Source organism: Streptomyces sp. DH10, from assembly GCF_029813805.1.
GTDB classification, from domain to species: Bacteria; Actinomycetota; Actinomycetes; order Streptomycetales; family Streptomycetaceae; genus Streptomyces; species Streptomyces coeruleofuscus.
Genome location: NZ_JARVKU010000001.1, coordinates 632,300 through 743,038 on the forward strand (window position 1 = coordinate 632,300; position 110,739 = coordinate 743,038).

Consider the following 110,739-nt stretch of genomic DNA (forward strand, 5'->3'; position numbering starts at 1 on the left):
CCTGCCCCCGGAGTCCGTCAGTTGACGCGGATCCGTCGGTCCGGACGCCCGCCGTGTCGACGGAGCGTCCGGGCCTGAGTCGAAACGGACCGAATGACGTACCTCTGTTCGGAGTAGACGGGAGTCCTTTTTTTTGGCCCTCGCAGTTGCGCAACGCGCGTAGCCGTAGGGCGGAATGGGACATTCCATGCCTGGTCCGGGCACCCATGGACCTGTGGACGGTGGCTCGAACACAGACGTGTCCACCCGAACGGGTGAGTGGTGAGTAACAACACAAATCCCCGGTTCCGTTGGGATTTCGGGACAAGCATGAGTCAAGATCCCTGACTGACGACAAGCCCCCGCCGCAGCGGCGGGGCGATCCGGGCGGACGCCGAGTCCTGCCGCCGCCTGGATGACCGGTCGACAGGAGTGGATCGGCAGGAGTGGAGGACCCAAGCACGACGGGTCGCCGGGACGGTCACGCCATGACCGGGTCCGAGCAGCCCTTGGGGTGAAGCCGCGTCAGCGGCCGGGCAACTTCGCCAGCCCGAATCCGACAGGTCATCCTTCACAGGCGGCTGACGAAGGGTTGCGCATGACTGCGCTCAATCGTGTCCCGTCGCTCATGGTCCGGGCCGGTACGGCCTCGGCGCTCACCATCGCCGCGGTGGGCGGCTCGATCGTGGCCCCCGGCTTCTCCTCGGAGGCCTCGGCAGCCACGCATGGGACGAAGGCACTCCAGATCGCGGCCTCGAAGAAGGGTTCGCCCTACAAGTACGGGGCCACCGGTCCGCACAGGTTCGACTGCTCCGGGCTCACGCTGTACTCGTTCAAGAAGGCCGGCAAGAAGCTCCCCCGCACGGCCGCCCAGCAGTACAACAAGACGCGCCACATCTCCGCCAAGAACCGCAAGGCGGGAGACCTGGTGTTCTTCCACTCGGGCAGCAACGTGTACCACGTGGGTATCTACGCGGGTAAGAACAAGCTCTGGCACTCCCCGAAGAGCGGGGACGTGGTGCGGCTGCAGAAGATCTGGACCAAGAGCGTCTGGTACGGGCGCGTGAAGTGATCCGCCCGGCGTGCGGCGGCGTCCCTGACGCGCCGCCGCACGCCGGAGCGTGACACGGCCTCAAGTGGTTACCCGTCACCCCATGGCCGAGCACCGTCCCTGCACCGCACGCGGCGAGACCCCGCTGCAACGCGCCGACCGGAACTTCGTCGAGCTGCTCCAGGAGCTCCGGGTCACCCAGACGGGCGTACAGATCCTTTTCGCGTTCCTGTTGTCGCTCGCGTTCACCTCGCGCTTCACGTCCCTCGACACGGTCCAGCGCGTCACCTACGTCATCACGCTGCTGCTCGCGGTCCTGGCAGCGGCGCTGTTCACCGCGCCGGCCGCGCTGCACCGCTCGCTCTTCCAGCAGGGCGCCAAGCCCCGCATCGTGCAGGTCTCCTCACGACTGGCCACCACCGGCCTGATCGTGCTGGTGTTCGCGTTCAGCGGTTCCGTGCTGCTGGTGGTGGACGTGACGACCAGTCGGACCGGTGGCATCGCCGCGGGCGCGGCGACGTTCCTGGTCTGCGTCGGCCTGTGGGGGCTGCTTCCCCGGCTGGTGCGGCGGGCCGGGCTGCGGCAGGAGACGCACGGCAGCCCCGGGCCGCCGGAGGCCCCCGCGGAGGAGCCGGCGCCCCAGGGCACCGTCCGGATCCCCGCGCCGCTGCGCGGCACCATCAGGCCGCCCTCAGCGGTTCGAGAAGGAGCAGCACACCGAGAAGCGTCAGCGCGGCGCCGGTGACCCCCTCGACGGCCCGCGCGGCCCGTGGTTCGCGCAGCCACCGGCCCAGCCGGTCCACCAGCAGGGCCACGGCCGGGAACCACAGCAGGGCGAGGACCACCACGATCAGCGCCAGCAGCAGCGTCCGGGGCAGCGCGGGACTGCCCGCGGGCACGAACTGCGGCAGCAGGCTGAGGAAGGTGATGGGCGCTTTCGGATTCAGGGCGTTCGTGACGAAGCCCTGCCGCAGGGGACGCGCGGCGGACGCGATGGTCCCGGTGGTTTCGACGGGCACGGCACGGGGCCGGCGCAGCGACCACAGCGTCCGCACTCCCAGGTACAGGACATAGCCGCCGCCCAGCAGCTGGAGCGCGCGGAACAGCGCGGGCACGGCGGCCAGGACCGCGGCGACGCCCGCCACGGCCAGCGCGGTGTGCAGGAGCAGCCCGCCCGCGATGCCGAGCGCGCAGGCGACGCCGGCGCGGCGGGAGACCAGGGCGTTGCGCACGACGACCGTGAAGTCGGCGCCCGGCATGGCGACCATGCCCGCCGCCACCCCGGTGAAGGCGATGAGTTGTGCGTCCATACGGCCAGCCTGCCGGGCCGGAGCCTTCAGCAGGTATGTCGCGTATCCTGGGCAGGCCTTAAGCAATGCTTTGGTCTGTGGAGGTCAGCGGCGTGTACGACCCGACCCGGCTGGCGGCGCTGGTCGCCGTAGCGGAGGCCGGGTCGATCACCCGGGCCGCGGAGCGCCTCGGCTACACCCCGCCCGCGCTCTCCCAGCAATTGGCCAAGCTGGAACGGGAGGCGGGCTCGGCGCTGCTGGTCCGGCATCATCGCGGGACGCGGCTGACGGGCGCGGGCGAGCTGCTGGTGGCACGGGCCCGGCGCGTGCTCGACGAGCTGGAGCTGGCCCGCCACGAACTGGCCCGGCTGGCCGGTCTGTCGGGCGGTGTCCTGAGGCTCGGGACGTTCCAGACGGCGGGCATCCACCTGCTGCCGCCGGTGCTCAGCGCGTTCCGCCGGGCTCACCCGGATGTGGAGCTGTCCGTCGCCGACCACGAACCGCCGACCGGTGTCACCGCCGTGGCCGCCGGTGAGATCGACCTGGCCCTGACGCATACGTACGAGCCCGCCGACGCCCTGCCGCTGCCCGCCTCCGTGCGCCTGGAGCCGGTTCTGGTCGAGGAACTGGTGCTGGTGACCGCCCCGGGGCATGCCCTCGCCGACGGCACGTCCAGGCTTCCCCTGTCGGAGCTGGCGGGTCAGCCGCTGATCAGCATGGCGCCGGAGCATCCGTCCCGGCGGGGTGTGGAGGCTGCGCTGGCCAGGGCCGGGGCCAGCCCGTCGGTGCTGGTGTCGACGCCCGGGTACGCGCTGGTGTGCGCGCTGGTCAGCGCGGGGCTCGGGGTGGGCGTCGTACCGGAGATGGTGGCGCGGACATCGGTCACGCCGGTCGGGGTGCGCCCGCTCGGGGCGGGCGAGCTGCGCCGTACGATCTCGGTCGCCTACCGGGGCGGGGAGGCGGCGCCGGCCGTGGAGGCCTTCCGGGCCTTGCTGCGCGGGGCGTTCGGCCGCGCGCGGCACACGTCACGGACGCGCTGAGCTCACGGCTCCTGCTGTCCCGCCGCCGTCACGGGCCGGGCCGGGACGGTCCACGGGAGTTCGATCGAGATGGTCTTGCCGCCCTCGCGGGTGGGGCGGATCCTGAGCCTGCCGCCGCACTCCGCGGCCAGCCAGCGGATGATGACGAGGCCGCGGCCGTTGTCCTGCTGGACGGCGGCAGGCAGGCGTCTGGGGAAGCGTGGGTGGCTGTCCGTGACGCCGATGCGCAGGTGTTCGTCGCGGTCGAGCGCGACGTCCACCGTGAAGGTGGGCGACTGCCCGAAGGTGTGCTGGACGGCGTTGGTGGCGAGTTCGGAGACGATGAGCCGGATGGAGTCGGACACTTCCGTGTCCGCCGGGAGGCCCCACTCCGCCAGCGTGCCCACCACGTAGGCGCGCGCCGCGGAGACCGAGGCGGGATCGCTCGGCAGAGTGACGGATGCTTCCAAATGGTCTGCCATGGCGATGTCGTCCCTTTCCCAACGGGACCGCAGTCCGACACGGAGCGGAAGGTTCGAGTACGGTCCCGGACTGGTGCTTCGTCGCCAGAGTGCCACCAGAACACCCCTGAAGGGCGGCGATCCACCAAGATATGCATATATCTGTCGCTCAAAGCGGTGAACTCTACGACGCGAGACCGTATTTGGGTGGCTCGGAAGGAGTAAGGAGTAGCCCATGCAGCACGGTCCCGCGGTGCGCCGCCGGAAACTGGGCGCCGAACTACGCGCGCTGCGCACCTCGGCGGGGCTCACCAGTGGTGAGGCGGCCCGGCTGGTGGGCTGGCACCAGTCGAAGGTCAGCCGTATCGAGACGGGCACGAGCGGGGTGAAACCGGCCGATGTGCGGTTACTTCTCGACGCGTACGCCGTGGGGGACACGCAGCTGCGCGAGTTGCTCATGATGTTGGCGGGGTCCGACGACAGCGGCGGCCGGCACCACTGGTGGCACGCCTACCGCGGGGTTCTGCCGCCGACCTACCGGGACTTCATCAGCCTGGAGTCCCAGGCCGGGGCGATGCGCACGCTGGAGACCACCGTCGTGCCCGGACTGCTCCAGACGCCCGAGTACGCCCGTGCGGTGACCAAGGCCGCGGTGGAGGGCCTGTCGGAGGACCGGCTCGACACGCTGGTCGAGGTGCGGCTGGCCCGGCAGGACGTGCTGCGCGCCGATCCGCCGCTGGAACTGAGCGCCGTCCTGGACGAGGCGGTGCTGCGGAGAGAGGTGGGCGGGCCGGGGGTCATGGCCCGGCAGCTGGATCGGCTGGTCGAGGCGGCGCGGCTGCCCCAAGTGCGGCTTCAGGTGCTGCCGTTCGCCGCCGGGGCGCACATCGGCGTTACTGGCCCTTTCGTTATCTTCTCTTTTTCGAGCACTTCTGATCTGGATGTGGTTGTTCTCGACCACTTGACGAGTAGCCTCTACCTCGAACGGAAAGAAGACCTCCAGGCCTACACGGAGGCCTTCAACGCCCTTCAGATCCACGCCCTTTCGCCCGAGGACTCGTTGGATTTCATCGCCGGGACAGCCGCCGGCGCGTAAGGAGGCACCATGCGTGCACTGCCTCGTCACGTCCCCTCAAGCATCGAACTGCACGGTGCGCGGTGGTTGCGCAGCAGCTACAGCACCGGTGCGAACAACTGCGTCGAGACCGCGTGTCCGGACGCCCCGCCCTGGGCCGGGCTGCTCGCCGTGCGCGACTCCAAGGACCCGGCCGGGCCCGCGCTGCTCTTCTCACCGAGGAGCTGGGCGGAGTTCACGGCCGCGGTCGACCGCATCTGAGCCGAATCCCGACCACTTCTGATCAGTCCCTCATCGAGCGACACACGGCCGTGTCACGCCGACTCATGGCCGCGTCTCGCCGATCAGTCGTACAGCGCGTTCGATCTGCTCCCCGGTCAGGTCCGCACGGGCGGTCAGCCTGAGCCGTGAGATGCCGTCGGGTACGGAGGGAGGACGAAAGCAGCCCACGGCCAGGCCCGCCGCGCGGCACTCGGCCGCCCAGCGCACGGCGTCCTCGGGGGAAGGCGCCCGCACCGAGACCACCGCGGCGTCCGGACGTACCGCTTCCAGGCCCGCGGCGGTCAGGCGTGCGTGCAACTCGCCCGCCACCGCACGGGCCCGCGCCGCCCGCTCCGGCTCGCGGCGCAGCAGCCGCAGTGCCGACAGGGCCGCCCCCGCCGCCGCGGGGGCGAGACCCGTGTCGAAGATGAACGTCCGTGCCGCGTTGACCAGGTGGTCGATCACCCGGGCGGGGCCGAGGACGGCTCCGCCCTGGCTGCCGAGCGACTTGGACAGCGTGACCGTCACGACCACGTCGTCGGCGCCCGCGAGTCCCGCCGCGTGCGGGGCGCCGCGGCCGCCGTCACCGAGGACTCCCAGGCCGTGGGCGTCGTCGACCACCAGTCCGGCGCCGTGCTCACGGCACGCCGCGGCGAGCCCGGCGAGCGGGGCCGCGTCGCCGTCGACCGAGAAGACCGTGTCGGACACGGCGATCGCCGGGCCCTCGTGCGTGTGCAGCGCCTTGCGCACGGCGTCCGGCTCGGCGTGCGCCACGACCTGGGTCGTGCCGCGGGCCAGCCGGCAGCCGTCGATGAGCGAGGCGTGGTTGCCCGCGTCGGAGACGATGAGGGAGCCGTGCGGGGCCAGCGCGGTGACCGCCGCGAGGTTGGCCGCGTAGCCGGAGGAGAAGACCAGGGCCGCCTCGAAGCCGCAGAAATCGGCCAGTTCCTGTTCCAGTTCGGCGTGCAGTTCGGTGCTGCCGGTCACGAGCCGGGAGCCGGTCGAGCCGCCGCCCCAGACCCGCGCGGCACGGGCCGCGCCCTCGGTGACCTCGGGGTGGTGGGCCAGTCCCAGGTAGTCGTTGCTCGCCAGGTCGAGGAGCGGGGAAACGGCCGGACGGGGGCGCAGAGTCCGTACGAGTCCGGCGTGGCGGCGCAGCCGCGCCTGCTCGTCGATCCAGCCGAACGCCATGGGTGGTCCTCCGGGGAATTTGTAGGCAGTGCACAGACACTAGCGGGACCTCCAGCAGGTCAGTGTGTGGCAATACCCACACCTCGAAGCGACTCTGTTGTACGAACTCTCCTTGGCCCCGGGCGCCTCCGTAGGACAGGATCGGCTCCCATGGACCTGCTGAACACGCTGGTGGACAAGGGGCTTCGGCGCGAGCGGCCGACCCGAGAAGAGGCACTGGCCGTCCTCGCGACGTCCGACGACGACCTGCTCGATGTGGTGGCCGCGGCCGGGAAGGTGCGCCGGCACTGGTTCGGCCGGCGGGTGAAACTCAACTATCTCGTCAACCTGAAGTCCGGCCTGTGCCCCGAGGACTGCTCGTACTGTTCGCAGCGGCTCGGCTCCCAGGCCGGGATCCTGAAGTACACATGGCTCAAACCGGACCAGGCCTCCGACGCGGCGGCGGCCGGGGTGGCCGGGGGCGCCAAGCGGGTGTGCCTGGTGGCCAGCGGGCGCGGTCCGACCGACCGGGACGTGGACCGGGTCTCCGAGACGATCAGGACCATCAAGGAGAAGAACGAGGGCGTCGAGGTGTGCGCCTGCCTCGGGCTGCTCTCCGACGGGCAGGCGGAGCGGCTGCGCGAGGCGGGCGCCGACGCCTACAACCACAACCTCAACACGTCGGAGGCGACGTACGGGGAGATCACCACCACGCACACGTACGCCGACCGCGTGGACACCGTCGAGAAGGCCCATGCGGCGGGGCTGTCCGCCTGCTCCGGGCTGATCGCCGGGATGGGCGAGTCGGACGAGGATCTGGTCGACGTCGTCTACTCGCTGCGCGAGCTGGACCCGGACTCGGTCCCGGTCAACTTCCTGATCCCGGTCGAGGGCACCCCGCTCGCCAAGGAGTGGAACCTCACCCCGCAGCGCTGCCTGAGGATCCTGGCCATGGTGCGCTTCGTGTGCCCGGACGTCGAGGTGCGCATCGCGGGCGGCCGGGAGGTCCATCTGCGCACGATGCAGCCGCTCGCCCTGCACCTGGCCAACTCGATCTTCCTCGGCGACTACCTCACCACCGAGGGCCAGGCGGGCAAGGCCGACCTGGAGATGATCGCGGACGCCGGATTCGAGGTGGAGGGCACCGACCAGGTGACGCTGCCGGAGCACCGCGCGGCCGGCGGCTGCCACGACGGCGGCGGGGTGTGCGGTTCCGAGGGGGGTGGCGGCGTCTGCGGTTCCGCTGCCGCCCCGGAGGCCGCGGAGCCCGGCACGGCGGCCGAGCCCCGGACGGCCGGCGATCCCCGTACCGACCTGGTCGCCGTCCGCCGCCGGGGCGCCGGAACGGACCTCGCACCCAATGCCTGAGCTGACGGTGCCCGAACTGCTGGAACTCGACCGGCGGCACGTGTGGCATCCGTACGGCCCGATGCCCGGCCGGCAGGAACCGCTCGTCGTGGAGTCGGCGAGCGGGGTCCGGCTGCGGCTCGCCGACGGCACGGGAGAGCTGGTCGACGGCATGTCGTCCTGGTGGTCGGCGATCCACGGCTACAACCACCCGGTGCTGAACGAGGCGGCGCGCGGGCAACTGGAGCGGATGAGCCACGTGATGTTCGGCGGGCTCACCCACGAGCCCGCCGTACGGCTGGCGAAGCTCCTTGTCGACATGTCGCCCGAGGGTCTGGAGCACGTGTTCCTCGCCGACTCCGGGTCCGTGTCGGTCGAGGTCGCGGTCAAGATGTGCCTCCAGTACTGGCGCTCCCTGGGCCGCCCCCGCAAGCAGCGGCTGCTGACCTGGCGCGGCGGCTACCACGGCGACACCTGGCAGCCGATGTCGGTGTGCGATCCCGAAGGCGGGATGCACGAGTTGTGGGCCGGGGTGCTGCCGCGACAGGTGTTCGTCGGTCCGCCTCCGGCCTCGTACGAGGAGTCGTACGCCGAGCAGTTGCGCGCGGCGGTCGAGAGGCACGCCGACGAGCTGGCCGCGGTGATCGTGGAGCCGGTGGTGCAGGGCGCGGGCGGGATGCGCTTCCACTCCCCCGCCTACCTGCGGGTGTTGCGCGAGGCGTGCGACGCGCACGACGTGCTGCTGGTGTTCGACGAGATCGCGACCGGCTTCGGCCGTACCGGCGCGCTGTTCGCGGCGGAGCACGCGGCGGTGACGCCGGACGTGATGTGCGTGGGCAAGGCGCTGACCGGGGGTTACATGACCATGGCGGCGACGCTGTGCACCTCGCGGGTGGCCGACGGCATCTCGCGCGGCGAGGTGCCGGTGCTGGCGCACGGCCCGACCTTCATGGGCAATCCGCTGGCGGCGGCGGTGGCCTGCGCCTCGATCGAGCTGCTGCTCGGCCAGGACTGGCGCACCGAGGTCAAGCGGATCGAGGTGGGGCTGCGGGACGGGCTCGCGGAGGCCTGTGACCTGCCGGGTGTGAAGGACGTGCGGGTCCTCGGCGCCATCGGGGTCGTCCAGCTCGACCACGAGGTGGACATGAAGGCGGCCACGGAGGCGGCCGTGCGCGAGGGCGTGTGGCTGCGGCCGTTCCGCGATCTGGTCTACACGATGCCGCCGTACGTGACGGGCGACGCGGACGTGGCGCGCATCGCGCGGGCGGTGTGCGCGGCGGCGCGGGAGGGATGACATGTCGGTACTGGTGATCACGGGCACGGGCACGGAGGTCGGCAAGACGGTCGTGACCGCCGCGGTGGCCGCGACGGCGCTGGCGGCCGGCCGTTCGGTGGCCGTGCTGAAGGCCGCGCAGACAGGCGTACAGCCGGACGAGCCGGGGGACGCCGCCGAGGTCGCGCGGCTCGCCGGTGCCGTGACGACGGCGGAACTCGCCCGTTATCCCGAGCCGTTGGCGCCCGCCACGGCCGCCCGCCGGGCCGGTCGCGCCCCCGTCCACCCGTACACGGTCGCGGAGGCCGCCGCCAAACTGGCCACCGAGCACGATCTGGTGCTCGTCGAGGGCGCGGGCGGACTGCTCGTACGGTTCGACCCGGCCGGCGGCACCCTGGCGGACGCGGCCCGGCTGCTGTCGGCGCCGGTGCTGGTCGTGGCCTCGGCGGGGCTCGGCACCCTGAACACGACGGAGCTGACGGCGCGTGAACTCCGCTCCCGGGGGCTGGGTCTGGCGGGGATCGTGATCGGGAGCTGGCCCGCCGCGCCGGACCTCGCCTCGCGCTGCAATCTCGCGGACCTGCCGGACGTGGCCGGAGCGCCGTTGCTGGGCTCGGTTCCCGCCGGGTCGGGGGCCCTCTCCCCCGTCGCCTTCCGGGCGGCCGCGCCGCACTGGCTGGCGCCGCGCCTGGACGGCATCTGGGACGCGGAGGCGTTCCGGATGCGGGAGGCACCCAGGGGGTCCTGAGGGCTCGGCGGGCGCGCGGTGAAACCGGCGCGGACGTGATCGCGTGTTGGACTACGTACGTGATCACCTCCGAAGGGAACACCGTGCACACCACACACCCACGCCCGTCCCGTCGAACGGCCCTCGCGCTGGGCGCCGCCGCCGCTCTCTCGCTGGGCGGCGGCACGGCCCACGCCTTACCCGCCACGGGCGGCGTCACCGCACGGCTGAGGGAACTGGAGCGGGAGCACACCGCCCGGCTCGGCGTGTACGCGCGGAACATACGTACGGGCCGGACGGTGGCGTACCGGGCCGACGAACGCTTCCCGATGGCCTCGGTGTTCAAGACGCTCGCCGCCGCGGCCGTCCTGCGCGACCTCGACCGCGACGGCGAGTTCCTGGCCCGGCGCGTCCACTACACCCAGGACTACGTCACGAAGTCGGGGCACTCCCCCGTCACCAAGGAGCACGTCTCGACCGGCATGACGGTCGGCGAGCTGTGCGACGCGACCATCCGCTTCAGCGACAACACCGCGGGCAACCTGCTCCTGAAGGAGCTGGGCGGCCCGACCGGCATCACGCGCTTCGCCCGCTCGATCGGTGACGGTGTCACCCGGCTCGACCGGTGGGAGCCGGAGCTCAACAGCGCGGAACCGTGGCGCGTGACCGACACGACGTCTCCCCGCGCGATCGGCCTGTCCTACGCCCGTCTCGTGCTCGGCGACGCGCTGGAGCCCCGGGACCGCGCGCGGCTCACGGACTGGCTGCTGCGGAACACCACCAGTACCGAGAAGTTCCGCAAGGGCCTGCCCGCCGACTGGCTGCTCGCCGACAAGACCGGCGGCGGACGGCACGGCGGCGCCAACGACGTGGGCATCACCTGGCCGCCGGACGGCCCCCCGATCGTGCTGTCGGTCCTGACGACCCAGCCCGAGGAGGACGCCCCGGCCGACAATCCGCTGGTGGCCAGGACGGCCGCGCTGCTGGCGGCGGAACTCGGGTAGGGAGGCGCGGGTGAGAGGCGGACGGCCGGGGGACGCCTGGCTCGTCGGCGGCGCCGTCGGTGTCGCGGGTCTGCTGGCCCTGCACTCAGCCGTGCCCAATGGTGTCGGGCGTCTCGGGAGCCTCCTGGAGACGTTCCTGCCGTGGCTGGGCGCGGCCGTGCCTTTCCTCGGCTGCCTCGCCGTGCTCAAGCGGTCGGTGGCGGGGCTGATCGCCTGTCTCGTGCCCGTGGCGGTCTGGCTGTGGATGTTCGGCGGGCTGTGGTTCTCCTCGCCGCCGGAGTCGTACGACCTGGCCGTCGTCCAGCACAACGTGGCCGACGACAACGCCGACCCGGCGGGCACCGCGCGGGCGCTGCGCGCCACTAGCGCGGGGCTGGTGGCCGTTCAGGAGCTCACGCCCACGCGGCGGCCCGTGTTCGAGGACGTCCTGGGCGCGTCCCATCCGCACCGGGCGGTCCACGGCACGGTCGGACTCTGGTCGGCCTGGCCCCTGACGGATGTGCGGCCCGTGGACATCCGGCCCGAGGGCTTCCCGGAGAGCTGGCGGCGCGCTCTGCGGGCCACGGTGTCCGCGCCCGGCGGGGGCGTCGCGGTGTACGTGGTCCATCTGCCGTCCGTCCGGCTGGGCCCGACGGGGTTCGCCTCGGCGGCCCGCGACGAGAGCGCGGCGCTGCTCGGGTCCCGGATCGCGGACGACCCGGCCGGCCGGCTCCTGGTCGTGGGGGATCTCAACGGCACCGTGCAGGACCGCGGGCTCGGTCCTCTCACCTCCCGGCTCGACGCTCCGGCCTCGGGGTTCGCGTTCAGCTGGCCGGCCGCCCTGCCGGTGGCGAGGATCGACCAGGTGCTGGGGCGGGGCGTCGAGGTGACGGAGGTGTCGGCACTGGATGCGACGGGCAGTGACCATCGGCCGGTGCTGGGCCGCGTACTCCTGCGGTAGACGCCAGGGGTGCGCCGGGCTCGTCCGGGGGACAATCGCGGTAAGGCCCGCCTCGTCAGGGAGGTCTCCATGCCGCTCCGGTCCGCCCGCTCCGGCAAGGTGCCACGGGATGCCGTGCACCATCCGGTGTTCGCCCGTTGCTACGCCCGGGTCAGTGCCACCGCCGAGACCCGGATGGGCGTGGGCAGAGTCCGCGACAGGCTGCTCGGCGGGCTGTCGGGGCGGGTGATCGAGATCGGCGCGGGCAACGGGCTGAACTTCGCCCACTACCCGGGCACCGTCTCCGAGGTCGTGGCCATCGAGCCCGAGCGGCGGCTGCGGAAGCTGGCCGTGGAGGCCGCCCTGCGCGCGGAGGTGCCGGTCGACGTGGTGCCGGGTGCGGCCGAGGCGCTGCCGGTCAAGAGTGAGGGCTTCGACGCGGCCGTGGTGTCGCTGGTGCTGTGCAGCGTGCGGGACGTGCCCCGGGCGCTCGGGGAGGTGCGGCGGGTGCTGCGGCCGGGCGGAGAGGTGCGGTTCTTCGAGCACGGCCGGGGCGGCGGCCGGGTGATGACCTTCAGCCAGCGCGCGCTGGACCGGACGGTGTGGCCGGTGGTGAGCGGGGGCTGCCATCTGGCGCGGGAGCCGGTGGGGGCGCTGCGGGACGCCGGTTTCGAGCTCGGCCCCTACCGGCAGCTGCTGATGCCGGAGGAGGGGCCGACGCTGCCCATCTCGTACTGCGTGCTGGGCACGGCCTGGCGCCCGGTCAGTTCGTAGCCCGCGAGGTCACAGGCTCCACTGGCGCAGTTCCCGCTCGATGTCCCGCACGGACGCCTCGCCGCTCTTGACCAGCCGGGCGAGGTCGCGGACCTGCTCGGGTGAGGTGACGACTTTGACGCCGCTGGCGACGAGGTACGCGTAGGCGACGGCGGAGGCGAACAGGGCGTTGGAGCGTTCCAGCGCGGGGACGTGGATCAGGAGCTGGAGCAGGGCGGCGGCGCGGGCGTGCGGGCTGTCGTAGACGGGGACGCCGAATATGGCGGCCTGGTGGCGTGCGACGGCGGCGACGAGGGCTCCCCAGTCGGTGACCTGGGGATCTCCCGGGGTCTTCTGCTCGGCGAGCATCAGCAGCCAGGCGAGGTCGATCTCGAGGTTGTTCAAGGGTTCAGTGGCGACCTTCGCGCGTGCCTTCACGGTCCTCCCCCACTCTCGGCTTCGCTCGAGCGGGGGCACCCCCATCGAACTCCTCGGCGAAGACGGACTCGTACTGCTTCATGAAGTCGGCGGCGGCCTCCACGAACGTGTGGCCCACTTCGCCGGTGTCCTGCCTGACGAGCTCCTCGATGTAGCGGTTGACGCTCATGCCGCGGGCCAGGGCGCGTTCGCGGGCGGCCCGGGCGGTGCCTTCGTCGACTCGCACGTTCAGCTGGGTCTTCGCCATACCTCGAAGCTAGCGCGGGTGTGCTAGCACCGGCAAGGGCAGACTCCGACCCGAGGAGGATACCGAGTGTGGGCCGCGTCACATTACCCTCGGGCAAGGTGACGAAATCCGACGTCCACCCTGAGGAGGCGGCCTTGTCCACACCTGCTGCGGAGCACGTCCCCGGCCTCGCGCCGGCCGACGGGATCGCGGCCCGGGCCCGCGGTCTGACCAAGGCGTACGGCTCGGGCGAGACGACCGTGCTCGCGCTCGACGCGGTGGACGTCGACATCGTCCGCGGCCGGTTCACCGCGGTGATGGGTCCGTCGGGCTCCGGGAAATCCACGCTGATGCACTGCCTGGCGGGGCTCGACACCGTCTCGGCCGGGCAGGTGTGGCTCGGTGACACGGAGATCACGGGTCTGAGGGAGCGCGAGCTGACGCGGCTGCGCCGCGACCGGATCGGGTTCATGTTCCAGTCGTTCAACCTCATCCCGACCCTGAACGCGCTGGAGAACATCACCCTGCCCATGGACATCGCGGGCAAGAAGCCCGACGAGAAGTGGCTGGACCAGGTGATCGACACCCTCGGCCTGCGCGACCGGCTCGGGCACCGGCCGTCGCAGCTCTCCGGCGGACAGCAGCAGCGGGTGGCCTGTGCGCGGGCGCTGGCCTCCCGGCCCGAGCTGATCTTCGCGGACGAGCCGACCGGCAACCTCGACTCGCGCGCCGGCCTGGAGGTGCTCGGCTTCCTGCGCGAGGCGGTGGACCACCTCGGGCAGACCGTCGTCATGGTCACCCACGACCCGGGCGCCGCCGCCCACTCCGACCTGGTGCTCTTCCTCGGGGACGGCCGGATCGTCGACGAGATGCGGCGGCCGACGGCGGAGTCCGTGCTGGAGCGCATGAAGCGTTTCGACGTGATCCGGACCCGTGTCGACGACGCCCCGGCGGCATCCGAGGAGAACTGATCCCGTGCTCAAGGCGACCCTGAGGAGCTTCCTGGCGCACAAGGGGCGGCTGCTGCTCTCGGCACTCGCCGTCCTGCTGTCCGTCGCGTTCGTCACGGGCAGCCTGATCTTCTCGGACACCGTCAGCCGTACGTTCGACCGGCTGTTCGCCTCCACCGCGGCCGATGTCACCGTCAGCCCGAAGGAGGACCTCGACGAGGCGGTGCCCTCGGGCCGGACGGCCACCCTGCCGGGCGCGCTCGCCGAACGCGTGCGGCAGGTGGACGGGGTCGCGGCGGCACGCGCCGAGGTGGACGTGGACGGCCTCACCGTCGTCGACGAGGAGAACGAGCCGGTCGGCCCCACCACCGGGGCTCCCACCCTCGGCACCGCCTGGAACCCGACCGAGCGCAGCCCCGTCGAACTGACCTCCGGGCACGCGCCGCGCGGCGACGGGCAGGCGCTGCTCGACTCGGAGACCGCCGACCGCAAGGACGTACGCATCGGCGACACCCTCACCGTGATCGCGCCGCCCGGGTCGTTCGAGGTCCGGGTCGTCGGCATCGCCACGTTCACCACCACCAACCCCGGCGCCGCACTGGTCTTCCTCGATCCCTCGGCCGCGCCGACGAAGCTGCTGGGCAGCCCGCGGGCGGCCACCGGCATCTCGGTCGACGCCGCCGACGGCGTCACCGACGAGCAGCTCAAGCAGCGCGTGGCCGCCGCGCTCGGCGCGCACACCTACGACTTCAGGACCGCCGACGAACAGGCGAAGTCTGACGTCGAACAGCTGGGCGGATTCCTCGACGTCATCAAGTACGTGATGGTCGGCTTCGCCGGGATCGCCGTGTTGGTGGGCGTGTTCCTGATCGTCAACACCTTCTCCATGCTCATCGCCCAGCGCACCCGCGAGCTGGGGCTGCTGCGCGCGCTCGGCGCCGACCGGCGCCAGGTCCGCCGCTCGGTGCTCGCCGAGGCGCTGCTGCTCGGTCTGGTCGGCTCCACGCTGGGACTCGCCGTGGGCATCGGGCTCGCGGCCGGGCTCATCGAGCTGATGGGTCTGCTGGGCATGAACATCGCCGCCGACGAGATGGTCATCGGCTGGGTGACGCCCGTGACGGCGTACGTCGTCGGTCTCGGCGTCACCTTCGTCGCCGCGTACCTGCCGGCGCGGCGGGCTTCGGGGGTCTCGCCGATGGCCGCGCTCTCGGACGCCGAGGTCGCCGGGGTGGGCCGGCCGCTGCGGGTGCGGGCGGTGGCGGGCGCGGTCGTCGGGGCGGCCGGTGCGGCGGCGCTCGTGGGATGCGCGGTGTCGGAGCGGACGTCGTCGGCGGCGTCCCTGCTCGGGCTCGGTGTCGTGCTCTCCCTGATCGCGACCGTGATCGCCGGTCCGCTGCTGGTGCGCCCGGTGATCCGTGTGCTCGGCGCGGCCTTCCCCGCCCTGTTCGGATCGATCGGCCGGATGAGCCAGCGCAACGCCCTGCGCAATCCCCGCCGTACCGGCGCCACCGCGGCCGCCCTCATGGTGGGCCTCGCCCTGGTCGGCGGGATGTCGGTGGCGAGCGAGTCGATGACCGCCTCGTTCGACCAGCAGATCGACAAGACACTGGGCGCCGACTTCGTGATCCAGAACACCAACTTCCTGCCGTTCCCGAAGGAGGTCACCGAGAAGGTGCGCGGCACCGAGGGCGTCGGCCTGCTCGTGCGGGGGCGGTTCACGCCGGTCGCGGTGCGGCTCCCGGACGGTGACCGCGTGGAGACGACCGCCGCGGGCTACGATCCGCGGCTCGACGAGGTCGCCAACATCACGTACGTACAAGGGGACTCGGCGGCCGCGCTCGCGAACGGGCGCCTCGCCATGGACCGGGACTTCGCGCGCGACCACGACGTACGCGTGGGCGGCACGGTCCCGGTGGAGTTCCCGGGCGGGCGCAGGGCCGAGCTGACGGTGGGCGCCCTCACCGACCAGGACGCCGCCGAGGGGTTCGGCACGCAGGGCGGGCTCTACTTCGGGCTCGCCACCCTGGAGCGCTACGCGCCCGGCGGGCAGGACTCCGCGCTGTACGTCAACGCCGCTCCCGGCACGAGCGACGACGATCTGCGCGCGAACCTGGAGCGGACCCTGGATCCGTACCCGCAGGTGCAGGTGCGGGACCTGGCCGACTACAAGCAGCTGGTGCACGACCAGATCGCCGTGCTGCTGTACCTCGTGTACGCGCTGCTGGGGCTGGCGATCATCATCGCGGTGCTCGGGGTCGTCAACACCCTCGCGCTGTCGGTCGTCGAGCGCACCAGGGAGATCGGGCTGCTGAGGGCGATCGGGCTGGCGCGGCGGCAGCTGCGGCGGATGATCCGGCTGGAGTCGGTGGTGATCGCGGTGTTTGGGGCCGTCCTGGGGCTCGCGCTGGGTCTGGTGTGGGGCGTGTGCACACACGAGGTGCTGGCCCTCCAGGGCATGACGGCCCTCGCGATCCCGTGGTTCACGATCGTCGCGGTGGTGATCGGCTCGGCGGTGGTGGGGGTCGTGGCGGCGCTGCTCCCGGCGTTGCGTGCATCCCGCATGAACGTACTGGCGGCCATCGCGCACGAGTGAGGGAATCGCGAGGAGTCGAAGCGGCTGCCGGGCTCGGACGAGCACCGGCCGCAAGGCGGCGCAACGGCCCCGGGTGCCGCTGCTGATCGGCGGGAACGGCGACCGGATGCTGCGCCTGAGCGCCGAGCACGCCGGCATCGCGGCGTTCACCGGGGCGCGCATGGTGCCGTTGCAGCGACCGGGCAGCTGTCGCCGTCTGATCCATGCGGTCCGCCGAGGGGCGGACCGTCGAACGGCCCGCCCCTCGGTCCCGGTCCCGGTTCCGGTGAAGGTCTACACCGGTGCTTCGCTGCCCGACGGTGTCACCCCCGTGGTCTCGTGCCGCTCCTTCTCGGGCTCGGCCGACGGGGCGAGCATCAGGCGGATTCCCAGGAAGGCGCACAGAGGGCCGAGGGCACACATAGCGGCGGCGCTGACCCAGGCGGCGCCCAGGTTCCCCGCGTCATAGCCGAACCCGCCGAAGTACGTGGCGAAGGTCGACGCGAAGCCGAAGAACATCCCCGGGATGAGAGCGAAGGGCTTCAGTCGGCCGGTCGCCAGCAGGGTGCCGTTGACGAAGAAGATCACCACGCCCAGCGCCAGGGTCTGGGCGAACGCCCCGGTGCCGAACATCGTGCCGGTCTCCCGGTTGAGCAGTACGGCCGCCACGGCGAACCCCGCCCCTGTTGTGGTGGCGGTGATCATGGAGATGGCGTTGGCGATGCCCGGACCGCCCTGCAGGAACGTTCCGGCCCAGGTGATGAAGATCGCCCAGGTCGGCATGTTGAGCGGGCTCATGAGCAGGAAGACCGTGGCGAAGGCGACGATCGAGGCGCTGACCTCGTGTGGCAGTCTGCTCTTCATCGCTACGCCAACCCCCCCGGCTTGGCGAGCAGTTCCCTGATGCCCGTGTCGATGAACTCGGTGTCCTCGGGGCTGCTTCCGCCGCCGGCGAAGTGGCCCCAGATACCGGGGATGACGCGGAGTTCGGCGCCCGGTATGTAGCTGACGGCCCAGGCCTCGTCCTCCGGCGGGAAGTAGAGGTCCTTCTCGGCGGGCATGTCGAGCGTGGTCGCCTTGATGGAGCCCAGCGCCGCCTCCGTGTCCCCGTCGAAACCGGGGGTGAGACCGACGTCGCCGTTCTGCCAGGTCCAGAGCATGGTGAGGAGGTTGTTGGGGTCCCGGCCGTCGAGGAAGAAGCCCTCCCAGAAGCCGACGAGGAAGTCCTCCAGGGAGGTGTAGCCGAGCTTTTCGTACTCCTTCTCCCAGTAGAAGGCCTGCGAGAAGCCCCATCCCGCGTACACCCGGGCGAGCGCGCGCAGGCCGGTGGTCGGCCACTTCTCGTCGTACCAGCCGCCGTTGTAGACCGCGTCGGCGGTCAGCGCGGCCTTGACGCCCTCCAGGAAGACCTTGTTGTGGGGACTGGTACGTGGGGAGCCGCAGAAGGGGGCGATCCGCTCGACCATCTCCGGGTGGCTGACGGCCCACTGGAAGGTCTGCCCGGCGCCCATCGACCAGCCGGTCACCAACTGGATCCGCTCGATACCGAACTCCTCGGTGACCAGCTTGTACTGGGCCGCGATCTGGTCGTACACCGTGATGTCCGGGAAGCGGGCGCGGTCGTACGGCGGCGGAGTGTTGCTCGGCGAGGTGGACAGGCCGTTGCCGAGCATGTTCGGGACGATGATGAAGTACTGCTCCGGGTCGAGGGCCATGCCGGGGCCGATGAGCCACTCGTTGTCCCAGTGCCGTCCCGAGTACCAGGTGGGGTAGACGATCACGTTTGACTTTTCCGCGTTGAGCTCGCCGTACGTGGTGTAGGCGAGGTGCGCGCCGCGCAGGGTGGCGCCGCCCTGGGTGGTGAAGTCGCCCAGTTGGAAGGTGAGATGGTCGCTCATGGGGCTGCCTTTCGGACGTTCAGGAGGTGACGGCGCACTGGCCGCGGTCGGCTCTTCTCGGACCCTCGGCCGTCGGCCGGATGTCGAAGTCGAAGATCGCCGTGGGGAGGTAGAGGGTGCTGCACGCGTTCGGGATGTCCACGACGCCGCTGATCCGGCCCTCGATGGGGGCCGAGCCGAGCAGGAGGTAGGCCTGCTCGCCGCTGTAGCCGAAGGAGGTGAGGTAGTCGACGGCGTTGAGGCAGGCGTTGCGGTACGCCATCGTCGCGTCGAGGTAGTGGTTGGTGTCGGTCTCGTGGTCGACGGAGATGCCGACGAACGAGATGAACTCGGTGTACTGGGGCGCGACGTTGCCGGGCATGAAGATCGGGTTGGTGGTGACCCCGTACTTCTCCATGCCGCCCTTGATCAGATCGACGTGCAGGTCGATGAAGCCGCCCATCTCGATGGCGCCGCAGAAGGTGATCTCGCCGTCGCCCTGGCTGAAGTGCAGGTCGCCGCCGGAGAGCAGGGCTCCGGGGACGAGGACGGGGTAGAACACCCGTGAGCCGCGGGTGAAGTTCTTGATGTCGTGGTTGCCGCCGTTCTCCCGGGCCGGGACCGTACGGGCACCCTCGGTGGCGATACGGGAGGCCATCTCGCCGTCCGCCGTTCCGGCCAGGGTGTTCTCCGCCAGCGGGGGCAGGGCGAGCGCCGGCACCCGGTGCGGGTCGGTGTCGATGAGGGCCTGTTCGCGGGCGTTCCAGCGGGCCAGCAGTTCGGCGGAGGGTGCGGTGCCGAAGAGGCCGGGATGGGTGATGCCGGTGTATCGGACGCCGGGGACGTGCCGCGAGGTGGCCTGCTGTCCGTGGAAGTCCCAGATGGCCTTGTAGGAGTCGGGGAAGCGGTCGGTCAGGAAACCACCGCCGTTGTCCCGGGCGAAGACCCCCGTGTAACCCCATCCCTGGCCGGATCCTTCACCCTCCGACTGCGGCACGGGGCCCAGGTCCAGGATGTCCACGACCAGCAGGTCACCGGGCTCGGCGCCCTCCACGGCGATGGGGCCGCTGAGCATGTGCGCGTGGGTGAGGTCCACGTCGCGGACGTCGTTGGCGGAGTCGTTGTTGCCGATCTGGTTGTCCGTCCAGTCCCGGCACTCGATGCGGAAGTCCGAGCCCGGCTTCACGGTGACGGCGGGCGGGATGTCGGGGTGCCAGCGGTTGTGGCCGGGGACCTTCTGGTCGCGCATGGAGAGGGACTGGTCGACGCTGAAGACGACTTCGGGCATGAACTGCCTCCAGGGCAGGGGGCGCGGGGCGGATCAGAGCTTGGGCAGCAGGGCGTGCCGGGGATCGGCGGGCGGGGCCGGGCCGCGGCGGGCCGCGGGCACCTCGGTGACCACGCGCGGTTCGTGGGCGCTGGCCTCCTGGGCACGCAGTGCGCGAGCCAGGGCAGCGGAGGTGCGGGTGAGCAGGGGGGCGGTGAAGACACGGCGGGCCGGGTCTCCGCAGGTCTCGCAGGGTTCTTCGGGCAGGGCCCGGCCGATCGGCCGGGCCACGTCGAAGGACCCGCAGCCGGGGCAGCGGTACTGATACGTGGCCATGAGGACCACCTCCGAATACTTCGAGAAAAAAGTATTTTCTGCCGAAGTATTTGAGCAAGAGGCGGTGCGTTACGTATGTGTAAACAGTGCTGCCAGGAGTGCCCTCACGGGCGGCGGCGAGCTAAGGCAGCTGCTGGAGCACGTCCCACTGCACCCCGTCGGCCGCGGCGAGGAACACCCTCTGCCTGAGATGGCGGTCCTGGATGCGGACCGTCCCGCGCGGGCTCTCGTACTCCAGGCCCTCGGCCGTCGCCTGGATCCGCTCCACGTCCGTGCCGCCCGCCCGGCGCAGCAGTTCGGTGAGCATGCGGACGCCCTCGTAGCAGGACTCACCGAGACTGTTGAGCACCGGTGCGCGGGGCCCGAAGCGGCGCCCGTACGCGGCGGCGAAGTCCAGGCCGGACGCGGTCGGCAGGTCCTCGAAGTAGCCCGCCGACGTCATCAGGCCACGCGTGCTGTCCGGCCCGGTCGCCAGCAGGACGTTCTCCTCGATCAGTGAGCTGAACCGGATGTGGTCGCGGTCGAGCCCCGCAGCGGTGAAGGCGCGGTTGAAGAGCACGGCGTCGTCGCCGATCAGCAGCATGAGAACGGCGTCACAGCCGCCGGCCGCGATCCGGGCCAGGACCGGGCCGAAGTCCCTGGTGCCGAGCGGCACGTACATCTCGTCGCAGACCTCCCCGCCGAGTTCCCGCAGATAGCGGTGGGCGGCGCGGGCGGAGGAGCGGGGCCAGACGTAGTCGTCGCCGACGATCGTCCACCGCCGGATGCCGAGTTCGCTCGCGAACCACCGCAGTGCGGGCCGCAGCTGGCGGTTCGGGGTTTCACCGGTGAGGAACACGCCCGGGGACCGCTCGCCGCCTTCGTAGAGCGCCGTGTACACGTACGGCACCCGGCCGTCGATGCGCGGCGCGACGACCTCCCGGACGGCCGAGATGTGCCAGCCGGCCACCGCGTCGATGACGCTGCCGGAGATGAGCGCGTCGATCTCGGTCGCCACCTGCTCGGGAGGCGCACCGCCGTCGACCAGCACCAGGCGGACCTCCCTGCCCAGTACGCCCGACTCGGCGTTGACCTCTTCGGCGGCGAGCTGGGCGCAGCATTCACAGGAGGGGCCGAAGATCCCGGCCGGGCCCTGGAGCGGGATCACCAGGGCAACATCCACTGCGTCACGGGTCCGGCCTGCCGGAGCGCCGAGCCGGGCAGACGCCTTCTCGATCATAGCGCTCACACTAGCTATTCGTTGCTACGGAAATATTTCCAGGCGATAAGGAAATGACTGTATCGTGGAACCACTTGGTGGGGACCTGTTCGCCGGGCGATCCGGCACGACCGCGACCCGCCGCAGTGCCCCCGACGATCACGACGACTCTTGGCAGGGCGATGACCACGCACATCCCGGCGGCCGTAGCCGATCTCGACTTCGCGCGGGCCCTGACGCTCGTGGAGCGCAGGGTCGTCCTTCGGTTCGGTGAGGTGCTGAAGGCCGAGGGCGCGACACTCGAGGAGTGGCGCGTGCTGTCGTTCCTCGGCGACGGCGCCGGTCATCCCATGACGGAGATCGCCGAGTTCGCCCTGATGTCGGCGCCGACCCTGACCAAGGTCGTCGACCGCATGGTCTCTTTGAACCTCGTTCTGCGCCGGGTGGACGACGTGGACCGGCGGCGCGTGCTGGTGTTCGCGTCCGAGCGCGGCAGCGAGGCGCTGACCCGCTGGACGGCGGCGGTCGAGCGGGAACAACAGAGCATCGTCACCGCCCTTGGCACAGAGGAGACGGCCCTGCTGAGGACATTGCTCCAGCGGGCGGCCCGACATCTTGGGTGAGCTGGTCGATTCCCCGGTACGGAAACCGGTCGCCGGACGGGCGAGCGCTCTGCTTGGCTCACCCCATGAGTGATCTCCGCATCCGCCACGCCGCCCTCTCGGACGTCGACACCGTGCTGCAGTTCTGGCGCGTCGCCGCGGAAGGAACGAGCATCAGCGACGACCACGACGGAGTGACCCGGCTCATCACACGGGACCCCGAAGCCCTGCTCCTCGCCGAGCGCGACGAGATCCTCACCGGAACCGTCATAGCCGGCTTCGACGGATGGCGATGCTCCGCCTACCGACTCGCCGTACACCCCGACCACCGTCGGCAGGGCATCGCCACCGCCCTGCTGGAAGCCGCGGAACAACGCTTCGCCGCCCTGGGCGGACGACGCGTCGACGCCATGGTCCTGGAAGCCAACGAACAGGCCCACCACACCTGGGCCGCGCGCGGCTACCGACGCGAGGACCACTGGCGACGCTGGGTGAAGACCCTCACCGATTAGGCGTCCCGTTCGCGCTCTCTGTGATCCCGCCGACTCCCCCTGGGCGGCCCGCGGCAGGACTTTGCCCATCCTTTACCCTTGGATGGCCACTCGGTTCTGCATGAAAGGTTGTGAGCGTCCGCCCATGGGCGAGCCTCCCAGTGCGCGACACCGCGCGTTCCGCCCCGTCCTGGAGAACCATGGAACGGGGGTGAACCGATGACCGAAGTGCTCCTCCTCCTGGCGGCGATCCTGCTCTCGATCGCCTGCGGCGCCTTCGTGGCGGCCGAGTTCTCCCTCACCACGGTCGAGCGCGCCGAGCTGGAGCAGGCGGTGGCACGCGGCGAGCGGGGCGCGCAAGGCGCACTCAAGGCCGTACGGAATTTGACGTTCCAGCTCTCCGGCGCGCAGCTCGGCATCACGGTCACGAACCTGGTCGTCGGCATGCTCGCCGAGCCGTCGATCGCCGCGCTGATCGCCGGGCCGCTGGAGGACATCGGCGTGTCACGGTCGGCGTCGCACAGCCTGGCGCTGGTGCTGGGCACGGCTCTGTCCACGGTGTTCCTGATGGTCGTCGGCGAGCTGGTGCCCAAGAACTGGGCGATCTCGTCGCCGCTGGCGGTCGCCAAGACCGTGGGCAACGCCCAGCGCTGGTTCAGCGCCGCCTTCCGGCCCTTCATCAGGCACCTCAACAACACGGCGAACCGTGTCGTGCGCCGGATCGGCGTGGAGCCCGCCGAGGAACTGGCCTCGGCGCGCGGGCCGCAGGAACTGGCCGCGCTCGCCCGGCACTCCGCCAGGGAAGGCGTGCTCGCGGCCGACACCGCCGAGCTCTTCGTACGGACGCTGAACCTCGCCGACCTGACCGCGGAGAACGTGATGACGCCCCGGGTGCAGGTCGTCGCCCTGGAGGTGCAGGCGACCCTGGAGGACGTGGCGAACGCGACCCGGGCGACGGGCCTGTCCAGGTTCCCCGTCTACCGCGGCACCCTCGACTCGGTCGTCGGAACGGCGCACGTCAAGGACGTGCTGGCGGTACCGGCGGAGCGCCGGACGCGGATCTTCGTCTCCGAGCTGATGCGCGAGCCGCTGCTGGTCCCGGAGACGCTCACCGTCGACCGGCTCCTGGACCGGCTCTCCGGCAAGCGCACGATGGCCGTGGTGATCGACGAGTACGGAGGCACGGCGGGCGTGGCCACCCTGGAGGACATCGTCGAGGAGGTCGTCGGCGAGGTGCGCGACGAGCACGACCCGCACGAGCTGCCCGACCTCGCGCCGGCCGGCACGGACGAGGACGGCCACCCCCTGTACTCGGCCGACGGATCCGCGCGCGTGGACCAGCTCGAAAACGTGGGGCTGCGCGCACCGGAGGGGCCGTACGAGACGCTCGCCGGGCTGGTGGCGACGGTGCTCGGCCGGATACCGGCCGTGGGTGACACCCTCGAGGTCGCCGGCTGGCGGATGGAGGTCCAGGACGCCTCGGGCCGCCGGGCCGCGCGCGTCCGGCTGCAAGCGCCCCTCGACGACGAGAAGCCCGACGAGAAGGGAGTGGAGCTGTGACCGTCGTCCAGCTGCTGATCGGTCTGGCGACGCTCGTCGTCAACGCCTTCTTCGTCGGCGCGGAGTTCGCGTTGATCTCGGTGCGCCGCAGCCAGATCGAGCCCTACGCCGACCGGGGCGACCGGCGCGCCAAGAGCGTGCTGTGGGGCCTGGAGCACGTGTCCGCGCTGATGGCGGCCGCGCAGCTCGGCATCACGCTGTGCACGCTGGTGCTGGGCGTGGTGGCCGAGCCGGCGATCGCGCACCTGCTGGAGCCGGTGTTCCACGCGATGGGCGTGCCCGAGGGCGCGGGGCACGCGGTGTCCTTCGTGATCGCGCTGGCCCTGGCCACGTATCTGCACATGCTGCTCGGCGAGATGGTGCCGAAGAACATCGCGCTCGCCGAGCCGGTGCGCAGCGCGCTGGCGCTCGGCCCGCCCCTGGTGACGCTGTCCCGCGCGCTGCGCCCGGTGATCTTCACGGTGAACGCCTTCGCCAACACCCTGCTGAAGCTGCTGCGCGTGGATGCGCGGGAGGAGGTCGCCGCGTCCTACTCGGACGCCGAGATAGCGCAGATCGTGAAGGACTCCAGCGAGGCCGGCCTCATCGACGACCGCGCCCAGGAGCGGCTGCACGACGCGCTGGAACTGGGCCGCCGTCCGGTGCGTGACGTGGTGCTGCCGCTGGAACGCGTGGTGTACGCGCGTGTGGGGGTCACACCGGACGAGCTGGAGCGGCTGTCGGCGGAGTCCGGGTTCTCCCGCTTCCCGGTGGTGGACGAGGGGCGGCGGATCGTCGGCTATCTGCATGTGAAGGACGCGCTGGAGGCCGCCGGGCGCGATGTGGCGTTCCGGCTCCGGGACATGCGGCCCATCGCGCGCGTGCGGGAGCACACGCCGCTGGACGACGTCCTCACGGCGATGCGGGGCAGCCGTACGCACGTCGCGGCCGTCCTCGGGGCGGACGGCAGGCTGGCCGGCCTGGTGACCATGGAGGACGTACTGCGGGAGCTGTTCGGCCAGCGGGCGTGAGGGCCGGGTCCCGCGGGCGCCCCGGGACGGGGTGACCGACTGCTGGGTATGTGCACGGGATACTATTTCCGTCGCCATGCACACGAACCCCACCTACAGCAGCCTCGTCGCGGTCGGCGACTCCTTCACCGAGGGCATGTCCGACCTGTTGCCCGACGGCACCTACCGGGGCTGGGCCGACGTCCTCGCCGCGCGGATGGCGGCCCGCACGCCCGGCTTCCGCTACGCCAACCTCGCGGTGCGCGGCAAGCTGATCCGGCAGATCGTCGACGAGCAGGTGGATGTGGCGGCGGCCATGCAGGCCGACGTGGTCACCCTGGTCGGGGGGCTCAACGACACGCTGCGGCCGAAGTGCGACATGGGCGCGGTGCGCGCACTCCTGGAGGAGGCCGTGGAGCGGCTGGCCCCGTCGTGCAAGCAGCTCGTGCTGATGCGCAGCCCGGGCCGCCGGGGTCCCGTCCTGGAACGGTTCCGGCCGCGCATGGAGGAGCTGTTCACCTGCGTCGACGAGCTCGCCGCACGGCACGGCGCGATCGTCGTCGACCTGTACGGCGCTCCCTCACTCGCCGATCCGCGAATGTGGGACGTGGACCGGCTGCACCTGACGGGCGAGGGCCACCGGCGGGTCGCGGAGGCGGTGTGGCAGGCGCTGGGCTACGAGCCCGAGGACACCGAGTGGCGCACCCCGATGCCGACGACGCTGCCGCCCGGCTGGGCCCTGCGCCGTGCGGCGGACCTGCGGTTCGCCCGCCGGCACCTGCTGCCCTGGATAGGCCGCCGCCTGACGGGCCGCTCCTCGGGCGACGGTATTACGCCGTTGCCAGTCCCCCACTGGGGTGATCCGGTGTGCGCCGAGCACTGCCGTGAGATCGGCTGCTACTGGACCTGGGACGACCTCTGGCCGGACGGCCCGCCCGCCTCGGCCCCGCACACCCACAGGGTGGCGGAACTCTCGGAGCCGTGCGTCGTGTGTGCCACGCCTGCCCACTAGGGCCTGTGTCAGATGCCGAGCATGGTGTTCAGGTCGTCCAGGGACTTCACCGTCACGTAGTCGTAGCCGTGGGTCACCGGGTCGTAGCCGCGGTCCAGCAGGATCAGGTTGCGGAAGCCCATGTCGTGCATCGACTGGTGGTCGTAACGGGTGTGCGAGGCGACGTGGAGGAAGTCCTCGGGGGACGCGTCGAGCTGGTCGAGCATGTACTCGAACGCCGCGTACCGGGGCTTGTAGTAGCCGGCCTGCTCGGCGGTGAAGACCGCGTGGAAGTCCGCCCCGAGGCGGGGCACGCTCTCCGCGAGGAAGGAGTCGTCGGCGTTGGACAGGATGACCAGCTTGTAGTGCTCGCCCATCTTCTTCAGCGGCTCCACCACGTCCGGGTGGGGGCCCCAGCTGCGGACGCCTTCGGCGAACCGCTTGCCCGCGTCCGGTGCCGCCTTCACGCCCCACTTGCGGCAGACCCGCTCGAAGGAGTCCTGCAGCACCTGCTCGTACGGGTAGTACTGGCCGCGGACCTGGTCGTAGCGGTAGCCGCGGAACTCCCGGACGAACTGGTCCCACTGCCCGGCGGGGACCTGGTCGCCGACGAGTTCACGCGTGATGGGGGTGATCGGGTATTCGATCAGCGTGCCGTAGCAGTCGAACGAGACGTACTTCGGGCGGAACTGAAGCGAGGGAATGGCCATGAGAATGCTCCTGCTCTGAGGAAAATTGCACGTGTTCGGGAATCGCTTTTCAGGAATGCCCGTGACGGGCTTCCCTGAGGTGCGCGACGACGTCGTCCAGGCTCACGGCCAAGGAACGCTCGATATTGATCCAGTCGTCCTTGGCGTGACCGAGGAGGTACTCGCGCCGTTCGGGTGCGCGCTCCGCGCGCCAGTTGGTGATCAGCGCACGCAGTGCGAGTCGCGCCAACGCGGCAACCGGGAGCAGCGGAAGTTCCGAGGCCCGGATGGGCCGCTTCCGTTGGTAGCCGGCGGCGAAGGCGCAGGCGTCCCGCCAGGGACGATCCGGCGTCCTGCCGAGCAGGTTCGCCATGGGAACGGCGGGGTCGAAGATCACCGCACTGCGCACCGTGTCGCCGAAGTCGATGACACCGGTGACGAAGTGATCGCTCTGCGGATCCACCACGATGTTGTAAGGGCTGAAGTCACCGTGGATCACTTGCGTTTCGAGATCACTCAGCCTCGGGACGACGTGGTCGCCGAAGAGCCGGAAGACCGATTGGGCCAATCGCCGGTGCTCGGGGCTCGGCGTGTGCTCGACCAGTTCGATCAGCTGGTGGAAATGCCGGATGTCCCATGCGAGACCTCGTCGGTCCGCCGGGTGCGTGAACGGCCTGAGCGCCACGTCGATCAGCCCCAGCATCTCGCCGGCCTTGGCGAGCCGCCCCGCGTCCGGGTTCACGTCGGCCAGGACCTGGCCTTCGACGAAGTCGAACACCCGCAGGACCCGAGGCCTGCCGTCGTTCAGCCTGATCGTGACATGGTCGTCTGCGTCGGCGGTCAGTTTCACCCGCTGGACGGGCAGATGCGGAGCGGTGGTTTCGAGGTAGCGCATCGCGGCGGTCTGGAGGGCGACGACCGCCTCCGCCTCGTCGGGTGGTGAGACCTTCACGAGGTAGGTGCCCGAGTCGGTGCTGAGTCTGAACGTGTCGTCCTTCTCGGTCGCCAGCCCCTCCAAGCGCCCGTTGAGACCGTAGCGCTCCTCGAGGAATATGCTCACCAGCATCTCGCCGATGGGCTCGTGGGAGGACGTCAGGCCGCTCTCCTGGAGGAGCCGCTGAGCATGGTTCGCAGCTGGTGAGGTGTTCACGGTCAGTCCCTTCGGCCGGCCTGTTACAGACGGTTCTTCGCGACCTCGGCGAAGGTGTCCAGGAATCGCGTCACATCGGCGGAGTCGAAGGCCAGCGGAGGGCGGATCTTCAGCGTGTTCGCCGACGGGCCCGTACCGCTGATCAGGATGCGGCGATCGCGCATGTCGTTGATGACGTTCTCGGTCAGCGCGCGGTCGGGCTCGAGGGTCTCCCGGTCCTTGACGATCTCCACGCCGACGTAGAGACCGGCGCCGCGGACTTCGGCGACGTAGGGAGAGTCCTTGGTGATCTCCCGCAGGCCCGCCCGCAGAGCGTTGCCGTTCTCCAGGACGCGCTGCTGCACGTTCTCCTGCTCGAAGACGTCCAGCACCGCGGCGCCGGCGGCGACGGGGATGGAGCTGCCGCCGAAGGTGTTGAAGTAGCGGACGTTGCGTCCGAACTCCTCGCTGACCTCGGGGCGGAAGACCACACCCGAGATCGGCAGGCCGTTGCCCATCGGCTTGCCCATGGTGACGATGTCCGGCAGCACCCCGTGGCGGCTGAAGCCCCACATCGACTCCCCGAGCCGGGCGAATCCCGATTGGACCTCGTCCGCGATGTAGACACCGCCGGCGGCGTGCACTTCCTCCACCACGGCCTGCATGTAGCCGGGGGGGTCGGTGAAGATGCCGTCGCTGGAGTGGGCGCAGTCGGTGATCAGGGCCGCGAGTCGGTAGCCGTGGCGTTCGAGGTCGTCGATCGCGCCGCGCACCTGCTGCCGCATGTGCTCGTCGAGCGTGGATCCGGGCGCGACGAGGCGCGGGTCAGGAGCGTCGATGAACCGGACGTTCGGGCCCAGCGGTGATCCCGCGCCCAGGGTGGGTGAGAAGCTCGCCACCTCCCGGGTGATGCCGTGGTAGGCCCAGCGGGTGACGATGATGCCCTCGCCGCCCGTGTGGAACCGCGCCACCCGCACCGCCAGGTCGTTCGCCTCCGACCCGCTGCACGCGATGCTCAGCTTGGACAGTTCCTCCGGGAAGGTCGAAAGAAGCCGCTCCGCGTAGTCGACCAGGGCTTCCTGGACGTAGCGCGTGTTGGTGTTGACCGCGGCCATCTGGCGGGCGACGGCCTCGGCCACGTGGGGGTGGGCGTGACCGACGCAGGGGACGTTGTTGTAGGCGTCGAGGTAGTCGTTGCCGTCGCGGTCGATCAGGTGAGCGCCGTGACCGGAGACGAACTCGACCGGCTCCCTGTAGATCAGTGTGTAGCCAGGACCCAGCACCTTGTTCCGGCGCCGGATGGTCTCCTGGAGGTGCTCGGGGAGCTCGCTCAGTACCCCGGGGTCGAACCGGTTGGGGTAGTGGGCGACTGCCCGGCTCAGCGTCGAAGTCATCGGCAGGCACACCTTCAATCTTGTTCCGGGGTTGCTCGCTGCGTCGGCCGGAAACATACCATCATTCGTTCCAGTTCCAATCTGAAACTAAAAACTTTTTTCACCGGCTCCGCGAGGGGCCCAGCAGCCTGCTGCGCTGTCCGCGACCGCGGAGGCGGAGCCGAGTTCAGCGCACGGGGCTCGCTATGGTCATCACGTGACCAACCCGACCTCACGCGACTACAACAAGGCATCGGTCCTCGACGTGGTCCTCTCCCACGCGCCCTTGACGCGGAACAAGCTCATCGAGCTGACGGGCCTGAGCAAGGCCACGGTGTCGAGAGCGGTGGAGGAACTGCGTGCCGACGGCTTCGTCGTCGACAGCGGGGTCGACGAGATCACCGGCCGCGGCCGCCGGTCCACCTATCTGGACCTGCCCGGCACGACCGGCCACGTCGCCGGTGTCAGCTTCGGCGCCCAGACCACCGGTGTGCTGGTGACCGACCTGAGAGGTCGTGAGATCCGGCACGTGACGGTCCCCACCGCCGTTCACCATGAGGTCCAGGACGCCGCGCGATGGCTGGTCGACCTGATCGGGCAGGCCGCCCGACCCGCACAGGGTCCTCTGCGTCAGATCGTCGCCGCGGTGCCCGGCCGGGTCCGGGGCGGCACGGAGATCTTCGGCCCCGCGGAGTCGATGAAAACCTTCGCGGGCTCAGGCCTCCAGCGAGCTGTCGAAGCTCTGGTCGACGCCCCTGTGCTGCTCGACAGCGATGCCAACGCGTCCCTGCTCGGGATCCTCACCGAAGACGCCACCATCAGGAACGCCGCGCTCTTCAGCGTCAGCACCATACTCAACTTCGCCAGCTGCACGGATCACGAGCTCGCCCGGGGAAACACACCCGCCTTCGGTGACATCGGTGTGCTCTCCTCCGGATTCGGCGACGAGAACCTCGACGGCTTGCTGAGCACCCGAGGTCTTCTCCGGTTCGCTCGCGAGCGGGGGCTCGACCTGGAGCGCGTCGAGGATCTCTGGCTGCTGGAGCACGCCGAGGCGTCGCACGCCGAAGTGCTGCACGCGTTCACCACCGCGATCGTGACCGCCGTCAGTGTCGTCGCCGTGACGCTCGACCCGGAGTCGGTCCACTTCGTGGGCCGGCTGCGCCCGCTCGTCGACGTCGTCCTTCCCCAGGTGCGCGAGCGGCTCGACCAGAGCCTTCCGGCGGCGCCGGAGATCAGGACGGGTCCGCATCAGATCGGTCTGTCGACGGCACAAGGAGCGGTCTACGCGTGCCTGACGATTGCTCAGGAACGGCTGCGGGACGCCGTGCTCGGCGCGCGGCACCAGAACCGGCTCACGGAGCGGTCCGCACCGGCCTTCTGAGCCCGCGGGAAGACTCCCACAAGATCAAGACCTTGGCTGCGAAGCGGCCGGTGCGAGGAGCGAACGGCCCGCCGCCGGAGCGGCTCGGGCTGCTGCCGTACGAGGGTCTGGCGTAGACGGTTCCCGGACGTCGCCGTGCCGACGACCACGGGAACCGGCTGACCTCGAGGGAACAAGCTGTGCCGCACCGCGCCGGCCTGCTGGTGCGCGCCTCAGCCGGGCCACGCGGACGTGCCCGCGGACCTCGTCGACACCTCTCGTAGGTTCCCACGAAGGCACCCGCGACGCTGGCCTGCACGAATCGCCAGTAGAATCCGTCCACGTGACTTCCGCTCCCGCCAAGCCCCGCATCCCGAACGTCCTCGCCGGACGCTACGCCTCCGCCGAGCTCGCCACGCTCTGGTCGCCCGAGCAGAAGGTGAGGCTGGAGCGGCAGCTCTGGCTCGCCGTGCTCCGCGCCCAGAAGGACCTCGGGATCGAGGTGCCGGACGCGGCGCTCGCCGACTACGAGCGTGTGCTCGACACCGTCGACCTGGCCTCCATCGCCGAGCGCGAGAAGGTCACGCGGCACGACGTGAAGGCGCGGATCGAGGAGTTCAACGACCTCGCCGGGCACGAGCACGTGCACAAGGGCATGACCTCCCGCGACCTCACCGAGAACGTCGAGCAGCTCCAGATCCGCCTCTCACTCGAGCTGATGCGCGACCGCACGGTGGCGGTCCTGGCCCGTCTGGGCAAGCTGGCCGGCGAGTACGGCGAGCTGGTCATGGCCGGCCGTTCGCACAACGTCGCCGCCCAGGCCACCACCCTCGGCAAGCGCTTCGCGACCGCCACCGACGAGCTGCTCGTCGCCCACGGCCGGATCGAGGAGCTGCTGGGCCGCTACCCGCTGCGCGGCATCAAGGGCCCGGTCGGCACCGCGCAGGACATGCTGGACCTGCTGGGCGGGGACGCCGCGAAGCTCGCGGAACTGGAGCAGCGGATCGCCACGCACCTGGGCTTCTCGCAGGCGTTCACGTCGGTCGGCCAGGTCTACCCGCGCTCGCTCGACTACGAGGTCGTGACGGCGCTGGTGCAGGTGGCGGCCGCGCCGTCGTCGCTGGCGAAGACGATCCGGCTGATGGCCGGGCACGAGCTGGTCACCGAGGGCTTCAAGCCGGGCCAGGTGGGCTCCTCGGCGATGCCGCACAAGATGAACACCCGCTCCTGCGAGCGCGTCAACGGCCTGATGGTGATCCTGCGCGGCTACGCCTCGATGACCGGCGAGCTGGCGGGCGACCAGTGGAACGAGGGCGACGTGTCCTGCTCGGTGGTGCGCCGCGTCGCGCTGCCGGACGCGTTCTTCGCGCTGGACGGCCTGCTGGAGACGTTCCTGACCGTGCTCGACGAGTTCGGCGCGTTCCCGGCGGTCGTGGCGCGGGAGCTGGACCGCTACCTGCCGTTCCTGGCGACCACCAAGGTGCTGATGGGCGCCGTGCGCGCGGGCGTGGGCCGCGAGCTCGCGCACGAGGCGATCAAGGAGAACGCCGTCGCCTCCGCGCTCGCGATGCGCGAGCAGGGCGCCGAGCGCAACGAGCTGCTCGACAAGCTGGCCGCCGACGCGCGCATTCCGCTCGACCGCGCCGAGCTGGACGCGCTGATGGCCGACAAGCTGTCCTTCACGGGCGCCGCGGGCGACCAGGTCGCCGCCGTCGTCGCCCGGGTCGAGGAGATCGTGAAGCAGCACCCCCAGGCCGCGGGCTACACGCCCGGCGCGATCCTCTGACGCGCCGCGTACGATGCCCCGTTTCACACCCGAGGAGCTCGAGGCCGCCCGCGACCGTCTCGTGCCGGACGTGGTCGCGGACGGTCTGCGGGTGCTGTTCTGCGGCATAAATCCCGGTCTGATGACGGCCGCGACGGGCCACCACTTCGCCCGCCCCGGCAACCGCTTCTGGCCGGTGCTGCACCGCTCCGGGTTCACACCGCGGCTGCTGAAGCCGTCCGAGCAGCAGGAGCTGCTGTCGTACGGGCTCGGCATCACCAATGTCGTGGCGCGGCCGACCGCTCGCGCCGACGAGCTGAGCGCCGAGGAGTACCGGGAGGGCGGGCGACAGCTCGCGCTGAAGGTGGGGCGGCTGCGGCCGCGCTGGCTGGCCGTTGTCGGAGTGACCGCCTACCGCGCCGCGTTCGACGTCCGGAAGGCCCGAGTCGGGCCGCAGTCGCGGACGATCGGGGACACGCGCGTGTGGGTGCTGCCCAACCCGAGCGGACTCAACGCCCACTGGACGGCCGAGACGATGGCCGAGGAGTTCGCGCGGCTGCGGGAGGCCGCCGGGGACTGATCTCCTACGGCGGGTCCGTCTCCGTGACCAGGGCCAGCAGTTGGACCGCCTGCGATGTGTCGCGGTCGGTGACCGCCACGGCGACCCAGCGGCCGGTGCCCTCCACCTCCCACAGATACGCGACGCTCGCGCGCTCGCTCAACTCGGCCCACGGCCGGGGTATCTCCTCCTGCCCGCCGCGCAGGAGGACGGTCCGCAGGTTGTAGGGGGGCGTGTCGCCCCAGCGTGAGGCGAGAAGTTCGTAGACGGCGTCCCGGTCCTTCTCGTACTGGTCGATCGTCACCGCGCGGAGCGCCGGGTCGTCGTCGCCCGCGGCCTCTAACACCGCGGTGTGCTCACCGGGTCCGGAGAAGCCGACGTCCGACGGGCCGTGCTCCGCCGGAAAGGGGCGGTAGCACAGCTCGTCGATGAGGGCGATGTGCTGTGCGATGTTCATGGGTCCAGTAAACCCGCCGCCACTGACACTTGGCGGGGCGTCAATCCTGTTCCGGCCGTTCTCCGGCGGGGGCTCGGCCGGGTCTCGGTCGGGTCTCCGGTCAGGCGTCCCGGCGGCGCAGGCTCCACGCCCCCGCCAGCAGGGCGGCCGCCGCCCAGAGCGCGGTCACCGCGAGCCCCGACCACGGCCCGAGGGTGCCGTCGTACGTCTCCCTGAGGACCAGCTGTCCCGCTTTGTCGGGGAGGAAGTCGGCGACGGTGCCCGTCGCGTCGCCGATCACGAACGACACGACGAGGATGAACGGAATCAGCAGGGACAGCGTCGCCACGCCGCTGCGCAGCAGAGCGGCGAGTCCGGCGGCGAACAGGGCCATCAGCATGAGGTAGACACCGCAGCCCACGACGCCGCGCACCTGCTCGCCGGTGCCGAGCCCGTCGGCCGCCGGGCCGAGCCCGACCCGGGCCACGAGGAGGGCGGCGAGAGCGGTCACCAGTCCCACCAGCAGGGCCGGTACGGCGATGACGGCCGCCTTGGCCGCGAACCACCGGCCGCGCCGCGGAACCGCGGCCAGCGAGAGCCGGAGCGCACCCGTCTGGAACTCCGACGACACGGCCATGGCCCCGAAGGAGACGGCCGCGATCTGCCCCGGCACGACACCGGACAGGGCCGTGAACAAGGGGTCGAAGCCGGGGTCCGACGTCTCGGAGACACCGGCGATCGCGGAGAACGCGGTGGTCGCGGCGAACAGGGCCAGGAGCGCTCCCGGGAGCGAGCGGAGCGTACGGATCTTCAGCCACTCGGAGCGGAGGACGGGGGTGAGTTCCATGGTCAGACCTCCTGGGGCTGCGTGGTGAACTCGGCTTCGGCTGACGTGAGGTCGAAATAGGCCTGTTCCAACGTGCCCTCCTCGGCCGCGAGTTCGAGGACCGGCACGCCCGCGGCGGAGGCGAGGCGGCCGATGTCGTCCACGCGTGCGTGGTGCACGGTCCAGTGACCGTCCGGGTGTTCCACGGCGTCCTGGCCGTACCGGGCCAGAGCGCTCCGGAGGGCGTCGGGGTCGGACGTGCGGATGCGTACGCTGGGCCGCACGCGCGCGTCGATGAAGTCCCGCATCGGGGTGTCGGCCAGCAGCCGGCCACGGCCGAGGACGACGAGGTGGTCAGCGAAGGACGCGGTCTCGTTCATCAGGTGGCTGGAGACCAGGACCGTGCGGCCCTCCCCCGCGAGCCGGCGCAGCAACTGCCGGATCCACACGATGCCTTCGGGGTCGAGGCCGTTGGACGGCTCGTCCAGCATGACCACCTCGGGATCGCCCAGCAGGGCGGCGGCGATGCCCAGGCGCTGGCGCATTCCGAGGGAGTACGTCCGCACGCGGCGCCGGGCCACCGACGCCAGGCCGGTTTCCTCCAGTACCTCGTCGACCCGCCGGTCCGGGATGCGGTTGCTGGTCGCCAGGACGCGGAGGTGGTCGCGGGCGGTGCGGGAGCCGTGCGCGGCCTGCGCGTCGAGGAGGGCGCCCACCTGGCGCAGGGGTTCGCGCAGCGTCGGGTACGCGCGTCCGCCGAGGGTGGCGGTACCGGCGGTCGGCCGGTCGAGGCCGAGCACCAGCCGCATGGTGGTGGACTTCCCGGCGCCGTTGGGACCGAGGAAGCCGGTGACGCGGCCGGGCAGGACACGGAAGGTGAGGCCGTCCACGGCCCGTTTGCCGCCGTACTCCTTGGTGAGGTCCTGGACTTCGATGCTGGTCATGGCAGCAGCGTGGCCGGTCGGAGGGGTTGCGGGCCTCCCCCGGCGGTGGAGATCGTCTCCCCCGTGCGGGGGAGGCTCGTTGTCAGTGGCGGCTGGCACGATGGCGCGATGGTCCGCATGCTGCGCCCGTTCGCTCGGGCGGTGACGTACACGCGGTGGCTGCATCTGCTGGTGGCCATCGTGTGGCCGTCCATGTGGCTGTTCGTCCAGGAGGCGTGGTGGACCCAGGCCACGGCCGCCCTGCTGCTCGGACTCGCCGGCCTCGTGCCGGCCACGCGGCTGGTGGAGGGGTTCCAGGCCAGGCTGTTGCTGACCGGCCGGCGGCACGGCAGCGAGAGTGCGGAGATCGTGGCCACTCCGTCCGTCACGTGGGCCGATCGCGGGCGGACGGTGGTGTGGTTGGAGGCGCGGCTGTGCCTCGGCTGGATCGTTGCCCACCTCTCCGTCCAGTTGCCCCTTCTCGCCGTCGACTTGCTGACGACGGGGCTCGGTCTCGGGCCCGTCGCCGACGGATTGGTGCCCGTCGAGGAGAACCGCTGGTGGCACGCCGTGCTCGCACCCGTGCCGTTGATTCTGTTCCTCGTGGTCGTGGTGTGGTCGGGCCACCTCATCACCGCGCTCGCCGAGCGGCTCCTCGGCCCGTCACCCGCGGAGCGGCTCGCGGCCTTGGAGGAGCGCACCGAACAGCTCTTGGAACGCACGCGCATCGCCCGCGAGTTGCACGACTCCATCGGCCACGCGCTCACGGTCGCCGTCGTACAGGCGGGGGCCGCGCGTGCGGCCGGCGATCCCGCCTTCACCGACCGGGCACTGGGCGCCATCGAGGAGACCGGCCGGGCCGCTCTGGAGGACCTGGAGCGGGTGCTCGGTGTCCTGCGCGAGTCGGAGAAGCCCGTGAACGGCAGACCGGCCCTCACGGACGCCGACCGGCTGCTGGAGTCCGCGCGCGCCTCCGGGGCGAAGGTCGACGCCGAGGTGACCGGTCCGGTGGACACGGTGCCCGGGCCGGTGTCCCGGGAGGGTTACCGGATCCTCCAGGAGGCACTGACCAATGTGCTGCGGCATGCCGGAGCCGTGCCCGTGCGGGTCCGTGTGCAGGTCGCCGCCGGCACTCTCGTCCTCGCCGTACGCAACCCGCTGACGGAGCCGGTACCCGGCCCCGGGCGCGGCAGCGGCCTGCGGGGGATACGCGAGCGCGCCGCCCTGCTCGGCGGGCTGGCCCGGACCGGCCCCGACGAAGGCGACTGGCAGGTCCATGTCGAGCTGCCGTTGAGTTGATCTACGCTGGTCCGATGCCGGTCACCGTTCTCCTCGTCGACGACGAACCCCTGGTGCGCGCGGGTCTGCGGGCCGTGCTGGAGGCCCAGCCCGACATCGAGGTGGTCGGGGAGGCCGCGGACGGGGCGTCGGTGATCCCGCTCGTGCGGCAGCTGCGGCCCGACGTGGTCGCCATGGACGTACGGATGCCGCTGCTGGACGGTATCGAGGCCACCCGGGCGCTGCTGCGGACGGTCGAAGAGCCGCCGAGGATCCTCGTGGTGACGACGTTCGAGAACGACGAGTACGTGTACGAGGCGCTGCGGGCGGGCGCCGACGGATTCCTGCTGAAGCGGGCCCGGCCGGCCGAGATCGTGCACGCGGTGCGGCTGATCGCCGAGGGCGAGTCGCTGCTGTTCCCGGCCTCGGTACGGCAACTGGCCTCCGAGTACGGCGACGACGGCGGGAACCGGGCCGCGCGGGCGGCGATGGAGCGGGCCCAGCTGACCGAGCGGGAGGGCGAGGTGCTGCGGCTGATGGCACGCGGCCTGTCCAACGCGGAGATCGCCGCCCGGCTGGTCGTGGGCACCGAGACGGTGAAGTCGCATGTGAGCGCCGTACTGGCGAAGCTGGGAGCCAGGGACCGCACGCAGGCGGTGATCGCGGCGTACGAGTCGGGGTTCGTGGCGCCGGGGTGACCGGCGGGGGCCGGCGCCTGCCCCTCGCCGGGGTGCGCCGCGCCGAGTACGATCCGGCCAACACGCGCACGAGCTGGGAGGACGGACGGTGGGGCGGCTGACCGGCGGGGATCCCTCGCTGCTGCGAAGGATCAACTCCGCGGTGGTGCTGCACGCGCTGCGTGCCACGGACTGCGCGACGCTGACCGAGATCACCCGGGTGACGGGGCTGTCCCGGCCGACCGTCGAGGGCGTCGTCGAAGGGCTCATCGAGGCCGGTCTCGTCGTCGAGAAGGCGGCCGAGGAGGGTGCCGCCCGCAAGCAGGGGCGGCCGGCGCGGCGGTTCCGGTTCCGGGCGGAGGCCGGGCATCTGCTGGGCCTGGAGATCGGGGCGCACCGGGTGGCGGCGCTGCTGGCCGACCTGGACGGCCGGGTGATCGGCTCCCAGGCCAAGGACGTTCCCGAGGCGGCGGGGGCCGACGAGCGGCTGGAGCGGCTGCGCGGGGCCGTCGCCGAGCTGCTGCGCCGGGCCGGTGTCGCACGCGGCTCGCTGCGGGCCGTGGGCGTGGCCACGCCCGGGATCGTCGAGGCGGACGGCACGGTTCGGCTCAGCACCGCGCTGCCCGGGTGGACGGGGCTGCGGCTGGGCGAGCGGCTGAGCCGGTCGTTCAAGTGCCCGGTCCTGGTCGAGAACGACGCCAACGCGGCGGCCGTCGCCGAGCACTGGAAGGGCGCGGCCACCGAGTCGGACGACGTGGTGTTCGTGCTGGCGGGGCTCAGCCCCGGCGCCGGTTCGCTGATCGGGGGGCGGTTGCACCGGGGCTACGGCGGGGCGGCCGGGGAGATCGGCGCGCTGCATCTGCTCGGCCGGGAGGTGACGCCGGAGACGCTGCTGTCCACCACCGACGAACCGCTGCACCCGCTCGACGAACAGGCCGTCGCCGTGGTCTTCGCGCAGGCCCGCGAGGGCGACCAGCGGGCGCGCGCGGCCGTCGACCGCTTCCTCCAGCGTCTGGTCCACGACGTGGCGGCCCTGGTCCTCGCCCTCGACCCGGAACTGGTCGTGATCGGCGGCTGGGCAGCCGGTCTGGACGGCGCCCTGGACCCCCTCCGCCAGGAACTGGCCCGCTACTGTCTGCGTCCCCCGCAGGTGACGCTGTCCCGCCTGGGAGACGCGGCAGTGGCGACAGGCGCCTTGCGTCTCGCCCTGGACCACGTGGAGGAGCAGCTGTTCACGGTGGAACGCCGCTGAACGGCGACGCATGAAAGGGGCGCGAGGCTGTGTCCATATGCGGCTCCGCCGCGTGGGCGCGACCAGCCACGACGCGCGCGCAGTCACCCACGCACCGCCCTCCCTACGGCGCCACGGTCAGCAGGCCCGCCGCTCCGGCCCGGCGTGAATCTCCACGGCCCCCGCGTCACCGAAGGTCAACCGACACGTGTCAGCGCGATACGTCGCGACGGACAACGCAGCGACACGCCCCGCGGCCACGAACCGCGTCGTCACCACCAGCACGGGCGCCCCCGGCAGCCGGTCCAGTTCCTTCGCGTCGTCGGCCCCGGCGGAGCCGAGTTCCACCGCGTTCTCCTGCCGCTCCAGCTCCAGCCGCTGGAGCTCGCGCAGCACCGCACGCGCGCGTGCCGCTCCGGACGGCGCGTCGATGCCGGAGAGCTCGGGCACCGAGGACTGCGGGATGTAGAGCAGCTCGGCCGCGACGGGCCGGCCCTGCGAGACCCGGGAGCGCCGCACGATGTGCACGGACTCCTCCGGGCCGGTCTCCAGCGCCTCGGCGACCGCCGCGGGCGGCACCGCCGCCGTGCAGTCGACGGGCTGCCAGGCGTCGTCGGGGCCGCCCGGCCAGGTGTGCGGGCCGGTGCCCAGGGAGACGCCCATGCGGGGCGGCGCGACGGTCGTGCCGACACCGCGGCGGCGCTGGAGCCTGCCCTCCAGTTCGAGCTGCTCCAGGGCCTGGCGGAGCGTGGCGCGGGCCACGCCGAAGCGGGCCGCGAGATCGCGCTCGTTGGGCAGGATCTCCCCCACGGAGAACTCCGAGTCGAGCGCTTGGCTGAGCACGGTCTTGAGATGCCAGTACTTCGGCTCCGGCACCGATTCCAACTGCGTGGTCCCCACCCTGTCCTCCGCAATCGCCGTGGTCGGCGGCTTTTTAGCGCCCTTGTTTTTTAAAGGTTGTTTCACTTCTCTGCGACCATAGGGCGGCCCTGATGCTTGGTCAATACCAATGGCCGGGAACGTTCACGGGACGTTCATGCGAGGGCGCGGGGGTGGTCCTGCGGCGCCGTCCCGTCGTGCGGCGCCGTCTACACGGCGGCCAGCGAGCGCAGCTTGTCGGGGTTGCGGACGATGTAGACCGCCTGGACGCGGCCGTCGGCGACGTCGAGCTGGAAGACGGAGTCGGGCTTGCCGCCGGACAGGAACAACAAGGCCGGGCCGCCGTTGAGTTCCAGGAAACGCGGGGAGAGGCCGGGGTCGCTCTTCCGCGCGGCGCCGACGAGGAACCGGCCCACCTTGTCCGCGGTCTCCAGGACCCGCAGCGGCGCCCGCGCTTTTCCGCCACTGTCGCCGACGAGCCGGACGTCCGGGGCGAGCAGCTCCATCAGCCCCTCGAGGTCACCGTCCGCCGCGGCGGCGAGGAACCGTTCAGTGAGGTCGCGCCGCTGGGCGGGGTCGACCTCGTAGCGCGGCCGCCGCTCCTCGACGTGCTTGCGCGCCCGCCCGGCCAGCTGGCGCACGGCCGGTTCACCGCGGTCGAGCATCGCGGCGATGTCGGCGTACGGGAAGCCGAAGGCCTCGCGCAGCACGAACACCGCCCGCTCCAGCGGTGACAGGGACTCCAGCACGACGAGGAGGGCGAACGAGACGGAGTCCGCGAGCACGGCCCGCTCGGCGGTGTCCGGCACGGTGTCGCCGAAGTCGGTGACGTACGGCTCGGGCAGCCACGGGCCCACGTACGTCTCCCCTCGGGCCTTGATCTGGCGCAGCCGGTCGATGGCGAGGCGGGTGGTGATCCGTACGAGGTATCCGCGCGGTTCGCGTACGTCCCCTCGGTCGCTGCCCGACCAGCGCAGCCATGCCTCCTGGACCACGTCCTCCGCGTCGGCGACACGGCCCAGCATGCGGTAGGCGACGCCCAGCAGGACGGGGCGGTGCGCTTCGAAGACGTCGGTCGCGGTCTCGGTGGTCACGGGATCCATCCCAGCCCACCGGTCCGTCCCTGTCCAGGCGGAATCGCCCCTCCCGGCCGGCCGTGGCCGGGAAGCCGGCGCCACCGTGGGGCTACCCGCCGGTAGCAATTGCTGACAAGCTGTCTACGGCGTCCGTCAGCGAGTACAGCCGAGGAGCACCGCATGTCCGTCACCGTCTCCTTCAAAGTCGCCTCCGCACAGGGCGAACAGAACGTGACCCTGTCCTACACGCGTCAGGGCAGCGGTGAACCGCTGCTCCTGCTGCACGGCATCGGTCACCACCGGCAGGTGTGGGACCCGGTGATTCCCGCGCTGGCGGCCGAGCGGGACGTGATCGCCGTGGACCTGCCGGGGTGCGGCGAGTCACCGGCGCTGCCGGACGGCATGGCGCACGACCTGCCGACCATGAACACCGTCCTGGCCGCGCTCTGCGAGGCGCTGGAGATCGAACGGCCGCACGTGGCGGGCAACTCGCTGGGCGGCCTGCTGGCCCTGGACCTGGCCCGGGCGCAGCTCGTCCGCTCCGTCACCGCCCTGTCCCCCGCGGGGTTCTGGAACGACATGGAGCGCCGCTACGCCTTCACCGTGCTGATGACGATGCGGCAGATAGCCCAGCGGATGCCGCTGCCCGTCGTCGAACGCCTGGCCCGCCCGGCGATCGGCCGCACCCTGCTGACGAGCACCATCTACGCCCGCCCGGGCCGTCGTTCGCCCGAGGCCGTGGTCGCCGAGACGCTCGCGCTGGCCCGGGCCCAGGGGTTCTCCGAGACTCTCCGCTCCGGCAGGTCCGTGCAGTTCACCGACGACATCGTGGGCACACCCGTCACCGTGGCGTGGGGCAACCGGGACCGGCTGCTGATCCCCCGCCAGGGCGTGCGGGCCAAGAGCGTCATCCCCCGCGCCCGTCTGGTACGGCTGCCCGGCTGCGGCCACGTCCCGATGAACGACGACCCGGCTCTGGTCGCCCGGGTCGTCCTCGACGGCAGCCGCTGAGGGACCGGGAGCCCGGCCGGCCGTCGTCACTCGGCCGGCTCGGCCGCCACCCGTGCGGTCGCGGCGCGCAACAGTCGTACGTACCAGCCCCAGTCGGCCGGGCGCGCGACCGTCCCGGTCAGCGCGCGCTCGGCGCAGTCCAGGCTCTGCCGGAACGCCGCGTCGTACAGGGGGCGGAAGTACAGCAGCCAGCCGAACCAGCGCACACCCCCGGGGCGCAGCACCAGGGTGTTGCGCAGGACGGTGCGCTCCGCGCCGAGGTGCTGGACGCTGAACTCGTGGAAGCCCCGGAGGCCTCGCGGGCCGGTGACACGGAACCGCACCCACTCCCCCGGCACGTAGTGACTCACCTCGTACCGCACGCAACCGTGACCGCCCGACGCGCCGACGGCCAGCGGCCGGTCGAAGCGCACCGGCGGCCAGCCGGGCGGCCACAGCCGGTCGTTGCCGGTGCCGAGGGAGTCGATCAGGGCGCCGACGGCCGCCGGTGCCGCGGGCAGCTCACGTTCGTGGACGTTCAGCACGGTGATCACGGGCGGAGGCTGCCCTGTCGTCCGGCCCGGCAACTGACCCGATCGGGGAACCGCGGCGCACGCCGGGGGCGCGCCCGTGGCCGGCCGCACGCCGACGCGCGCTCGGGCGCCGGTGGACGACGGCCGCCGCCCCATGCATGACGATGGGCTGAAGGCCCGCCGGCGGATCCGGCAGACTGACCGCATGGACAGCATGGAACGCAGCGAGCCCGCGTCGCCCGCCTGGGAGCTGCTGCTCCCGGCCGCTTCGGCACCGGCACGCACGCGTGGCCGTTCCCTCCAGGCGGCGCTGCGCGAGGCGGTCCGCTCGGGCCGGCTCGCACCGGGCACGCGGCTGCCGTCGAGCCGGGATCTCGCGGCGGATCTGGGGGTGTCGCGCGGGCTGATCACGGAGGCGTACGAGCAGCTGACGGCGGAGGGTTATCTGCGCAGCGGCCGGGGCGCCGGGACGTGGGTGGGCTCGGCGGTACGGACCGCCCGGCCGCGGGCGCACGACCTCGCTCCGCGCTCCCCCGGTGCCCGGGTGGACTTCGTGCCCGGGACGCCGGATCTGTCGCTGTTCCCGCGCTCGGCGTGGGCCGCCGCCCAGCGCGGTGTGCTGGCGGAGATGCCGCACCAGGAGCTGGGGTATCCCGATCCGCGCGGGCTGCCCCGGCTGCGAACCGCGCTGGCCGAACTGCTCGCCCGGCGGCGGGGTGTGGCGGCCGACCCGGAGCGGATCGTGGTGGTCTCCGGGGTGGCCCAGGCGACGACGCTGCTGGGTTTCGCGCTGCACGCGCGCGGTGTGCGCACCGTGGGCGTGGAGGACCCGGGCAGTCCCCAGCACGACGCGCTGTACACCTCGGCCGGGGTCACCGCCGTGCCGCTGCCCGTGGACGGCGAGGGGATCGCCCTGGAGCCGCTGCGGGCGTCGGGCGTGCGGGCCGTGGTGACGACTCCGGCCCACCAGTTCCCCACCGGCATCGCCTACTCGCCCCGCCGTCGCGCCGAACTGCTGGACTGGGCGCGGTCCGTGGACGGCATCGTCCTGGAGGACGACTACGACGGCGACTTCCGCTACGACCGCGCTCCCGTCGGCGCGCTCCAGGGCCTCGACCCGGACCACGTCGCCTACACGGGGTCGGTCAGCAAGTCCCTCGCACCGGGCCTGCGGCTGGGCTGGCTGCTGGTGCCCGAGTCCTGGGCGGAGGAGATCGTCGAACGCAAGCGCACGCTGGACCTCGGTCACCCGGCCCTCGACCAGGCGCTGTTCGCCCGCTTCCTGGAGCGCGGCGACTACGACCGCCAGTTGCGCCGCTGCCAGCGCGCCTACCGTGAGCGCCGTGACGCCCTGACCACCGCCCTCGACGAGCACTTCCCCGGCTCCCGGGTCTCGGGCATCGCCGCCGGCCTGCACGTGATCGCCACCCTGCCGGAGCGCTACGGCCCCGAGGAGCGTTTCCTCACCCGCGTGACGGCGGCCGGGGTGGCGGTACGCCCCCTGTCGGCCTACGCACACCCGCGTCCCGCGCGGGAGGAGGCCGACGGGCCGAAGCGGACACGGCTCGTCCTGGGCTACGCGCACGTACCGACCGCCCGGATCCACGAGGGTGTACGTCTGATGGCGGAGGCGGCCACGGGGTGACCCGGCGTGGCTCGCGGGTGCCCGCCGGTTCCCCTCCTCCCGCGGTCAGTTGTTCACTTGGGGTTCGTGTGTGCGCTGCGGCGTGCCAGTAGTTGTGGCTGTGCACACTGGCCGGATCCCGTCCCTGGAGGCGCATCCATGTCACACCGTCCGTTCCCCGCGCGCCGTAGCGTCCTGCGTGGCTCCCTCGCCGCGTCGGCGGCCCTCACCCTGCCCACCGCTCTCGGCGCGGCGCCGGCCTTCGCTCGGTCGGGGCGTCCGAAGGCGGGGTGGGGTGTGCAGGCGGGAGACGTGACCCGCGACTCCGGGCTGGTGTGGGTGCGCTCCGACCGGCCGGCCCGGATGATCGTCGAGACGTCGGCGACCGAGTCGTTCCGCAACCCGCGCAGATGGCACGGCCCGCTGCTGGGTCCGGGCACCGACTTCACCGGCACGACCCTGCTGCGCGGCCTGCCGTCCGGTGAGCAGATCCACTACCGGGTGCTGCTCGCCGACCCGGACGACCCGCGCCGCACCGGCGAGCCGGTCACCGGCACTTTCCGTACGGCGTCCGAGAAACGGCGTGACGGCGTGCGGTTCGTCTGGTCCGGCGACCTGGCCGGTCAGGGCTGGGGCATCAACCCGGAGCTCGGCGGCTACCGGATCTACGAGGCGATGGCCGCCCTGGACCCGGACTTCTTCATCTGCAGCGGCGACAACATCTACGCCGACGGGCCCCTCACCGAGACCGTGGCCCTGCCCGACGGGCGCACCTGGCGGAACATCACCACCGAGGAGAAGGCGAAGGTCGCCGAGACCCTGGCCGAGTTCCGCGGCAACTTCCGCTACAACCTGCTGGACGAGAACCTGCGCGCCTTCAACGCCCGGGTCCCCTCCATCATCCAGTGGGACGACCACGAGCTCACCAACAACTGGTACCCGGGCGAGATCCTCGGCGACAGCCGGTACACCGAGAAGAACGTCGACGTGCTCGCCGCCCGCGCCCGCCGCGCCTTCTCGGAGTACTTCCCGATCTCCACGCTGCGCCGCCCCGACGGCCGCGTCTACCGCGTGCAGCACCACGGCCCGCTGCTGGACGTGTTCGTGCTGGACATGCGCACCTACCGCAACGCCAACTCGCCGGACGACCAGCCCACCGACCCGCAGGGCATCCTCGGCCGCGAGCAACTGGAGTGGCTCAAGCGCGAGCTGGCCCGCTCCCGCGCGGTGTGGAAGGTGATCGCCTCCGACATGCCGATCGGCCTGGTCGTCCCGGACACCGGCGACGGCAAGCCGAACATCGAGGCCGTCGCCCAGGGCGACCCCGGGGCACCGCTGGGCCGTGAGCTCCAGATCGCCGAGCTGCTGCGTTTCATCAAGCACCGCAGGATCACCGGCACGGTGTGGCTCACGGCCGACGTCCACTACACCTCGGCGCAGCACTACGAGCCGTCGCGGGCCGCCTTCACCGACTTCGAGCCGTTCTGGGAGTTCGTGTCGGGCCCGCTGAACGCCGGCGCGTTCCCTGCGAACACGCTCGACGGAACCTTCGGTCCCGACCGTGTGTTCCTGAAGGCCCCGACGACCGCCAACGTCTCCCCCGCCGGGGGCTACCAGTTCTTCGGCGAGGTGGACATCGACGGCGGCAGCGGCGAGCTGACGGTGCGTCTGCGCGAGCAGGACGGCACGGTGCTGTTCACGAAGGTGCTCCAGCCGGGCCTGGTCGGCCAGTAGTACGGAGCGCAACGTTTGAAGCGTCGATAAGGAGGGCAAACTGCCCCCTTTACCCAGCGGTCACAAAGCGTTCGCGATCACGCAACACCATTCCGTCACAGTGGGTGCATGACGCGAAAAGTGACTGAAGTGACCAACCTGAAGAACGACTGCCCCTCCGCCACCTCCTGGCAGCGGGTCACGGCGGCCTTCCACACCTGGCGAACACGACGCCACGAACACGCGCCGCCGACGGGCGATACCGGGTCCCCGGCACCGGAGCCGGTGCCGGGGGCCGACACGCCCGGGACGAACACGCTGTGGCGGATGCGGACCACGGTGAAGGACGAGCCCGGATCGCTGGCGGTCCTGTGCACGGCCCTCGCCGGGCACCGGGTCGACATCCTCAGCCTCCAGACCCATCCGCTGGCCGAGGGCACGGTGGACGAGTTCCTGCTGCGCGCCCCGGGCGAGTTGCCGGCCTCCGGCATCGCCACGGCGGTCCGGACGGCCGGCGGCACGGACACCTGGATCGAGCGGGCCGACGCCCACGACCTGGTGGACGCGCCGACCCGGGTGCTGGGCCTCGCCGCCCGGACCGCCCTGGACGCCGCGGAACTGCCCCTGGCACTGCGCCAGTTGCTGGGCCGGTGCACGATCCGTTCCCAGCCCGCCCCGGCCGGCGGCGGCCGGACGTCCGACGGTGTCCCGGTGGAGGGAGCCCTCGACGACACGGTGATGCGCCTGCGCGCCCCCGAAGGCGGAGTCATCACCGTGGAGCGGCCGTACCTGCCCTTCACACCGACCGAGTTCGCCCGGGCCAGGGCCCTGGTGGAACTGGACGCCCGGCTCGGGCCGCGCGTCCCGCACGGCCGGGACGTGCTCACCCTGGCCGAAGGCAGCGACATCACGGTGCGCCGGGCCGACACCCGTGACCTGGAGGCGGCCAGGGCGATGCACGAGCGGTGCTCGGACCGCACGCTCAGGCTGCGCTACCACGGGCCGGTCGGTGACGCCGACCGCTATCTCAACCACCTGCTCAGTCCCCGCTTCGGCCGTACCCTCGCCGTGCAGACGGCCTCCGGGCGGCTGGTCGGGCTCGGGCATCTGCTGTGGGACGGGGACGAGACGGAAGTCGCCGTGATCGTCGAGGACGCGTGGCAGCGGCGGGGCGTCGGCGGGGAGTTGCTGGGCCGTCTGGTCGCGATGGCCGCGGAAGGCGGTTGCAGGAGTGTGTATGCCGTGACGCAGGCGTCCAACACGGCGATGGTCGCCGCGATGCGAGGGTTGGGCCTCCCCCTCGACTATCAGGTCGAGGAGGGGACCCTGGTCATCACCGCGCGGCTGGGTGAGACAGTTTCTACAGGTGCGGGTGAGCTGGGGAGTGCCTCAGCGTCGTAGGGGCAGTTGTACGTCGGCGGGTGCGGGCTCGCTGTAGCTGGTCGCGCAGTTCCCCGCGCCCCCGAGGGGGCGCCCCAAAGCACCGTTCAGGTCCGACCACAGGTCCTCCACGTCCTCCAAGCCCACCGACATGCGCAGCAGACGGTCGCTCACCCCGGCCCCCCTGCGGTCGTCCGCGTCCACGATGCGGTGGCTGATCGAGGCCGGGTGCTGGATGAGGGTGTCCACGCTGCCGAGGCTCACCGCCGGGGTGATGAGGCGGACGCCGGCGATGACCTCGTGGGGGTCGCCGTGTATCTCGAAGGAGACCATCGCGCCGCCGATGCGCGGGTAGTGCACGCGGGCTACACGCGGGTCGGCGGCGAGGCGGTGGGCGAGTTCGGCGGCGTTGGCGGAGGCGGCCCGTACCCGGACGGGGAGGGTGGACAGGCCGCGCAGCAGCAGATAGCCGGCCAGCGGGTGAAGGACACCGCCCGTCGCGAAGCGGACCTGCCGCAGCCGGCCCGCGAACTCCTCGTCGCAGGCGATGACGCCCGCCAGCACGTCACCGTGGCCGCCGAGGTACTTGGTGGCGCTGTGCAGTACCAGCCGTGCGCCGTGTTCGGCAGGGCGCTGGAGCACCGGCGTGGCGAACGTGTTGTCCACGAGCAGCGGCACCGAGCCGCAGGCGTGGGCGACGGCCCGGAGGTCGACCTCGGCGAGGGTGGGGTTGGCCGGGGACTCCACGATGACCAGCCCGGTGTCCGGACGCAGCGCCTCGCCGATTCCGGCCGGGTCGGTCCAGGTCACCTCCGAGCCCAGCAGCCCGGCGGTCAGCAGATGGTCGCTGCACCCGTAGAGGGGACGTACGGCCACCACGTGCCGCAGCCCCATGGAGGCGCGTACGAGCAGGACGGCGCTCAGGGCGGCCATGCCGCTGGCGAAGGCGACCGCCGCCTCGGTGCCCTCCAGTCGGGCCAGCGCGGTCTCGAAGCGGGCCACGGTCGGGTTCCCCAGCCGCCCGTACACGGGCGGGCCGTCCGGCTCCGCGCCGGTGGCCGAGAACGCGTCGATACGGGCCGCCTCGCCACGGCTGTCGTACGACGGGTAGGTGGTGGACAGATCGATCGGCGGGGCGTGCAGCCCCTGCCGGGCGAGGTCGTCCCGCCCGGCGTGGACGGCCTCGGTGGCGAGTGCTCTCGGTGCGGTGCGTACGTCGGCGTGGGCGCCCATGCTCGCTGTGTCCATGACGGAAGGGTGAACACCGACCGGGCCCGAGGGCGAGAAGCCCGTGCTACGTTCGGCCGATGGCCGAATCTGTCGTACTGGACCCGGTGGATCTCCACCTGCTGCGGCTGTTGCAGAACGACGCCCGGACGACGTACCGGGACCTCGCCGCGCAGGTCGGGGTGGCGCCGTCGACATGTCTGGACCGGGTGACCCGGCTGCGCCGCTCGGGAGTGATCCTCGGGCACCGTCTGGAGCTGGATCCGGCCAAGCTGGGGCGAGGGCTTCAGGCCCTGCTGTCGGTACAGGTCAGGCCGCACCGGCGGGAGCTGGTGGGGCCGTTCGTGGAGCGGATCCGGGCCCTGCCGGAGTCGCGGACGGTCTTCCACCTGACCGGGCCGGACGACTACCTGGTCCATGTCGCGGTCGCCGACATGGCCGACCTCCAGCGGCTCGTGCTGGACGAGTTCACCTCGCGGCGGGAGGTGGCGCGCGTGGAGACCCGGCTGATCTTCCAGCAGTGGGAGTGCGGGCCGCTGCTGCCGCCTTCGCCCTCGGCTCAATCCACATGACGTGCGCCGTACGTCGTACCAGGATGGACCGCATGTCTGAGATCAAGAGCCCGCTGCCCCGTGAGGTCGCCGACGCGTACGTCGACGAGCTCGTCGCCCTCGACCCGATCACCGGTACGTTCCTCGGCGTCAAGGAGAGTTCGAGCAGGCTGCCCGACACCTCGCCCGCGGGTCAGGAGGCGTTCGCGGAGCTGGCGCGCCGGACGCTGGCCCGGCTGGACGAGGCGGAGCGGCTGCCCGGCGCGGACAGTGACATCGAGCGCCGGTGCGGGCGGCTGCTGCGCGAGCGGCTCAACGCCGAACTCGGCGTGCACGAGGCCGAGGAGGGTCTGCGTTCCGTCAGCAACCTGAGCTCCGTCGCCCATGCGGTGCGGCAGGTGTTCACCGTGACGCCGGCGCAGTCGGAGGAGGACTGGGCGGCGATCGCCGAGCGGCTGCGCGCGGTCCCGGCCGCACTGGAGGGGTACCGGGAGTCCCTGGCGCTCGGCCTGGAGCGGAAGCTGTACGGCGGGCCGCGCGCCACCGCCACGTTCGTGGAGCAGCTCGGGGAGTGGGCGGACGCCGACGGCGAGGGCCGCGGCTGGTTCGAGACCTACGCGGCCGCCGGACCCGAAGCGCTGCGGTCCGAGCTGGACACGGCGGCCCGCTCGGCCACCGAGGCGGTCGTGCGGCTGCGCGACTGGATGCGGGACGTGTACGCACCGGCGGTCGAGGGCGCGCCGGACGTGGTGGGCCGGGAGCGGTACGCGCGCTGGGTGCGGTACTACAACGGCACGGACCTCGACCTGGACGAGGCGTACGCGTACGGCTGGTCCGAGTACCACCGCCTCCTCGGCGAGATGAAGTCGGAGGCCGAGAAGATCCTTCCCGGTGCCGCCACGCCGTGGGTGGCGCTGGCGCACCTGGACGAGCACGGCACGCACATCGAGGGCGTCGACGAGGTGCGCGACTGGTTGCAGTCACTGATGGACGAGGCGATCGGCGCGCTCGACGGCACCCACTTCGACCTGGCCGAGCGGGTGCGCCGGGTGGAGTCGCGCATCGCCCCTCCGGGCAGCGCCGCGGCCCCCTACTACACGCCGCCGTCGGACGACTTCACACGCCCGGGCTGCACCTGGCTGCCGACCATGGGTGAGACGAGCTTCCCCGTCTACGACCTGGTGTCGACCTGGTATCACGAGGGCGTGCCCGGCCACCACCTCCAGCTGGCCCAGTGGAAGCACGTGGCGGAGAACCTCTCCCGCTACCAGGCGAGTGTCGGCATGGTGAGCGCCAACGCCGAGGGCTGGGCCCTGTACGCGGAGCGCCTGATGGACGAACTGGGCTTCCTGACGGACCCGGAGCGCCGGCTCGGTTACCTGGACGCGCAGATGATGCGTGCCCTGCGCGTCATCATCGACATCGGCATGCACCTGGAGCTGACGATCCCGGACGACTCCCCCTTCCACCCGGGCGAGCGCTGGACGCCCGAGCTGGCGCAGGAGTTCTTCCGCTCGCACAGCAGCCGGCCCGCGGACTTCGTGGAGAGTGAGCTGACCCGCTACCTGTCCATGCCGGGCCAGGCCATCGGCTACAAGCTCGGCGAGCGGGCCTGGCTGCTGGGCCGCGAGAAGGCCCGCGCCCGGCGCGGTGACGCCTTCGACCCGAAGGCCTGGCACATGGCGGCCCTCTCGCAGGGTTCCCTGGGCCTGGACGACCTGGTCGACGAACTGTCCCGGCTCTAGGGGAAGTCAGCCTCCAGGAACGTCAGCGGCGGAAGCCGCCCTCGGAGTCGATGACCTGCCCGGTGACCCACTCCCCCTCGTCCGTGGCGAGCCATGCGATGAGGCGGGCAGGGTCGTCGGGCATGCCCCACCGCCCGGCGGGGAAGCGCTCCGCGACGGCCCGCGGTCCTCGCCGGTCATCCCACGGTCACCCAGGCGCAAGCAACCGCAACTGAACCAAGCCCAACCACGTTTCAGGCCCGGGCTGCACCCGAACCGCCCGAACCGCGTAGCGCCCCCGCTCCAGAACCACCCGAACCCCCTCGCTCCCCGAAGGGTCCGCCCCGGGCCACGCCGCATCGAAGAGCAGCACGGCCCCTGGCACGTCCCAGTGGACGTCCGGCTCCCACTCCGCCGTATCGACAGCCGACGGCACGCTCGCCAGCAACTCGTCCTCGGAGTTGCCCGCACACCACCGGACGAACATCCCGTGGTCGGGCAGATAGGCCGTCGAGGCAGGCTCGTCGCCCAGAACCAGCGCCGTGCAGTCGCCGACCGGCAGGAGCCCGACGTGCCCGTCCACCTCGCACGCCCGGTCGTAGTCGGACGCCGTCTCCTCGCCGTCGGCACCGGCCCAGAACGGCAGAACCGTCTCCGGCACCGCTATCAGCGGCCCACCGCCCGACTCCACCCATTCCACGACGCCGGGCTCCGCGTATCGCACCATGGCGCAAGAACCTACATGGTCAACTCCCTTCGAAACTGCGGGGGTCAGCAGCCGCAGCCGACGGCGCCGACGGGAGCCGTAAGGGGTGCCTCAGCCCACGCCGCGCTGCCTCAGCACCGACCCGGACCTGCCCTTGACGACCTCCAGTTGGGCGTGGATCCGCCGCCGCAGGTCGGGCACGTGGCTGACGATGCCGACGCTGCGGTCGCGTTCGCGCAGGGAGTCGAGGACGTCGAGGACCTCGTCGAGGGTCTGGTCGTCGAGGCTGCCGAAGCCCTCGTCGATGAAGAGGGTGTCCAGCCGCACCCCGCCCGCCTCGTCCGTGACGACGTCCGCGAGGCCGAGGGCGAGGGCGAGCGAGGCGAAGAACGTCTCGCCGCCCGACAGCGTCGCCGTGTCCCGCTCGCGGCCGGTCCAGGCGTCGACGACGTGCAGTCCGAGTCCGCTGCGGCCGCGTCCGGTGCGGTCGTCGGAGTGGACCAGGGTGTACCGGCCGGACGACATGCGGCGCAGGCGTACGGTCGCGGCGGCGGCCACCTGTTCGAGGCGGGCCGCCAGCACGTACGACTCCAGGCGCATCCGGCGTTCGTTGTCCGCCGAGGTGCCTGCGGTGAGGCCGGCCATGCGGGCGACCCGGTCGTACTCCTCGCGCAGCGGCGCCAGCCGGCGTACGGAGGCGGTCGCCCGGGCGGAGAGCCGGTCGAGTTCGGCGCAGCGCCGGGCGGCGGCGTCGTGGGCGGAGGCGGCGTCGCGCAGCCGGCGGGCCGCGGTGTCGGCGGCGAGCTGCGCCGACGCGAGGTCGGCGGGCTGCTGCCGGGCGGCGGCCGCGGCGTCGGCCTCGGCGAGGACGGCCCGTACGGCGGCCTCCTCGTTCTGCCAGGCGTCCAGGCGGCGTTGCAGCTCGCGGTGGGCGCTGTCGTCGAGGAGGGCGGCGGCCGCGTCCCGCGGGGTGTCGAAGCCGGCGCGGAAGGCGGCGTCGGCGAGCCGGGCATCGGCGTCCTTGAGCCGCTGGGCGGTGTCCTCGGCGGCGCGGGCGGCGTCGGCGGCGTCCGTGAGCAGCGCGGTCCGGCGCTCCAGTTGGGCGGCCCGGGCGGCGACGCTGTCCAGGGCGCCCCGCGCCCGGTCCAGCTCCTCCTCCAGGGCGGCGCGTTCGCTCTCCAGCCGCTCCCGGTGGCCGACCCGGGCGGCGCTGCGCACGGCGGCCTCCTGCCGGGCGGCGACGCGCCGTTCGTGCTCGTGCCCGGCCTGCCGCAGCCGCTCCTGCGCGGCGTGCAGCTCGGCGGCGCCCCGGCGGGCCCGCGCGTACTGGTCCTCCAACTCCTCGGCGTCGCGGGCGAGTTGTTCGGTGGGTGTGTCGCCTGCCTCGGCGGTGGCGGCGGCCAGCGCCTCGCGTACGACGCCGAGGTTCCGCTCGTTGTCGGCGCGCTGTTCGTCGGCGCGCTGGTAGGCGGCCAGGGCGTGTTCCTCGGCCTCGCGGTCGACGTGCCCGGCGACCTTGCGGGCGGGCGCGGGGTGTTCGGTGGCGCCGCAGACGGCGCAGGGCTCGCCGTCGGTGAGGTTCGCCGCCAGTTCGGCGGCGATGCCGGTCAGGCGCTGCTCCTTGAGGTCCAGCCAGTGCTGCTTGGCGCGCAGCGCCTCCTCCTGTGCGGTGCGGACCTGCCCGACGGCCTTGTTCGTGTCCTCGGCGAGCTGGTCGCGCAGCCGGGCCGCCTTCAGCCGCTGCCGCGCGGGCTCGCGCCGTACGGCGAGCTGTTCGGCGAGGGAGGCGGCCTGCTGCGCGGAGTCGACGCCTGCCTGGAGGGCGGTGCGCGTCTCCTCCCAGCCGTCGAGCCAGGCGTCCGCCTCCTGGAGGACGTCGGCGTCGGCGCGCTCCTGGTGGTCCAGGCCGGCGCGTTCGTCGAGGAGTTCGGCCAGCCGCCGCTCGGCGCGGCGGGCCGAGTCCAGTCCGCCCAGTTCCTCGGCGGCCCGGCGGGCGGCGGCCGCGAGCCCGGCCGCGCCCGCGTCGGTGAAGGTCTCGGGCAGCAGGGCACGCGCGCGTGCCTCGGCGGCGGCCGCCCGCCGGTGTTCGGCGTCGGCGGTCTCCCGCAGGTCCAGGGCGGGTGCGACCGCCTCGGCCTTGCGGGCGCGCTCCATGCGCCTCTGCGCCTCCCGGTAGGCCTCCGTCCGCTCCTCCAGAAGTGCCGCCCGTTCCCGTGCTTCCGTGAACCGCCGCTGGAGTCGGGCGAGTTCGCGTACGTCGTCGAGGGCGCGGCCGGCGGCGGCCTGCGCGGACTCGGCGGCGGCGAGCGTGCACTCGGCGACGGTCAGCTGTTCGCGGGCGGTGCTGCGGGCGACGGCGGCGGCGCCCAGCACGGCCTCGGCGAGGCCCGGTTCGCCGGGGGCCAGGTCCGGCAGGCGCATGGCGTCGCCGGCGGCCTGCTGCATGCGGTGGGCGTCGGCCAGCAGGGCGGCGTCCCCGTCCCGCACCTGGGTTTCGGTGGCGCGGCGGCGCTCGGCGAGGCGCTTCTCCACGTCGGCGAAGCGGCGGGTGTCGAACAGGCGGCCCAGCAGCTTGCCCCGGGCCTCGGCGTCGGCGCGCAGGAACCGCGCGAAGTCGCCCTGTGGCAACAGCACGACCTGGCAGAACTGCTCCCGGCTCATGCCGAGCAGCTGGGTGATCTCCTCGCCGATCTCCTGGTGGGAGCGGCTGAGGTCCTTCCAGGTCGCGGCCGTGGTGTCGTACTCGCGGAGCCAGGTCTGGGCCTTGTCGAGGGTCGTGCCGGTGCCGCGTTTCTTGGGGCGTTCCCAGGGCGGCTGCCGGGTGATCTCCAGGCGGCGTCCGGCCACGGCGAGTTCGAGGGTGACCTCCGTGCGGGTCGCCGGCGCGGCGTGGTCGCTGCGCAGGGCCGTGCCCTGTCCTCCGCCCTGCCGGGCGCCCGGCACCGAGCCGTACAGGGCGTAGCACACGGCGTCGAGGACGGATGTCTTGCCCGCGCCGGTGGGTCCGTGCAGCAGGAACAGCCCGGCCGCCGACAGCTCGTCGAAGTCGACGCTCTGGGTGCCCCCGAAGGGTCCGAAGGCGGTGACCGTCAGCCGGTGGAGCCTCACCGGGCGACCTCCCGTACGGTCTCGTCGGCCCGCACCGCGTCGAACGCGTCCCGCAGTACGTCCTGTTCGTGCGCGTCGGGTCCGGCGCCGCGCACGTGGGCGACGAAGTCCTCCGCGATCTGCTGGTCGCTGCGCCCGGCCAGGCGCCGGGCGTACGACACCTCGGGGTCGTCCTCGGTCCGGTCGGGGTCGAAGACGAGGCTGAGGGTGTGCGGGAAGCGCTCGGTGAGCCGGGCCATCGGGTCGGCCGGGCGGACCGGGTCGGTGAGCGTGGCCTCGACCCACGCTTCCTCGTGCCGCGCCAGCTCGGGGTCGGCGAGCAGGTCCTCCAGCGTGCCCCGGATCCGGGCCAGGGCGCGCGGCACCGGGCAGTCGAGGCGCTCGGCGTCGACGGAGCCGTCGGCGGCCAGGTCGACGAGCCACATGCTCTTGCGGTGGGCGGCCTCGGAGAAGGAGTAGGGCAGCGGGGAGCCGGAGTAGCGGACGCGGTCGGTGAGGGTCTGGCAGCCGTGCAGATGCCCGAGCGCCACGTAGTCGACGCCGTCGAAGACACCGGCGGGCACCGCGGCCACGCCGCCGACGGTGATGTCCCGTTCGCTGTCGCTGGGTTCGCCGCCGGTGACGAAGGCGTGCGCGAGGACGACGGAGCGCGTGCCGGGCGCCCGCGCGGCGAGGTCGGCTCGGACCCGGCCCATTGCGGCGGCGAGCACGGCCTCGTGCCCGGCCTTCTCCACACCGAACTCGTCCTTCACCAGGGCTGGTTCGAGGTAGGGCAGCCCGTAGAAGGCGACGTCCCCGTGGGCGTCGGGCAGCACCACCGGGGTGCCGGCCGCCGACGGCTCGGTCCGCAGGTGGATGCCGGCCCGCCCGATGAGGCCCGCACCGACGCCCAGCCGGCGGGCCGAGTCGTGGTTCCCGGAGATCATCACCGTCGGCACGCCGAGGTCGGCGAGGCGGTGCAGGGCGTCGTCGAACAACTCGACCGCGGCGAGTGGCGGCACGGCCCGGTCGTACACGTCCCCGGACACGACCACCGCGTCCACGGCATGCTCCCGCACGGTCGTGACGAGGTGGCCGATGAACTCGGCCTGGGCGCCGAGCATGTTCACCCGGTGGAACGACCGGCCCAGGTGCCAGTCGGACGTGTGCAGCAGTCTCACGACGCCGCTCCGACCCGCATGTCTCCCCCTGCTACCGCTCCACGACCCGCACGAGCCGGCACGGCTCGCTGTCAGCACCCACCACGCTAACCCGTGCGGGCACCTGGTCCCTCACGAACCTCTGGATGACCCACCCATCGGACGTCGATTCAGAGGAAATATCCGCATGTATGCCGTGGAACAGGCCGCTCCGACGCGGGTCCTTCTCGGAGAGCTGGTCGGCGACGGTCCCGCTCAGCCCTGCCCCGCGGGGTCCAGGCACTCGTGCCCGACATGGGACAGGCCCCGCGCGTTCAGCTCGTCCTGCACGTCGTCGAGCAGCTCGCGCAGCAACCCGGCGAGTGCCTCGCGCCGCTCCGGGCCCAGGCGTTCCAGCAGCTGCGGCCGGGGGCGGGGGCGGGGCGGCGCGTGACCAGGTGGTCGCGCTCGGCGCGTGCGACCCGCTGGGAGATGGCGCCCGCGGTCACCAGGGAGTGCCCGGCGAGGTCTCCCCAGGCACCGGGACCGGACACCGGCACGGCCGACTTCGCGGAGGCCTTCGACCTCACCGCCTGGGTCCTCGCGGCACTCGCCGTCGGCACGGCACTGCTCGCCGTCCGGCTGGGCCGCGTTCCCACGAACGCGGAAGCGGCGGCGGATACGCGGGCCGAGGTCGGCCAAGGCCCCTTCGACGCCACCGTCCACCCGGAGGAGCCCGCCGTCACCGACACCGGCCGGTAGCCCTCCGCCGCAGACGGTCCGGCGCCCGCCGCTCCGCCCCTTCTCAGCTGCGCCCCTTCGCCGGTCCGGCCGAGGGGCGGAGCGCGTACGGGAAAGCGACGCCCTCGATGGCGCGCCGCGGGCCGCCGTCCCCCTCCACCGCCGGTGACGCCCCACGGGCCGGCTCCCGGGCCGCCGCGCAGGTGACTGACCGCGCGTCAGGCGTCGCCGTACGCCTCCCCGCCCGCTTCGAAGCCGGCCGTTCCGGCGGTCGCGTCGGCGAGCCACGCCCGGAAGGCGTCCACGTCGGCGTCCGGCAGCGCGATGTCGATCGTGACCGCCTCCCCGTAGCGCACGTCCCGCACCTCGCGCCCGCCGGTACGCAGGTCGTTCTCGAGCCTGCCGGCCCGCTGGTGGTCGACGGTGACCGTGGCCAGCCGGAACCGGCGGCGGGTGCGCGTGCCGAGGGTGTCCAGGGCCTCGCCGACCGCTCCGCCGTACGCCCGGATGAGCCCGCCGGCGCCGAGCTTGACCCCGCCGAAGTAGCGGGTGACGACGGCGACGACGTACCGCATGTCGCGGCGCAGCAGCATCTGGAGCATGGGAACGCCGGCGGTGCCGCCGGGTTCGCCGTCGTCACTCGCCTTCTGGACGGAGGCGTCGGCGCCGATGACGTAGGCCCAGCAGTTGTGGGACGCGTCGGCGTGCTCCTTGCGGACCGTGGCGATGAAGTCCTGCGCCTCCTGCTCGGTGGCCGCCGGGGCGAGGGCGCACAGGAAGCGGGAGCGGTTGACCTCGGTCTCGTGCACGCCGGCGCGGGCGACCGTGCGGTATTCGTCCTGCATCCGGTCAGCCTATGCGCGGGCCCGGGGCTACTTCTTCGTGCCCCGGGGCACGGTCACGGAGGTGAGCAGCGCGGTGCCGGGCGTGAGGGCCTGCCAGGTCGTGCCGTACCAGGACAGTACGGCGATGGCCGACGTCGGGAACTTCGTCCGGACCCGTTCCAGGCTGTCGTCGAGGCCGTCACCGGCGAGCGCCAGGACCAGTTCCTCAAGGCCCGGGTTGTGCCCGATCAGCAGCAGCGTCTCCACCTCGGCCGACACCTCGTGCACGACGGTCAGCAGACCGGCCGGGCTCGCGGCGTACAGGCGCCGGTCGTACCGGACCGGCGGGGGCGTGCCCCACTCGGCGGCGGCCAGCTCCCAGGTCCGGCGGGCGCGTACGGCGGTGGAGCACAGTGCGAGGTCCGGCAGGCAGTCGGCCTCGGCCAGGGCCTGCCCGGCCGCGGGTGCGTCCCGGCGGCCGCGCGGGGCGAGCGGGCGCTCGTGGTCGGCGACGTCCAGGGGCCAGGCGGACTTGGCGTGCCGCAGCACGACCAGTCGGCGCAGCGGGCCCGCTCCGGCGCGCTCGATCATGACGGGGCTCCCAGGTCGCGGGTGAGTTCGAGGCCGAGCAGCCGGTCGGCGTAGGCGTACGTCTCGAAACGGGCGCCGTCCGGCAGCCCCGGCTCGTTCTCCACCCACCGCAGTTCGTCGAGCACCCGGGGCACGTCCAGATCGTCCTCCCAGGCCTCGCGCAACCGCCCGCGCACCTCGTCGGGGACGGGGCGCGAGGGACTTCGGGACCAACGGGCGACCGCGCCGCGCCAGCGGGCGAGGGTGGCGCCAGCCTCCTCCAGGACGGCCGCCTCCAGCCGGACGGGGGCGCTGTGGTGCCGCGTGAGCAGAGCGAGACGCAGGACGGTGGGGTCGACACCGCCCGGCGTGCCGGATCCCGTCGACCGGCCGGTCGACGGGTACGACGCCGAGGACTTGTCAGCTCGCGGATCCTCCTCCGCCGCCCGGCCGCTCGGGCCACCCGACTCGGCGATCCCGCCGACCGGCGGGCCCGGCTCCGCCGAAACGTCGTCCGCCGTCCCGGCTTCCCGCCGCTCCCCGCCCGACGTGCCCTGCCCCGTCACCTCCACAGGCGCGACAGCGATCCGCACCCCGTCCGGGGCGGTCCCGCCCGCGGCGGCGACATGGACGACCTGGGCCTCGCCCAGTCCGGCGCTGACATCGGGGCTGTCCTCGAAGGGGCGGATGCCGAGGGCCGCGGCGTCCGCGCGCAGCTCCGCCTGCCGGCTCCCGCCGGTCAGCAGGGCCCACACGGGTGTGCCGCCGATCTCCAGCGCCCGCACGAGCAGGTCCGCCACGAGCAGCACCCGCAGACTCGTCGCGTCGGAGCCGGGCGCGTGCGCCTCGACACGGGTCAGGCCCCGGCGGGCCGGAGCGGCGTGGACCGGCTCGCCGGTACGGGCGTCGATGATGCGCAGCACGAGGCGAGCGTAGGCCGGGTGGGCGGGCACACGCAGGCATGTGCGGCCTTTTCCGGCCATCGTGGCGGGAACGCCCCACCAATGGCGTGCCGGGCAGACCATGTCACAGGGCGGAGACCGTCCATCGAGGAGTCCTCGGTCGGTCAGGGAGGCATCAGTCGGTCAGGCCCCATGGCGCGAATGCCCACGGCCCGCTCAGCCCAGCGTCCCCAGGAACCGCACATGGGGCCGCCGCTCGGGGCCTTCACAGCTGACGGCGGCCCGCACCCCGTACACCTCGGCGATGAGTTCCTCCGTCAGGACATCGCCCGGAGCACCACCCGCCACGACCCGACCCGCGCTCAGGACGACGACCTGGTCGCAGTACATCGCCGCGAGGTTGAGGTCGTGCAGGGCCACGACGGTGGTGACCGGCAGGCCCGTGACCAGGGCGAGCAGGTCGAGCTGGTGGTGGATGTCGAGGTGGTTCGTCGGCTCGTCCAGGAGGAGTTCGCGGGGTTCCTGGGCGAGCGCGCGGGCGATCTGCACCCGTTGGCGTTCGCCGCCCGAGAGGGTGTGCCAGGGCTGGTCGGCGCGGTCGGCGAGGCCGGTGCGCTCCAGGGCGCCACGCACCGCGCGCTCGTCGTCCGGCGACGCCGGCGTCCAGGCCCGGCGGTGCGGCACGCGGCCCAGCCGTACGACCTCCGCGACCGTCAACTCGACCTGTGTGTCCGCCTGCTGCTCGACCACGGCGAGGCGGCGGGCGACCGTACGCCGGGGCAGGTCGCCCAGTGGCGTGCCGTCGAGGGTGACGACTCCGGCGGTCGGCGTGAGCAACCCGGCCAGCAGCCGCAGCAGCGTGGACTTGCCGGAGCCGTTGGGGCCGAGGACGCCGACGGTGGAGCCGGTCTCCGGCGCGAGGACGACACCGTCGAGGACGAGGCGCCCGCCGGCCCGGCGACCGACCCTCTCGGCGCGCAGCCCGGCACCGCTCACCGCCGCCTCCACCCCGCTCACCGCACCTTCCGTGTCCGGTACAGCACCGCCACGAACGCCGGCACGCCGATCAGCGACGTCACGACTCCCACCGGCACCTCCTGCGGATCCAGGACCGTACGGGCGAGCGTGTCCACCCACACCAGGAACACCGCACCGGCGAGTGCGGTGACCGGCAGCAGCCGGACGTGCCCCGGACCGGCCAGGGCCCGCGCGGCGTGCGGCAGGACCAGCCCGACGAAGCCGATCGCCCCGGCCGAGCTGACCAGCGCGGCCGTGAGCAGGGCCGTGACGCACAGCAGCACCAGGCGGGTGCGGGCCACCGACACCCCGAGGGCCGCCGCCGCGTCCTGCCCGAAGGAGAAGGCGTCGAGGGTTCGGGCGTGCGACAGGCACACCACCAGCGTCACGGCCAGGACGGCCAGGCACAGCCACACGTCGGTCCAGCCCGCGCCGCCGAGCGAGCCGAGGAGCCAGAACAGCACGCCCCGGGTCGTCTCGGCGTCGGCGGCGGTCATCACGATGAAGGAGGTGAGCGCGGAGAAGAGCTGCATGGCGGCGACTCCCGCGAGGACGACCCGGTCGGTCGTGCCGCCGAGTGTGTGGCTGAGCAGCAGCACCAGCGCGAAGGACACCAGGGCGCCGAGGAACGCTCCCGCGGATACCGAGACGGCGCCGCCGCCCACGCCCAGGACGACGACCACGACCGCGCCGGTGGAGGCGCCGGAGGACACCCCGAGCACGAAGGGGTCGGCGAGCGGGTTGCGCAGCAGCGACTGCATCACCGCCCCGCACACGGCCAGTCCGGCCCCGCACACGGCCGCGAGCAGCGTGCGCGGCAGTCGCAGCTGCCAGACGATCCCGTCGCGGATGGGCGTGAGGTCCGAGCTGCCGAGTCCGAGGTGGGCCGCGACGGCGGACCAGACGTCCGCGACCCGGATGTCGGCCGGGCCGACGGTGATCGCCAGGGCCAGGGAGACCACCAGCAGCAAGGCGCCCGCGACACCGAGCGCGGGTCCGCGGACCGTCACTTCACGAGCCCGAACTCGCGCAGTCCGGCGGCTACCTTCTCCACTCCCTCGACCGTGCGGATGGTCGGGTTCATGGCCTGCCCGCTGAGCAGCACGTACCGCTTGTGCCTGACCGCCTCCATGTTCCTGGTGACCGGGTTGGACTCCAGGAAGGCGATCTTCTTCGCGGCCGACTCGGCGGTCTGCGACTTGCGGGTGAGGTCGCCGATGACGAGGACGTCGGGGTCGCGTTCGGCGACCGTCTCCCAGTTGATCTGCGGCCACTCCTCGTGCGTGTCGTCGAAGACGTTCTTCGCGCCGAGGGCCCGCGTGATGACGCCGGGCGCTCCGCAACAGCCCGCCATGTACGGCGACTCGGAGTTGGCGAACCAGTACAGGAGGGTGACGTCGGAGGCGTCGACGCCCCGTGTGGCCTTGGCCATGCGCCGCTGGAGGGAGGCGACGAGCTTGTCGCCCCGTTCCCGCACGCCGAACACGGTCGCCAGGTCGCGTACTTCGCCGTAGACGGTGTCGATGCCCAGCGCCTTGGCGCGCGCGCCGTCGCCGCCCCCGGAGTTGTCCTTGCCGGCGCAGTCCGACGGGGAGACGTACGTGGGCACGCCGAGCTTCTCGAACTGCTCGCGGGTGGCGACGCCGCCCTTGCCGAGGGTGGAGACGAAGGAGGCGGCGACGAAGTCGGGGCCGGCGTCCAGGACCCGTTCGAAGGACGGGTTGTTGTCGGAGATGCGCGGCACCTTCGCGTTGGCCTTCGCCAGCCCCTTCATCACCGGGTCGGTCCAGGTGGCCGTGCCCGCGAGGCGGTCGGCGAGGCCGAGGGAGAGCAGGATCTCGGTGGTGCCCTGGTTGAGGGAGACGGCGTGTCGCGGCGCGGCCTCGACGCGTACCTCGTGCCCGCAGTTGTCGAGGGTGACGGCGGCCTTCTCGGCGGTGGCCTTCGAGTCGCCGCAGCCGGTCAGGAGCAGGGAGCCGGCCGCGAGCAGGACGGCGGCACGGGCGGGTCGGGCAGGTCGGGCGAGGGGCACGGAAACCAGTCCTCAGTCGTCGAGGGCTCGATCGCGGAGCCCGGTCGTACGGTGCTCCCCCGCCGCGGACCGCCGCGGGGGCCGCCAGCAGGTCTTCGGACTCGGGTTCGTCCGGTACGGGGCGCCTTCCCGGACGTCACACGCCGTCCAGTGGCCGAGGCCCCGCCCGTCCCCCTCACCGCTGCGCGTCAGTTCCGGATTCGCACCGGATTCCCTGACCCACGTACATGGGTTCGACTGGCCTCGGCAAGCTATCACGGAGGGCGCCGGGGAATCACCGCGCACCGTCCGTCGTTGTGCGGACGACAGTTCTTCCGCGACTTTCGAGGAGGCCGCCGGTGTACGGCGACGAGGCAACGGTCCGCAGGATCCTCACCGGGCTCGGCGACACCTGGGCCGTGGTGGGCCTGTCGTCGAACGAGCAGCGCGCGGCGTACGGCGTCGCCGCCGTGCTCCAGCGCTACGGCAAGCGCGTCGTGCCCGTGCACCCGAAGGCGGAGACGGTGCACGGCGAGCAGGGGTACGCCAGTCTGGCGGACATCCCCTTCGACGTGGACGTCGTGGACGTGTTCGTGAACAGCGATCTCGCCGGAGCCGTCGCGGACGAGGCGGCCGCGAAGGGCGCGAAGGCGGTGTGGTTCCAGCTCGGCGTCATCGACGAGGCGGCGTACGACCGGACCCGTGCCGCGGGACTGGAGATGGTGATGGACCGCTGCCCGGCGATCGAGATCCCCCGGCTCGGGCAGTGACCTCAACGATTCCTCATCGCCGCCTACAGAATTCCTGAAACACTTCCCAGGAAATACCCGCGCCCGGTCAAGGCTGCGCAACTCGCCTTCTGCCGCCGGATAATCGATTCCTAATCTGAGGCCTCTTGCTCGCCGAACTCTCCGAGTTCATTTATGAGAGGCCCTTGAATTCATGGTAAGAGACGGCCTCCGCCGGGATGTCGGACTGATCGGCCTCATGTGGGCGTCGGTCGGCTCCATCATCGGCTCCGGCTGGTTGTACGGCGCCGAGAAGGCGGTCGTGGCGGCCGGCCCCGCGGCGATCCTGTCCTGGCTGATCGGCGCGGTCGCGATCGTGCTGCTGGCACTGGTGCACGCGGAACTCGGCGGCATGTTCCCGGTCGCGGGCGGCACTGCGCGCTATCCGCACTACGCGTTCGGCGGTCTCGCCGGCATGTCCTTCGGCTGGTTCTCCTGGCTCCAGGCGGCGACCGTGGCCCCGATCGAGGTCGAGGCCATGATCGGCTACGCCGGGCACTGGCACTGGGCCCAGGGCTTCCAGCACGCCGAGGACGGGACGCTGACGACGAGCGGGTTCGTCGTCGCCGTCGTCCTCATGGCCGTGTTCGTCGTCATCAACTTCCTCGGCGTGCGGATCCTGGCGCACACCAACAGCGCCGCCACCTGGTGGAAGGTGGCCGTGCCGCTGGCCGCGATCTTCATCATCGCGGCCGGCAACTTCCACCCGGGCAACTTCACCGAGCACGGCTTCGCGCCTTTCGGTGCCCACGGCGTGCTGAGCGCCGTCAGTTCCAGCGGCATCATCTTCGCCCTGCTGGGCTTCGAGCAGGCGATCCAGCTGGCGGGCGAGAGCCGCGACCCGGCCCGTGACCTGCCCCGCGCGACGCTCGGCTCGGTCGCCATCGGAGCCGCGATCTACGTCCTGCTCCAGATCGTCTTCATCGCCGCCCTGCCGCTGACCGCCTTCGCGCACGGCTGGGCCAAGCTCGACTACCCCGGCCTCAGCGGCCCTTGGGCGGGACTGGCCACCCTGCTGGGGCTCGGCTGGCTGAGCGTGGTGCTGTACCTGGACGCGGTCGTCTCACCCGGCGGCACCGGACTGATCTACACCACCGCCACCTCCCGCGTCTCCTACGGTCTGGCCCGCAACGGCTACGCGCCGAAGATCTTCACGCGCACCGACGCGCGCGGCGTGCCCTGGTTCGGGCTGATCGTCTCCTTCGTGACCGGCGTGGTCTGCTTCCTGCCGTTCCCGAGCTGGCAGCAATTGGTCGGCTTCATCACCTCGGCGAGCGTGCTGATGTACGCGGGCGCCCCACTGGCGTACGGCGTCTTCGCCGACCGCCTGCCCCACCGCGAACGGCCTTACCGCCTGCCCGGCGGGAACGTCGTCTCCCCGCTGTCGTTCGTGGTGGCCAACCTCATCATCTACTGGTCGACCTGGGACACGCTGTGGCGGCTCGGTGTGGCCATCGTCCTCGGTTACGTCCTGCTCGGCGGATACGCCTGGTACGCCACCCGCAAGGGCCTGCCCGACGCACCCCGGCTCGACTGGAGGGCCGCCCGGTGGCTGCCCGTCTACCTGCTGGGCATGGGCGTCATCTCCTGGCAGGGCGGCTTCGGCGGTCAGGGACACATCGCGCTGTGGTGGGACATCGCGGTCATCACGGTGTTCTCCCTGGCGATCTACTACTGGGCCCGGGCGTCGGCGTCCAGCCCGGAGGAGATCGAGCGGAGCATCGGGGAGGTGGCCGTCATCGAGACGCCCGTCCACTGACACCGGCCACGCGCGGCCGGCGCCTCCATAATGAGCGCATGACCCAAGCCGCCCCGCCCCCCAACTCCGGCGCCCCGCAACACTTTCCGGTCGTCGTCGTGGGCGCCGGTCCCGCGGGGCTGACCGTCGGCAACATCCTGCGGGCCGCGTCGGTGGACTGCCTGGTGCTGGAGACCGAGACCCGGGAGTTCATCGAACAGCGGCCCCGGGCCGGAGTCATCGAGGAATGGGCCGTGCGGGGCCTGGAGAAGCGGGGCCTCGCCCGGAACCTGCTGGACCGTGCGGAGCTGCACACCGCGTGCGAGTTCCGCTTCGACGGCGAGCGGTACCGGTTCCCCTACGGCGAGCTGACCGGCAGTCACCACTTCGTCTACCCGCAGCCGTTGCTGGTGACGGACCTGGTGCGCGAGTACGCCGACGTACGCGGCGGACAGATCCGCTTCGGGGTCCGGGACGTACGGGTGCACGACATCGACACCGACCGGCCGACGGTGTCGTACACCTGCCCGCAGACGGGTGAACACCGGGTCGTGCACTGCGACTTCGTGGCCGGCTGCGACGGGGCGCGCGGGGTGACGCGGGCCGCCCTGCCGCCGGAGCGGGTCCGTGTCGCGCGGCACGACTACGGCATCGGCTGGCTGGCCCTGCTCGCCGAGGCGCCGCCGTCCGCGGACTGCGTGCTGTTCGGCTGCCACGCCAAGGGGTTCGCCGGGCAGATGCCCCGCAGCCCGGAGGTGACCCGCTACTACCTCCAGTGCCCGCCGGGCGACGACCCGGAGAACTGGCCGCACGAACGCGTCTGGGCGGAGCTCCAGGAGCGGCTCGGGGCGTCCGGTGTGCCGCCGCTGACGGAGGGGCGGCTGATCGAGAAGCGCGTGCTGGACATGCACGACTACGTGGTCGAGCCGATGGTGTTCGGCCGGCTCTTCCTCGCCGGTGACGCGGCCCATCTGGCCGCCCCCATCGCCGCCAAGGGCATGAACCTCGCCCTGCACGACGCCTTCCTGCTCGGTGACGCTCTGGTTGCCTGCTTGACCGGCGGGGACGACAGCGGCCTCGGCGGCTATGCGCAGGCGTGCCTGCGGCGGGTGTGGGACTACCAGGAGTTCTCGCAGTGGCTGTCCGAGGTGTACCACGGCACGGCAGCGGGTGACCCGTTCCGCGCGGGCACCGCCCTTGCCCGGCTGCGCCGCCTGTTCACGTCGCCCGCGGCGGCCGCCGCCTTTGCCGAGCAGTACCTGGGGACGGCCGCGCGGTACTGACTCAGTCGTGGACGGGCCGGTCGCTGAGCCGGTGGTCGGCCACGTTCAGCGCCTCGTCCACGAGCCGGCGCAGATGGCCGTCGCGGAGCGAGTAGATCACCCGGCGGCCCTCCTTGCGCGTGTTCACCAGGCCCGCGAGCCGCAGTCGCGCCAGGTGCTGGCTGACGGCGGGCCGGGCCGCCCCGCACCTCTCCGTGAGGGTCGTGACGTCGGCTTCCGACTCGGCCAGCGCATGCAGCAGGGTGAGCCGGGTGCGGTCACCGAGCAGGGCGAGGATTTCGGCCGCGAGCGCGAACTGTTCCTCGCCGGGGCTGCGCGGATGCGCATCGTGCGCAGATGATAGGTGCATGCGTGCGCTCATACGCACATAATGGCCCCATGGGCGTGGGCACGTCCACTCGCACGCACCGGAAGGGGACTCACGTGAGCGACCGGCACGAGCATCCACACCACCACTCCCGCACCGGCCTCCGCCACCGCCTCTCCCACCTCCTCACCCCGCACTCCCACGAGACGGCCGACAAGGTCGACCCGGCACTGGAGTCCTCGGCCCGCGGGATGCGGGCGCTGTGGGTCTCGCTCGCGGTGCTCGGGGTGACGGCGCTGGCGCAGGCGGTCGTGGTGGCCGCCTCCGGCTCGGTTGCGCTGCTCGGGGACACCGTGCACAACGCCGCGGACGCGCTGACCGCCGTGCCGCTCGGGATCGCCTTCGTGCTGGGGCGGCGCGCGGCCACGCGGCGTTTCACCTACGGCTACGGGCGGGCCGAGGACCTGGCGGGTCTGGTGATCGTGCTGACGATCGCCGCGTCGGCGGCCTTCGCCGGGTGGACGGCGATCGACCGCCTCCTCGACCCGCGCCCGGTCCAGCACATACCGGCGGTCGCGCTGGCCGCCCTCGTCGGGTTCGCGGGCAACGAGTGGGTGGCCCGCTACCGCATCCGCGTCGGCCGTGCGATCGGCTCGGCCGCGCTGGTCGCCGACGGACTGCACGCCCGCACCGACGGTTTCACCTCACTGGCCGTGCTGCTGGGTGCCGGCGGGTCGGCCCTGGGCTGGCAACTGGCCGACCCGATCGTCGGGCTGGCGATCACGGCGGCGATCGTCCTGGTGCTGCGGGACGCCGCGCGGGAGGTGTTCCGCCGGGTGATGGATGCCGTCGACCCGGCCCTGGTGGACCGGGCCGAGCGGGCGCTGAGCGAGGTCCCCGGGGTGCGCGGGGTCGGCGAGCTGCGGCTGCGCTGGATCGGTCACCGGCTGCGCGCCGAGGTCGCGGTCGTGGTGGACGGCGACGTGACCGTACGCCAGGCCCACCGCATCGCCGTCGACGCCGAGCACGCGCTGCTGCACGCGGTACCCCGGCTCACCGCGGCCCTGGTCCACGCCGACCCGGAACCGGCCCCGGGCGAGGCCGACCCGCATCTGTCGCTGGCCCACCACGCGACGGCCTAGGTGTGCTGTCCCTCAGACAACCCCGAGCCCCTCCAGCACCACCGCGCCCGGCAGTTCCGCGAACGCCTTGCCCGGCACCAGCAGCTTGCCGCGCCGCCGGCCGCTGCCGACCAGCACGTACGGCAGGTCGACGACGGCCGCGTCCACCAGTACGGGCCAGCCGCCGGGCAGTCCGAGCGGGGTGATGCCGCCGTACTCCATGCCGGTCTCCCCGGTCGCCGTGTCCGTCGCGGCGAAGGAGGCCTTGCGGGCGCCGAGTTGGCGGCGTACGACGCCGTTGACGTCGACCCGGGTGGTGGACAGCACCACGCACGCGGCGAGCGTGGACTCGCCGCCGCGCTTGCCCGCGACGACCACGCAGTTCGCGGACCGCTCCAGCAGGTCGCGGCCGTAGTGCTCCACGAAGGTGGCCGTGTCGGCCCACTCCGGGTCGGTGTCGACGTAGAGGATCTGGTCGGCGGGGACGCTGCCCTGCCAGTGGCGCACGGCGTCGGCGACCGGGCCGGTGAGCTCGTCGAGGCAGGCGGGGGCCGGACGGGCGTCGTCGAAGTGTCCGATGGGTGCGCGCATGGTCGCACGCTAACAACACCGGGCCGCTCTCGGACCGGGCGTCTCAGGTCACGGGCGGCACCGAGACGGCCATCATCATCTCCATCGGCACGTCGCCGGTGTTGCCGTACGTGTGCGGGAGGTTGGCCTCGAAGGACACGCTCGCGCCGGCGGGGACGCGGTGCTCCACGCCGTCGACGGTGAGGGTCAGCTCCCCGGCCGTGACGTGGAGCAGTTCCATCGTGCCGGCGGGGTGCGGGTCCGACGCGCTGCTCTCGCCGGGCATGAGCCGCCAGTCCCACATCTCAAGCGGGCCGGGGGCCTCGGTGCCCGCGAGCAGCCGGTTGTAGCTGCCGGCCTCGGTGTGCCACAGCCGTACGGCCTGCTCCGCGGGGACGATGCGGACCTTCGGGCCCTGCTCGTAGTCGAGGAGGGTGGTGATGCTGACGCCGAGCGCGTCGCCGATCTTGACGACGGTGCCGAGGCTGGGGTTGGTGCGGGCCTGCTCGATCTGGATGAGCATGCCGCGGCTGACACCCGCCCGGGCGGCGAGCACGTCCAGGGTGAAGCCGCGCACCGCGCGCCAGTGCTTGACGCTGCGCGCCAGGGACTGGGTCAGCAGGTCGAGGTCCGACACATTCCGTCCAATATTCTGTATGACATAGTGCAACGCACTGCACTACGGTGTGGTTGACCTGATCGTTCACCGAACTGTACTGCGAGGCATCCGTCCCATGACAGCGCTCTTCGCCCTGGCCACCAGCCTGCTGTGGGGACTGGCCGACTTCGGCGGCGGACTGCTGACCCGGCGCACGCCCGCGCTGACGGTCGTCGTGGTCTCGCAGACGATCGCGGTGGTCGTGCTGGGTGTGGTCGTGGTGGCGACGGGCGGCTGGAGCGAGGCGGGGCCGCAGCTGTGGTTCGCCGTGGCCGCCGGTCTGGTCGGGCCGGTGGCGATGCTCGCCTTCTACAAGGCGCTCGCGCTGGGCCCGATGGGCGTGGTCTCGCCGCTGGGCTCGATCGGGGTGGCCGTGCCGGTCGGCGTGGGCCTGGTCCTGGGCGAGCGCCCGGGCGCGCTCCAGTTCGTCGGCATCCTGGTCGCCGTCGCCGGTGTCTGCCTGGCCGGCGGCCCCCAGTTCCGCGGCGCCCCCGTGCAGCGCCAGGCCATCGCCCTGACCCTCCTCGCGGCCTTCGGCTTCGGCGCGGTGATGGCCCTGATCGCCGAGGCGTCGACCACGCTGACCGGGCTGTTCCTCGCGCTGTTCGTGCAGCGGGTGACGAACGTCGCCGCCGGCGGACTGGCGCTGTACGTGTCGGTGCGGCGCGGGGCGCCCGCCCTTCCGGCGGACGGCTTCCCGTGGCGCTCCCTGCCGGCGCTGGCCTTCGTCGGCCTCGCGGATGTCGCCGCGAACGGCACGTACTCGATCGCCGCCCAGCACGGCCCGGTCACCGTCGCCGCCGTGCTCGCCTCGCTCTACCCGGTGGTGACCGCCGTGGCCGCGCGCGGTGTGCTGCGCGAGCGGCTGCGGGCGGTGCAGGCCGCGGGTGCGGGGCTGGCCCTGGTGGGGACGGTTCTGCTGGCGTCGGGCTGAGCCGGCCGGGGGCGGTTCAGGATCCCGGTTCCAGCTCGGCCAGTCCGGCCGCCGCCTCCTCAGCCGGCTCGGCGAGCCGGGCCGCCGTCTCCTCGTCCAGGCCCGACAGGGCGCACAGCTGCTCGGGGGTGACGCCCTCCGGTATCGGCACCGGCGGCGGTGTGCGCAGCGGCGGCTGCCAGCCGTCGGCCGGTGTCCAGCGCCGTACGACACGCGCCGGCGCGCCCGCCACCACGGAGTGATCGGGCACCCGGCCCCGGACGACCGCGCCCGCGGCCACCACCACGTTCCGCCCGATCCGGGCACCCGGCAGGATCACCGCGCCCGTGCCGATCCAGCAGCCGGGACCGATCTCCACCGGCTCCATCCGCGGCCACTGCTTGCCGATGGGCTCGTGCGGGTCGTCGTAGGAGTGGTTCGTGGACGTGACGTAGACGTACGGACCGAAGTAGCAGTCGCTGCCGATGGTGACCGTCGTGTCCGCGATGACGTGGCTGCCGCGGCCGAGGACGACGCCGTCGCCGATGCGCAGGATCGGGTCGGGGCCGAGGTCGAGGTCGGGCATCAGGCCCGCGGTGAGGGTGACCTGCTCGCCGATGATGCAGTGGGCGCCCAGGTGGATCCAGGGTTCGCCGAAGACCGTGCCGAGCGGGAAAGCGAGTCTGCTACCTGTTCCCATCGCGCCGAATCGGTAACGCCCGGGATGTTCGGCGGTCACGGAGCCCGTGCGCTGCACCCAGGCCCAGCCCGCGTGGACAGCGCGCTGCGCGAGGCCCCGCCGCCAGGATGAGAACGTGTTCTTGCGCTTCGGCACGAGGTCACGGTACTCAGCGGTAGCCCACCCCGCGGCCTTGGAGGCCTGTGATCTTCGCCCCACCGAGTGCCGTACGGTTTGCGCGTTGTCTACGACGTTTTCTGGAGGCGGGCATGGGGCAGCGGGCGATGATCACGGGCATCGGGGGCAGGGACCCGGAGATCGACGAGACGGCGTTCGTGGCGCCGACGGCGTCGGTGATCGGGGACGTGACGCTGGGTGTGGGCGCGAGTGTCTGGTACGGGGCCGTCCTGCGCGGTGACGTCGAGACCATCTCCGTCGGGGCGAGCAGCAACGTCCAGGACAACTGCACCCTCCATGCCGACCCGGGGTTTCCCGTCACGGTGGGTGAGCGGGTGTCCATCGGGCACAACGCGGTGGTGCACGGGGCGACCGTCGAGGACGACTGCCTGATCGGTATGGGGGCGACGGTTCTCAACGGGGCGGTGATCGGGGCCGGGTCGCTCGTCGCCGCGCAGGCGCTGGTGCCGCAGGGCATGGTCGTGCCGCCCGGGTCGCTGGTGGCGGGGGTCCCTGCGAAGGTCCGGCGGGAGCTGTCGGAGGAGGAACGGCAGGGAGTCACCCTCAACGGCACGATGTACGCCGAGCTGGCGAAGGCGCATCGTGAGGTGCACGCGTAGCAGCCGGGCGTCTCACTCGGCAGCGGTTAGGGGCTGGGCCTTCTTCGCCTTGCGCTTGAGTACCAGCATCGACGTGAGGCCGACCAGGACCGCCGCCACCAGGCCCAGCCACGAGAAGCGCTTCAGCCAGGACTCGGCGACGATGCCGACGTAGTAGATGACCGCCGTCGTGCCGCCTGCCCAGAGGATGCCGCCGAAGACGTTGGCGATGGCGAACTTCCAGTACGGCATGCGCAGCACGCCCGCGAGGGGGCCCGCGAAGATGCGGAGGAGGGCGACGAAGCGGCCGAAGAAGACGGCCCACATGCCCCACTTCTCGAAGGACCGCTCGGCGGTGGCGATGTGGCCCTCGCTGAAGTGCTTGGGGAACTTCTTGCCCAGCCAGGCCAGCAGGGGCCGGCCGCCCTTGCGGCCGATGGCGTAGCCGATGGAGTCGCCGATGATCGCGCCGGCCGTGGCGCTGGCGCCGAGGACGACGGGGTCGATGTCGCCGTGCTGGGAGGCGAGCAGCGCGGAGGAGACCAGGATGATCTCGCCCGGCAGCGGGATGCCCAGGCTTTCCAGGCCGATGACCACTCCCACCAGTGCGTAGACGGCCACCGCGGGTACGGTTTCGAGCCACTCCTGGACGTGCAACGCCTGATCCTTTCCCTGTGCTTCCCTGCGAGCACGGGAAGCCTACCGGGTGACAAGACGTCCCCCGCGGCTCAGGCGTTCCAGTTCCACTCGGCGACCTCGGGCAGATCGGTGCCGTGCTCACGGATCCAGGCGTGGTGGCGGGTGCGGGCGTCGGCCATGCGCTGGCGTACGGCCGTGGCGCGCACCGCGAGATGCGGGACGCGGTCGATGACGTCCATGACGAGGCGGTAGCGGTCGAGGTCGTTGCGGACGACCATGTCGAAGGGCGTGGTGGTGGTGCCGGCCTCCTTGTAGCCGCGCACGTGCAGGTGCTGGTGGCCGGCGCGGCGGTAGGCCAGGCGGTGGATCAGCCACGGGTAGCCGTGGTAGGCGAAGATCACCGGCTTGTCGGTGGTGAAGAGACCGTCGTACTCGAAGTCGTTCATGCCGTGCGGGTGTTCCTCCCGGGGCAGCAGCCGGGCGAGGTCGACGACGTTCACCACGCGGACCGACAGCTCGGGCAGGTGCCGGCGCAGCAGGTGCGCGGCGGCCAGGGTCTCCTGGGTGGGGACGTCTCCGGCGCAGGCCAGCACCACGTCGGGTTCGCGGGAGCCGTCCTCGGTGCCGGCCCACTCCCAGATGCCGGCGCCGCGGGCGCAGTGGACCCGGGCCTCGTCCATCGAGAGCCAGTCGAAGCAGGGCTGCTTGCCGGCCACGACGACGTTGACGTAGTCACGGCTGCGCAGGGCGTGGTCCGCGACGGACAGCAGGGTGTTGGCGTCCGGCGGCAGGTAGACCCGCACGACCTCGGGGCTCTTGTTGAGGACGTGGTCGACGAAGCCGGGGTCCTGGTGGGAGAAGCCGTTGTGGTCCTGCCGCCACACGTGCGAGGTCAGCAGGTAGTTGAGGGAGGCGATGGGGGCGCGCCACGGCAGGCGCCGGGAGGTGCGCAGCCACTTGATGTGCTGGTTGACCATCGAGTCGACGATGTGCACGAACGCCTCGTAGCAGGAGAACAGCCCGTGCCGGCCGGTGAGGAGGTAGCCCTCCAGCCAGCCCTGGCAGAGGTGCTCGGAGAGGATCTCCATCACCCGGCCGTGCCGGTCGAGGTGCTCGTCGACGTCGAGGGTCTCGGCCTGCCAGGTCTTGCCGCTGGCGTCGAACACGGCCTGGAGCCGGTTGGAGGCGGTCTCGTCCGGGCCGACCAGGCGGAAGTCACGACGGTCGGCGGTGTCCCGCATGACCTGGGCCAGGAGGTCGCCGAGGACGCGCGTGGGCTCGTGCAGGGTCGTGCCCGGCTTGTCGACGGGGACGGCGAAGTCGTCCAGGGAAGGGATCGGCAGGTCGCGGACGAGCAGCCCGCCGTTGGCGTACGGGGTGGCGCCGAGCCGCCTGCCGCCCTCGGGGACGCAGGCCAGGACATCCGCGACCGGCCGGCCTTCGGCGTCGAAGAGTTCCTCGGGCCGGTAGGAGCGCAGCCAGGCCTCCGAACTGGCGCAGGTGGTCCGGGTTGTCACGGACACCGGCCAGCGGCACCTGGTGGGAACGCCAGGTCCCCTCGACCGGCTCGCCGTCGACCTCGGCCGGTCCGGTCCAGCCCTTCGGGGTGCGCAGCACGATCACCGGCCAGTGCGGGCGCTCGGTCACGCCCTCCTCGCGGGCGGCGCGCTGGGCCTCGGCGATGCGGTCGAGCGCGGTGTCCATCGCCCGGGCCATCGCGCGGTGGACGGTGGCCGGGTCGTCGCCGGTGACGTGGATCGGCTCGTGGCCGTAGCCGCGCAGGAGTGAGTCGAGCTCGGACTGCGGGAGGCGGGACAGCACGGTGGGGTTGGCGATCTTGTACCCGTTGAGGTGCAGGATCGGCAGGACGGCACCGTCGTGGACGGGGTCGAGGAACTTGTTGGCGTGCCATGACCCGGCCAGCGGGCCGGTCTCCGCCTCGCCGTCGCCGATCACGCAGGCGACCAGCAGACCGGGGTGGTCGAGGGCGGCGCCGTAGGCGTGGGCGAGGGAGTAGCCGAGTTCGCCGCCCTCGTGGATCGAGCCGGGCACCTCCGGGGCGACGTGGCTGGGCACGCCGCCGGGGAACGAGAACTGCCGCATCAGCAGCTCCATGCCCTGCGCGTCCCGCGTCACGTCCGGGTACTTCTCGCTGTAGCTGCCCTCCAGCCAGGAGTTGGCGAGCACCGACGGACCACCGTGGCCCGGGCCCCAGATACAGAGCGCGTCCAGCGCCCGGTTCTTGATCACCCGGTTGAGGTGTGTGTGGACGAGGTTGAGCCCGGGCGAGGTGCCCCAGTGGCCCAGCAGCCGCGGCTTGATGTGCTCGGGCCGCAGCGGCTCGGTCAGCAGGGGGTTCGCCAGCAGATAGATCTGACCGGCCGCCAGGTAGTTGGCGGCCCGCCAGTGGGCGTCCAGAGTGCGCAGTTCCTCGTCGGTCGGTTGCGTGCTGCTGTCCTGGCGCGGGGCCTCGGGCATGAGTGAGCTCCCTGGGTTCTGCGACGGCCTCAGGAGGAGTACCAGTTTGTTCCGGTTCGATGCCAGGCGCCTCCCGGCCATGTGTCGCCGGGAGTGCGGTGCGCGCCGCGTCAGCCGCCCACGCGTTCGCTCGTCCGCAGCCGCAGGTCCCTTGACGACGCCCCGATCCACAGGGGGCGCGGGCCCGTGCCGAGCACCCAGTCGTGGGGCTTCGGGTCCCAGGAGGACAGGGTCCGCGGCTCGACGCGCACGGTGACCCGCCGCTGCTCCCCGGCCCGCAGGGCGAGCCGCCGGTACCCGGCCAGCACACGGACCGGCTGGTCGAGCGGCAGGTCCGGGGAGGGGCCCGCGTACACCTGCGGGACGTCCACGCCGTCGCGCGGGCCGGTGTTGCGGACCGTGAAGGCGACGTCGAGGCCGCCGGCCGTCCAGCGCGCGTCCGGATCCGCGTAGGCGAAGGACGTGTAGGACAGTCCGTGGCCGAAGGGGAACAGCGGCCGTACGCCCTCGGCGTCGTACCAGCGGTGGCCGACGTGGATGCCCTCCGTGTACTCCTCGGTGCCGCCGACGCCCGGGTAACGGCGGGGGTCCCCGGCGACGGGGTGGTGGTCGTCGCCGGTCGGGAAGCTCTGGGTGAGGCGGCCGCCGGGGTCGCGGTCGCCGAACAGGACGGCGGCGGTGGCGGCGGCGCCCTCCTGGCCCGGGTAGTACCTTCGACGCGAGTGCCGGTGCCGGGGCCGTGTCCGTCCCGCGCGTGGGCACCGGGCGGCACGGCGAAACCACCGGCGGCCGCCGCGGCGACGGCGATCGATCCACCGAGCAGACGCAGTGCGGACCGCCGTGGGAATCGGGGGACGGTGTCGGTCATGCAACGCACTATGCGTCAGGACGGACTGCCCCCTGGTCGGACACCACCGGCACCGGGTGAACCGCGGGGCGGGAGCCGGGGCGGGCCACCCGACCGGGTGACGCGATGGGTGACATCGCGCGTGACGCGGGAGGCGGGGGCGGCCCCTGCGGACGCGGCCCGTAACCCCGCTCTACGGGAGCGCGACGGAGTGGGGTGTCGTCGTCACGGCCGTGGTCGCGGTGGCCGGCGCGGAACCGAGGACGTCGGCGTGGGGCGCCGGAGCGAGTACGTCGGTGTCATGGGCGCCGGTGTCGCCGGGGGCCCGTCCCGGCTCGGCTGCGTCGCAGCAGTCCGCCTGGGCGAACCGCGTCTCGTACCGCTCCTGCGGCAGTTCCCCGGACTCGCTCCGCGGGGGTTCGGACAGATGCCCGTGCGGGGCACCGTCGTACGGCTCGCTCTCCCGGCGGTTCACCTCCTGACGGCTCTCCTCCCGGCGGCTCACCTCCCGGCGGCTCTCCTCCCGGCGGCTCACCTCCTGACGGCTCTCCTCCTGGCCACTCTCTTTCCGACCGCTCTCCTTCTGGCCGCTCTCCTTCTGGCCGCTCTCCCGAGGCGCGTCCCGCTCCAGCCGCTCTCCCGGCTCCCCCGCGTGGCCGCCGAGAGCGACCTGCGGTTCCAGCACCCATCGCTGCGCCTCTGATCCGTCGCGCCCGGCGACGATCACGTTCCGGCCCTTGCCGTGGGCGACGGCCAGTCCCTTGCCGCCGCGCGGCAGGAGCTCGCCGCGCACGGTGAGGTCGTAGCGCACCACTCCGGCGTGCACGACGCAGCCGGTCAGGACGACCGAGCCCTCCGCGGTGTCGGAGCCGAGGCAGAGGGTGGGGTCGGCGGCGCTGCGCAGCATGCCGTCGTCCTGGTACGACCACTGGAGGGGCCCGGCGGAGGAGCAGGAGGTCAGAACGGCGCGGGCGTCGGCGCGTGCCCGTCCGCCCCGGGCGTCGAGGCACAGGCCGGCGTCGAGGTTGCGCAGCCGCCCGCGGGCCACTTCCACGGTGCGGCGCGCCGACGCGGCCGACGGGAGGCCTGCCGAGGAGGTTCCCGCGGAATCCGGGGCGACGGAGTGGCCGCTGACCGCTCCCCAGGTGGCCTGGGGAGCCACGGTGCCGCCCTCCTCCGTCCAGCCCCTGGCGGCGAGCAGCGTCGCGAGCAGGACGAGGGAGGTCACCCCGACCGCGGCGGCCAGCGCCTTCGTGTGTCTCCTCGAAGGCCCGAGCCGGCCTCCCGCCGGCAGGGCTGGGGCACGGAGTCGGTGACGGCCACCGGCCGCGACCGCGGGCAGGGCGCTCCGGCCCCCGTCACGGCCCGGCCGTGATTCGAGGTAGCGGCGGGCGCCCCAGCCGAGCACGGTCTCGACGAGCAGGTTCTGCAACCCACCCTCGAAATGACTGAGTTGCTCGGCGGCGTGCCGGCAGTAGCGGCAGGCCATCAGATGCCGTTGAACATCCGGCAGCAGGGCCCCGCCGCGGCGCATCGGAACGTCCAGCAGACGGTTGTAAAAGCGGCATTCCCGCGTCGGCGCGAGTTCCCGGTGGGCCCGGACGCAACCCGCCCGGAATTGCTCGCGCGCCTGCTCCAGAGCGGTCGACGCGGTACGGACGTCCACTCCCAGCAGACCGGCCGGTACGGATATGTGCTCGGCCTCGACCTCCGTGTGCCAGAGCAAGCATTGTGAAGCTCCCGGAAGGGTTCGGAATGCGCGCTCGGCGAGCCGCCGCCTTTCGGGCGTCGTGGGCCGCGCGGCACGCAGACCGCGGGCGCCGACGGGTTTGCGGAGTTCCGGCATCACTCCCGAAATGCCGTCGTCGGCGGCCCACTCCCCGATCGTGTCCCGCACGGCGGCGAGCAGCCGCGGGCGCAGGGCGCCGCCGCCCGGCCGGGCGAGTTCCCGGCGGAACGCGGCGGCGGCCGCCATCGACGCCGAATCCTGCGAGGAAGCCAGGCAGATCACGGCGTACTCGTGCATGGCCCGCCAGTGCCGGGCCAGCAAGAGGGCGGCGGCGCGCGAGCCTTCACCGGGATCACCTGCCCGGGCGAGCAGATCGCGATCGGAATCCTCGGCGCCCGTTCCGGGGCGCGGCGGGTACGGCGGGCGTGGGGGGTTGGGGGATTGCACTGAACCATTTCCTTCCAGCCGCAGGACGGCATGCGAATTGCGCGCGTCCGTCGGAAAGCAGGTGCGTGATTGGTGCATACCTATGCCGCGTCAGCTGCGGACTCGGCTGTGAGGCGGCTCACTTTCGCACAGGCGACTGACAAGTAACAAGGAGTTCGGATGGCCCGAGTTCAGAAGGAGACGAATTCAGAAATGTTACCGGCGGTATCCGCACCGGCTTTCGAAACTGCCGCCTCGATGAACCTCAAGTTGTGCGCACCAAAAGGCGGTTGGCACACGAAATCTCCAACTTCGCAGCCGGAGACACCCCCGGTGCCGACGAGCCCGACATGCGAGAGCCCCGGCACTGGGCCGGGGCTCCGCTCGCACTACAGCCGGATCAGCCGTTGGGACGCAGCGTCCACACGACGGTCATCTCGCCGGTCACCGCGCCATCGGCCCGCTGGATGGCGATGGCGACCGGGAACTCGGGACGCTCACCGGCGTCCAGTTCCGCGACGACCTCGGCTGCCGGACGACCGAGGGTCGCGGTGGCGGTGACCGCCCCCATCGCCAGCTTCTTGTAGGAGATCTCGGCGCTGACGGCCAGCGGCACGGCGCGCGAGAGCTGGTCCCCGAACGCGGCCAGCACGATCGCCCCGCTCGCGGACTCGCCGAGCGTGAACATCGCCCCGGCGTGCGGCCCGCCCACGTGGTTGTGGTACTCGCCCTGGTCGGGCAGGGACACCACCGCCCGGTCCGGCGACGTCTCGAGGAACTCGAGGTTCAGGGTCCGGGCCATGGGCACCGTGGCGGCGAGCATCTCGCCGATGGACATCTGGTCTGCGCTCATGGCCGCATGTTACTCACGAGTAGAGACCCGTGACCAGGCCCGTGTGACGACCGCCGAACCGGTCCCCGCCCCCACCGTCCGCACCGGCCCGTTCCCGGGTTGCTACGTCTCCGTCCACGGGCAGTGACCGAATCGTGTCCGGAGCGCGGCTAGGGTGGCTGCCCATGTGGCCAGGACAGCAGCCGCCCGGGGGCGAGCAGAACCCGCAAGCGAACAACCCGTATCAGCAGCCGGGGTACCAGCAGCCGAATCCGTATCAGCAGCCGGGCTATCAGCAGCAGCCCAACCCCTACGGACAGCAGCCGCAGTGGGGTGCCCCCGGGCAGGCCGGCGCGCCGCAGCCCCCGCAGGGAGGTGGGGGCGGCAACCGGACCAAGCTGGTCGCGATCATCGCCGCCACGGCGGTCGTCGTGGCGGCCGGTGTCACCGGCTTCCTGGTGCTGGGCGGCGACAAGGACGACACCGCGGACGGCGGCAAGGGCGGAAGCAAGAAGAACACGGCGCCGGCGAGCCCGTCCGCTGAGCCGAGCGCACCCGCCACGGGCGACAACCCCCGCGGCGGCGAGGAGGAGCAGCCCACGGTCAAGGGCTGGAAGGTCGTCATCAACCCCAAGTGGGGCACGGCCTTCGACGTCCCCGCGGACTGGGAGGTGGCGTCACCGACGTCGTCCGTCTTCTTCGAGGACGAGAAGTCCGACGACGGCAAACCGCTCATCACCATGTCGGCTCCGGCGTTCTACAAGTCCGAGTGGTGCACGAGCGACGAGGACAAGGACGGCAGGACCGAGACCGAGTCCCTGGCCGGAGCGGGCACCAAGGGTGCGGACGGCGCCAAGAACACCGACGAGGTCGCGGTCAACCAGGTGGCCTGGTGGGTGTTCGGTGGTTACACGCAGCCTGACAGGAAGAGCGTCAAGACCGAGGACAAGGCCAAGCCCTACACCACCGCCGCGGGCGTGAAGGGCAGCGTCGCCTGGGCGTGGTCGGAGAACACGCCCGACAAGGGCAAGTGCGCGAGCGACGGCAAGGCGGTCACGTTCGGCTTCAAGAACTCGGCGGGCGACTTCGTCTCGTGGAGTTTCTACGGGGCCAAGGGCGTCAAGGGCGAGGTGCCCAAGGAGACGATCATGAAGATCCTCAGCACGGTCCGGCTGCACGGGGAGCCGACCGGAGGCTGACCCGGAAGCCTAACGGGCCCGCCCCGGCGGGAGGCGGGCCCGGCTCACCGGACTCTCCGGACGCCGCGCAGACGGTTCGGCAGGAGGGGCTCCCGGCGGCGACGGCCGACCGGCGACATCACCCGCCACCCCGAACCGCCTCCGCCCGGAGCCCCCGCCGGCCCGTGACATCCCTCGCCACACCGATGCTTGGGGCGGCACGGAACACACGTCAGCCGATACCGAACGCCCCCTCGGGGGGCACCGGTGACGGCACGGCGTCCTCGTCCCGCACCACTCGCGCGTCCCCGATGAACTCCCGCAGAGCGGCGCCGTGTTCGACCCGGGCCGGGAACGCGTCGGCGGCCGCGAGCCGGGCCAGGGCGGCGACGTCGACAGGCTCGTGCCCGGCCACGAGCACCGCGTTCCCGAAGCGCCGCCCACGCAGCACGCCCGGCTCGGCGATCAGCACGAGTTCCTCGAAGGCGGTGGCCAGTGTGGCGAGTTGCGACCGCAGGAAGTCGAACGGCGCCGCGTCGGGGAGATTGGCGAGGTAGACCCCACTCCCCCGCAGGACCCGCGCGGCCTGCCGCACATAGGCGACGGACGTGAGATGCGCCGGAACCCGCGAGCCGCCGAACACATCGGCGACGATCAGGTCGGCCGAGCCCCCGGCGGCGTTCTCCAGCCACTCCCGGGCGTCCGCCGCGTGCGGCGCGACCCTGGCCCCCTCCGGCAACGGCAGATGCTCGGCCACCAGTTTCAGCAGCCCCCGGTCGGCCTCGACGACGTCCTGCCGTGACCCCGGCCGGGTCACGGCCACGTACCGCGGCAACGTGAGCGCCCCACCCCCGAGATGCACGACATCCAGCGCACGTCCCGGCTCACCCACCACGTCCAGCACGTGCCCGAGCCGCCGCGCGTACTCGAACTCCAGGTGCGTGGGATCGTCCAGATCGACATACGACTGCGGCGCCCCGTCGACGGTGAGCAACCAGGCCCGCTCCCGGTCGATGTCGGGCATGAGCTTGGCGAGCCCGTGATCGACGGATCGGGCAACGGGAATGGAGTCCTTCACTCCTCCATTGTGCGTGTGGGGACAACGCCTCAGGGGCGCGGGGAACTGCGCGACCGGCCCCATACGGCCGGCAGTCCCCCACCACCTCAACCCACCACGGTCACGGTCCCCGCCCCCACGGTCCTGCCACCCTCACGAATGGCGAACCCGAGCCCCGGCTCCACAGGCACCTCGCGCCCCAGCTCCACAGTCATGACGACTGTGTCACCGGGTTGCGCCATCGCCGCCTCACCGAGATGGACGACCCCCATAACGTCCGCGGTCCGGATGTAGAACTGCGGCCGGTACCCGGAAGAGACGGGCGTCGCACGACCACCCTCCCGAGCCGACAGGACATACACCCGCGCGCTGAACCGACGACTGGGCACCACACTCCCCGGCGCGGCCACCACGTGCCCCCGCCGGACGGCATCGCGGGGAACCCCCCGCAGCAGCAGTGCCACGTTGTCCCCGGCCTGCGCCTCCTCCATCGGCTTGCCGAAGGTCTCCAGCCCCGTGACCACCGTCTCGACCGAAGCCCCGAGCACCTCGACCTTGTCCCCGACCCGCACCGTGCCCCGCTCCACGGCACCGGTCACCACCGTCCCCCGGCCGGTGATGGTCAGCACGTTCTCCACCGGCAGCAGGAACGGCGCGTCCAGATACCGCTCCGGCATCGGCACATACGTGTCCACCGCGTCGAGCAGCGCCTCGATCGAGGCCGTCCAGCGCGGGTCCCCCTCCAGCGCCTTCAGTCCCGAGACGCGCACCACGGGTACGGAGTCACCGCCGTAGCCGTGCGCGGTGAGCAGGTCGCGCACCTCCAGCTCGACCAGGTCGGTCAGCTCCTCGTCCCCCGCGTCGGCCTTGTTGAGGGCGACCACGATGTGGTCGACGCCCACCTGCCGGGCGAGCAGCACGTGTTCGGCGGTCTGCGGCATGATCCCGTCGAGCGCGGAGACGACGAGGATCGCCCCGTCGAGCTGCGCGGCGCCGGTGACCATGTTCTTGACGTAGTCGGCGTGGCCCGGCATGTCCACGTGGGCGTAGTGCCGCGTGTCGGTCTCGTACTCGACGTGCGCGATGTTGATGGTGATGCCGCGCGCCGCCTCCTCGGGCGCCCGGTCGATCCGGTCGAACGGCACGAACGTGCCGGTGCCGCGCTCGGCGAGGACCTTGGTGATGGCGGCCGTGAGGGTGGTCTTGCCGTGGTCGACATGACCCATCGTGCCGATGTTGAGATGCGGTTTCGTGCGGACGTAGGCCGTCTTGGACATGGCTGTACCTCGAAGCGTCTAGTCATGAAGTGGGACCCCGAGGACTTCCCGACCCTCCCCTTGCGGGGTCCGCCGGAGGAACCGGAGAGGGTCAGCTTCGGGCGCCGTCGGCAACGGCCGTGAGAACGGCGACGACAGCCTTCGGGGCATCCGTGACCACGGATGCTGCGAGGGTGAAGGCGTGCCGGAACATGGGACAGATCATTGCCGACGCGTTACCGCACGTCGAATGGTTTTCGGGCCCGCCCGGTGGGCCCGCCCCGTGGGTCCGCGCCGGGGGTTGCGCCCGGGCACCTGTGACGCTCGTGAGACGAACCATACGGCGATCACACACATTTGTCGGTTAGTGTCACCGGATGCTCGATGCCACCACCCGCTCTGGGGGCACCGCCACGGCCTCTCCCCGGGCCACCACCGCGGAGCTCGCCGTCGCCGTTTCCCCGGCAACGACCGCCTCGCCCGCCGTCTCCACCGGTTTCGCCGCCCGCTGCACCAGAGTTCTGCTCTCTCCGTGGTCGCGGCTGTCCCTGCTCTTCGCACTGCTCGCCGCCGGCGCCTGCGGGGTCCTGCTGTTCGAGCCGCAGCGGCTGCTGACACAGGGCTGGCCGCCACAGCTCGGCGGAGCCATGGCGGCGGTGGTGTTCGCGGTGGCGTACGGCGTGTGCACCGTGGCATTCGTACCGAGGCCGCTGCTGAACCTCGCGGCGGGAGCCCTGTTCGGTTCGCAGCTGGGCACCGGTGTGGCGCTGGCCGGCACGGTGCTCGGTGCCGGGATCGCCTTCTGCCTGGGGCGCGCGCTGGGCCAGGAGGCCCTGCGGCCGCTGCTGCGAGGGCGCTGGCTGAAGGCCGCGGACGGCCAGCTCAGCCGGCACGGCTTCCGCTCGATGCTGGTGGTGCGGCTGTTCCCCGGTGTGCCGTTCTGGGCCTCGAACTACTGCGCCTCGGTCTCCCGCATGGGCCTGCTGCCGTTCCTGCTGGCGACGGGCCTCGGCTCGATCCCGAACACCGCCGCCTACGTCGTCGCCGGCGCCCGCGCCTCCACCCCGACGTCCCCCGCCTTCCTGATCGCTCTGGCCTGCATCGCCCTGCCCGCGCTGGCGGGCGTGGTGGTGGCCTGGCGCAAGCGGCACCGCCTGCGCCAGCTCTGACGAACCGTTACACCGGCCCGGCTCACACCCGTTCCAGCACCATGGCGTTGGCGAGCCCGCCCGCCTCGCACATGGTCTGGAGCGCGTACCGGGCACCCCGTTCCCGCATCGCGTGCACCAGCGTCGTCGTCAGCCGGGTGCCGCTCGCGCCGAGCGGGTGGCCGAGCGCGATGGCGCCGCCGTGCACGTTGACCCGGGCGAGGTCGGCGCCGGTTTCCTGCTGCCATGCCAGTACGACGGCCGCGAACGCCTCGTTGACCTCGAACAGGTCGATGTCGTCGAGGGTCAGCGACGCCCTGCGCAGCACCTTCTCGGTCGCCGGGACGACGCCCGTGAGCATCAGCAGCGGGTCGGATCCGGTGACGGCGAAGCTGTGCAGCCGGGCGAGCGGGCGCAGGCCGAGACGGGCCGCCGTCTCGCTGGAAGTGATGAGCACCGCGGAGGCCCCGTCGTTGATCGGGCTCGCGTTGCCCGCCGTGACGTTCCACTCGATCTGCGGGAAGCGTTCGGCGAAGCCGGGGTCGTGGTAGGCGGGCTTGAGGCCGGCGAGGATCTCGGTGGTGCTGCCGGGCCGTACGCACTCGTCGCGCGCGACGCCCTCCAGGGGCGCGACCTCGGCGTCGAAGAGCCCGCTGCCCCAGGCGGCCGCTGCCTTCCGGTGCGACGAGACGGCGAAGTCGTCCATCTGCTCGCGGCCGATCGACCACTTGGCGGCGATGAGTTCGGCGCTGATGCCCTGCGGGACGAGCCCCTCGGGGTAGCGCTCGGCGATCCCGGGCCCGAAGGGGTCCTTGCCCGCGGGCACGTTCGACCACATCGGCACCCGGCTCATCGACTCGACCCCGCAGGCCACGACGAGGTCGTACGCGCCCGAGAGGACGCCCTGCGCCGCGAAGTGCACGGCCTGCTGGGACGAGCCGCACTGGCGGTCCACGGTGGTCGCGGGCACCGACTCCGGGAAGCCCGCGGACAGGACGGCGTAGCGGGTGGTGTTCATGGCCTGCTCGCCGACCTGGTCGACGGTGCCGCCGATGACGTCGTCGATCAGCGCCGGGTCGACGCCGGAGCGTTCGACGAGGGTGCGCAGGGTGTGGGCGAGGAGCTCCACCGGGTGGACGTGCGCGAGGGCGCCGTTCGGCTTGCCCTTGCCGATCGGGGTGCGTACGGCTTCGACGATGACTGCGTCACGCATGGTGCGGCCTCCACGACTACCGGCGAGTAGGAAATCCAAACTCACCGTAGCCCGCCGGGTTGGAAATTCCAACCCTCTCCTAGACTGAGCTTCATGGCCGCCAGCAAAGACCCGCGCCCCTGCTCCATCGCCGACACCCTGGCCCTCGTGGGCGAGAAGTACTCCCTGCTCGTGCTGCGGGAGGTGTGCCTCGGCAACGGCCGGTTCGACCAGCTGGTGCGCAACATCGGCGCTCCGCGCGACATCCTCGCCGCGCGGCTGCGCCGGCTCGTCGACGCCGGGATCCTGGTCAAGCAGCTCTACAGCGAGCGCCCGCAGCGCTTCGAGTACCGGCCGACCCGGGCCGGGCTGGAGCTGGAGCCGGTGCTGATGACCCTCATGGCCTGGGGCGACCGCCATCTGCGGACGGACGGCGACCGCCCGATGGTCGTCGAGCACTCCTGCGGCCGCCCGCTCGCCCCGGTCGTCACCTGCCGGGCCTGCGGCGACGAGGTGCGCCACGAGGACCTCAGGGTCCACCCACAGGCGCCCGGCTGGACGGTGACCGGGCCGACGGCGGCCTGATCCCGCCCTGCCGCGGGGCACCTGTCAAACCCCTGTGTCCAAGCGGTCATCCGGGGACGCTACGCTTCCCCCTCGGCACACCTGATCCCCGGTCCTCGTACCCGGCGGCCCGGCGTGCCCGTCGTCCGTTCCACGATCGGCACTTGGACTCCGCTACCTCATGTCTTGGTTCGAATCACTCATCCTCGGACTCGTCCAGGGGCTGACCGAGTTCCTCCCCGTCTCCTCCAGCGCGCACCTGCGGCTGACGGCGGCCTTCTCGGGCTGGGAGGACCCGGGCGCGGCCTTCACGGCGATCACCCAGATCGGCACCGAGGCCGCCGTGCTGATCTACTTCCGCAAGGACATCGGGCGGATCATCTCGGCGTGGACGCGCTCCCTCACGAACAAGGAGCTGCGCAGCGACCCCGACGCGCGGATGGGCTGGCTGGTCATCGTCGGCTCGATCCCGATCGGTGTGCTCGGCGTGACGCTGAAGGACCAGATCGAGGGGCCGTTCCGCGACCTGCGGATCACCGCGACGATGCTGATCGGCATGGGCATCGTCCTGGGCGTCGCCGACCGGCTCGCCGCCCGGGACGAGAAGAGCGGCCGGCACCGCGCTCCCAAGCAGCGCAAGGCCCTGGAGGACCTGGGCGTACGGGACGGCCTGATCTACGGCGTCTGCCAGGCCATGGCGCTCGTCCCGGGCGTCTCCCGCTCCGGCGCCACCATCAGCGGCGGCCTGTTCATGGGCTACAAGCGCGAGGCCGCGGCCCGCTACTCCTTCCTGCTCGCGATCCCCGCCGTCCTCGCATCGGGCCTGTTCGAGCTCAAGGACGCGACGGAGAGCGGGCATGTCTCGTGGGGGCCGACGATCTTCGCGACGGTCATCGCCTTCGCGGTCGGCTACGCGGTGATCGCCTGGTTCATGAAGTTCATCTCGACCAAGAGCTTCATGCCGTTCGTCTACTACCGCATCGCGCTGGGCATCGTCATCATCGTCCTGGTCAGCATGGGTGCGCTGAGCCCGCACGCCGCCGAGTCGGCCGGCTGACCCGGCGGGTCTGTGACCCGCGTCTCGTGACCAACCGCATAGGGCGGGGGCAGCCGTCCGGTGGCGGCCTGTCAGTGGCTGCCCCTAGGCTTGTCCGCATGTCCCCCGATTCCCTGACCCCTGGTTCCGTGCGGTCCGCTGCCGAGGTCAACGAGGAGATCCGTGCGCTCTGGCGGCGCACGGGCGGCACCCTGTCGGCCGAGGAGCGCGCGGAGTACGAGCTGCTGGTCGTCGAGTGGGCGGCCGCGATCCGCGGCGCCGTCGTCAAGGCGGCCTGACCCGTCCCGGCCCACACTCCCTAGGCGCGCAGAGGCGCCAGCACCTCGTCCTCGACGGGGTACGGCCGCTCCTCGGGCAACAGCCCGGCGGCCGACTCGAGTTGACCCGCCCGCACCAGCGCATGGACCTCCGTGGCGAGCGGCGTGACGTCCTCGATCCCCACGATCCACTCGTCGGCGTACCGCGCCGCCGCCTCCCCCGAGAGCCCCAGCTGGAGCGATCGGTGCGGCAGCGGGTCGAGACGCAGATCCCGCTCCGGATCCCACTGCACCCGCGCCGGCGCCTGCCTCAACCGCCGCTTCCAGTCGGCCCGCTCGCCGTGCAGGGCGGGGACGTGATGGGACAGGCAGGCGTTGCGCAGCGCCCACAGGAAGCCCTCGCTGCTGATCTCGACCGCCAGGACCGTCTCCTGGCCCTCCTTGGTGCCCCAGCCGCAGCGGTACATCATCCACAGGAACGACGGCTTGATCCACGTCATGCGGTCGCGCTTCCAGGACGACGGGAACCGGCCGTGGCGGGCGGCGGGGCGGCCGATCTCCGGGCGGTAGGCCTGGTAGACGGTGATCGTGGACTCGGTGTGGCGGGCGCGTATCCGGAATCTGGGTTCGTTCGGTTCGTTCGGTTCGTTCGGTTCGTTCGGTTCGTTCTGATCGTTCAGATCGTTCTGATCGTTCACGAAGGACAGGCTGGGCCCCGGAGGCCCTCCACGGCCACCGAATATCCCGCACATCCCTTGGCTCCGCCCTTCCCATGCCCAACACTGAACCGATGACACAGCGTGTGGAGCTCGCCACCGTGAGGGACCGGCTGGCCGTCGACGACGTGATCACCGACTACGCGGTGGCGGTCGACGACGGTGACTGGGAGGCGTACCGGGGACTGTTCGCCCCTCAGGGCCGGGCGGACTACCGCTCGGCCGGCGGCATCGAGGGGGAGGCCGCGGCGGTCGCCGCGTGGCTCGCGGAGAGCATGCGGCTGTTCCCGGTGCGACAGCACCTGATCGTCAACCGGCGGGTGCGCTTCGGTGTCTGGGAGCAGGACACCGGCGACACGGCCCGGGTTCAGGCCGACTACGTCAACCCCATGGCCACCGAAGGGCCCGCGCCCGACTTCGTGTGCGGCGGCCGGTACGCCTTCGCGCTGCGGCGCACGATCGACGGCTGGCGGCTGACCGAGGTGGTCCTGCGGGAGAAGTGGCGGCGCCTTCCCGAGCGGCGGACGGCACCTGTGGTCAACTGACCCGGCGTCCCCTGTTCTAGATCGTCCCCAGGGCGCACACTGGAGGCACCACGGGGTAGGAGGCGCCTATGAAGACGCTCGGCCACTGGCTCGCCTCCCCTTGGCGGCGCTCGGTCGCCGCCGTGATCGCGGGCGCCCTTCCCGTACTCGCCTATCCCGCTCCGTCCCTGTGGTGGTGTGCCTACGTCGCCCTGGTCCCCTGGCTGCTGCTGGTGCGCACCGCACCGACCGGGAAACGGGCGGCGTACGACGGCTGGTGCGGCGGCTTCGGCTTCATGCTGGCCATGCACCACTGGCTGCTGCCCTTCCTGCACGTGTTCACGTTCGTCCTCGCCGCGCTGCTCGGCGCCCTGTGGGCCCTGTGGGGATGGCTCGTCCACCGGCTGCTGGCGGGCGTGCCCTCGCGGCGGCGGATCGCGGCCGCTCTCGTCGTCCTGCCGTCCGGCTGGCTGGCCGTCGAGCTGGTCCGCTCCTGGCAGGGCCTCGGCGGCCCCTGGGGCATGCTCGGCTCCAGTCAGTGGCAGGTCGAGCCGGCGCTGCGGCTGGCCTCGGTCGGCGGGGTGTGGCTGCTCAGCTTCCTCGTCGTGGCCGTCAACCTCGCGGTCGCCGTCCTCGTCGCGGTCCGTCAGGCCCGCGTGCCCGCCGTGGCCGGTCTCGTCGCCACGGCCGCCGCCACTTCCGCCGCATGGACCCTCTCGCCCCGCCCCGCCGTCGACGGCCAGGTCAGGATCGCCGTGGTGCAGCCGGGCGTCGTCGGCGGCCCGGACAGCGCGGACCGCCGGTTCGCCCGCGAGGAACAGCTCACCCGCCGGCTCGCCGGACAGGACGTCGACCTGATCGTCTGGGGCGAGAGCAGCGTCGGTTTCGACCTCGGGGACCGGCCCGACCTCGCCCGGCGGCTCGCCGGCCTGTCCCGGGAGACGGGCGCCGACATCCTGGTCAACGTGGACGCGCGGCGCTCCGACAAGCCCGGCATCTACAAGAGCTCCGTCCTGACCGGACCCGACGGCCTCACCGGCGAGCGCTACGACAAGATGCGGCTCGTCCCCTTCGGCGAGTACATCCCGGCCCGCTCCCTGCTCGGCTGGGCCTCCTCCGTCGGCAAGGCGGCGGGCGAGGACCGCAGGCGCGGCTCCCAGCCGGTCGTGATGAACGTGGGGGACGGCCTGCGCGTCGGCCCGATGGTGTGCTTCGAGACGGCCTTCCCCGACATGACCCGCCACCTCACCCGGGAGGGCGTCGACGTGCTGATCGGCCAGTCGTCGACGTCCACGTTCCAGCAGAGCTGGGCACCCGAGCAGCACGCATCGCTCGCCGCACTGCGCGCCGCCGAGACCGGCCGCCCGATGGTGCACGCGACGCTGACGGGTGTCTCCGCCGTCTACGGCCCGAGCGGGCAGCGCGTCGGCTCGTGGCTCGGCACGGACGCGTCCGCCACGCAGGTCTACGAGATCCCCCTGGCCCACGGCACCACGCCGTACGTGCGTCTCGGTGACTGGACCGTGCACGCGGCCATGCTGATCCTCGCCGCGTGGGCCGCCGGCGAGGGCGTACGGACGCTGCGGCTCAGGCGGCCCGCTCCTGAACCGCCCGTACCACCCGCTCGCACAGTTCGTGAGTCTCCAGCGCGTCCCGGGCGCTGAGCACCTTGCCCGCCCGCACGGCGTCCAGGAACGCCAGCACCGCCTGCTCGATGCCGCGCTGCCGGGCCACCGGCACCCAGTCGCCGCGCCGCCGCACGGTCGGCTGCCCCTTGTGGTCGACGACCTCGGCGAGGTTGATCACCTGACGCTTGGTGTCCTGCCCGGACACCTCCAGGATCTCCTCGGCCGAACCGCTGAGCCGGTTCATCACGCCGAGCGCGGTGAAGCCGTCCCCGGCGAGCTGGAGCACGACGTGGTGCAGCAGGCCGTCCCGGACACGGGCGCGCACGCTGACGTCGTCGATCTCGCCGGGCACCAGGAACCGCAGGGTGTCGACGACGTGGATGAAGTCGTCGAGGATCATCGTGCGCGGCTCCTCCGGGAGCCCGATGCGGTTCTTCTGCATGAGGATCAGCTCGCGCGGATGGTCGGCGCACTGCGTGTAGCCGGGGGCGTGACGCCGGTTGAAGCCGACGGCGAGGCTCACGTCCCGCTCCTCGGCGAGCGCCACCAGCCGAGCGGACTCGTCGAGTTCGTAGGCGAGCGGCTTGTCGACGTACGTCGGTACGCCCGCCTCCAGCAGCCGGGTCACGATCTCCGGGTGCACGATCGTGGGCGCGTGCACGAAGGCGGCGTCGAGGCCTTGGGCGAGGAGCGAGTCGAGGGTGGTGTGCCGCCGCTCCGGCGGGACGTGGAGGCCGTCGGCGACCCGGGCGAGCGTGGCGGGCGTGCGGGTCTGGAGGTGCAGCTCCACCCCGGGCTGGAAGGCGAGCACCGGAAGGTAGGCCTTCTGTGCGATGTCGCCGAGTCCGATGCAGCCGACCTTCACGGGGTGTTCTCCTCTAGCGGTTGCCTGCCGGGGTCTGCTCGGAGCATACGGCTTCCCCCACTCCCGGCTTCGCTCGAGCGTGCGGTGCCCCCAGGCGGCCGCCAGTCGGCGATGCCGTCGAAGCCCCGCAGGAACAGGGCGGGTCCGGCCTTCGACAGCGCGGCCATGGCGGTGTCGCGTACGGCTGTCCCCACGCGGCTGGTCATGAGGTTGAGGCGGGCGACCCTCACGGCCTGCCGTGCGACGGCGGTCGTACGGGGCAGCCGGGCGGCGGTGTAGGCGGGGAGGTCGTCGCAGTGGTGGGCGAGGACGACGGCGTCCTCGATGGCCTGGTTGCCGCCCTGGCCGAGGGTCGGGGGCATGGCGTGCGCGGCGTCGCCGACCAGGGCGACCCGGCCGCGGTGGTAGGCGGGCAGGGGTTCGGCGATGTGGTGGACGTCGTGCCGCAGTACGTCCTCGGGGCGGGCGGCGGCGAGCACGGCGGGGACCGGGTCGTGCCAGTCGCCGAAGCGGCGCAGCAACTCGGCCTTCTCGTCGTCGGGTGCGCGTCCTCCGGCGCCTGTCACTGCGGCGGCGTAGGCGTAGACGCGGCCGTCCTTGAGCGGGTGCGTGCCCCAGATGCGGCCCCGGCCCCAGGTCTCGTGCGAGGCGAACCCGACGCCGGGGAGGGGGATCACGACCCGCCAGGTGGTGAAGCCGGAGTAGACGGGCCCCGGGTGGCCGGGGAAGAGTGCGCCGCGTACGGCGGACCGGATGCCGTCGGCGCCCACCACCAGGTCGGCCTCCAGCTCGCCGCCCGCGGTCGTGACGCGGGCGGGCCGGTCGGTGCCGCCGCTGTCGGCGAGGGTCGCGGCGGCGGCCGTACGGACGGCGCCCGGCGGGAGCTGTGCGGCCAGGTGCTCGACGAGGGTGGCGCGGTGCAGCAGCACGAGCGGGCCGCCGAAGCGCTCGGCGGCGGCGTCGGCGGAGGAGCGTGCCAGCCACCGTCCGGAGGGCGTGCGCAGCCCGCCGTCCCCCGCCCAGGCCGCGAGGTCTCGGATCTCGTCGCCGAGGCCGATGACGTCCAGTGCGCGCAGGGAGTTGGGAGCGAGGGAGATGGCGGCGCCGACCGGTTCCAGTGAGCGGGCGCGCTCCAGCACGGTGACCTGCCAGCCGCGCCGGTGCAGCGCGGCCGCCGCGGTCAGGCCCCCGATCCCGCCGCCGATCACGACAGCTCGCCTCGCCTGGGTCATGGCTCCTCCTCGAACCCGCGACCGGACCTGCCCGGCCTGGTGACTACATCTGTAGTTCACCATCGACCGTACTACAGCTGTAGTGAGACGGGTAGCGTGAGCTCCATGTCCGTACGCGCCGCCGGCCCCTCCCGCTCCGACCTCGTCGCCGACACCGCCCTCGCCCTGCTCGCCGAGCGGGGGATGCGGGGCCTCACACACCGGGCCGTCGACGAGGCGGCCGGACTCCCCCAGGGCTCCACGTCGAACCTCGCGCGGACGCGCCAGGCCCTGCTGGAACTGGCGGTGCGGCGTCTGGCCGACCGGGAGGCGCGGGTGCTGGCGCTGCACGAGATGCCGGATCCCCGGGCCGGGGCCGCGCCCCTGGCGGACGCGCTGGCCCTGGCCACGCACCGCGCCCTGACCCGCAACCGCGAACTGACCGTCGCCCGCTACGAACTGGCCCTGGAGGCCACGCGCCGCCCAGAACTGCGGGCCTACTTCGACGCGACGGGAGCCCGCTTCCGGGACCAGCTCGCCGCCCTCGTCACGGGAATGGGCTCGACGGATCCGGCCAGGCACACGCTGTCGCTCATCGCCTGGGCGGACGGGCTGATGTTCAGCTGTGTGGCGGGGTCGTTCGGTGCCGAGGTGCCGAGCCTGGAGGAGGTGCGGGCCGGGCTGCGGGAGCTGCTGGACGGGATGCTCGGGGCCTGAAAATGCCGTGGTGCGGCCGGGAGCGCTGGGAAAGGATGTGGGCATGACGACCGAACGCCGCATTCCTGCCACGACCGCCGACGAACGCACCATGCTGGAGGGCTGGTTGGAGTTCCACCGGCAGACCCTCGCGTGGAAGTGCGAGGGGCTGAGCGACGAGCAGCTCAGGTCGCCCGCCGTGGAGCCCTCCGAGCTCTCCCTGCTGGGACTGGTGCGGCACATGGCGGACGTGGAGCGGAACTGGTTCCGCCGGGTGCTGACGAACGAGGACGCGGCGCCGCTCTACTGGAGTGACGAGGACCCGGACGGCGAGTTCCATCTGACCGGGGCGGACACCTACGAGGAGGCACACGCCGCCTGGCAGGCCGAGATCGAGACCGCCCGGACCAACGCCGCCCGCTTCGTCCTGGACGACATCTCCGAGGGCAAGCACCGCCGCACCGGCGAGCGGTTCAACCTGCGGTGGATCTACACCCACATGATCGAGGAGTACGCGCGGCACAACGGCCACGCCGACCTGCTCCGCGAGCGCATCGACGGCTCGACCGGCGACTGACGTCACCCCGGACGGGCCGACTGCCTTCGTACGGGGCGCGAGATCACCCGTGCGGGGCATCCTCCGGCTGTCCGCCGCCCTGCCGCGGGCCGGACGCACCAGAGTGGCGCGGGTGCATCGAACGACGACCACAGCGACGCTCCTGGTGACCGTGGCTGTCTCGGCCCTCACCGGCTGTACGACGGTCCGGCATGCCCCCGTTCCCGGGCCGCCGGCGGCCCCGTCCCGGCCGTCGGCGCCGCAGCCGGAGGGGCGGACGCAGACACAGATCGTGCAGGCACCGGCCCGCGAGGCCCTGCAACTCATCGAGGAGTCCCGCCGCCCGGAGCCGACAGCCCCCGCAACCCGCCCGGCCACTCCCCCGGCGGCCTCGCCGGAGCGGATGCGGCCGCCGCCCGGCATCCGCGAGGTCCGCCCGCGCCCCGCCCGCCCGGAACGCCCCGAGCCGGCCCCGCGCAGCCCACGACGTCCCCCCACCGACCTGCCCGACGTCTCGGATTCGGTACGTCAGGACGTCCACGAGAACATCCCGAACAGCACGGACGTGTGCGCGCTGGGCAGGCGGTACGGGGGGTGGCGGGCGGACAGCCCGGAGGCGACCATCTGCCGCGACACCTACGGGCGTTGAGCGGCGTCCGGACCGACGCGAGCGGGACGCCGACCCCGGTCGGCACGACGAGGGCGGCCGCGAGCGCCACCGTGCACGACTCCGGGCGCTACGGCCGCTGCCTCGGCGGTGTCCACATCCCCCCGCCGCCCTCGCCCAGCCGGGACTCCAGCCGTCTGATGGCCGCCCGGACGCTCTCGCCGTAGGGGTCGTCGGTGAGGGCGGCGGCCGCTCCCCGGGCCCGCCGCAGGTGTGCGCGGGCGGCGTCGCGGTGGCCGAGTCTGTCGTAGTCGGCGGCCAGGTTCAGGTGCAGGGAGGGGTAGAACGCGCGCACCGCGAGCGCCCCCTCCCCCGAGGTGGTCCCGGCGTCGGTGATCTCCTCCGCCGCCGTCAACGCGCGCAGGTCCCAGGCCAGTTCGTCACCGGGATCGTCCTGCGTGTCGGCCAGGTAGTGGGCGAGGGTGCAGCGGTGCAGCGGGTCGCCGTGCTCCCCGATCTCCGCCCACAGGTCCAGGAAGCGCTGCCGGGCCTCCTCCCGGTCCCCGGCGTGGTGCAGCATGACGACCTGCCCGATCCGCGTCGGCACGGCATCCGGCGCCGCCTGTCCCTGTCGCTCCACGACCACGCCCTCCGCACCGCTCGCCCGCTGTTCCCCCCGACGCTAACCGCAGGCCGGGAGGATCCGGATGAGGCCGCTCCGTACGTCGCCGGAGCGTCGGCCGCCGTCAGCCCAGGTTCGGAATCGTCCAGTCGATCGGCTCGTGCCCCTGCGCCGCCACCGCCGCGTTGATCTGCGTGAACGGACGAGAGCCGAAGAACTTCTTCGCCGACAGCGGCGACGGGTGCGCTCCCTTGACCACCACGTGCCGCGACTCGTCGATCAGCGGGAGCTTCTTCTGCGCGTAGTTCCCCCACAGCACGAACACCGCCGGGTCGGTCCGGCCGGCCACCGCGCGGATGACCGCGTCGGTGAACCTCTCCCAGCCCCGGCCCTTGTGCGAGTTGGCCTCACCGCCGCGGACCGTGAGCACCGCGTTGAGCAGCAGGACGCCCTGCTCGGCCCACGGCATCAGATAGCCGTTGTCCGGGATCGGGGTGCCCAGTTCCTCGCGCATCTCCTTGTAGATGTTCCGCAGGGACGGCGGAATCCGCACACCGGGCCGGACCGAGAAGCACAGCCCGTGCCCCTGCCCCTCGCCGTGGTACGGGTCCTGGCCTAGGACCAGGACCTTGACCCGCTCGTACGGCGTGGCGTCCAGCGCGGCGAAGACCTCCTCGCGCGGCGGATAGACGGGACCCCTCGCCCGCTCCTCCTCGACGAACTCCGTCAGCTCCTTGAAGTAGGGCTGCTGAAGCTCGTCACCCAGAACCCCGCGCCAGGACTCGGGCAGCATGGAGATGTCGGTCACGTCAACGTCCTCACGATGTGCGGTCACTTCCAGGCCACAGAACCTACCGGCGACCACTGACAACGCGCCGGGAAAGCCCGCTGCCCACCCCGCCTACCAGGCGGTCTTGCGGTGCAGCTCCCACATCATCATGATCGTCGACGGGTCCATGGCCCGCTCCGCGCCCGAGATGTCCCGGCTCGCCGCCACGTACTGCCTGCCCTGCCACAGCGGCAGCAGCCGCGCGTCGTCCACGAGGATCCGCTGGGCCTCCTCGAACTCCTTCTCCACGTTCGCGCGGTCGCTCTCGCGGCGCGAGCGGGGCAGCAGATCGCCGGTGATCTCGGGCGCCGGGTAGGGCGTACCGAGGGCGTTCTGCTCGCCGACGAACGGCGCGATGAAGTTCTCGGCGTCCGGGAAGTCGGGGAACCAGCCGCGCCCGAACACCGGGTACTCGCCCTTCTGGTAGCCCTCGACGTACGTCTTCCAGGGGCGGCTCTTGAGGGTGATCTCGAACAGGCCCGAGTCCTCGAGCTGGCGCTCCAGCTCCTTGAACTCCGCGGCCGTCTCGGAGCCGTAGCGGTCGCTCGTGTACCAGAAGGTGAGCGGGACCCGCTGGTTGATGCCCGCGCCGGTGAGGATCTTGCGGGCCTTGCCGACGTCCGGGTCGCCGTAGTCGTCGAAGAAGCCCGTCGTGTGACCGGTGAGGCCCTTGGGGACCATGGAGTACAGCGGGTCGACGGTGTCCTTGTAGACCTTGTGGGCGATCGCCGCCCGGTCGACGACCTGCGCGATGGCCTGGCGTACGGCCTTGCGCTTCGCCCAGGAGTCCTTCGGGTTGAACACCAGGTAGTTGATGTCGGTGCCGGTGCCCTCGACGAGCTGGATCTCCTTCTCGTTGGAGGTCTTGCTCTGGAGATCGACGACGTCGCCGGCGGCCAGACCGCGGTAGGTCACGTCGATCTGCTCGTCCCGCAGGGCCTTGACCATGGCGCCGGAGTCCTGGAAGTAGCGGATGGTCACCCCGTCGTTCCGGCGCTCGGCGAAGCCCTTGTAGCCGTCGTTGCGGACGAGGACGGCTTCCTTGCCGTCGTCGTACGAGTCGAGGGTGTACGGCCCGGAGCCGACGACGTCGGTGCCCTTGCGCAGGGAGTCCTCCGGGTAGGCGGCCGGGGAGACGATCGACATGGCGGGGGTGGCGAGCACGAACGGGAAGGTCGCGTCGGGCTTGTTGAGGTGGAAGATCACCTCGCGGTCGTTCGGTGCCTGGACCCGTTCGAGGCTGCCGAGCAGACCCGCCGGGCCGCCGTTGACGTTGATCTTGCGGATCCGGTCGAACGAGTACTTCACGGCCCGCGCGTCGAGCGCGTCGCCGTTGGAGAACTTCAGGCCCTCGCGCAGCTCACAGCGGTACACCTGGTTCGAGGAGTCGCTGAAGCCGCACTGCTCGGCGGCGTCCGGCTGGGGCTGGCTCGCGCCCGTCTGGTAGCTCAGGAGCGTCTGGTAGACGTTCCTGAACAGCTCCCAGGAGCTGTCCCAGGAGGCGGCAGGGTCGAGCGTGCTGGGGGCACTGGTGGTGCCCACGACGATCGGCCCTTCGTCCTCCGGAGTGTCGGACGACAACACGCCGCATCCGGCGACCAGGGACGATATGGACGCGATGGCCGCCACCCGCCGCAGGCATCGGTTCCGGTTGAACACGCGCACGCTCCTCGATCTGCCATACCAAGGGTCGGCAGACCATACCGCAGTGCTGGGCCTGCTGACCCGCCCCGTGACATGACTCCTTGATCGATAAACCTTTGACTACGTTGTCATCCCCGTTTGCCGTGTCTTTACGCCCGCACGGGCGCCCCCTGCGCGAAGGGGCGCCCGTGCTCGAACCGCGTACCCGCCGGCGTCAGCCCGTGCCGGCGTTGAGGAAGATTCCGCCGTCCACGACGAGCGTCTGGCCGGTGACCCAGTCGGACTGCCCGGAGGTGAGGAACGCTGCCGCGCCGCCGATGTCGGAGGGCACGCCGAGCCGGCCGAGCGGGTAGGCGGCCGCCGCCTCCTCCTCCCGGCCCTCGTACAGGGCGGTGGCGAACTTGGTCTTCACGACGGCCGGGGCGATCGCGTTGACCCGGACCTTGGGCGCGAACTCGTGCGCGAGCTGCACGGTGAGGTTGATCATCGCCGCCTTGCTCACGCCGTACGCGCCGATGAACGGCGAGGGCGAGAGGCCGGCGACGGAGGCGATGTTGACGATCGCGCCGCCGTTGTCCTTCTGCCAGGCGTGCCAGGTCCTCTGGGCGAAGCCCAGCGCCGAGACCACGTTGGTCTCGAAAACCTTTCGGGCGACGTTCAGGTCCAGATCGGCGATCGGGCCGAACACCGGGTTCGTGCCGGCGTTGTTGACCAGGTAGTCGACGCGGCCGAAGGCCTCCATCGTGCGCTCGACGGCGGCGGCCTGGTGGGCCTCGTCGTGCGCCTTGCCCACCGCGTAGATCACGCGGTCGGAGCCGAGCCGCTCGACGGCCTCCTTGAGGGCGTCCTCGTTGCGGCCGGTGATGCACACGCGGTCGCCGCGGGCGACGAACGCCTCCGCGACGCCGTAGCCGATGCCGCGGCTGGCGCCCGTGACCAGGGCGGCCTTGCCGGAGAGTTCCACGGAAGTCATGTCTGCCGTCCCTTAGTCGAGCGGTCCGCCGGCCACGTACAGCACCTGGCCGGAGACAAACCCGGCCGCCTCGCCCGTGAAGAAGGCGATGGCGTTGGCGATGTCCTCGGGCTCACCGACGCGCGCCACCGGGATCTGGGTGGCGGCGGCGGCCTTGAAGTCCTCGAAGCCCATGCCGACGCGGTCGGCGGTGGCCTTGGTCATCTCGGTGGCGATGAAGCCGGGGGCGACGGAGTTGGCGGTGACGCCGAACTTGCCGAGCTCCTTGGCGAGGGTCTTGGTGAAGCCCTGGAGACCGGCCTTGGCCGCCGAGTAGTTGACCTGCCCGCGGTTGCCCAGCGCCGAGGACGACGACAGGTTGACGATCCGGCCGAAGCCCGCGTCCACCATGTGCTTCTGGCAGGCCTTGGACATCAGGAAGGCGCCGCGCAGGTGCACGTTCATGACGGTGTCCCAGTCGGAGACGCTCATCTTGAACAGCAGGTTGTCGCGCAGCACGCCCGCGTTGTTGACCAGGATCGTCGGCGCGCCGAGCTCCTCGGCGATCCGCGCGACGGCCGCCTCGACCTGCGCCTCGTCCGAGACGTCACAGCCGACCGCGATGGCCTTGCCACCGGCGGCGGTGATCTTCTCGACGGTGTCCTTGCAGGCCGCCTCGTCGAGGTCGAGCACGGCGACCGCGCGGCCCTCGGCGGCCAGTCGTACGGCGGTGGCGGCGCCGATCCCGCGCGCGGCACCGGTGACGACGGCGACCCGCTGCTCAGTGGTGGACATGGCTGCTTCTCCTCAGGTGAGCGACCGCTTAGTACCTTCAAGTGGATGTGACGCTAGAAGCCCTGGCACGCGGTGTCAACGGCCAGGCGGGGCATGTGATCCATCACCCTGGGCCACCATGCCCCGCGCGGCGCGCACGGACACCCGATCGGCCTACGGCTTCGCGCCGCCGCCGCCCGGCGCACCTAGCGTCGGAGGGCGAGCCACTCGTGGCCGGAAAGGAGGCGCCCCCATGCGCCGTCGCACCGGTGTCATAGGCACCCTGTTCGCGATCGCCGCGATCGTGCCGTTGGCCGACCCCGCTCTTGCCCAGCCCGACCGCGACTGCCGCGACTTCGCCTTCCAGGAGGACGCGCAGGCCGTCTTCGACGCGGACCCGAGTGACCCGAACCGTCTCGACGAGGACCAGGGCCCGGACGACGGCATCGCGTGCGAGGCACTGCCCCGCCGCGGCGCCGGTGTCATCTCCCCCACCGGCCAGGCGAGCACACCTCCCCCGGTCACCCCCACGCCCACCACCGCTCCCACGGCGACCACCGCTCCCACGCCCACGAGCGCTCCGTCCCGAGGCGCGAGGGGCGGACTCGGGGGCGCGGCCGCTTCGGGGCCGAGCACCTGGGACGTCGGTGTCGGTCTGGCCTTCGCCGTCGGCGCCACGCTCGCGGCCGGCTACGTCGTGAAGCGCAGGCGGAGCTGACGCCCGGACGCGACGGGTGAGCCGGCGCCCGGCGCGACGGGTGTCACTTCACCAGCAGGTCCAGCAACCGCTCCGTCTCCGCCGCCGGGTCCGTGGTCAGGCCGGTGTGGACGGGGCCGGGCTGCACGATCGTCGAGCGGGGGGCCACGAGCCAGCGGAAGCGGCTGCCGGGGGTGTCGTCCGCCGCCTGGCCGGCCGCGGGGCCGCCCGCGCACATGCCCTCCACGGCCCGGAGCGCGGCGCGTACCCCGGCCACGTCGGCCTCGGGGTCGAGGGCCAGCAGGCGGGCCTCGTCGAGGTGGGTGCGGGCGCCGACGTAGGACTCGGCGCGGCAGTAGACGAGCACCCCGGCGTTGATGCACTCGCCGCGCTCGACGCGCGGGACGACGCGCAGGACGGCGTACTCGTAGATCTGGCGGTCGCGCGTCCCGCCCCTGATGATGTGCCGGTCGCTCACTTGGTCCCCTGGATGCGGTCGTGGATGACGGCGGCCCGTGCGAGCAGCGGTCGCGCGTAGGCCCGCCTGAGGTCGTCCGGGGTGTCGAAGCCGGGCTCGCCCGTCAGCCAGGCGTCCGGGATCTGGGCGGTGACGTCGGCGAGCAGTTCTTCGGTGACCCGGGGCGCCAACTCGGCCGCCGCGGCGGCGACATCGGGCGCGAAGGGCGCCAGGGCATGATCGGAGGCGTCGTACGGGCGGGCCGCGGAGGCCTCCGCGCCGGGCCAGTTGTGGTGCCAGATCATGGTCGCCCCGTGGTCGACGAGCCACAACTCGCCCCGCCACATCAGCAGGTTGGGGTTGCGCCAGGACCGGTCGACGTTGTTGACCAGCGCGTCGAACCAGACGATCCGCCCGGCCTCCTCGGGACTCGCCGTGAAGGCGAGCGGGTCGAAGCCGAGCGCGCCGGAGAGGAAGTCCATGCCGAGGTTGGTGCCGCCGCTGGACCTGAGCAGGCTCTGCACCTCCTGGTCGGGTTCGCCGAGCCCCAGCTCCGCGTCGAGTCCGACCGTGACCAGGCGTGGCACCCGCAGCCCCAGCCGGCGGGCGAGTTCCCCGCAGACCACCTCGGCGACGAGCGTCTTGCGCCCCTGTCCCGCGCCGGTGAACTTCAGGACGTACGTCCCGAAGTCGTCGGCCTCGACGAGCCCCGGCAGCGAACCGCCCTCACGCAGGGGCGCGATGTAGCGGGTCGCGGTGACCTCTTTCAGCATTTCCCAGGCCACCCATCTCGTCAACCTTGCAATCCACGCCCGCCATGTGAGGGGCGCAGCAGCGGGAATCGCCCGTCAACGGCCCCTCCCCGCTTCCCGAGCAGGTGAGCATAGTAACCAAGGGTGATCGCCCACGACGGGGCCGCGTCAAGCGCGGGGGCGCAGTTCGGGAGTGGTGGGGGCCTGGCCGGTGAGATTGGTGATCAGCTCCGTGCACAGGTCGCGGAGTTTGATGTTGCGGTGCTGGGAGGCGGAGCGCAGGATGCCGAAGGCCGCGTCAGCCGTGCAGCGGCGCTGGCCCATGATCACGCCGAGGGCCTGGTCGATGACACTGCGGGATTGCATGGCGGTCCGCAGCTGGTCGGCGAATTCCTGGGTGTCGCTGATGCGCTGGGCCAGGGCGATGCCGCCGGTGGCCTGTGCGGCCAGGGAGCGCAGGGCTGTGAGGTCGGTCTGTTCGAACCCGTCCGCCGGGCCGGCGTAGAGGTTGAGGGCGCCGGCGGTGTGGGTGCCGGAGGCGATCGGCAGGGAGAAGGAGGAGCGGATCCCGCAGGACACGGCGTAGGCGGGGTAGTCGCCCCAGCGGCTCTCGTCCAGCATGTCGGCGACGATGATCTCCTCGCCGCTGCGCAGGGCTTGCAGGCAGGGGCCGTCGTCCTGGCCGTACTGTTTCTCGTCCAGTTTCGGCGCCGCGGGTCCTGCGCTGACCACCGTGACGGGCCGGCCGTTGCGCTCCAGGGTCAGCCCGGCGCCCTCGGCACGGGACAGTTCCAGGGCGGCGTCGGCCAGCGTCTGGAGGAAGTCTTCCAGGGAGTCGGTCTCCAGCAGCCACTGGGTGATGTGGCTGCTGTCGTACCTGTCATCGGCGTTCATCATGTGTTCCTTCGCAAGGCCCGCGACCCCCTGGGCCGGCATCGGTCGTGCCACCGGGGCGACGGCGTCCAACGTCCGAGGGAACATCTCCGGTGCGGCCACTGCCTGACGCCGTTTCAGGATCGGCGCGGCTCGGCCTCTGCTACACACGCTACTCCGGTGGCCGCGGCGGCAGGGCCGGGCCAGGTCGCCGGGCACGGTCTGGAGATCAGGGCGGTCCGTGGGACGGGGTGGAGCGAGTGTCGCGGCCCTGAGCATGGGCACCCGGCGGCCATGGACTTACGGAGGTCGCCCGTGATCGATCGTTCTCTGCCGGCTCTCGTCCAGGGCTACTCCTGGCTGCCCGGCCTGCTCGGCGAGCATCCCGACGGCGTGGCACGCACCCGTGTGATGGGCAAACCCGCGCTCGCCGTCCGGGGTCCGGAGGCTGTCCGGTTCTTCTACGACGAAAACAACGTGCAGCGCGGCGGCGCCCTCCCCGGCCCCGTGCTGAGCACCCTGTTCGGCCACGACGCCGTCCACACGCTCGACGGCGGCGCCCACCGCGCCCGCAAGGAGTTCTTCCTGCCGCTGCTGCAAGCCGACCGGATCGCCGGCCTTGTCGAGCACGTGACCCCCGTGTGGGACGACGCGGTACGGCAGTGGAACACGGCCGAACAGGTCGTGCTGTTCGACGCGGCGAGCGTGGTGCTCACCCGTGGGGTGTGCCGCTGGGCGGGCGTCCCGCTCGACGAGGGCGCCGGGGAGACGGAGCATCTCGCCCGCGACCTGGTCGCCATGGTCGACGGCTTCGCCACCGCCGGGCCACGGCACTGGCGGGCCCGGCGGGCCCGCGGCCGGCAGGAGGAGCGCTTCACCCGGCTGGTCGAGGATGTCCGCTCGGGCAGGGTCGCCGCCCCCGAGGGGTCGGTGCTCGCCGCCGTGTGCCGGTACCGCGAGGCCACCGGTGACCTGCTCCACCCGCACACGGCGGCCGTCGAGCTGCTGAACGTCATCCGGCCCACCGTCGCCGTCTGCTGGTTCGTCGCCTACACGGCGCACGCGCTGCATCTGCAACCGAACCAGCGCGAACGGTTGCGCGGTGGCGACACCGCCTACACGGCCGCTTTCGTGCACGAGGTGCGCCGCTTCTACCCGTTCGCGCCGTTCCTCGGTGGCCTCGCCGTGCGGGACCTGTCCTGGAGGGGCGTCTCGGTGCCGGCCGGCGCGATGGTGCTGCTCGATGTCTTCGGGCAGAACCACGACGAGGAGCTGTGGGGCGACCCGTACGTCTTCCGCCCGGAGCGGTTCCTCGAGCACGCGGTCGAGCGCGACGAGCTCATCCCGCAGGGCGGTGGCGAACCGCGCACCGGCCACCGCTGCCCCGGCGAGGGCCTCACCATCGGGCTCCTCGAAGCCCTCGCGCTCCGCCTGGCCGGCCTCGACTACACCGTCCCCGACCAGGACCTGCGCATCTCCCTGCGGCGCATACCGGCGCGGGTGCGCAGCGGCTTCGCCGTACGGGACGTGCGGGTGCCCAGCGAACGCACGCTGACGGCCGTGTGACCCCCGCGCGCCGCGGGACAGGCGAGTTTCGGCACAGCCCCGGGGAGGCGGCGGAGCTGAAAGCACGCAGCGCCCCGGCGGGCCGCCGGGGTCACGCGCCGTAGGCGTGCCCGCGGGGCAGCGGGCCGACGTGGGCGTGGCGGCCGGGGCGGACGGCGGCGTGGCGCTGTCCGGGGCCGGGGCCGCCGCGGGCGGCGAGGGCGTCGGCGACGGCGCCGGTGGTGAAGGCGTAGACGGCCTTGTGCAGGATGTCCACGACGAGTTCCGTGCGCGGCCAGGTGGGCGGTGGCGCGCCGACGCCGGTCGCGTTCTCCAGGATCTGGTCGTTGGTGAGGCGGACGACGGTGAACTTGGCGGACGCGACCGGTCCGCGCAGTCCGGCCTGGGACATGACCGAGCGCAGCACTCCGAGGAGGGCCGCCTGGCCGAAGTGCATGGCCCAGTTCTCCGGCAGCGGCTGTGTGCCGGGCCGTTCGGGCCTGCCGGTCAGCCGCTGCAACACCCGCGCGGGCACATGGGAGTCGGGTCGGCCGGTGACGGCCTGCTCGATCTTCTCGCCGAGGGTCATCACGATCCCTCCGGCGGTACCGGCGAGCAGTCCCTGCCACAGTGCGCGCTTGAGCATGGTCCGGCGGGTACCCGGTACGTCCGCCGCCACCCCTCCCGTACGGCACGGCCGCCACTCGTCCGGGCAGCGGTCCGCGAGTCGGGTCAGCGGTCCGCGAGTTGGGTCAGCGGTCGACGAGATCGTCTTCCGCGGCCGAGGGGCCGCCCTGGTCGGGGGGTTCTTCCCTACGCCGGTCTGCGCCGCCGTCCGTCCCCGGACCGGGGCCACGCGTCGCCCGGCTCGGCGCCCGGGTCACCGGCAGACGGATCGGCGGGAGCCGTCAGCCGTCCTTGCCCATCGCCTTGCGGACGGCGTCCCGGGTCCGGTCGACCAGGGCTGCCACGGGGCCGACGGCGACGTTCTCCGCCGCGGTCTCGGCTCCCGGATGCGGGCGGGTGGGCGCCATGGCCTCGGCGGCCCGGGCAGCCGTGGCCAGCATGGCCAGCTGCTGCGCCCCGGCGTTCTCGCGGAGCCGGGGGAACTCATGCTGTTCCTCGGAGGCCGCGTGCTGCAGGACGGGATCGGGCACCTGCTCCACGCCGAGCTTGTTGACGCCTTCACAGCACTCCCTCCCCGCCCGCGCGCCTGGACAGCAGCCCGACGAGCTTCCCGCCGGGGGTCTCGTGTGTGGTGGGCGGTGTGTCGGGCCGCATGACCTCGCCCGTCTCCAGCAGCGCCTTCGCCTCGCGCAGGGCGCGGCGCAGATCCTGGCGCTCGTCCTGGCCGGCGAGCCGTGCGGGCAGGGAGCCCGCGGCGTCCTGGGATTCCTTCAGGCGTACGGCCAGTTCGGTGCCCCGGTCGCCGGGCGCCGGGGTGATCCGCGCCTCGATCCGGTCGCCGTACTCCAGCAGCGGCGGCGGCAGCTTCTCGGGCTGGATGTCACCCGGTGCACGGTTGATCGTCACGGTCAGCCAGCGGTCCCCGGCGGCCGGGTCGTCCGGACGCGCCTTCGAGCGCCGCAGGACGACGACGGCTCCGGCGGTGAGCCCCGCGGCCGCCGCTGCCAGTGATTTCCGAGGGGTCATCCGCGGTCACGTCCTTCGTGAGGCAGAGGTGCGGGTAATGATCGGGGTACGTGCGTGCCTGGCATCGTGGCTGTGCCCTCCCTGTGCGCACTGATGAGTGCCGGTGAGTGCCGGTCCGCGACGAGTAACCCTCCGTGTGCGCTGCAACCTCGTCGGAGTAGTGCCGGCGCCCTGCGTACGCACACCGCCCTGGAGGCACGGTCGGCGTTGTCACGGCCAGGTGGGGTACTCCGCGGGCATGGCTCCTCATCGGCAGACGGTGAATCGGCGCACACCGAATCGGCAGACGGTGAATCGGCACACGCCGAACCGGCGCACGCCGAAGACACCTCCCCGGCACGGCCCGCGGGTCACCCCGTTCCGCGTGTGCGCGGCCGGCCGTCCGCCCGCCCTCCCGTCCGTGCCCGATCGGCGGAGGGCCGGATGACGGCCGACGCCGTCAAGGCGGCGCGGCTGGTCGCTGAGGCCGCGGCGAAGGCACCCGCCGAGGAGGTTCCACGGCGGGTGTGCGGGGCGGTGCGCGAAGGGCTCGGGGTGGACGGCACCACCCTGTCCCTGCTCACCGACACCCCTTCCCGCCAGTTGCTCGCCGCCTCGGACGACACTGCGCTCCTGCTGGAGGAGATCCAGTTCACCGTGCTGGAAGGCCCCTGCATCAGCGCCGCGCACTCCGGTGAATCCGTGGCGGTGAACGACCTGCGTGCGGAGCTGACGCCTTGGCCCCTCTTCGGTGCGACCATGCGCGAGAAGCTGCCGCAGGTGGGGTCGGTGTACGCGCTCCCCGTCTTCTTCGGCGACTACGTCCTGGGAACGGTCGACCTGCTGGCGCTTCGCTCCCACGCTCTGGGCAAGGAGGCTCTGGAGGAGGCGTCTCAGGTGGCCGACGCCGTGGCGGCCGCCCTCCTGCCGACCCGCGACATGATCATCACCGGGGCCCAGGCACCGGCCTGGGAGCCCGAAGAGGTCGTCCGCGCCCACTGGTTCGACACCGCCCGTGCCGTCGGCGCCCTGGCGACCCGGCGGAGGATCACCCCCGAGAACGCGCTTGCCCTCATGCGCGCCGAAGCCTTCCGCACCGGCAAGTCACTGTCGGACATCACCAGGGACATCCTGCGGGGTTCGTGAGCCCGGCAACGGCCGGTGCGAGGTCATGACTCCTGTCCTGGACCGGTCGAGGCCGCGACGGTCCTTCCGCCAGCGCCTCGCTACGACGCCCCGGAACCCGACAGCGAACCGACAGCTCCGCTTTACCCATGTCCTTCCCCGGACCGGTCAGGATTTCGGCATCGTCTGAACAGCCGGTCCCCAGGGGCCGTACCTCTCGGCAGATCACGAATCCCCGGAAGGAACGTCAGCATGACCAGCGAATCAGTTCAGCCCAAGTCGGGACCGAGCCGCCGCACTCTCGTGGCGGCGGTGGGCGCGGCAGGGCTCACCGTGGCGCTGACGGCGTGCGGATCCGAGGACGAGCCGTCCGCTCCGTCCACCGAACAGGGTGCGGGCGGCGCGACGAACGAAGGGGGCGGCTCGTCCACCGGAGCGGGAGCCGGCGGTGCGGCCCTCGCCAAGACCGCCGACATCCCCGAGGGAAGCGGCAAGATCTTCAAGGACGAGAAGGTCGTTGTCTCGCAGCCGACCGCGGGCGACTACAAGGCGTTCTCGACGATCTGCACCCACCGGGACTGTCCGATGGTGGATCTCAAGGAGGACATCATCTCCTGCACCTGCCACGGCAGCCAGTTCTCCGTCCTGGACGGCAGTGTGAAGAAGGGACCGGCGGTCGAACCTCTGGCGGCCAAGCAGATCAGCGTGGAAGGCGACTCGATCACGCTCGCCTGACCCCGCGCGGGGGCGCGAGACACGCCAGCACCTCGTCCGTGGTCGCGACCGTGGCGACCAACGCGAGGGTGTGGCGGATCATCGCGGGGGTGTAGTCCGAGGGCACTCCCGCGATGGCGTCCGCCGGGACGACGGCGGTGTAGCCGCGGTTCACGGCGTCGAACACGGCGTTGGGAACGGCCACGTTGGCCGAGACCCCGGTGACGATCAGCGTGCGGCAGCCGAGGTTGCGCAGCAGCGGGTCGACATCGGTGCCCTGGAGGGGCGACAGCCCGTGCAGGCGCCGTACGACGAGGTCCTCGTCGGCGACCTCGATCGGGGCCGCGACCCGCACCGCCGGCGTGCCGGACAGCTGCTGGACGGGCAGGCGTTCGGCGGCCCGGAACAGGCGGGCGTTGCGGCTGGCCCCGCGGCCGTCGGGGCGGCGCTCGGCGATGGCGTGGACGACCTGGACGCCGCCTTCGTGGGCGGCGGCCACCAGTCGGGCGACGTTGGCGAGCACCCCGCCCTCGCGTGCCTGCTCGGCGAGTTCGGGCAGTGCGCTGTCCGCTCCGACGACGCCCTCCTGGCACTCGACGGTGAGCAGCACGGTGGTCCCCGGATCGAGGAGTTCGCTGAGCTCTGCGTGCGCGGGCACGGTTCCCCCTGGGCGCCGGCGGCTGGGCGCGTGAGCGTAACCACCATTGCGCACGGACGGAAGAGAACCCATCCTTTTCTGACGTGATGTCAGAGGATCTCCTCTGACACGACGTGAGAGAAGAAAGAGGGGGAGCATGACCGTCACTCAGCAGCGCCGGGGCCGGAAGATCATGATGACGCCGGGCGAGCTGGACGAATTCCTCACCACGCAGCGCACCTGCCGGGTCGCCACGGTCTCGGCCGACGGCGCCCCGCACGTGAGCACGCTGTGGTTCGCCTGGGACGGCACCTCGATGTGGCTGTACTCGGTCGTGCGCAGCAAACGGTGGACCGACCTGCGGCGCGACCCGCGGGTGGCGATCGTGGTCGACACGGGCGAGGAGTACGACGAGCTGCGCGGCGTCGAACTGTCGGGCACCGTCGAGTTCGTGGGCGAGATCCCGCGCACGGGCGAGCTGCGCGCCGAACTCGACGTCCCGGAGATGCTGTTCGCGCGGAAGAACTTCGGCCTGGAGGAGATGCCGCACGACGGCCGGCACGCCTGGATGCGGCTGACGCCGCAGAAGATCGTCTCCTGGGACTTCCGCAAGCTGGGGGCGCAGTAGCGCAGCGGCCGGGCTCAGCCGAGGCTCTCCCCCGCCGCCTGGAGGGCCTTCACCGCGGCGCGGATCGACGGGCGGCGGTCGGCGTCGGCGCGCCAGACCACGTACACGTGCCGCCGGACCCGCTGTCTGACAGGGACGGTCACGACCCCCGCGGGCACGGGACGGCGGCCGAGCAGCGGGGCGACGCACACGCCGAGGCCCGCGGCGACCAGCGCGAGCTGGGTGTGGGTCTCGGCGGCGCGGTGGCCCACGAGCGGCTCGATGCCCTGCGAGCGGAGCGTGAACATCAGCCACTCGTGGCAGAACTCGCCCTCGCCCCAGGTGATCCACTCGTCGTCGGCGAACTCCGCGAGATCCACCTCGTCCCGCCCGGCGAGCCGGTGGTCCGCGGGCATGGCCACATCGGCGGGGTCGTCCATGATCGGCGCCTTGACCAGGCCGTCGGGCAGCGCCATCGGCTTGTTGTACCAGTCGAGCACCACGGCGAGGTCGAGGTCTCCGCGCACGACCCCGGCGAGGGCGGCCTCCGGTTCCAGCTCGCAGGAGCGCAGCCGGAGCGCGGCATGCCGCTCGCGCAGCGCGGACAGCGCGAGCGGGAACAGGCCGCGGGCGGCCGTCGGGAACGCCGAGAGTCTCAGCTCGCCGACGACCTGTCCGCGCTGCGCCTCCAGGTCGGACTGGGCGAGCTCGACCTGGGACAGGATGCGCGCGGCGTGCTCGGCGAGCAGCCGGCCCGCGTCGGTGAGCCGCACGCCCCGGCCGTTCTTGGCGAGGAGCTGCTGCCCGACCTCCCGCTCCAGCTTGGACATCTGCTGGGAGACGGCGGACGTCGTGATGTGCAGGGCCTCGGCCGCGCCGCTGACCGAGCCGTGCCGGGCGAGGGCGTCGAGGGTGCGCAGGCGTTCCAAGTTCAACATGTAAGCAATGCTACGCAATACCGGGTGTGAAATCTCGATTGTGCTACGAGGTTCTTGCCCGCCATCGTGGTTTCCATGAGCACCGTCACCACTGCCAACCGGGTCGCCACCCCCTCGGGCGACCGCCCCCGTCGCCGCCTCGACTGGCGTCTCCGTTTCGCCGCCCTGTCCCTGATCTGGGGCTTCAGCTTCCTCCTCATCAAGGTGGGCACCGAGGGGTACGCGCCGTTCCAGGTCACGCTCGGACGGCTGGTCTTCGGCACGGCGGTGCTCGCCGCTGCGATGGCGGTACGCCGCGAGCGGCTGCCGCGCGGGGCGCGCACCTGGGGGCATCTGACGGTCGCCGCGTTCCTGCTCAACGCCCTGCCGTTCTCGCTGTTCGCGTACGCCGAGCTGACCATCCCGTCCACGCTGGCGGGCATCTGCAACGCGACGTCGCCACTGTGGGGCATGGCGCTGTCCCTGGTCGCCCTGTCGGAGGACCGCCCGACCCGGGTGCGGGTCGCCGGACTCGGGCTCGGCTTCCTCGGAGTGCTCACGGTGCTGGGCGCCTGGCAGGGCTTCCACGGCCTGGACGCCACCGGCACGGCACTGGCCCTGCTGGCCTCCCTCAGCTACCCGATCGGCTGGATCTACGTCCGCCGCACCCTGGCCGGCACCAGCCACTCGCACCTGTCGATGACCGGCGCGCAGTTGCTGCTCGCCACGGTCCAACTGGCCGTCGTCACCCCACTGTTCACCACCTTGCCCACCAGCCTGTCCGTCGGGCCGCTGCTGGCGATCGCCGCCCTGGGCGCACTCGGCACGGGCCTCGCCGTCCTCCTCCAGTACGGCCTGGTCGCCGAGGTCGGGCCGACGACCGCCCAGATGGTCACGTACTTCATCCCGGTCATCGCCACGGCCGCGGGCGTCGCCCTCCTGGGCGAGTCGCTCACCTGGTCGACACCGGTCGGGGCGGTGATCGTCCTGATCGGCGCGGCACTCACGCAGGTCCGGCCGAAGGGCCGGGGCGTCCGGCGTGCGCGTGGGCGGTTCGGCGGACGACCGCATGTGACCGGCTCGGGACGCCTCGGATGCGATGGCTCGGTCCGGTTCAAGGACACCCCAACCCCGGAGCCTCAGACATAACTCCGCGCCGGCGCCGGCCCCAGGGCCGAGGCGATCGCGTCCGCCAGCGCCTCCGTCTCGTCCTCGGCGAGCGTGGAGACGGTGACCCGGATGCCGGGCGGCGCGCTCAGCCGGAAGCGCGCGCCGGGGGCGACGGCCCAGCCCGCGTGCAGCAGCCGGGCGACGGCGCCGGTCTCGTCCGGCACGGGCACCCACACGTTCATGCCGCTGCGCCCCTGCGCCACGACACCGCGCCGGCCGAGCGCGCCGATCACCGCGTCCCGGCGCCTCCCGTACGCCGCCGCGACCGCGCGCGTGTCCACCACCCCGTCGGCCCACAGCCGCACCAGCGCCCGCTGCATCAGCCGGCTCACCCAGCCGGGCCCGAGCCGCTGCCGGCCATGGACCCGGTCGACGGTGACGGCGTCCCCGGTGAGCAGGGCGAGGCGCAGATCGGGGCCGTACGCCTTGGCGACCGAGCGGACGAACGCCCAGTGCCGGGTGGCTCCGGCCAGCGGATGGAGGGCTACGTCGACGATGCCGTGCCCGTGGTCGTCCTCGATGAGCAGGGTCTCCGGGTGCTCCCGGAGCACGGACCGCAGGGCACGCGCGCGTGCGGCGCTCACCGCGGCTCCGGTCGGGTTCTGCGCCCGGTCCGTGACGATCAGGGCACGCGCCCCGGCCTCCAGCGCCCGCCGTACGTCGTCGACGCACGGCCCCTCGTCGTCGAGGCCGACGGGGACGGTCCGCAACCCGAGCGCCGGGACGAGGTCCAGGGTCCGGCTCCAGCCGGGATCCTCGACGGCGACGGTGTCGCCGGGCTTGAGGTGGGCCGCCAGGACCCGCTCCCCGGCGTCGAGCGCTCCGGAGACCACGGCGAGCGGCCCTTCCGGCACCCCGTCGGCGTCGAACGAGTCCCGGGCGATCCGGGCCAGTTGGGGATCCACGGGCGCCTCGCCGTACAGGACCGGAGCACGGTCGCCCTCGGCGGCCGCCGCCGCGAACGCCGCCGCGAGGGCCGGCAGCAGCGCCGGGTCCGGATTGCCGCTGGACACGTCACGCACGCCTTCGGGGACGTCGACCCTGATGTGGTCCCGCCCGGTCGTGGCCGGAGCGGGCCGCACCCGGCTGCCGCGCCGGCCCGCGGTCTCGATGACCCCGCGCTCCCGCAGGATCCGGTACGCGGCCGCGACCGTGTTGGGATTCACCCCCAGCCGCTCCGCCAACTCCCGCATGGGCGGCAGTGGTTGGCCGGGGCGCAGCTCACCGCTCCCCACCGCCCGCTCGATGCTCGCGGAAATGTCCGCTGCGCGACGCCCGCTGATCCGATACTCTCCTAGCACAAAACAGATTATGCACTAATGCAATGGAGACCGCCATGCAGGGGACCCCGCAGACGCCGTCGCGACCCGCCGCCTACGCCCCCACCGACCGCACCGTCCCCACCCGCGCGCCGGACCGGGCCTCGTACGACAGGGAACTGGTGCACTCGATACTCGACGAGGCCTACGTCTGCCATCTGGGCTTCGTCCGCGACGGCGCGCCGGTCGTGCTGCCCACGCTGTACGCCCGGGTCGGCGAGCGGCTCTATGTCCACGGGTCGACGGGCTCGCGCCCGCTGCGGGCGGCCGGCCAGACCGACCCGGGTCTCCCGGTCTGCCTGACCGTCACGCACGTCGACGGGCTGGTCCTGGCCCGTTCGGCCTTCCACCACTCGATCAACTACCGCTCCGTGGTGGTGCACGGCGTCGCCCACGACGTGACGGACCCCGAGGAGAAGCGGCAGGCCCTGGACGCCCTGGTCGACCACGTCGTGCCGGGCCGTTCCGCCGACTCGCGGCCGGCCAACAAGAAGGAGCTGGCCGCCACCGCGGTGCTCCGCCTCGACCTGGACGAGGTCTCCGCCAAGCTGCGCACCGGCGGCGTGAACGACGAACCGGAGGACCTCGGCCTGCCGCACTGGGCCGGTGTGGTCCCGGTGCGCAAGACCTACGGCACTCCGATCGCCGACCCCGACCTGGCCCCCGGCACCGAGCTGCCCGAGTACCTGAGGGCGCGGTAAGGGGCGCGGGGAGCCGCGCAACCGGCCGCAGCTCCCCGCCCGGTGGTCACACCAGCATCACCGGCTCCTTGGCCCTTACGCCGCGCGCCTCCCCCACCGCGAGCCCCGCGACCGAGCCCAGCATCAGCGAAGTCCCGGCCAGCGTCGCCGCCGTGAGGTGCTCACCGAGCAGGACGACGGCGAGCACCGCCGCGCTCACCGGCTCCAGCAGCATGATCACCGAGACGGTGGCCGACCGTACGACGGCAGCACCAGCGAAGTAGAGGCCGTAGGCAAGGGCCGTGGGGACGGCGGCGACGTACGCCAGCAGGGCCAGAAGCCGGCCGGGGTCCTCGGTGTGCGGCAGCAGCCCCTCGGACAGGGCGAACGGCAGCAGGCACAGGCTCGTGACGGCGAAGGCCCCGACGGTCGTCCGGGACGCGTCGGCCCCGCCGCCACGCCCCCACCGGCGGATGAGCAGCGTCATCACGCTGTACCCGGCCGCGGACAGCAGCGCGAGCAGCACACCCCACGGGCGCACGGTCGTACCCCCGCCGCCGAGGACGAGGACCGCGAGCCCGGTGAGCGCGCCCGCGACGGCGACGGTTCCGCCCCGGCCGAGGCGCTCGGCCAGCGTCAGCCGGGCACCGAGCGCGATGAACACCGGTCCGGCGCCCAGGGTGACGACCGTGGCGACGGCGAGGCCGGTGGCGGAGACGGCCGCGAAGTAGGCCGTCTGGAAGACCGCGAGCCCGATTCCGGTGACGCCGGCTCGCAGCGTCCGGCGGCCCAGCGGCTCCCGTACGGCGGCCCGGGCGCGCGGCCGGACGAGGCGGACGGCGAGCAGCAGCACGAGTCCGGCGGCGCAGCGCCAGAAGGAGAGGGCGACCGGGCCCATGTCACTGGCCCGGTAGACCAGTGATGCGGCCGCGCCCGCGGTGCCCCAGGCGACACCGGCGACGATCAGATAGAGGAGGCCTCGCCCTACGGGCAGGCCGGAGGCAGTGTTCGACACGTGTTCTCTCCGCAGACGCGCACGGCGCGCCGCGCGGGATCGGCGGCGGCTGGTGCGCGGAAGTTCGGGAAGGGCCCCGGATCACGTCGGATCAGCGGGGGCCGCGGACTTCGTCTGCGGGCAGCACCGTTCGGCCCGGCGGTGACACGCCGGGCGCGGATTCCGGAGGGCCCGCCTCAGGCGGCCGGAGGCGGAAGAACGAGTGCGTTCGAAGGCATGATCGGCAGCTTATGCGGCCCTGCCGGGCCGGGACAACGTCCTTTCCGGGCCGCCGCTCGCCACCGGCTGTCCGGAGCCCTTCGAGGGCGTCGAGGACTGTGCGATGAACGCGCCCCCCAGCACGATCACGCCACCGGCGAGCTGCGGCGCCGACAGGTGCTCACCCAGCAGGATCCAGGCCAGGACGGTCGCGATGACCGCTTCGAGACAGGCCACGACACCGGCGACCTGCGGGGAGAGCCGCCGCACGGCGAGCACGCCGGTGATGTACGCGACGACCGTGGCGACGAGGACGATCCAGGCCAGCAGGGCGAACGCGGCGACGGGCGTGCCGTCCATGCGCGCGGTGCCCGTGAGCACGGACCAGTCCATGTTCCAGGGGCGGGCGACGACGGTCAGCACGGCCGCGCCGACGAGCAGGCCGTAGGCGATGACGCCGAGCGGGTCGGGCGCCTCGTCCCCGGCGTCGCTGCCCTGGTCGGACAGGACGAAGTA

The 110,739-nt window shown here is 72.2% G+C and carries 113 protein-coding genes, 3 pseudogenes and 2 riboswitches (2 of these 118 only partly in view); of the genes and pseudogenes, 55 read left to right on the top strand and 61 right to left on the bottom strand.

The genetic code is table 11. The features are described 5' to 3' along the window. The 3 genes from QC385_RS02725 to QC385_RS02735 form a co-directional block, all read left to right on the top strand. On the top strand, positions 1-25 hold the 3' portion of the coding sequence (locus tag QC385_RS02725; protein ID WP_279539611.1) for a hypothetical protein. The gene continues 284 nt to the left of window position 1, outside the view; the window shows 25 of its 309 coding nt (coding positions 285-309); its start codon lies beyond the left edge, outside the window; its stop codon occupies positions 23-25. 352 nt (positions 26-377) lie between these two features. Then, positions 378-574, top strand: a riboswitch (cyclic di-AMP (ydaO/yuaA leader). A gap of 3 nt (positions 575-577) precedes the next feature. Continuing rightward, a complete protein-coding gene (locus QC385_RS02730) occupies positions 578-1,051 on the top strand; it encodes a C40 family peptidase (RefSeq protein WP_279539612.1) in 474 nt (157 codons plus the stop codon). Positions 1,052-1,133: 82 nt separating this feature from the next. Next, the gene (locus tag QC385_RS02735; protein ID WP_279539613.1) at positions 1,134-1,775 is read left to right on the top strand and encodes a DUF6328 family protein; all 642 of its coding nucleotides are present in this window, start codon (positions 1,134-1,136) and stop codon (positions 1,773-1,775) included. On the opposite strand, the gene QC385_RS02740 is transcribed toward QC385_RS02735, so the two are convergent. After that, a complete protein-coding gene (locus QC385_RS02740) occupies positions 1,711-2,340 on the bottom strand; it encodes a LysE family translocator (RefSeq protein ID WP_279539614.1) in 630 nt (209 codons plus the stop codon). The two genes, QC385_RS02735 and QC385_RS02740, sit on opposite strands and share 65 nt — an antisense overlap. 92 nt (positions 2,341-2,432) lie before the next feature. Between QC385_RS02740 and QC385_RS02745 the strand changes: the two genes are divergently transcribed. Beyond that, positions 2,433-3,359 carry a LysR family transcriptional regulator gene (locus tag QC385_RS02745; protein WP_279539762.1) on the top strand — a complete coding sequence of 309 codons (927 nt, stop codon included), beginning with the start codon at positions 2,433-2,435 and terminating at the stop codon, positions 3,357-3,359. Positions 3,360-3,361: 2 nt separating this feature from the next. On the opposite strand, the gene QC385_RS02750 is transcribed toward QC385_RS02745, so the two are convergent. After that, on the bottom strand, positions 3,362-3,820 hold the full coding sequence (locus tag QC385_RS02750; RefSeq protein WP_279539615.1) for an ATP-binding protein: 459 nt from the start codon (positions 3,818-3,820) through the stop codon (positions 3,362-3,364). Positions 3,821-4,034: 214 nt separating this feature from the next. Between QC385_RS02750 and QC385_RS02755 the strand changes: the two genes are divergently transcribed. Both QC385_RS02755 and QC385_RS02760 read left to right on the top strand, forming a co-directional pair. Then, positions 4,035-4,895, top strand: a complete 861-nt coding sequence (locus QC385_RS02755; RefSeq protein ID WP_279539616.1) for a helix-turn-helix domain-containing protein — start codon at positions 4,035-4,037, stop codon at positions 4,893-4,895. Between the two features lie 9 nt (positions 4,896-4,904). Next, complete coding sequence (locus QC385_RS02760) at positions 4,905-5,135, top strand: DUF397 domain-containing protein (RefSeq protein WP_086853318.1); 231 nt, start codon at positions 4,905-4,907, stop codon at positions 5,133-5,135. A 63-nt stretch (positions 5,136-5,198) separates the two neighbouring features. Here the strand turns inward: QC385_RS02760 and QC385_RS02765 are convergent, their stop codons facing one another. After that, positions 5,199-6,326: an 8-amino-7-oxononanoate synthase gene (locus QC385_RS02765; protein WP_279539617.1), complete on the bottom strand. Its 1,128-nt coding sequence runs from the start codon at positions 6,324-6,326 to the stop codon at positions 5,199-5,201. Positions 6,327-6,476: 150 nt separating this feature from the next. Here QC385_RS02765 and bioB point away from each other — a divergent pair, with 150 nt between their 5' ends. The 6 genes from bioB (at position 6,477) to QC385_RS02795 (ending at position 12,349) form a co-directional block, all read left to right on the top strand. Beyond that, positions 6,477-7,673 carry a biotin synthase BioB gene (gene bioB, locus QC385_RS02770; protein ID WP_279539618.1) on the top strand — a complete coding sequence of 399 codons (1,197 nt, stop codon included), beginning with the start codon at positions 6,477-6,479 and terminating at the stop codon, positions 7,671-7,673. Continuing rightward, positions 7,666-8,946 carry an adenosylmethionine--8-amino-7-oxononanoate transaminase gene (locus QC385_RS02775; protein ID WP_279539619.1) on the top strand — a complete coding sequence of 427 codons (1,281 nt, stop codon included), beginning with the start codon at positions 7,666-7,668 and terminating at the stop codon, positions 8,944-8,946. Before bioB ends, QC385_RS02775 begins: the two co-directional genes overlap by 8 nt. A 1-nt stretch (position 8,947) precedes the next feature. Next, positions 8,948-9,673 carry a dethiobiotin synthase gene (gene bioD, locus QC385_RS02780; RefSeq protein WP_279539620.1) on the top strand — a complete coding sequence of 242 codons (726 nt, stop codon included), beginning with the start codon at positions 8,948-8,950 and terminating at the stop codon, positions 9,671-9,673. A 59-nt stretch (positions 9,674-9,732) separates the two neighbouring features. Next, positions 9,733-10,656, top strand: a complete 924-nt coding sequence (gene bla / locus QC385_RS02785) for a class A beta-lactamase (protein WP_279539621.1) — start codon at positions 9,733-9,735, stop codon at positions 10,654-10,656. A gap of 10 nt (positions 10,657-10,666) precedes the next feature. Then, entirely contained in the window at positions 10,667-11,596 is a 930-nt protein-coding gene (locus QC385_RS02790) for an endonuclease/exonuclease/phosphatase family protein (protein ID WP_279539622.1), read from the top strand. 69 nt (positions 11,597-11,665) lie between these two features. Further along, a complete protein-coding gene (locus QC385_RS02795; RefSeq protein ID WP_279539623.1) occupies positions 11,666-12,349 on the top strand; it encodes a class I SAM-dependent methyltransferase in 684 nt (227 codons plus the stop codon). Positions 12,350-12,358: 9 nt separating this feature from the next. Here QC385_RS02795 and QC385_RS02800 read toward each other — a convergent pair whose 3' ends face one another. Both QC385_RS02800 and QC385_RS02805 read right to left on the bottom strand, forming a co-directional pair. After that, a complete protein-coding gene (locus tag QC385_RS02800; protein WP_279539624.1) occupies positions 12,359-12,733 on the bottom strand; it encodes a fic family toxin-antitoxin system, toxin component in 375 nt (124 codons plus the stop codon). Between the two features lie 4 nt (positions 12,734-12,737). Next, entirely contained in the window at positions 12,738-13,013 is a 276-nt protein-coding gene (locus tag QC385_RS02805; protein WP_086599502.1) for a toxin-antitoxin system HicB family antitoxin, read from the bottom strand. Positions 13,014-13,147: 134 nt separating this feature from the next. Between QC385_RS02805 and QC385_RS02810 the strand changes: the two genes are divergently transcribed. Then, complete coding sequence (locus QC385_RS02810; protein ID WP_279539625.1) at positions 13,148-13,963, top strand: ABC transporter ATP-binding protein; 816 nt, start codon at positions 13,148-13,150, stop codon at positions 13,961-13,963. 4 nt (positions 13,964-13,967) lie between these two features. Further along, complete coding sequence (locus QC385_RS02815) at positions 13,968-16,535, top strand: ABC transporter permease (protein WP_279539626.1); 2,568 nt, start codon at positions 13,968-13,970, stop codon at positions 16,533-16,535. 273 nt (positions 16,536-16,808) lie between these two features. On the opposite strand, the gene QC385_RS02825 is transcribed toward QC385_RS02815, so the two are convergent. From QC385_RS02825 to QC385_RS02845, 5 genes are all read right to left on the bottom strand, one after another. Further along, positions 16,809-17,378, bottom strand: coding sequence for a DUF1097 domain-containing protein (locus tag QC385_RS02825; RefSeq protein ID WP_279539627.1), 570 nt, complete (start codon positions 17,376-17,378; stop codon positions 16,809-16,811). A gap of 2 nt (positions 17,379-17,380) precedes the next feature. Beyond that, positions 17,381-18,412 carry an alpha/beta fold hydrolase gene (locus QC385_RS02830; RefSeq protein WP_279539628.1) on the bottom strand — a complete coding sequence of 344 codons (1,032 nt, stop codon included), beginning with the start codon at positions 18,410-18,412 and terminating at the stop codon, positions 17,381-17,383. Positions 18,413-18,431: 19 nt separating this feature from the next. Next, entirely contained in the window at positions 18,432-19,679 is a 1,248-nt protein-coding gene (gene fmdA / locus QC385_RS02835) for a formamidase (RefSeq protein ID WP_279539629.1), read from the bottom strand. A 33-nt stretch (positions 19,680-19,712) separates the two neighbouring features. Beyond that, positions 19,713-19,994, bottom strand: coding sequence for an FmdB family zinc ribbon protein (locus QC385_RS02840; protein ID WP_279539630.1), 282 nt, complete (start codon positions 19,992-19,994; stop codon positions 19,713-19,715). A 121-nt stretch (positions 19,995-20,115) separates the two neighbouring features. After that, positions 20,116-21,213, bottom strand: a complete 1,098-nt coding sequence (locus QC385_RS02845; protein WP_279539631.1) for a substrate-binding domain-containing protein — start codon at positions 21,211-21,213, stop codon at positions 20,116-20,118. A 161-nt stretch (positions 21,214-21,374) separates the two neighbouring features. On the opposite strand from QC385_RS02845, the gene QC385_RS02850 reads away from it, so the two are divergent. From QC385_RS02850 to QC385_RS02870, 5 genes and pseudogenes are all read left to right on the top strand, one after another. Next, positions 21,375-21,815 carry a MarR family winged helix-turn-helix transcriptional regulator gene (locus QC385_RS02850; RefSeq protein ID WP_279539632.1) on the top strand — a complete coding sequence of 147 codons (441 nt, stop codon included), beginning with the start codon at positions 21,375-21,377 and terminating at the stop codon, positions 21,813-21,815. Between the two features lie 65 nt (positions 21,816-21,880). Next, complete coding sequence (locus QC385_RS02855) at positions 21,881-22,306, top strand: GNAT family N-acetyltransferase (RefSeq protein WP_279539633.1); 426 nt, start codon at positions 21,881-21,883, stop codon at positions 22,304-22,306. A 198-nt stretch (positions 22,307-22,504) separates the two neighbouring features. Further along, entirely contained in the window at positions 22,505-23,845 is a 1,341-nt protein-coding gene (locus QC385_RS02860) for a hemolysin family protein (protein WP_279539634.1), read from the top strand. Continuing rightward, positions 23,842-24,855: a hemolysin family protein gene (locus tag QC385_RS02865; RefSeq protein ID WP_279539635.1), complete on the top strand. Its 1,014-nt coding sequence runs from the start codon at positions 23,842-23,844 to the stop codon at positions 24,853-24,855. The genes QC385_RS02860 and QC385_RS02865 overlap by 4 nt, the downstream gene beginning before the upstream one ends. A gap of 76 nt (positions 24,856-24,931) precedes the next feature. After that, a pseudogene (locus tag QC385_RS02870) lies at positions 24,932-25,666 on the top strand (SGNH/GDSL hydrolase family protein); the annotation flags it as partial. A 188-nt stretch (positions 25,667-25,854) separates the two neighbouring features. Here QC385_RS02870 and QC385_RS02875 read toward each other — a convergent pair. Genes QC385_RS02875 through QC385_RS02885 form a run of 3 tightly spaced genes read right to left on the bottom strand, consistent with a single transcriptional unit; the run spans position 25,855 to position 29,037 of the window. Then, the gene (locus QC385_RS02875; protein WP_279539636.1) at positions 25,855-26,535 is read right to left on the bottom strand and encodes a haloacid dehalogenase type II; all 681 of its coding nucleotides are present in this window, start codon (positions 26,533-26,535) and stop codon (positions 25,855-25,857) included. Positions 26,536-26,584: 49 nt separating this feature from the next. After that, entirely contained in the window at positions 26,585-27,664 is a 1,080-nt protein-coding gene (locus QC385_RS02880) for a phosphotransferase (protein WP_279539637.1), read from the bottom strand. Positions 27,665-27,687: 23 nt separating this feature from the next. Then, positions 27,688-29,037 carry an aspartate aminotransferase family protein gene (locus QC385_RS02885; RefSeq protein WP_279539638.1) on the bottom strand — a complete coding sequence of 450 codons (1,350 nt, stop codon included), beginning with the start codon at positions 29,035-29,037 and terminating at the stop codon, positions 27,688-27,690. A 196-nt stretch (positions 29,038-29,233) separates the two neighbouring features. Between QC385_RS02885 and QC385_RS02890 the strand changes: the two genes are divergently transcribed. The 3 genes from QC385_RS02890 (at position 29,234) to mug (ending at position 32,724) form a co-directional block, all read left to right on the top strand. Then, positions 29,234-30,400 (top strand): ROK family transcriptional regulator, encoded by a 1,167-nt coding sequence (locus QC385_RS02890; RefSeq protein ID WP_279539639.1) that lies wholly within the window; start codon positions 29,234-29,236, stop codon positions 30,398-30,400. Positions 30,401-30,722: 322 nt separating this feature from the next. After that, positions 30,723-32,165, top strand: a complete 1,443-nt coding sequence (gene purB, locus QC385_RS02895; protein ID WP_279539640.1) for an adenylosuccinate lyase — start codon at positions 30,723-30,725, stop codon at positions 32,163-32,165. A 13-nt stretch (positions 32,166-32,178) separates the two neighbouring features. Continuing rightward, positions 32,179-32,724: a G/U mismatch-specific DNA glycosylase gene (mug, locus tag QC385_RS02900; RefSeq protein WP_279539641.1), complete on the top strand. Its 546-nt coding sequence runs from the start codon at positions 32,179-32,181 to the stop codon at positions 32,722-32,724. 4 nt (positions 32,725-32,728) lie between these two features. Here mug and QC385_RS02905 read toward each other — a convergent pair whose 3' ends face one another. From QC385_RS02905 to QC385_RS02915, 3 genes are all read right to left on the bottom strand, one after another. Beyond that, positions 32,729-33,160 (bottom strand): hypothetical protein, encoded by a 432-nt coding sequence (locus QC385_RS02905; protein WP_279539642.1) that lies wholly within the window; start codon positions 33,158-33,160, stop codon positions 32,729-32,731. A gap of 100 nt (positions 33,161-33,260) precedes the next feature. After that, the gene (locus QC385_RS02910; protein ID WP_279539643.1) at positions 33,261-33,986 is read right to left on the bottom strand and encodes an ABC transporter permease; all 726 of its coding nucleotides are present in this window, start codon (positions 33,984-33,986) and stop codon (positions 33,261-33,263) included. Between the two features lie 2 nt (positions 33,987-33,988). Further along, entirely contained in the window at positions 33,989-34,909 is a 921-nt protein-coding gene (locus QC385_RS02915) for an ABC transporter ATP-binding protein (RefSeq protein ID WP_279539644.1), read from the bottom strand. Positions 34,910-35,017: 108 nt separating this feature from the next. On the opposite strand from QC385_RS02915, the gene QC385_RS02920 reads away from it, so the two are divergent. The 3 genes from QC385_RS02920 (at position 35,018) to QC385_RS02930 (ending at position 38,095) form a co-directional block, all read left to right on the top strand. Further along, positions 35,018-36,187, top strand: coding sequence for a sensor histidine kinase (locus QC385_RS02920; protein WP_279539645.1), 1,170 nt, complete (start codon positions 35,018-35,020; stop codon positions 36,185-36,187). 14 nt (positions 36,188-36,201) lie between these two features. Next, positions 36,202-36,864 (top strand): response regulator transcription factor, encoded by a 663-nt coding sequence (locus QC385_RS02925; protein WP_279539646.1) that lies wholly within the window; start codon positions 36,202-36,204, stop codon positions 36,862-36,864. A gap of 88 nt (positions 36,865-36,952) precedes the next feature. Next, on the top strand, positions 36,953-38,095 hold the full coding sequence (locus tag QC385_RS02930) for an ROK family transcriptional regulator (protein WP_279539647.1): 1,143 nt from the start codon (positions 36,953-36,955) through the stop codon (positions 38,093-38,095). A 117-nt stretch (positions 38,096-38,212) separates the two neighbouring features. Here QC385_RS02930 and QC385_RS02935 read toward each other — a convergent pair whose 3' ends face one another. Further along, positions 38,213-38,974 (bottom strand): GntR family transcriptional regulator, encoded by a 762-nt coding sequence (locus QC385_RS02935; protein ID WP_279539648.1) that lies wholly within the window; start codon positions 38,972-38,974, stop codon positions 38,213-38,215. A 188-nt stretch (positions 38,975-39,162) separates the two neighbouring features. Continuing rightward, complete coding sequence (locus tag QC385_RS02940) at positions 39,163-40,047, bottom strand: RNA polymerase sigma-70 factor (RefSeq protein WP_279539649.1); 885 nt, start codon at positions 40,045-40,047, stop codon at positions 39,163-39,165. Positions 40,048-40,209: 162 nt separating this feature from the next. Between QC385_RS02940 and QC385_RS02945 the strand changes: the two genes are divergently transcribed. Next, positions 40,210-41,040: an alpha/beta fold hydrolase gene (locus tag QC385_RS02945; RefSeq protein ID WP_279539650.1), complete on the top strand. Its 831-nt coding sequence runs from the start codon at positions 40,210-40,212 to the stop codon at positions 41,038-41,040. Positions 41,041-41,066: 26 nt separating this feature from the next. Here QC385_RS02945 and QC385_RS02950 read toward each other — a convergent pair whose 3' ends face one another. Then, the gene (locus QC385_RS02950) at positions 41,067-41,573 is read right to left on the bottom strand and encodes an SRPBCC family protein (protein WP_336621265.1); all 507 of its coding nucleotides are present in this window, start codon (positions 41,571-41,573) and stop codon (positions 41,067-41,069) included. 193 nt (positions 41,574-41,766) lie between these two features. On the opposite strand from QC385_RS02950, the gene pdxR reads away from it, so the two are divergent. The 3 genes from pdxR (at position 41,767) to QC385_RS02965 (ending at position 46,290) form a co-directional block, all read left to right on the top strand. Next, the gene (gene pdxR, locus QC385_RS02955; protein WP_279539764.1) at positions 41,767-43,197 is read left to right on the top strand and encodes a MocR-like pyridoxine biosynthesis transcription factor PdxR; all 1,431 of its coding nucleotides are present in this window, start codon (positions 41,767-41,769) and stop codon (positions 43,195-43,197) included. A 138-nt stretch (positions 43,198-43,335) separates the two neighbouring features. Further along, positions 43,336-44,910, top strand: a complete 1,575-nt coding sequence (locus tag QC385_RS02960) for an alkaline phosphatase D family protein (protein ID WP_279539651.1) — start codon at positions 43,336-43,338, stop codon at positions 44,908-44,910. 108 nt (positions 44,911-45,018) lie between these two features. After that, entirely contained in the window at positions 45,019-46,290 is a 1,272-nt protein-coding gene (locus tag QC385_RS02965; protein ID WP_279539652.1) for a GNAT family N-acetyltransferase, read from the top strand. Here QC385_RS02965 and QC385_RS02970 read toward each other — a convergent pair. Further along, positions 46,279-47,517, bottom strand: coding sequence for a trans-sulfuration enzyme family protein (locus tag QC385_RS02970; RefSeq protein WP_279539653.1), 1,239 nt, complete (start codon positions 47,515-47,517; stop codon positions 46,279-46,281). The two genes, QC385_RS02965 and QC385_RS02970, sit on opposite strands and share 12 nt — an antisense overlap. Positions 47,518-47,576: 59 nt before the next feature. Here QC385_RS02970 and QC385_RS02975 point away from each other — a divergent pair, with 59 nt between their 5' ends. Together QC385_RS02975 and QC385_RS02980 are read left to right on the top strand one after the other, a co-directional pair. Then, positions 47,577-48,068 carry an Lrp/AsnC family transcriptional regulator gene (locus QC385_RS02975; RefSeq protein WP_150479522.1) on the top strand — a complete coding sequence of 164 codons (492 nt, stop codon included), beginning with the start codon at positions 47,577-47,579 and terminating at the stop codon, positions 48,066-48,068. 32 nt (positions 48,069-48,100) lie between these two features. Then, positions 48,101-49,792, top strand: a complete 1,692-nt coding sequence (locus tag QC385_RS02980) for a DUF885 domain-containing protein (protein WP_279539654.1) — start codon at positions 48,101-48,103, stop codon at positions 49,790-49,792. A 22-nt stretch (positions 49,793-49,814) separates the two neighbouring features. On the opposite strand, the pseudogene QC385_RS02985 reads toward QC385_RS02980, so the two are convergent. The 4 genes and pseudogenes from QC385_RS02985 to QC385_RS03000 all read right to left on the bottom strand — a co-directional run. After that, a pseudogene (locus tag QC385_RS02985) lies at positions 49,815-49,952 on the bottom strand (SDR family oxidoreductase); the annotation flags it as partial. Positions 49,953-49,979: 27 nt separating this feature from the next. Continuing rightward, a complete protein-coding gene (locus QC385_RS02990) occupies positions 49,980-50,498 on the bottom strand; it encodes an immunity 21 family protein (RefSeq protein WP_279539655.1) in 519 nt (172 codons plus the stop codon). A gap of 90 nt (positions 50,499-50,588) precedes the next feature. Next, positions 50,589-53,585, bottom strand: coding sequence for an SMC family ATPase (locus QC385_RS02995; RefSeq protein ID WP_279539656.1), 2,997 nt, complete (start codon positions 53,583-53,585; stop codon positions 50,589-50,591). Beyond that, positions 53,582-54,745 (bottom strand): exonuclease SbcCD subunit D, encoded by a 1,164-nt coding sequence (locus QC385_RS03000; protein WP_279539657.1) that lies wholly within the window; start codon positions 54,743-54,745, stop codon positions 53,582-53,584. Before QC385_RS03000 ends, QC385_RS02995 begins: the two co-directional genes overlap by 4 nt. Positions 54,746-55,018: 273 nt before the next feature. On the opposite strand from QC385_RS03000, the gene QC385_RS43945 reads away from it, so the two are divergent. Further along, entirely contained in the window at positions 55,019-55,465 is a 447-nt protein-coding gene (locus tag QC385_RS43945) for a hypothetical protein (RefSeq protein ID WP_336621266.1), read from the top strand. A gap of 197 nt (positions 55,466-55,662) precedes the next feature. Here QC385_RS43945 and QC385_RS03010 read toward each other — a convergent pair whose 3' ends face one another. The 6 genes from QC385_RS03010 to QC385_RS03035 form a co-directional block, all read right to left on the bottom strand. Next, a complete protein-coding gene (locus QC385_RS03010; protein WP_279539658.1) occupies positions 55,663-56,289 on the bottom strand; it encodes a YigZ family protein in 627 nt (208 codons plus the stop codon). A 27-nt stretch (positions 56,290-56,316) separates the two neighbouring features. Then, entirely contained in the window at positions 56,317-56,859 is a 543-nt protein-coding gene (locus QC385_RS03015; protein ID WP_279539659.1) for a SixA phosphatase family protein, read from the bottom strand. Further along, complete coding sequence (locus QC385_RS03020; protein WP_279539660.1) at positions 56,856-57,761, bottom strand: hypothetical protein; 906 nt, start codon at positions 57,759-57,761, stop codon at positions 56,856-56,858. The genes QC385_RS03015 and QC385_RS03020 overlap by 4 nt, the downstream gene beginning before the upstream one ends. Positions 57,762-57,956: 195 nt before the next feature. Continuing rightward, the gene (locus tag QC385_RS03025) at positions 57,957-58,736 is read right to left on the bottom strand and encodes an ABC transporter ATP-binding protein (protein ID WP_443032832.1); all 780 of its coding nucleotides are present in this window, start codon (positions 58,734-58,736) and stop codon (positions 57,957-57,959) included. 17 nt (positions 58,737-58,753) lie between these two features. Further along, positions 58,754-59,767, bottom strand: a complete 1,014-nt coding sequence (locus QC385_RS03030; RefSeq protein ID WP_279539662.1) for a FecCD family ABC transporter permease — start codon at positions 59,765-59,767, stop codon at positions 58,754-58,756. Further along, positions 59,764-60,789 carry an ABC transporter substrate-binding protein gene (locus QC385_RS03035; protein ID WP_279539663.1) on the bottom strand — a complete coding sequence of 342 codons (1,026 nt, stop codon included), beginning with the start codon at positions 60,787-60,789 and terminating at the stop codon, positions 59,764-59,766. The genes QC385_RS03030 and QC385_RS03035 overlap by 4 nt, the downstream gene beginning before the upstream one ends. Before the next feature lie 83 nt (positions 60,790-60,872). Beyond that, positions 60,873-61,031: riboswitch (cobalamin riboswitch) on the bottom strand. Positions 61,032-61,127: 96 nt separating this feature from the next. On the opposite strand from QC385_RS03035, the gene QC385_RS03040 reads away from it, so the two are divergent. The 3 genes from QC385_RS03040 (at position 61,128) to QC385_RS03050 (ending at position 64,577) form a co-directional block, all read left to right on the top strand. Beyond that, positions 61,128-61,538: a CoA-binding protein gene (locus QC385_RS03040; protein WP_279539664.1), complete on the top strand. Its 411-nt coding sequence runs from the start codon at positions 61,128-61,130 to the stop codon at positions 61,536-61,538. Positions 61,539-61,710: 172 nt separating this feature from the next. Further along, positions 61,711-63,315 carry an APC family permease gene (locus QC385_RS03045; protein ID WP_279539665.1) on the top strand — a complete coding sequence of 535 codons (1,605 nt, stop codon included), beginning with the start codon at positions 61,711-61,713 and terminating at the stop codon, positions 63,313-63,315. A gap of 38 nt (positions 63,316-63,353) precedes the next feature. Then, complete coding sequence (locus QC385_RS03050) at positions 63,354-64,577, top strand: 4-hydroxybenzoate 3-monooxygenase (RefSeq protein ID WP_279539666.1); 1,224 nt, start codon at positions 63,354-63,356, stop codon at positions 64,575-64,577. A gap of 1 nt (position 64,578) precedes the next feature. On the opposite strand, the gene QC385_RS03055 is transcribed toward QC385_RS03050, so the two are convergent. Further along, a complete protein-coding gene (locus QC385_RS03055; protein WP_193508480.1) occupies positions 64,579-64,938 on the bottom strand; it encodes an ArsR/SmtB family transcription factor in 360 nt (119 codons plus the stop codon). A 17-nt stretch (positions 64,939-64,955) separates the two neighbouring features. Between QC385_RS03055 and QC385_RS03060 the strand changes: the two genes are divergently transcribed. Continuing rightward, positions 64,956-66,026: a cation diffusion facilitator family transporter gene (locus QC385_RS03060; protein ID WP_443032827.1), complete on the top strand. Its 1,071-nt coding sequence runs from the start codon at positions 64,956-64,958 to the stop codon at positions 66,024-66,026. A 12-nt stretch (positions 66,027-66,038) separates the two neighbouring features. On the opposite strand, the gene QC385_RS03065 is transcribed toward QC385_RS03060, so the two are convergent. Both QC385_RS03065 and QC385_RS03070 read right to left on the bottom strand, forming a co-directional pair. Then, entirely contained in the window at positions 66,039-66,596 is a 558-nt protein-coding gene (locus QC385_RS03065; protein WP_279539668.1) for a YbaK/EbsC family protein, read from the bottom strand. 43 nt (positions 66,597-66,639) lie between these two features. Continuing rightward, positions 66,640-67,212, bottom strand: a complete 573-nt coding sequence (locus QC385_RS03070; protein WP_279539669.1) for an XRE family transcriptional regulator — start codon at positions 67,210-67,212, stop codon at positions 66,640-66,642. Positions 67,213-67,309: 97 nt separating this feature from the next. On the opposite strand from QC385_RS03070, the gene QC385_RS03075 reads away from it, so the two are divergent. Continuing rightward, positions 67,310-68,167, top strand: coding sequence for a DMT family transporter (locus tag QC385_RS03075; RefSeq protein ID WP_279539670.1), 858 nt, complete (start codon positions 67,310-67,312; stop codon positions 68,165-68,167). A 16-nt stretch (positions 68,168-68,183) separates the two neighbouring features. Here QC385_RS03075 and QC385_RS03080 read toward each other — a convergent pair whose 3' ends face one another. Further along, positions 68,184-68,981 (bottom strand): acyltransferase, encoded by a 798-nt coding sequence (locus QC385_RS03080; RefSeq protein WP_279539671.1) that lies wholly within the window; start codon positions 68,979-68,981, stop codon positions 68,184-68,186. Positions 68,982-69,094: 113 nt separating this feature from the next. On the opposite strand from QC385_RS03080, the gene QC385_RS03085 reads away from it, so the two are divergent. Further along, positions 69,095-69,622 (top strand): gamma carbonic anhydrase family protein, encoded by a 528-nt coding sequence (locus QC385_RS03085; RefSeq protein WP_279539673.1) that lies wholly within the window; start codon positions 69,095-69,097, stop codon positions 69,620-69,622. A gap of 12 nt (positions 69,623-69,634) precedes the next feature. Here QC385_RS03085 and QC385_RS03090 read toward each other — a convergent pair whose 3' ends face one another. From QC385_RS03090 to QC385_RS03110, 5 genes and pseudogenes are all read right to left on the bottom strand, one after another. Beyond that, complete coding sequence (locus QC385_RS03090; protein ID WP_279539674.1) at positions 69,635-70,258, bottom strand: DedA family protein; 624 nt, start codon at positions 70,256-70,258, stop codon at positions 69,635-69,637. A gap of 71 nt (positions 70,259-70,329) precedes the next feature. Further along, positions 70,330-72,718: pseudogene (locus tag QC385_RS03095) on the bottom strand (phosphoketolase family protein). A gap of 110 nt (positions 72,719-72,828) precedes the next feature. Then, positions 72,829-73,590 (bottom strand): fibronectin type III-like domain-contianing protein, encoded by a 762-nt coding sequence (locus tag QC385_RS03100; RefSeq protein WP_279539675.1) that lies wholly within the window; start codon positions 73,588-73,590, stop codon positions 72,829-72,831. Positions 73,591-73,758: 168 nt separating this feature from the next. Beyond that, positions 73,759-75,741, bottom strand: coding sequence for an RICIN domain-containing protein (locus QC385_RS03105; protein ID WP_279539676.1), 1,983 nt, complete (start codon positions 75,739-75,741; stop codon positions 73,759-73,761). A 379-nt stretch (positions 75,742-76,120) separates the two neighbouring features. Beyond that, positions 76,121-76,573, bottom strand: coding sequence for a DUF4442 domain-containing protein (locus QC385_RS03110; RefSeq protein ID WP_279539677.1), 453 nt, complete (start codon positions 76,571-76,573; stop codon positions 76,121-76,123). Between the two features lie 164 nt (positions 76,574-76,737). Here QC385_RS03110 and QC385_RS03115 point away from each other — a divergent pair, with 164 nt between their 5' ends. After that, positions 76,738-77,751 carry a hypothetical protein gene (locus QC385_RS03115; RefSeq protein ID WP_279539678.1) on the top strand — a complete coding sequence of 338 codons (1,014 nt, stop codon included), beginning with the start codon at positions 76,738-76,740 and terminating at the stop codon, positions 77,749-77,751. Positions 77,752-77,962: 211 nt separating this feature from the next. Here the strand turns inward: QC385_RS03115 and QC385_RS03120 are convergent, their stop codons facing one another. Continuing rightward, positions 77,963-78,808, bottom strand: a complete 846-nt coding sequence (locus QC385_RS03120) for a spermidine synthase (RefSeq protein WP_279539679.1) — start codon at positions 78,806-78,808, stop codon at positions 77,963-77,965. Between the two features lie 86 nt (positions 78,809-78,894). Then, complete coding sequence (gene tuf, locus QC385_RS03125) at positions 78,895-80,064, bottom strand: elongation factor Tu (protein ID WP_279539680.1); 1,170 nt, start codon at positions 80,062-80,064, stop codon at positions 78,895-78,897. Positions 80,065-80,420: 356 nt separating this feature from the next. Between tuf and QC385_RS03130 the strand changes: the two genes are divergently transcribed. Further along, positions 80,421-81,212 carry a TVP38/TMEM64 family protein gene (locus QC385_RS03130; protein WP_279539681.1) on the top strand — a complete coding sequence of 264 codons (792 nt, stop codon included), beginning with the start codon at positions 80,421-80,423 and terminating at the stop codon, positions 81,210-81,212. A 22-nt stretch (positions 81,213-81,234) separates the two neighbouring features. Here the strand turns inward: QC385_RS03130 and QC385_RS03135 are convergent, their stop codons facing one another. Next, positions 81,235-82,404, bottom strand: a complete 1,170-nt coding sequence (locus QC385_RS03135; RefSeq protein WP_279539682.1) for a thiolase family protein — start codon at positions 82,402-82,404, stop codon at positions 81,235-81,237. A gap of 93 nt (positions 82,405-82,497) precedes the next feature. Between QC385_RS03135 and QC385_RS03140 the strand changes: the two genes are divergently transcribed. The 3 genes from QC385_RS03140 to QC385_RS03150 all read left to right on the top strand — a co-directional run bounded on the left by QC385_RS03140 (position 82,498) and on the right by QC385_RS03150 (position 84,282). Then, positions 82,498-82,968 carry a winged helix-turn-helix transcriptional regulator gene (locus QC385_RS03140; RefSeq protein WP_279539683.1) on the top strand — a complete coding sequence of 157 codons (471 nt, stop codon included), beginning with the start codon at positions 82,498-82,500 and terminating at the stop codon, positions 82,966-82,968. A 160-nt stretch (positions 82,969-83,128) separates the two neighbouring features. Then, positions 83,129-84,004 carry an undecaprenyl-diphosphate phosphatase gene (locus QC385_RS03145; RefSeq protein ID WP_279539684.1) on the top strand — a complete coding sequence of 292 codons (876 nt, stop codon included), beginning with the start codon at positions 83,129-83,131 and terminating at the stop codon, positions 84,002-84,004. A 98-nt stretch (positions 84,005-84,102) separates the two neighbouring features. After that, a complete protein-coding gene (locus tag QC385_RS03150; RefSeq protein ID WP_150479640.1) occupies positions 84,103-84,282 on the top strand; it encodes a hypothetical protein in 180 nt (59 codons plus the stop codon). 20 nt (positions 84,283-84,302) lie between these two features. Here the strand turns inward: QC385_RS03150 and QC385_RS03155 are convergent, their stop codons facing one another. After that, positions 84,303-84,941, bottom strand: a complete 639-nt coding sequence (locus QC385_RS03155) for a DUF4291 domain-containing protein (protein ID WP_279539765.1) — start codon at positions 84,939-84,941, stop codon at positions 84,303-84,305. A gap of 110 nt (positions 84,942-85,051) precedes the next feature. On the opposite strand from QC385_RS03155, the gene QC385_RS03160 reads away from it, so the two are divergent. Together QC385_RS03160 and lnt are read left to right on the top strand one after the other, a co-directional pair. After that, positions 85,052-85,522: a nuclear transport factor 2 family protein gene (locus QC385_RS03160; RefSeq protein ID WP_279539685.1), complete on the top strand. Its 471-nt coding sequence runs from the start codon at positions 85,052-85,054 to the stop codon at positions 85,520-85,522. 68 nt (positions 85,523-85,590) lie between these two features. After that, the gene (gene lnt, locus QC385_RS03165; RefSeq protein WP_279539686.1) at positions 85,591-87,165 is read left to right on the top strand and encodes an apolipoprotein N-acyltransferase; all 1,575 of its coding nucleotides are present in this window, start codon (positions 85,591-85,593) and stop codon (positions 87,163-87,165) included. Here the strand turns inward: lnt and QC385_RS03170 are convergent. Both QC385_RS03170 and QC385_RS03175 read right to left on the bottom strand, forming a co-directional pair. Continuing rightward, positions 87,089-87,994: a Gfo/Idh/MocA family protein gene (locus QC385_RS03170; RefSeq protein ID WP_279539687.1), complete on the bottom strand. Its 906-nt coding sequence runs from the start codon at positions 87,992-87,994 to the stop codon at positions 87,089-87,091. The two genes, lnt and QC385_RS03170, sit on opposite strands and share 77 nt — an antisense overlap. Next, positions 87,991-89,226, bottom strand: coding sequence for an FAD-dependent oxidoreductase (locus tag QC385_RS03175; RefSeq protein WP_279539688.1), 1,236 nt, complete (start codon positions 89,224-89,226; stop codon positions 87,991-87,993). Before QC385_RS03175 ends, QC385_RS03170 begins: the two co-directional genes overlap by 4 nt. Positions 89,227-89,331: 105 nt before the next feature. Here QC385_RS03175 and QC385_RS03180 point away from each other — a divergent pair, with 105 nt between their 5' ends. From QC385_RS03180 to QC385_RS03190, 3 genes are all read left to right on the top strand, one after another. Further along, on the top strand, positions 89,332-89,922 hold the full coding sequence (locus QC385_RS03180; RefSeq protein WP_279539689.1) for a TetR/AcrR family transcriptional regulator: 591 nt from the start codon (positions 89,332-89,334) through the stop codon (positions 89,920-89,922). A gap of 43 nt (positions 89,923-89,965) precedes the next feature. Then, positions 89,966-90,478 carry a DinB family protein gene (locus tag QC385_RS03185; RefSeq protein WP_279539690.1) on the top strand — a complete coding sequence of 171 codons (513 nt, stop codon included), beginning with the start codon at positions 89,966-89,968 and terminating at the stop codon, positions 90,476-90,478. A 112-nt stretch (positions 90,479-90,590) separates the two neighbouring features. After that, positions 90,591-91,106: a hypothetical protein gene (locus QC385_RS03190; protein ID WP_279539691.1), complete on the top strand. Its 516-nt coding sequence runs from the start codon at positions 90,591-90,593 to the stop codon at positions 91,104-91,106. An 88-nt stretch (positions 91,107-91,194) separates the two neighbouring features. On the opposite strand, the gene QC385_RS03195 is transcribed toward QC385_RS03190, so the two are convergent. The 5 genes from QC385_RS03195 to fabG all read right to left on the bottom strand — a co-directional run bounded on the left by QC385_RS03195 (position 91,195) and on the right by fabG (position 95,906). Beyond that, positions 91,195-91,710 carry a hypothetical protein gene (locus tag QC385_RS03195; RefSeq protein WP_279539692.1) on the bottom strand — a complete coding sequence of 172 codons (516 nt, stop codon included), beginning with the start codon at positions 91,708-91,710 and terminating at the stop codon, positions 91,195-91,197. Positions 91,711-91,810: 100 nt separating this feature from the next. After that, a complete protein-coding gene (ung, locus tag QC385_RS03200; RefSeq protein WP_279539693.1) occupies positions 91,811-92,494 on the bottom strand; it encodes a uracil-DNA glycosylase in 684 nt (227 codons plus the stop codon). A 93-nt stretch (positions 92,495-92,587) separates the two neighbouring features. After that, positions 92,588-94,174, bottom strand: a complete 1,587-nt coding sequence (locus QC385_RS03205) for an ABC transporter substrate-binding protein (protein ID WP_279539694.1) — start codon at positions 94,172-94,174, stop codon at positions 92,588-92,590. 199 nt (positions 94,175-94,373) lie between these two features. After that, positions 94,374-95,132, bottom strand: a complete 759-nt coding sequence (locus QC385_RS03210) for an SDR family oxidoreductase (RefSeq protein WP_086850935.1) — start codon at positions 95,130-95,132, stop codon at positions 94,374-94,376. Positions 95,133-95,144: 12 nt separating this feature from the next. Next, positions 95,145-95,906 carry a 3-oxoacyl-ACP reductase FabG gene (fabG, locus tag QC385_RS03215; RefSeq protein ID WP_020270157.1) on the bottom strand — a complete coding sequence of 254 codons (762 nt, stop codon included), beginning with the start codon at positions 95,904-95,906 and terminating at the stop codon, positions 95,145-95,147. A gap of 232 nt (positions 95,907-96,138) precedes the next feature. Between fabG and QC385_RS03220 the strand changes: the two genes are divergently transcribed. Then, complete coding sequence (locus QC385_RS03220) at positions 96,139-96,603, top strand: excalibur calcium-binding protein (RefSeq protein WP_279539695.1); 465 nt, start codon at positions 96,139-96,141, stop codon at positions 96,601-96,603. A gap of 43 nt (positions 96,604-96,646) precedes the next feature. Here QC385_RS03220 and QC385_RS03225 read toward each other — a convergent pair whose 3' ends face one another. The 3 genes from QC385_RS03225 to QC385_RS03235 all read right to left on the bottom strand — a co-directional run bounded on the left by QC385_RS03225 (position 96,647) and on the right by QC385_RS03235 (position 98,685). After that, positions 96,647-97,060, bottom strand: coding sequence for a DUF3037 domain-containing protein (locus tag QC385_RS03225; RefSeq protein WP_279539696.1), 414 nt, complete (start codon positions 97,058-97,060; stop codon positions 96,647-96,649). Then, positions 97,057-97,812 (bottom strand): HipA family kinase, encoded by a 756-nt coding sequence (locus tag QC385_RS03230; RefSeq protein WP_279539697.1) that lies wholly within the window; start codon positions 97,810-97,812, stop codon positions 97,057-97,059. The genes QC385_RS03225 and QC385_RS03230 overlap by 4 nt, the downstream gene beginning before the upstream one ends. A 147-nt stretch (positions 97,813-97,959) precedes the next feature. Beyond that, positions 97,960-98,685, bottom strand: coding sequence for a GAF and ANTAR domain-containing protein (locus tag QC385_RS03235; protein WP_279539698.1), 726 nt, complete (start codon positions 98,683-98,685; stop codon positions 97,960-97,962). A gap of 273 nt (positions 98,686-98,958) precedes the next feature. Between QC385_RS03235 and QC385_RS03240 the strand changes: the two genes are divergently transcribed. Further along, entirely contained in the window at positions 98,959-100,230 is a 1,272-nt protein-coding gene (locus QC385_RS03240; RefSeq protein WP_279539699.1) for a cytochrome P450, read from the top strand. A gap of 91 nt (positions 100,231-100,321) precedes the next feature. Here the strand turns inward: QC385_RS03240 and QC385_RS03245 are convergent, their stop codons facing one another. From QC385_RS03245 to QC385_RS03255, 3 genes are all read right to left on the bottom strand, one after another. Continuing rightward, positions 100,322-100,855, bottom strand: a complete 534-nt coding sequence (locus QC385_RS03245) for a hypothetical protein (protein ID WP_279539700.1) — start codon at positions 100,853-100,855, stop codon at positions 100,322-100,324. A 262-nt stretch (positions 100,856-101,117) separates the two neighbouring features. After that, positions 101,118-101,375, bottom strand: a complete 258-nt coding sequence (locus tag QC385_RS03250) for a hypothetical protein (protein WP_336621267.1) — start codon at positions 101,373-101,375, stop codon at positions 101,118-101,120. Between the two features lie 19 nt (positions 101,376-101,394). Beyond that, positions 101,395-101,862 (bottom strand): hypothetical protein, encoded by a 468-nt coding sequence (locus tag QC385_RS03255; RefSeq protein ID WP_279539701.1) that lies wholly within the window; start codon positions 101,860-101,862, stop codon positions 101,395-101,397. A gap of 423 nt (positions 101,863-102,285) precedes the next feature. Between QC385_RS03255 and QC385_RS03260 the strand changes: the two genes are divergently transcribed. Beyond that, a complete protein-coding gene (locus QC385_RS03260) occupies positions 102,286-102,987 on the top strand; it encodes a GAF domain-containing protein (protein ID WP_279539702.1) in 702 nt (233 codons plus the stop codon). 231 nt (positions 102,988-103,218) lie between these two features. Further along, a complete protein-coding gene (locus tag QC385_RS03265; RefSeq protein WP_279539703.1) occupies positions 103,219-103,701 on the top strand; it encodes a Rieske (2Fe-2S) protein in 483 nt (160 codons plus the stop codon). On the opposite strand, the gene QC385_RS03270 is transcribed toward QC385_RS03265, so the two are convergent. Further along, on the bottom strand, positions 103,688-104,338 hold the full coding sequence (locus QC385_RS03270) for a cysteine hydrolase (RefSeq protein WP_279539704.1): 651 nt from the start codon (positions 104,336-104,338) through the stop codon (positions 103,688-103,690). The genes QC385_RS03265 and QC385_RS03270 overlap by 14 nt on opposite strands. Positions 104,339-104,474: 136 nt before the next feature. Here QC385_RS03270 and QC385_RS03275 point away from each other — a divergent pair, with 136 nt between their 5' ends. Further along, the gene (locus QC385_RS03275) at positions 104,475-104,945 is read left to right on the top strand and encodes a pyridoxamine 5'-phosphate oxidase family protein (protein WP_279539705.1); all 471 of its coding nucleotides are present in this window, start codon (positions 104,475-104,477) and stop codon (positions 104,943-104,945) included. A gap of 14 nt (positions 104,946-104,959) precedes the next feature. Here the strand turns inward: QC385_RS03275 and QC385_RS03280 are convergent, their stop codons facing one another. Then, the gene (locus tag QC385_RS03280) at positions 104,960-105,862 is read right to left on the bottom strand and encodes a LysR family transcriptional regulator (RefSeq protein ID WP_279539706.1); all 903 of its coding nucleotides are present in this window, start codon (positions 105,860-105,862) and stop codon (positions 104,960-104,962) included. A 75-nt stretch (positions 105,863-105,937) separates the two neighbouring features. Between QC385_RS03280 and QC385_RS03285 the strand changes: the two genes are divergently transcribed. After that, positions 105,938-106,990, top strand: coding sequence for a DMT family transporter (locus QC385_RS03285; protein WP_279539707.1), 1,053 nt, complete (start codon positions 105,938-105,940; stop codon positions 106,988-106,990). On the opposite strand, the gene QC385_RS03290 is transcribed toward QC385_RS03285, so the two are convergent. Continuing rightward, positions 106,981-108,312 carry an aminotransferase class I/II-fold pyridoxal phosphate-dependent enzyme gene (locus QC385_RS03290; protein WP_279539708.1) on the bottom strand — a complete coding sequence of 444 codons (1,332 nt, stop codon included), beginning with the start codon at positions 108,310-108,312 and terminating at the stop codon, positions 106,981-106,983. The genes QC385_RS03285 and QC385_RS03290 overlap by 10 nt on opposite strands. A gap of 35 nt (positions 108,313-108,347) precedes the next feature. On the opposite strand from QC385_RS03290, the gene QC385_RS03295 reads away from it, so the two are divergent. Then, complete coding sequence (locus QC385_RS03295; RefSeq protein WP_279539709.1) at positions 108,348-109,031, top strand: pyridoxamine 5'-phosphate oxidase family protein; 684 nt, start codon at positions 108,348-108,350, stop codon at positions 109,029-109,031. Between the two features lie 46 nt (positions 109,032-109,077). Here QC385_RS03295 and QC385_RS03300 read toward each other — a convergent pair whose 3' ends face one another. After that, entirely contained in the window at positions 109,078-110,025 is a 948-nt protein-coding gene (locus QC385_RS03300) for a DMT family transporter (protein ID WP_279539710.1), read from the bottom strand. Positions 110,026-110,253: 228 nt separating this feature from the next. Beyond that, positions 110,254-110,739 carry the final stretch of an EamA family transporter gene (locus QC385_RS03305; RefSeq protein WP_279539766.1) on the bottom strand. Its footprint extends 525 nt past the window's final position, so 486 of the gene's 1,011 nt are visible here — the last part of the coding sequence; its start codon lies off the right edge, out of view; it ends in the stop codon at positions 110,254-110,256.

Coding starts and splice junctions, on each gene's coding strand:
- QC385_RS02755 (WP_279539616.1), top strand. CDS start 4,035: ATGCAGCACGGTCCCGCGGTGCGCCGCCGGAAACTGGGCGCCGAACTA.
- tuf (WP_279539680.1), bottom strand. CDS start 80,064: ATGTCCAAGACGGCCTACGTCCGCACGAAACCGCATCTCAACATCGGC.
- QC385_RS03110 (WP_279539677.1), bottom strand. CDS start 76,573: ATGAGCGCAGACCAGATGTCCATCGGCGAGATGCTCGCCGCCACGGTG.
- QC385_RS02945 (WP_279539650.1), top strand. CDS start 40,210: ATGTCCGTCACCGTCTCCTTCAAAGTCGCCTCCGCACAGGGCGAACAG.
- QC385_RS03275 (WP_279539705.1), top strand. CDS start 104,475: ATGACCGTCACTCAGCAGCGCCGGGGCCGGAAGATCATGATGACGCCG.
- fmdA (WP_279539629.1), bottom strand. CDS start 19,679: ATGCCCGAAGTCGTCTTCAGCGTCGACCAGTCCCTCTCCATGCGCGAC.
- QC385_RS02825 (WP_279539627.1), bottom strand. CDS start 17,378: ATGAAGAGCAGACTGCCACACGAGGTCAGCGCCTCGATCGTCGCCTTC.
- QC385_RS02980 (WP_279539654.1), top strand. CDS start 48,101: ATGTCTGAGATCAAGAGCCCGCTGCCCCGTGAGGTCGCCGACGCGTAC.
- QC385_RS03140 (WP_279539683.1), top strand. CDS start 82,498: ATGGCCGCCAGCAAAGACCCGCGCCCCTGCTCCATCGCCGACACCCTG.
- QC385_RS02795 (WP_279539623.1), top strand. CDS start 11,666: ATGCCGCTCCGGTCCGCCCGCTCCGGCAAGGTGCCACGGGATGCCGTG.
- QC385_RS02910 (WP_279539643.1), bottom strand. CDS start 33,986: ATGGAACTCACCCCCGTCCTCCGCTCCGAGTGGCTGAAGATCCGTACG.
- fabG (WP_020270157.1), bottom strand. CDS start 95,906: ATGTCCACCACTGAGCAGCGGGTCGCCGTCGTCACCGGTGCCGCGCGC.
- QC385_RS03150 (WP_150479640.1), top strand. CDS start 84,103: ATGTCCCCCGATTCCCTGACCCCTGGTTCCGTGCGGTCCGCTGCCGAG.
- QC385_RS03285 (WP_279539707.1), top strand. CDS start 105,938: ATGAGCACCGTCACCACTGCCAACCGGGTCGCCACCCCCTCGGGCGAC.
- QC385_RS03085 (WP_279539673.1), top strand. CDS start 69,095: ATGGGGCAGCGGGCGATGATCACGGGCATCGGGGGCAGGGACCCGGAG.
- QC385_RS03050 (WP_279539666.1), top strand. CDS start 63,354: ATGACCCAAGCCGCCCCGCCCCCCAACTCCGGCGCCCCGCAACACTTT.
- QC385_RS03075 (WP_279539670.1), top strand. CDS start 67,310: ATGACAGCGCTCTTCGCCCTGGCCACCAGCCTGCTGTGGGGACTGGCC.
- QC385_RS02840 (WP_279539630.1), bottom strand. CDS start 19,994: ATGGCCACGTATCAGTACCGCTGCCCCGGCTGCGGGTCCTTCGACGTG.
- QC385_RS02760 (WP_086853318.1), top strand. CDS start 4,905: ATGCGTGCACTGCCTCGTCACGTCCCCTCAAGCATCGAACTGCACGGT.
- QC385_RS03130 (WP_279539681.1), top strand. CDS start 80,421: ATGCTCGATGCCACCACCCGCTCTGGGGGCACCGCCACGGCCTCTCCC.
- QC385_RS03185 (WP_279539690.1), top strand. CDS start 89,966: ATGACGACCGAACGCCGCATTCCTGCCACGACCGCCGACGAACGCACC.
- QC385_RS02855 (WP_279539633.1), top strand. CDS start 21,881: ATGAGTGATCTCCGCATCCGCCACGCCGCCCTCTCGGACGTCGACACC.
- QC385_RS03175 (WP_279539688.1), bottom strand. CDS start 89,226: ATGACCCAGGCGAGGCGAGCTGTCGTGATCGGCGGCGGGATCGGGGGC.
- QC385_RS02975 (WP_150479522.1), top strand. CDS start 47,577: ATGGCCGAATCTGTCGTACTGGACCCGGTGGATCTCCACCTGCTGCGG.
- QC385_RS43945 (WP_336621266.1), top strand. CDS start 55,019: ATGGGACAGGCCCCGCGCGTTCAGCTCGTCCTGCACGTCGTCGAGCAG.
- QC385_RS02915 (WP_279539644.1), bottom strand. CDS start 34,909: ATGACCAGCATCGAAGTCCAGGACCTCACCAAGGAGTACGGCGGCAAA.
- QC385_RS03180 (WP_279539689.1), top strand. CDS start 89,332: ATGTCCGTACGCGCCGCCGGCCCCTCCCGCTCCGACCTCGTCGCCGAC.
- QC385_RS03115 (WP_279539678.1), top strand. CDS start 76,738: ATGTGGCCAGGACAGCAGCCGCCCGGGGGCGAGCAGAACCCGCAAGCG.
- QC385_RS02740 (WP_279539614.1), bottom strand. CDS start 2,340: ATGGACGCACAACTCATCGCCTTCACCGGGGTGGCGGCGGGCATGGTC.
- QC385_RS03065 (WP_279539668.1), bottom strand. CDS start 66,596: ATGCGCGCACCCATCGGACACTTCGACGACGCCCGTCCGGCCCCCGCC.
- QC385_RS02765 (WP_279539617.1), bottom strand. CDS start 6,326: ATGGCGTTCGGCTGGATCGACGAGCAGGCGCGGCTGCGCCGCCACGCC.
- QC385_RS03245 (WP_279539700.1), bottom strand. CDS start 100,855: ATGCTCAAGCGCGCACTGTGGCAGGGACTGCTCGCCGGTACCGCCGGA.
- QC385_RS03015 (WP_279539659.1), bottom strand. CDS start 56,859: ATGATCGAGCGCGCCGGAGCGGGCCCGCTGCGCCGACTGGTCGTGCTG.
- QC385_RS03045 (WP_279539665.1), top strand. CDS start 61,711: ATGGTAAGAGACGGCCTCCGCCGGGATGTCGGACTGATCGGCCTCATG.
- pdxR (WP_279539764.1), top strand. CDS start 41,767: ATGGAACGCAGCGAGCCCGCGTCGCCCGCCTGGGAGCTGCTGCTCCCG.
- QC385_RS02885 (WP_279539638.1), bottom strand. CDS start 29,037: ATGACTTCGACGCTGAGCCGGGCAGTCGCCCACTACCCCAACCGGTTC.
- QC385_RS03235 (WP_279539698.1), bottom strand. CDS start 98,685: ATGAACGCCGATGACAGGTACGACAGCAGCCACATCACCCAGTGGCTG.
- QC385_RS02920 (WP_279539645.1), top strand. CDS start 35,018: ATGGTCCGCATGCTGCGCCCGTTCGCTCGGGCGGTGACGTACACGCGG.
- QC385_RS02905 (WP_279539642.1), bottom strand. CDS start 33,160: ATGAACATCGCACAGCACATCGCCCTCATCGACGAGCTGTGCTACCGC.
- QC385_RS02850 (WP_279539632.1), top strand. CDS start 21,375: ATGACCACGCACATCCCGGCGGCCGTAGCCGATCTCGACTTCGCGCGG.
- QC385_RS03060 (WP_443032827.1), top strand. CDS start 64,956: ATGGGCGTGGGCACGTCCACTCGCACGCACCGGAAGGGGACTCACGTG.
- QC385_RS03160 (WP_279539685.1), top strand. CDS start 85,052: ATGACACAGCGTGTGGAGCTCGCCACCGTGAGGGACCGGCTGGCCGTC.
- QC385_RS03230 (WP_279539697.1), bottom strand. CDS start 97,812: ATGCTGAAAGAGGTCACCGCGACCCGCTACATCGCGCCCCTGCGTGAG.
- bioD (WP_279539620.1), top strand. CDS start 8,948: ATGTCGGTACTGGTGATCACGGGCACGGGCACGGAGGTCGGCAAGACG.
- QC385_RS02960 (WP_279539651.1), top strand. CDS start 43,336: ATGTCACACCGTCCGTTCCCCGCGCGCCGTAGCGTCCTGCGTGGCTCC.
- QC385_RS02730 (WP_279539612.1), top strand. CDS start 578: ATGACTGCGCTCAATCGTGTCCCGTCGCTCATGGTCCGGGCCGGTACG.
- QC385_RS03260 (WP_279539702.1), top strand. CDS start 102,286: ATGACGGCCGACGCCGTCAAGGCGGCGCGGCTGGTCGCTGAGGCCGCG.
- QC385_RS03055 (WP_193508480.1), bottom strand. CDS start 64,938: ATGAGCGCACGCATGCACCTATCATCTGCGCACGATGCGCATCCGCGC.
- QC385_RS03135 (WP_279539682.1), bottom strand. CDS start 82,404: ATGCGTGACGCAGTCATCGTCGAAGCCGTACGCACCCCGATCGGCAAG.
- QC385_RS03265 (WP_279539703.1), top strand. CDS start 103,219: ATGACCAGCGAATCAGTTCAGCCCAAGTCGGGACCGAGCCGCCGCACT.
- QC385_RS02805 (WP_086599502.1), bottom strand. CDS start 13,013: ATGGCGAAGACCCAGCTGAACGTGCGAGTCGACGAAGGCACCGCCCGG.
- QC385_RS02860 (WP_279539634.1), top strand. CDS start 22,505: ATGACCGAAGTGCTCCTCCTCCTGGCGGCGATCCTGCTCTCGATCGCC.
- QC385_RS02845 (WP_279539631.1), bottom strand. CDS start 21,213: ATGATCGAGAAGGCGTCTGCCCGGCTCGGCGCTCCGGCAGGCCGGACC.
- QC385_RS02875 (WP_279539636.1), bottom strand. CDS start 26,535: ATGGCCATTCCCTCGCTTCAGTTCCGCCCGAAGTACGTCTCGTTCGAC.
- QC385_RS03210 (WP_086850935.1), bottom strand. CDS start 95,132: ATGACTTCCGTGGAACTCTCCGGCAAGGCCGCCCTGGTCACGGGCGCC.
- QC385_RS03255 (WP_279539701.1), bottom strand. CDS start 101,862: ATGACCCCTCGGAAATCACTGGCAGCGGCGGCCGCGGGGCTCACCGCC.
- QC385_RS02990 (WP_279539655.1), bottom strand. CDS start 50,498: ATGGTGCGATACGCGGAGCCCGGCGTCGTGGAATGGGTGGAGTCGGGC.
- QC385_RS02750 (WP_279539615.1), bottom strand. CDS start 3,820: ATGGCAGACCATTTGGAAGCATCCGTCACTCTGCCGAGCGATCCCGCC.
- QC385_RS02735 (WP_279539613.1), top strand. CDS start 1,134: ATGGCCGAGCACCGTCCCTGCACCGCACGCGGCGAGACCCCGCTGCAA.
- QC385_RS02775 (WP_279539619.1), top strand. CDS start 7,666: ATGCCTGAGCTGACGGTGCCCGAACTGCTGGAACTCGACCGGCGGCAC.
- QC385_RS02965 (WP_279539652.1), top strand. CDS start 45,019: ATGACGCGAAAAGTGACTGAAGTGACCAACCTGAAGAACGACTGCCCC.
- QC385_RS03240 (WP_279539699.1), top strand. CDS start 98,959: ATGGACTTACGGAGGTCGCCCGTGATCGATCGTTCTCTGCCGGCTCTC.
- QC385_RS02830 (WP_279539628.1), bottom strand. CDS start 18,412: ATGAGCGACCATCTCACCTTCCAACTGGGCGACTTCACCACCCAGGGC.
- mug (WP_279539641.1), top strand. CDS start 32,179: ATGCCCCGTTTCACACCCGAGGAGCTCGAGGCCGCCCGCGACCGTCTC.
- lnt (WP_279539686.1), top strand. CDS start 85,591: ATGAAGACGCTCGGCCACTGGCTCGCCTCCCCTTGGCGGCGCTCGGTC.
- QC385_RS03295 (WP_279539709.1), top strand. CDS start 108,348: ATGCAGGGGACCCCGCAGACGCCGTCGCGACCCGCCGCCTACGCCCCC.
- bioB (WP_279539618.1), top strand. CDS start 6,477: ATGGACCTGCTGAACACGCTGGTGGACAAGGGGCTTCGGCGCGAGCGG.
- QC385_RS02925 (WP_279539646.1), top strand. CDS start 36,202: ATGCCGGTCACCGTTCTCCTCGTCGACGACGAACCCCTGGTGCGCGCG.
- QC385_RS03010 (WP_279539658.1), bottom strand. CDS start 56,289: ATGCAGGACGAATACCGCACGGTCGCCCGCGCCGGCGTGCACGAGACC.
- QC385_RS03280 (WP_279539706.1), bottom strand. CDS start 105,862: ATGTTGAACTTGGAACGCCTGCGCACCCTCGACGCCCTCGCCCGGCAC.
- QC385_RS03220 (WP_279539695.1), top strand. CDS start 96,139: ATGCGCCGTCGCACCGGTGTCATAGGCACCCTGTTCGCGATCGCCGCG.
- QC385_RS03145 (WP_279539684.1), top strand. CDS start 83,129: ATGTCTTGGTTCGAATCACTCATCCTCGGACTCGTCCAGGGGCTGACC.
- QC385_RS02970 (WP_279539653.1), bottom strand. CDS start 47,517: ATGGACACAGCGAGCATGGGCGCCCACGCCGACGTACGCACCGCACCG.